Origin of the sequence: Streptomyces sp. 11x1 (genome assembly GCF_032598905.1) — a bacterium.
Classification (GTDB): Bacteria; Actinomycetota; Actinomycetes; order Streptomycetales; family Streptomycetaceae; genus Streptomyces.
In genome coordinates this window covers 3,494,327-3,607,608 of record NZ_CP122458.1, presented here as the reverse complement: position 1 = coordinate 3,607,608, position 113,282 = coordinate 3,494,327, and the positions used below count along the sequence as shown (strand labels likewise).

Genomic DNA, 113,282 nt, shown 5'->3' with positions numbered 1-113,282 from the left:
CGGTCGGCCGGGATCAGCACCTTGCGGCCGTGCTCGTCCGTGAGGCTCAGCAGCGCCGACTTGCCGGCCAGCGCCTCGGCAACCGCACGCTCGACCTCCTCGGCACTCTGACCGCTCTCCAGAACGATCTCGCGCGGCGCGTGCTGCACGCCGATCTTGACCTCCACGGCTATGTCCCTCCGACGGTCAGTGAAATGCGCGGGCTTCCGCGCCGTACGCAGCACACATTAGCCCGGTGAGGGGACGTACACGCTCCGCCTGAGAACGCCAGGAGCGAACAGGGGGCGGGAACAAATCCCCGAACCAGGGAGTGGCCCGCCGACCCGTGGGGTCAGTGCTGGTCGATGCCGTGCAGCGGGAAGCCCGCGATACCGCGCCAGGCCAGCGAGGCCAGCAGCTGGACCGCCTGCTCGCGCGGGACGCTGCGGTCGCTGTGCAGCCACGACCGCGCCACCACCTGGGAGAGGCCGCCCAGACCCGAGGCGAGGAGCATCGACTCCGCGCGGGAGAGGCCGGTGTCCTCCGCGATGACGTCGCAGATCGCCTCGGCGCACTCGTTGGTGACCTTGTCGACGCGCTCGCGCACGGCGGGCTCGTTCGTCAGGTCGGACTCGAAGACCAGCCGGAAGGCGCCGCCCTCGTCCTCGACGTACGCGAAGTAGGCGTCCATCGTCGCCCGGACCCGCTGCTTGTTGTCCGTCGTCGACGCCAGCGCGCTGCGCACGGCCTGGATCAGCGACTCGCAGTGCTGGTCCAGCAGGGCCAGGTAGAGGTCGAGCTTGCCGGGGAAGTGCTGGTAGAGCACCGGCTTGCTGACTCCGGCGCGCTCGGCGATGTCGTCCATCGCGGCCGAGTGATAGCCCTGGGCCACGAAGACTTCCTGGGCGGCGCCCAGCAACTGGTTCCGTCGGGCTCGGCGCGGCAGGCGTGTGCCCCGCGGGCGCGCCGCCTCTGTCTGCTCGATGGCTGTCACGCCGCCTCCCAAGATCGTCCACATGCGGTGTGCGCCGCGCCGCCATCGTACTTTTCGGTAACCCGGGTGTGCGCGGTGCGAGCGCAGAATTTCACGGACCGGACAGCGGGGAAAGTGCCGCCAACCATGTCAAACAGGGGTAGGGCGGACAGGAGGAAGCCCTTTCTCGTCACCGGTCGTCGTCCCTGGTGAGGATCGGGTTACCGGTAGTCGTCCTCGTCCAGGGAGACCACGCGGGCCTGCTCCGCCAGATCGGCCTCGTTGGCCGCGTCCGGGTCGACGTCGGTCAACGGGTCGTCCTGGTGCGGGGCGACCTCGGCGTGCTGCTCGGCGGCATCGGCCTCGGGGGCCTCCACGTCGTCGAACTCCACGGAGTCCTCCTCCTCGACGAAGGTGTCGGGATCGGTCGGATCTACGGCCATCGTGGGTTCCCCTTCCTGCTGCTGCCCTGGTGCCGCCGGAAGGTCCCGACGGCGGCGGGGGCCACGTACGGGTGCCCTCTTCGCGAGACCGGATGCGCTGTCACGGGCCTGCCTTGTGGCGGCTCGCGAGCCTGGTCGTGCGTATGGCTCACGGGCCTGTCCGTGAGAGCGCTTGCGAGCCCGTCCCCGGGCATGCTCCGAGCGCTTCTGCGAGCACGTCTCCGAGCCTAGGAGACAGGTCATCGCGGCGCTACGCGGTCGATCCGGTGCGATGCGGTTCGGGGCGGTGAGCCCACCGCCGGGTCGGCGGCGAGTGCTTCGTGCCCGGTACCCCGTGAGAAGTGGCTGATTTGCGGTGTGTCCTGTGACGGCGAACACATGAGTCACTGCGTGATCGTCTCGTAACATTGCCCGCATGTCTTCGACCGAGCTCCCGTCCCTGCTGAGCGCCACCGCATCGCCGAAGGCGAGTGCCGTGCGCGTGGCCCCCGGCGAGCGGCTGAGGCCGGTCCGGTTGCCGGGGATCACGCTGTCGGTGCGGTCGAGACCGCCCGCGCGCGAAGGGCTGCCGCCCGCCCTGTACGTGCACGGCCTGGGCGGCTCCTCGCAGAACTGGTCCGCGCTGATGCCGCTGCTCGACGGGCTCGTCGACAGCGAGGCGCTCGACCTGCCCGGCTTCGGCGACTCGCCGCCGCCGGACGACGGCAACTACTCCGTCACGGGACACACCCGCGCGGTCATCCGTTACCTCGACTCCGCCGGGCGTGGCCCCGTGCACCTCTTCGGCAACTCCCTCGGCGGCGCGATCGCGACCCGCGTCGCCGCCCTGCGCCCCGATCTGGTGCGCACCCTGACGCTCGTCTCGCCGGCCCTGCCGGAGCTCCGCGTGCAGCGGACCGCCGTGCCGACGGCGATGCTCGCGCTGCCGGGCATCTCGGCGCTCTTCACCCGCTTCACCAAGGGCTGGAGCGCCGAGCAGCGCGTACGGGGCGTCACCGCGCTCTGTTACGGCGACCCGGGCCGGGTCACGGAGGAGAGCTTCCGCAACGCCGTGGAGGAGATGGAGCGGCGCCTCCAACTGCCGTACATGTGGGACGCGTTGACGCGTTCGGCGCGGGGGCTCGTGGACGCCTACACTCTGGGCGGTCAGCACTCGCTCTGGCGCCAGGCGGAGCGGGTCCTCGCCCCGACCCTCCTTGTCTACGGCCGACGCGATCAGCTCGTCGGCTACCGCATGGCCCAGCGCGCGGCCCGCTCCTTCCGCGACTCCCGCCTCGTCTCCCTGCCGGACGCGGGGCACGTGGCGATGATGGAGTACCCGGAGGCGGTGGCCGCCGCGTTCCGTGAGCTTCTCGCGGATGCGGGGCGGTCGCGGGGCGGGGCGGATGTGGAGCCGGTGGGTGAGGAACCATCGGGTTCGCAGCCGGCGGGTTCTGGTCTGGTGGGTGCCTCGTCTGCGGGTTCGTCTTCGGGGTCGGTCGGTGTTTCGGGTGAGGGTGGTTCGGTGAGTGGCGGTGGCTCGGTCGGTGCCGACGACGGCGACGCGGTCGCCGAAGGGCCGCCCAAGGGCTCACCCGGCGTGGGGAGCTGAGGCGCGGCGTGGGACGGCACAGCCGCAAGGGGCGGGCGCCGAGAGGCGACACAAGTGATGTCGATATAAGGACAGCCGGGACGGCGACGTCCGCCGGGCCGGGCGACCGCGCGGCGGCGCCTCCGCGAGTGCCCGGCGCGGAGGAGCCCCGAGGCGCGCGGACCCGGGGCCCGGGGTACGGGTACGACACAACGTCGGGGCAAGGGCTTCCGGGGCAGGGTCTACCGGGTCAGGACAGGCCGGGATTCGGCGGTGGTGGGCCTGGGCAGCAGGGCGCGCCGCGGTTCGGTGGTGGTGCGCCCGGGCAGCAGGGGGTGCGTTTCGCCGGCGGCACGCCCGCGCACGACTTCCCGCGTCTGCCCGACGGCACACCGGCACACGGCGTACCGCGATACGCGGACGGCACCCCGGCGCACGGTTTTCCTCGCCTCCCCGACGGCACGCCCGCGCACGGCTTCCCGCGTCTTTCGGACGGTGCCGAGGACGGCGGTCGTCCGTCGAGTCGTGGGGAGCACCCCGAGCAGCGTGAAGCGGGCGGGGGTTGGGGCCACTTGGGTGGTGGTCGGCGCGGGCCGGGTGTCGGACACGGCGTGGCGCAGGGGCCGCCCGCGGGGGCTCCGTATGGTGGGCCGGGCGAGGCGTCACCCCATGGCGCCCCGTACGGCGTGCCTCCGGAGGGTTCGGGCCGTCGTATCCCCATTCCCCGGCAGCGGCAGGAGACCATGCCCCCCGGTGGCCCCCGCCAGGCTTATCTGGACGCCTTCGACGAGGTCGACGACGTCTTCGCACCCGGCCGGACCCATCGTGGCGCGCCGGGTGCCGACGACGGCTGGGCCGAGACGGCTCCGCAGGAGCAACCGCCGCGCGGGCGGTCGCCGCAAGAGCCGCCGCACGAGCGGCCGCCGGGCGACGGGACCGGGGCCGCGGGGACGGCGAAGGGTGGCAAGGGGCGGGCGTTCACCGGGATCGCGGCGGCCGCGGTCACCACCGTGCTCGTGGTCGTCGTGGGCGGGCAGATGGCCGTCGGGGAGGACGACACCGTCACTCGGCAGCCGCAGGCCGCTGACGCAGGCGACCGTGCCGTGCGCGACGCCTCGCGCAGCGACAACCGGCCCACCCCTCCTGTTTCTCCCAGCCCGACCGCGACCCCGCTGTCGTACGACCAGAAGATGGACAAGAAGTACCCGCTTGCCGCGGATCTGGAGGGCGGCGGAAAGTTCGAGGCGGTCAGGGGCCTCGACAAGGCGCCGGGGACGGGACAGAAGTACCGCTACCGGGTCGACGTCGAGAAGGGCCTGGGACTCGAAGCGGAGCTGTTCGCCGAGGCCGTCCAGAAGACCCTGAACGACGACCGCAGTTGGGCCCACGGCGGCGGCCGTACGTTCGAGCGGATCTCCTCGGGGGCCCCCGACTTCGTGATCACGCTCGCGAGCCCGGGTACCACCGCGATCTGGTGCGCCAAGTCGGGCCTCGACACCACCGTGGACAACGTGTCCTGCGACTCGGCCGCCACCGAGCGCGTGATGATCAACGCGTACCGCTGGGCGCAGGGCGCTGAGACGTACGGCGACGAGATGCGCGCGTACCGACAGATGTTGATCAATCACGAGATCGGTCACCGTCTCGGCTACGACCATGAGACCTGCGACAAGAACGGCGAACTCGCGCCGGTCATGCAGCAGCAGAGCAAGTTCCTGACCTTCGGCGGGATCACATGCAAGGCCAATCCCTGGCCCTACCCGGGGAGTTGACGGGTCACTCCGTGTCGTCGTTCGACGCGGAGTGACCAAGTGATCTCTTAGCGCGACAAAACGCGTACCGCTAGCGAAAGTTACGACCGTTCACCCCTTTTGGTGGCGTGATGGACAACCGTCCGTCGCGCCACCGCCTTGTCCGCATACGTTCGTCCCGCTGCGGGCCGCCGGGCGAACGGCGGCTCCTCAAACGGGAGATCGGGGGTGCACGCGTGCGCATCGGACTGCTTACGGAGGGTGGCTATCCGTATGTGAGCGGTGACGCCAGGCTCTGGTGCGACCGACTCGTACGTGGGCTGGAGCGACACGAGTTCGACGTCTACGCGCTCAGCCGGAGCGAGCGGCAGGAGGACGAGGGCTGGATCCCGCTGCCGCCACAGGTCCGCCGGGTCCGCACGGCCCCGCTGTGGACGGCCGAGGACGACGGGATCGTCCATGGCCGACGCGCGCGAAGGCGCTTCGCTGAGGCGTACGGGGAGCTGGTGGCGGCTGTCTGTTCGGGGGGAGCCGGCGGAGCGGGCGGGGTCGGAACTGCGGGCGGGATCGGAGGTGTGACCGGAACGGTCCTCGAAGGGGCGGTCGCGAAGGGCCTCGACGGTCCCGCCGTGGATGGTCTCGATGGTGCGGCCGGTGCTGAGGCGGACCGTTTCGGCAACGCGCTGTACGGGCTTGCCGAACTGGCCCGGGACGAGGGCGGACTCGTCGGCGCGCTGCGTTCCGAGGCCGCCGTCCGCACGCTGGAGCGCGCCTGTCGCGCGCCGGGCGCACTGCGAGGGGCGCGCGAGGCTCGCGTCCCGGATCTGCTGACGGTCGCCTCGCATCTCGAACGCGCCCTGCGCCCCCTCTCGCTCGACTGGTACGAGGACGACGGGCTCGGCGCCGTCGACCTGTGCCATGCGGCGGCGGGCGGGTCGGCCGCGCTGCCCGGACTGTTGGCCCGTCACTTCCACGGGGTGCCGCTCCTGGTCACCGAGTACGGCGTGCCGCTACGGGCGCACTACCTCGGGACCTCGGGAGAGGCGCCGGTACGCGCGCTCCTCGCGGCCTTCCACCGGCGGCTGACGGCGGAGGTGTACCGGCGGGCCGCCTGCCTCACCCCCGGCAACACCCATGCCCGCCGCTGGCAGGAGCGCTGCGGCGCCGACCGAGCCAAGATCCGTACGGTCTACCCCGGCATGGACGCCGCCCGCTTCGCCGAGGTGGGCGAGTCGCCGGAGTGCGCGGACCCCCACACGCTGGTGTGGGTGGGCCGCATCGAGCCCGCCAAGGACCTGATCTCGCTGCTGCATGCCTTCGCCGAGGTCCGGCGGGCCGAGCCGAGGGCGCGGCTCAGGATCGTCGGAGCGGCCGCGGGGGCCGAGGCCACCGCCTATCTGGGCCACTGCAAGGTCCTCGCCGCGCAGCTCTTCCCCGACGAGGCGGACGGTGTCCACGCGGTTGGCGACCACCCCGTCTCCTTCGAGGAGATCGGTGACCCGGCCGTTCCCGACCTGGCCGAGGCGTACGGTGCCGGGGCGGTGGTCGTGCTGTCGAGTGTGGTCGAGGGCTTCCCGATCAGTCTGGTCGAGACCATGTTCTGCGGTCGGCCCACCGTCTCCACCGACGTGGGGGCGGTCGTGGAGGTCATCGGCGGCACCGGGCTCGTCGTCCCCCCGCGCAATCCGCGGGCGCTCGCCGAAGCGTGCGTGGCGCTCCTGCGTGAACCCGAGCGCCGTGCGCGCCTGGGCGCGGCCGCCCGCGCCCGTGCTCTCGAACTCTTCACGGTGGAGCAGAACGTCGCGGCATTTCGTGGCATCTACCTGGAGATCGTCTCCCACGCCCCCGTGCACAGGATCGTCCTCGACGACACCGGTGGACCACTGCCCTTCGGGTCCCCTGCCGAGTCCCACGTCCCCGGCCGCTGGACCGAGTCCCGCCCGATGGCGGGTGGCCTCGGGGGTGCGGGAGTGGCTGGGGTCGCGGGAGTCGCCGGGGTCGTTGGGGTTGCCGGCGGGGCGGGGGTTTCGGCGGCCGCGGCGGCGGGCGCCGGTGCGGTGGGGCCGGGCGGGGGTGCCGTCGGAAGGCCACGGTGGGCGGTTGGCTCGCCCGTGCGGGCTACGACGTCGGGCCGGGACGTGCTGTCCGGGCGGGACGGGATGCCTGGGCGGAGCCGGGCGCCGGGGCCGGACGCGGCGTTGCTGACGGGCGGGACTTCGGCTGCTGGGACCACGGCCTCGGCGGCGGCCACGGCCTCGGCGGCGACCACGGCCTCGGCGGCGGCCACGGCCTCGGCGGCGGCCACGGCCTCGGCGGCGGCCACGGCCTCGGCTGCGACCACGGAGCCGGCAGCGGCCACGGGTTCGGCCCCGCGCACGGCTCAGGCGGCAGCGGCAGCGGCAGCGGCGGCCACGTCGGCTGCGGGCTCGGTGCGGGCTGTCGAGGAGCCTTCGGCTGTCACCGCCGAGGAGTCGGTCCCCGCCGTCGGGGAGCCGGTGCCCGCGGGGGAGGGGGCGCGATGAGCGAGCTGCGGCTGGACGGACTGGACGGGCTGGACGGGTGCGATGCGAAGCTCCCGCCGGAGGCCGTGACTTCGGGCGACCCCCTGGCCTCGCGGGACCTCGTCGCCCCGCCCGGTCCTGCGCTCCGGGTGGACGACGACCTTGCCCCGCCCGAGGCCGCACCCCGGTCAGCTCCCCGGCGCGGTGCCGTGGACCCCGTGAAGGCCCTGATGCACCGGCACCGGGAACTCTGCGAGCGGGCGGTCGACCCCTTGGAGATCGCCGCCGGGCTGGAGGCCCACGGGGTGACCGACCGAACGGCAGCCCGCTTCCGGCACCGCGACGTGTTCTCGCTCGCCGAGGAGATGTATGCACGTGTGTCGCGCGACGGGGAGGAACCCACGGAGCGGGAGCCGGTGCCGAGCGCGCCCGGCGCACGCCGTGGCTGGGCCGTGTTCGCCCTCTTGCCGGGCGCCCTGTGCGCGGCGGGCGTCGCCGGAGTGCGGCTCACCGACGGCCAACCCCGTCTCGTGGCCGCGGCCCTCGGCGCCCTCGCGGTGGCGCTCGGCCTCCGTGCGGCACTCGACCGGGGTCCACTGCGCGCACCGTCCGGCACCGCGGGCCGCACCCGCACCTGGACGTGCTGGCTCATCGCCTATGCCCTTCTCGGCGACGGCCTGCTCACCGCCGGACTCACAGGCGGGCCCCACGGCCTCTGGCCCCTGGCCGTCGCCCCCGTACTCGCGCTCGCCCTGTCCTGCGCTCCCGCCGTCTGGTGCGCCCACCTCCTCTCCGCACGGGCCCGCCGCAAACTCAGCAACAGCCGCGGCCTCGCGGAGTTCGCGGAGTCCATGAAGCCCCTGATCCTCGGTGTGTCCGCACTCCACCTCGGTGCCCTGGCTGCCCTGCTGGCGCTGTGCGGGGCGGTCCTGGACGAGCCCACCGAGTACGCGGGCGCCGCCGCCCTCGGGGCGCTCCTGCTGCTCGCGCGTCTCCTCATCGCTCACGGCTTCTCCCAGGCCCCGGTGGTCGCCCTCCGCGCAGCCGCGCTGGCCGAGGCGGTCGCGCTGGGCACGGTCTTCGCGAGCCACCTGCCCGGCTGCTCCTTCCTGGCCGCCCCCGTCGAGACGATCGCCCGCGCCTGGGGTCCCGCGGCCGTACCCGCGCTCGTGTGCGGCGCCGTCGCGCTCACCCTGCTCGTCCACGCCACCCGCACGCTCACCCGGGCCTCGGCCCACGCCCTGCCCCCCGGGGCGACCTGACGCCCTCGGGCTTCGCACCACGGCCATACACCGCCACGCGAAGTCCGAGCCCGATCGACGCACGGGGCTTCCGTCCCGGACGTCCCTTCCCGCGGGGCCGACACTGCGGGCCACCTCAGCACCCCCGGCACCACCCCATAAGGAGAACGCCAGATGATCACCACCCGAACCGGAGAGCCCGCCCCGGGAGCCGCCCGATGAGGGTCCTGCTGATCGGAGCCAACGGATACCTCGGCCGCTTCGTCGCCGAACGTCTGCTCGCCGACCCGGCCGTCCAACTCACCGCGCTCGGCCGCGGCGACGACGCCGACGTACGGTTCGACCTCGCCACCGGCAGCCCCGGCGCGCTCACCCGCTTCCTGGACGCCGTCCACCCCGGAGTGGTCGTCAACTGCGCGGGCGCCACCCGGGGCGGCGCCCGCGAACTCACCCGGCACAACACCGTCGCCGTCGCCACCGTCTGCGAGGCCCTGCGCCGCAGCGGCTGCGGGGCACGTCTGGTGCAGCTCGGCTGCGGCGCGGAGTACGGTCCCAGCCAGCCCGGGTCCTCCACCGCCGAGGACGCCGTGCCCCGCCCCGGCGGCCCCTACGGTGTGAGCAAGCTCGCCGCCACCGAACTCGTCCTCGGCTCCGGCCTGGACGCCGTGGTCCTGCGGGTCTTCTCACCCGCCGGCCCCGGCACGCCCGCCGGCTCCCCGCTCGGCCGTCTCGCCGAAGCCATGCGCCGCGCCATGCAGTCCGGCGACGGCGAACTCAAACTCGGCGGCCTCGGCGTCCAGCGCGACTTCGTCGACGTACGCGATGTCGCCCGCGCCGTCCACGCCGCCTCGCTCTCCGCCGCCCAAGGCGTGATCAACATCGGCTCGGGCCGCGCCGTGCGCCTCCGTGACGCCGCGGCCGTCCTCGCCCGCGTCGCCGGCTACGGGGGAGCCCTCCACGAACTGGACGCCCCGCCCAACCCCCTCAGGTCGACCATCGGCCACCCCCGCCCCGAGCCCGACCACACCGTGCCCGTCTCCTACCCCTACCCGGACGGCTGCGGCAGCTGGCAGCAGGCCGATGTGCGCACCGCCCGCGACCGGCTCGGCTGGCGGCCCCGCATCAACCTGGAGGAGTCCCTCGCCGACATCTGGATGGAGGCGGCATGCCGTATCTGACCCCCGCCCCCTCGGGCATCGCCCGCACCGGCTTAAGCCAGGGCATCGGCGTCCCCGGCTATGCCCACCCCCTCGTCGCTCCACTGGAATGGGGCGAACTCACCCGCCCCGGCACCCCCTTGCACTGGGTTGCCCTCGACGTCTCCGACGGCCCCGGCACCCGTCCCGACCGGCACTGTCTGGAGGCCGCCGGACGGTTGCGGAACGCGGGCGTCCAGGTCCTCGGCCGGGTGGACATGACTTTCGGGGCGCGCGCCTTCGCCGAGATCGCCGCCGACGCCCGCCGCTATCTCGACTGGTACCTCGTCGACGGCTTCCTCCTGGACCGCTGTCCCACCGAGCGCGGCTCCCTCGCCGAGACCGGCCGCGCGGTCACCACACTCCGTGCCCTCCTCGGCGGCGGCCACGTCGTCCTCGGCCATGGCACCCATCCGCATCCCGGGTATGTCGAGATCGCCGACCAACTGGTGACCTTCGCCGGCCCCTGGAGCGACTACCGGTGGTCGCAGGTGGCCGAATGGACCGCCGACCATCCCCCCGAGCGCTTCTGCCACTTCGTCCACGGCGTCCCGCGCGGCCACCTCGACGAGGCGCTGCGGATCGCCCGCTGGCAGGGTGCCGCCACGATCTACGTCACGGACCGCACCGACCGCCACGGGAGGATCGACCCCTGGGAGACGATGCCCGGCTACTGGGACGAAGTCGTCTCGCTGATTGGGACGGGTGTCTCGGAATGAAAAAGGGCGTGGCAGTGTTACGGGGAGAACAACTGTAGTGATTGACCGACCAACGGAGTCCCCGTGTCGCTGCCACCCCTGGTCGAGCCCGCTTCCGAGCTCACCGTAGACGAGGTCCGCAGGTACTCCCGCCACCTGATCATCCCCGATGTCGGGATGGACGGGCAGAAGCGGCTGAAGAACGCCAAGGTGCTCTGTGTAGGCGCCGGCGGCCTGGGCTCGCCGGCGCTGATGTACTTGGCCGCGGCGGGCGTCGGGACGCTCGGCATCGTGGAGTTCGACGAGGTCGACGAGTCGAACCTGCAGCGCCAGATCATCCACAGCCAGGCCGACATCGGCCGCTCCAAGGCCGAGTCCGCCCGTGACTCCGTCCTCGGCATCAACCCGTACGTGAACGTGATCCTCCACGAAGAGCGGCTCGAGGCCGAGAACGTGATGGACATCTTCAGCCAGTACGACCTGATCGTCGACGGGACGGACAACTTCGCGACCCGCTACCTGGTCAACGACGCGGCCGTGCTGCTGAACAAGCCGTACGTGTGGGGCTCGATCTACCGCTTCGACGGCCAGGCCTCCGTCTTCTGGGCCGAGCACGGCCCCTGCTACCGCTGCCTCTACCCGGAACCCCCGCCGCCCGGCATGGTTCCCTCCTGCGCCGAGGGCGGCGTCCTGGGCGTGCTGTGCGCGTCCATCGGCTCCATCCAGGTCAACGAGGCCATCAAGCTCCTCGCGGGCATCGGCGAGCCGCTGGTCGGCCGCCTGATGATCTACGACGCCCTGGAGATGCAGTACCGCCAGGTCAAGGTCCGCAAGGACCCCAACTGCGCCGTCTGCGGCGAGAACCCCACCGTCACCGAGCTCATCGACTACGAGGCCTTCTGCGGCGTCGTCTCCGAGGAGGCCCAGGAGGCGGCCGCCGGCTCGACGATCACTCCCAAGCAGCTCAAGGAGTGGATCGACGACGGCGAGAACATCGAGATCATCGACGTCCGCGAGATCAACGAGTACGAGATCGTCTCCATTCCGGGCGCCAAGCTGATCCCGAAGAACGAGTTCCTCATGGGCACCGCCCTGGAGGCCCTCCCGCAGGACAAGAAGATCGTCCTGCACTGCAAGACGGGTGTCCGCAGTGCGGAAGTCCTCGCGGTCCTGAAGTCGGCCGGTTTCGCCGACGCGGTCCACGTCGGCGGTGGCGTGATCGGCTGGGTCAACCAGATCGAGCCCAGCAAGCCGGTCTACTAGCCGAACCCGAACAGGCCGGTTCACCGGACGAACGCCTTTCAGGGAGGGGCTCGGCACCACGGGTGCCGGGCCCCTTCGCGCTGCCCACCGGACAGCCGCAGGCCGGTGGCCGCACCGGTCTACTCGCAGACCTTGCCGTCCTTGGGCACCCTGCCGTCCAGCAGATACGCGTTCACCGTCGAGTCGACACAGCTGCTGCCGCTGCCGTACGCGCCATGACCCTCGCCCTTCCAGGTGAGCATCACACCGACGCCCTCGCCCAGCTCCCCGGCCATCTTCCGCGCGCCCTCGTAGGGTGTCGCCGGATCCCCGGTGTTGCCCACCACGAGGACGGGGTCGGCTCCGGGGGCGCTCACCTCCGGTGAGTCCGTGAGACCGGGTACCGGCCAGTCGTGGCACCAGCCCGCCGTGTCCCAGCCCAGGAACTCGCCGAACACGGGAGAGATCTTCCGGAACTCGGGCAGCAGCTTCTTCGTCTCCTCCGGAGTCGGCCGCTGCTTCTGGTCCAAGCACGATATGACCCGTTGGGAGTGGGTCGTCGTGCCGTAGTGGCCCGACGGGTCCCGCTCGTTGTACCCGTCGGCCAGCGCCAGCAGCTCGGTGCCGTCGCTGTCCTCCGCGGCGTCGAGCGCGCTGGTCAGTGTGGGCCAGCTCTGCTCGCTGTAGAGCGGCAGGACGATCCCGGTGGTCGCCAGCGTCTGGGTGAGCTCGCGGCCGGACGTCGTCGCCAGCGGCTCGGCGTCGATGCGCTCCAGCAGCTTCCCGATCTTCCGGGTGCCTGCCTCGGGGTCCTGGCCGGTGGACTTCAGGTAGTTGTCGAGGGCGCGCTGGAAGCCCAGGGCCTGGTTCTTCGCGTGGCCCACCGTGTCGGCGGTCGGGTCGACCACCGCGTCCAGGACCAGGCGTCCGACCTTCTCGGGGAACAGATGGGCGTAGACGCCGCCGAGTTCGGTGCCGTAGGAGATGCCGAAGTAGTGCATCTTCTCGTCGCCGAGGACCTGGCGCATGAGGTCCATGTCGCGGGCGGTCTCGGTGGTGGAGACGTGCGACAGCAGTGTGCCCGCGGCCTTCTCGCAGCCCGCGCCGAAGTCGGCCGCGTCCTCGAAGAAGGCGGTCTCCTCGGTCGCGTCGTCCGGTGTGGCGTCCACCGACTCGCCCGCCTGGATCTCCTTGTCGCTGCGGCAGCGCACCCCCTCGCTCCGGGCCACTCCGCGCGGGTCCCAGCTCACCAGGTCGTACCGCTTGTGCAGTTCGCTCGTCACTCCGGCGTACGACGGGAGCATGGAGACACCGGAGCCGCCCGGTCCGCCGAAGTTGAACAGGAGGGAGCCGACCCGCTCGTCGGCGTCGCCGGTCGCCTTGCTGCGGATCAGCGCGAGCCCGATCCTCGCGCCGTCCGGTTCGGCGTGGTCCAGCGGCACCTTCAGCGTCGCGCACTGCCACTCGTCGCCCGGCGCCGCCCCCTCCGACGTCGCCTCGCAGCGCCCCCAGTCGAGTTCCTCGGGCGCGAACGCGGACGCCGGTGCGGATGCGGAGGCCTTGCCGTCCTCCTTCTCGTCGTCGGCTCCGTCGTCCGTGCCGCCGCTGCATCCTGCGACCAGCAGCACGGCTGCGGCCAGGGCCACCCCCCGTGGAAAACGCGCCATGAGCACTTCCCCCCTCTCGCTCCACCGCCCGACGGTTGTCCCGAATGACGGTCATGCCATGGTATGCGGACCGCCCGGAATGCCGAGACGGCCTGTGGATAACGTTCTGACCTGCATGTTCACGAGCAGACGGTGCCGTCTTTCGGTACCTTCCCCATCAGCAGGTAGCCGTCCACGGCCGTCTGGACGCAGGCATTGTCGCTGTTGTACGCGCCATGTCCCTGCCCTCGGTACGTCAGCCCCACTCCGACCCCCGGCCCGAGCGCCTCGACCATCCTCCGCGCGCCCTCGTACGGTGTGGCCGGGTCGCCCGTGTTGCCGATCACGACGATCGGCGCCGAGCCCGAGGCCCCGACATCGGGGTGGTCGGCCGCGCCGGCGACCGCCCAGTCGGTGCAGCTGAGCAGGGACCAGGCGAGCCACTCACCGAAGACGGGCGAGGCCGCCCGGAATTCGGTCAGTCTCGCCTCCACGTCCTCGGTGGTGTAGCGCGGCTTGTCGTCCGCGCAGTTGATGGAGACGTTCGCCGCGGAGATATTGCTGTACTCGCCGTTCTCGCTGCGCCCGTTCAACGAGTCGGACAGCAGCATCAGCACCTGGCCGTCCCCGTCGTACGCCTGTTCCAGACTCGCTGTCAGGTACTGCCAGAGATCCTGGGAGTAGAGGGTCTGGGCGATGCCGTTCCGCGCCTCGGTCTCGGTCAGGTCGCGCGGAAAGACCCCGGGGATCGGCTCTCTGTCGAGGTCGTCGAGCAGCTTGACGATCCGGGCCTCGACGTCCTGCTCGGTGTCACCCACCGGGCAGTCCGCCACCTGGGAGACACAGTCCCGGGCGTAGTTGTCGAGCGCCCGCTGGAAGCCCTTGGCCTGTCCGAGCGAGCCCTGCTCCGCGGTCTGGGTCGGGTCGACGACCGCGTCGAACACGGCACGTCCGACCTTCTCGGGGAACAGGTGCGCGTAGACGCCGCCGAGCTCGGTGCCGTACGAGAAGCCGAAGTAGTGGAGCTTGTCGTCGCCGAGGACCTGGCGCATGAGGTCCATGTCGCGGGCCGCGTCCGTGGTGGGGACGTGCGGGAGGGTCCTGCCGGAGTTCTCCTCACAGGCGGAGTTGAACGTCTTGGTGTTGTCGAGGAACTCCGTCCGCTCGGACGCGTCGTCCGGTGTCATGTCCTGCTGGAAGTACTCGTCGAGTGCCTCGTCGTCCTCGCACTGGATACCGGCGCTGCGTCCGACGCCGCGCGGGTCGAAGCTCACAAGGTCGTAGCGGGTACGCAGTTTCGCGTACTTCTCGCCGAACGAGGGGAGCGTCTTGACCCCCGAGAGGCCGGGGCCACCGAAGTTGAAGACGAGTGAGCCGATGCGCCGGCTCCCGGAGGCGCTGGACCGGACCCGGATCAGTGCGATGCCGATGGTGTCGCCGTCGGGCTCGTCCCAGTCGAGAGGCGCTTTCATGGTGGCGCACTGCCAGCCGTCGCCGTCCGGCAGCGGTGAGGGCGCGGTGCCACCGCCCTGGGACTCGGACGGCGCCTCGCAGGTCTTCCAGCTCAGCTTCTGCTTCGTCAGGTCCCCGTCGTCCCCCGGAGCGGCACCGCCGCAGCCCGCCGCCGTCACGGACAGCAGCACGGCGATGGCTGTCACGGCGACGGCACGCGGTCGGGGTGCGAGGGGCATGCCACCCATCCTGGAGGCGCCCCGAGCGATGCGCTCGGGACGCGGGCCGTGCGGGTGAGCCGAGAGGTGCCGCCACGCGCGCGTGGACGGCGTGCGGCGGACGAGACGCGCGCGCGGGCGTGGGCGCCCGACAGGGCCTAGAAGCGTCCTGAAGATCTTGAAAATGCGCCCGGCTTGCCCTACTTGATGGCGATTGACATTTACCGGCAATCCAGGGTGAGTCGGGCGGCCAGAGCAAGATCTTCAGCGGTCTCCTAGTGACCTGAGTCAGAGATTCTCTGGCAGTAGGTGGCGACTTTGTCGAGGATCTCGTCGGCGGTCTTCGTCCAGACGAAGGGGCGGGGGTTGTCGTTCCAACCGGCAATCCAGGACCGGATGTCGCGCTCGAGTGCCTGGACCGAGCGGTGGACACCGCGGCGGAGCTTCTTCGCTGTCAGCTCGCCGAACCATCGCTCCACCAGGTTCAGCCACGATGAGCCGGTGGGCGTGAAGTGCAGACGGAAACGGGGGTGTGCCACCAGCCACTTCTTGATCGCGGGTGTCTTGTGGGTGGCGTAGTTGTCCAGGATCAGATGCACCTCGAGGTCCGCAGGCACCTCCTTGTCGAGTTTGGCCAGGAACTTCTTGAACTCTGCGGCCCGGTGCCGGCGGTGCAGTGAACCGATCACCTTGCCGGTTGCCACCTCCAGTGCCGCAAAGAGCGTGGTGGTGCCGGCGCGGACGTAGTCGTGGCTGCGGCGTTCGGGCACCCCGGGCATCATCGGCAGCACCGGCTGTGAGCGGTCCAGGGCCTGGATCTGGGATTTCTCGTCCACGCACAGCACCAGTGCCTTCTCCGGCGGGTCGAGATACAGGCCCACCACGTCGCGGACCTTGTCGATGAACAGCGGATCCGTGGAGAGCTTGAACGTCTGCGAGCGGTGCGGGGCCAAGGCGAACGCCCGCCAGATCCGCGAGATCGCCGACTGCGACATGCCGGTGGCCGCGGCCATCGACCGGGTTGACCAGTGGGTGGCGTTGGCCGGCTTCTCCTCCAGGGTCTTGACGATCACCCGCTCGACATCGGCATCGGTGATCTTCCTCGGGACACCGGGCCTCGGCTCGTCGCACAGGCCGTCCAGGCCGTGGTCAAGGAACCGCCTTCGCCAGGTGCGGACCGTGTCCGGAGCGGCCTTCAGCCGTCGTGACACCTCCATGATCGAGTGCCCCTCGGCGCACTCCAGCACGATCCGGGATCGCTGAGCCAGAGCTTGCGCGGTCGACCGGCGACGCACCCACCCCTCAAGCACCTCACGCTGGGCATCGGTCAACGACAACGGCGGGATCTTCGGGCCAGGACGACTCATACCGAACCAACGACGAACCTCTGACTCAGGTCACTAGAGCGCGCCCTTGCGTGACAGCTGGTTGAAGGCCAGCCATCCCGGCAGCACGGGCAGCCACAGGGTCAGCAGACGGAAGAGCAGTACGGCCGGCGCGGCGACCTCCTTGGGGAGGCCGACGGCGATCAGACCGACCGTCAGGGTGGCCTCCACGGCACCCACACCGCCCGGGGTCGGGGCCGCCGAACCGAGCGCGTTGCCCGCGAGGAAGACGACCGCGACGCTGGCGATGCTGATCGACACGTCCTCGTTGCCGAACGCGCGGATCGAGGCGTCCAGGCACATCACGAAGCAGCCCGTGAGGAGCAGCATGCCGCCGATGCCGGTGACCAGCTTCTGCGGCCGCTGCAGCACGTCGAGCATGCGCGGCACGACACCGGCGAAGAGCGACCGCACGCGCGTCACGACGAACTTGCGCAGGAACGGGATGGACGTCACCACCAGCACAAGCACCGCGACCGTCAACAGGCCCGCGATGACGGTGCGGGACGGCGACAGGGACGGCGTCTTCTCGGTACCGGTCAGATAGCCGAAGGCCAGCAGCATCAGGATGTGGCAGCCGAGTCCGAAGAGCTGCGACGCGCCGACGCTCGCCACCGCGAGCCCCGGCCGCACCCCCGCGCGCTGCAGGAAGCGTGTGTTCAGTGCCACACCGCCGACCGCGGCCGGCGCCACGATCTTCACGAACGATCCGGCGACCTGCGCCCCGATCGTCCGCAGGAACGGCACCCGCTCCGGCACGAAGCCCAGCAGGCTCATCGCCGCCGCGACATAGCTCAGCGCGGAGAAGAACACCGCGGCGGCGACCCAACCCCACTCGGCGTTCTCGATGAGCGGTCCGAACTCGATGTGGGTGAGCTGGGTCAGCAGGAAGTACGCGCCGATCGCACCGGCGATGAGGCTGATCAGCGTGCGCGGCTTGACCCGCTCCAGCCGGGCCGGTTCGACCGGTGCCTGGGGCCTGATGAGCAGTACCTGGTGGCGGATCTGGGTGAGCAGGTCCTCCTCGCGGGCCCCTTCCAGGGCCTCGTCGATCGCCCGCTTCTCGGCCCGCTGCTCGGCCCGTACAGCCTTCTTGTCGGCCTTGCCCGGCTCGGCGGCCCTGCTGTGCTCCTCCGCACGGGCCTGCTTGGCCAGGTGGGACGCCTCCAGGACCGCCTCGCGCTCGCGTTCGGCGCGCTCCCTGGCGAGCCTGCGCAGCGTCGCGCGCGTGGAGCGCGACAGGGCGATGGGCTGGAGCATCGGCAGACAGTTGGCCACCGCGTCGGGGCCGAGCACGCTGACCGCCGAGGCCACCGCGCGTTCGGCGCCCACCCGCAGGCCCAGAGTCGTCAGCAATTGGGAGACGTCCATGCGAAGGACCAGGTCGCCCGCCGCGATCTCGCCGACGCGCAGATCGGTGAGGATCACCGTGCCGGAACGATCCACCAGAATCGCGTCACCCACGAGCCTGCGGTGCGCGATCCGCCGCGACTGCAGTGCTTTCACCTGGTGCCAGGTGTCCGACATCAGCTCGTCGGTGACCTCGTCGTCCGCCAGGGAGTCCAGGGTGCGTCCGCCGGTGTGCTCGTAGACGAGCATCACGGCGTCCGGTCCGAGCTCGGAGGTGGCGATCAGCTTCGGCGCGTTGGCGCCGGCCGCGATGGCCGCGTACGCGAGGAGGGCCTCCTGCTCCAGGGCCTGGCGCAGCGACTGGAGGCTGCGGCGGGTGGTGATGCCGCGCAGGGTCAGACGCCGCCAGACGCGGTAGAAGAACCCCTGGGCCTGCTGCTCCCGGTCCACGACGGTGACGTCCAGGGGTGGGCCGTCCTCCAGCGTCACGAAGTACCGGCGGCCCCGGTCCCCGCCCTCAGCCGTCTCCGGGATCTCCTCACGGGCCGCGCTCACGGGCTTGAATCCGACCCGCCTGAGGCCGGCCATCAGCGTCCGGCCGGTCGGGCGGACGTTGGGGGAGCCGACCGCGTACAGCGTTCCGTAGGCGACGGTCCAGCCGATCAGCACCGTCAGGATGATCGAGAACGGTGTGGTGTAGCCCGTGACCAGCATCGAGAACGCGTCCAGCAGGAGCACGATCCACAGCACGGCCCGCCAGCGGGGTCTGCGTGACATGCCGACGGCGGTCATGTACGCGATGACCGGCGCGAGGTAGCCGTGCACGGGGTCCGTGAGCGCGTGGATGTCGCCGGGGGAGGGCTGGGTGAGCGCCTCCTGGATCGAGTCCGGGGCGGCCCTGGCGACCCACAGGTCGGTTGCCAGCGTCACTCCGTGCGCCAGCACCGCCGCGAGCACGCCGTCGGCGATGCGCAGCCCGTCCCGCTTGATCAGCCGTTCGATCGCGAACGCGACCGGTACGAGCAGGATCGCGATGCTCGATCCCAGGCCGGCGAGCTTGATCAGAAGATCGGGCGCCTGCCCCGTGCCCTTGTTGATGTCCTGTTCGAGTCCGGAGGTGGTGCCGTGGGCGAAGGCGGCGATCGCCAGCAGGACGATGACCCCGAGGATGCCCACTGACAGCCGCATGAGGTCGGAGGGACGGTGCACGCGCGCGGGGAGCAGTGGTTCGTCGCCCTCGACCTCCTCGGCGTGCGCCTCGTCGAGGTCGTCCTCGTCCTGCCCGTCCCGCTGCTTCTCGTCCTCTTCCTCGTGCGCCGAGGGGGACTTCTTCTCGAAGGAGGGAGGGGTGGTGCCGGAGGCCTTCTCCGAGACGTCGTCGGTGCCCTCGGCGCCCCCCTCGGAGGCATTCGGGCGCGACGAGGCGTCAGAGGTGCCCGACGCGTCATCGGGATGCACGCTCTGCTGCTTCATCGTCTCTTCTTGGTCTCGTATCACCAGTCACCGCCCGCACGATGGTGGCATGCCGGGTGGGCACACAGGGGCATCAGGGTGCAATGCGGGGGCGCACAGTCTGCCCGAAGCCCGCCCCCGGAGCGAGGGACGCACGCCCTGGCCACCACGTCCCATTGTCGGTGGGGTGGGGCAGGATGGGGCGGATGAGCGAGGAGAGCCTTCCGGCGGACGCCCTGCCGGAGTACGCGGAGCGGGTCCTCGAGGTCGCCGACCTGATCCCGCCGGGGCGGGTCATGACATACGGGGACGTCGCCGAATGGCTGGGGGAGGGCGGTCCGCGCCAGGTGGGCCGCGTCATGGCCCTCTACGGGGGCGCGGCTCCCTGGTGGCGTGTCGTCCGCGCCGACGGAGTCCTGCTGCCCGGCCATGAACTGAGAGCCCTGGACCACTACCGCGCGGAGGCGACCCCCCTGCGCGAGGCGAGCCGAGCCTCCGAGGGCCATGTCCCGCGCGTCGACATGAGACGGGCACGCTGGGACGGCGGTGGAGGCACGGAGGGTCACACCTGACAGCTTCCGCCATCCGACGGACCTCGGTGCGACCTCTGGCCCGTACGGGGGACGCGTGGCACGTCGGTGCCATGCCGTACGTTCGTGGGGCGAGGGACGCATGTGCCGCGCGCGTCGGGAGGGCTTAAGGGGAAGCCCTGCTTCCGCACCACCCGTCGGCGTAGCGTCGGCTGCGCGTGCCCCTCTCACCCCGCGGCCACCCTCCTCGCCGAGCGGCACGCCGCACACCCGATTCCCGACCACCACACCTCGACACCGGCGCACCGCGTCGACAGTGACACCCCGCACACCCACCAGGACCGGCGAACCACGTGAGCTCCTCTTTCTCCACCAGGCGCCTGTCGCACACCCAGGTGCGACAGGGGAGCCGTGGCGCTTACCGACTGGTGCGTACCCCACCGGCCCGGACGGACCCCCCTCGTCTGGACGCCGAGCAGCGCGGCGTGGTTGACCACGAGCGGGGGCCTCTGCTCGTTCTCGCAGGTCCGGGCACCGGCAAGACGACCACGCTCGTCGAGTCGGTGGCGGCCCGCATCGCTCGCGGGGGCGACCCGGCGCGCGTGCTGGTCCTCACCTTCAGCCGCAAGGCCGCCGTGGAACTGCGCGACCGCATGGCGCTGCGCCTGGGCGCCACGCGCGCCCCCCAGGCCACCACCTTCCACTCCTTCTGCTACGCGCTGGTCCGCGCCCACCAAAACAGCGACCTGTTCGTCGAGCCCCTGCGGCTGCTGTCCGGCCCGGAACAGGATGTGGCGGTCCGGGAACTCCTGGCGGGCCAGCCCGACCTCGAACGCCTCGGCCTCGCGCACGTGCGCTGGCCGGACGAACTGCGCGCCTGCCTGACCACACGCGGCTTCGCCGACGAGGTCCGCGCGGTCCTCGCCCGCAGCCGCGAACTGGGCCTGGCCCCAGACGACCTGCGCGCCTTCGCCACGCGCATCGGCCGCCCGGACTGGCTCGCGGCCTCCGCCTTCCTCGCCGAGTACCTCGACGTCCTCGACCTCCAGGGCGTGCTCGACTACGCGGAACTGGTCCATCGCGCGGTGCTCCTGGCCGGCCGCCCCGACGTCGCCCGGCGGCTTTCCGCCCAGTACGACGCGGTCTACGTCGACGAGTACCAGGACACGGACCCCGCGCAGGTACGGCTGCTGCGGACCCTCGCCGGAGGCGGCCGCACCCTGGTCGCCTTCGGCGATCCCGACCAGTCCATCTACACCTTCCGGGGCGCCGACGTGAACGGCATCCTGGAGTTCCCGCAGGCCTTCCCGCGCGCGGACGGCAGCCGGGCACCGGTCGCGGTCCTCAGGAATTCCCGCCGCTCGGGAGCGAGCCTGCTCGGCGCCACCCGCCTGCTCACCCAGCGCATGCCGCTCACCCGCCTCCCCGCCGAGAAGGTACGCGCCCACCGCGAGCTGAGGCCCGTACGGGACGGAGGAAGCGTCGAGGTCTACACGTACCCGACGCCGGGCACCGAACTGGACAACATCGCGGACATCCTCCGCCGGGCCCATCTGGAGGACGGCGTCCCCTGGAGCGAAATGGCCGTCCTGGTGCGCGCCGGCGCCCGCACGATCCCCTCGATCCGGCGCACCCTCACCGCCGCGGGCGTTCCCCTGGAGATCGACGGCGACGACCTGCCCCTGCGCCACGAACCGGCCGTACAGCCCCTGCTGACGGCGTTGCGAGCGGTGGCGCGGGCGGAGCTGGGGGAGACGACGGCCGTGACGGGCTCGGCAGAGGAGGCCGACGAGTCACCCGAGGTGTCCGAACCGGCGGATCCGTCCGGGCGGTCCCACCCGTCCGACGCGCAGCCCTGCTGGCTCGACACCGAAACCGCCCTCGACCTCCTCGCCTCCCCCTTGGCGGGTATGGACACCGCCGATCTGCGGCGCTTGGGCCGCGCGTTGCGCGAGGAGGAGCGAGCCGGCGGCAACCCCGTACCGCCGCCGTCGGACGAACTGCTGGCACGCGCGCTGGCGGAGCCGGAACGGCTGGTGGCACACGATCCGGTGTACGCGAGGGGCGCGCAGCGCCTCGGCGCGCTGCTGCGAAAGGCCCGTGAAGGCCTCGCGGGCGGCGGAACGGCCGAGGAGGCGCTGTGGGAGCTGTGGGACGGCACGCCGTGGCCCCGGCGCCTGGAGCGCGCCGCCCGGCGCGGTGGCACGGCCGGGCGCAACGCGGACCGTGACCTGGACGCCGTGTGCGCGCTGTTCGCCACTGTGGCACGCGCGGAGGAGCGCACCGGCGGCCTGGGCGCCCTCAACTTCCTGGCGGAGATCGAGGCCGAGGACATCGCTGCCGACACGCTGACCGGGCGGGCCGTCCGCCCCGCCGCCGTACGCCTGATGACCGCGCACCGCGCCAAGGGGTTGCAGTGGCGCCTGGTTGTCGTCGCGGGTGTCCAGGAGGGGCTCTGGCCGGACCTCCGGCGCCGCGGTTCGCTCCTGGAGGCCGACCGCATCGGGCGCGACGGTCTCGCCGAACCGCTCACGCCGGGCGCCCTCCTCGCCGAGGAACGCCGTCTGTTCTACGTGGCCGCCACGCGCGCGCGTGAACGCCTCGTCGTCACCGCGGTGAAAGCCCCCGCCGACGACGGCGACCAGCCCTCCCGTTTCCTCACCGAACTGGGGGTCGAGCCGAAGGACGTCACAGGCCGTCCCCGCCGCCCGCTGTCCGTGGCCGCTCTCGTCGCCGAGCTGCGCGCCACCACGGTGGACCCGCGCGTTTCCGAGACGCTCCGCGAGGCGGCCGCCCTGCGGCTGGCCCGGCTGGCCGCGCTGAGCGACGAGGACGGCCGTCCGCTCGTGCCGTCGGCGCATCCCCACCGCTGGTGGGGCATGTTCGAGCCGACCGAGAGCAAGGTGCCGCTCAGGAACCGTGACCAGCCCGTCGTGCTGTCCGGCAGCGCCCTCGATCAGCTCGCCAACACCTGCGCCCTGCAGTGGTTCCTGGGTCGTGAGGTGAAGGCCGACGCGCCCGCGACCGCCGCCCAGGGGTTCGGCAACGTCATCCACGTGCTCGCCGACGAGGTCGCCTCCGGGCGCACCCCGGCCGACCTCGACGTCCTCATGGAACGCCTCGACTCCGTGTGGAACGCGCTCGCCTTCGACGCACCCTGGAAGTCGGACCAGGAGAAGCAGCACGCGCGCGTGGCGCTCGAACGCTTCCTGCAGTGGCATGTCATGGACCGAGCGGGGCGGGCCCCGGTGGCCAGCGAGCACGACTTCGACGTCACCCTCGAAGCGGGCGACTACGAGGTGCGCATCCGGGGCTCCATGGACCGCGTCGAGACCGACACCGAGGGCCGCGCCTACGTCGTCGACTTCAAGACCGGCAAGCAGTCCGTGAGTTCCGCCGAGGTGAGCCGCCACCCCCAGCTCGCCGTGTACCAGCTCGCGGTCCGCGAGGGAGCTGTCGACGAGCCCTTCGGTGGCGTACGCCCCGAACCGGGCGGCGCCGAACTCGTCCAGCTGCGGCAGGGGGCCGCCAAGAAGAACGGTGGCGAGAGCGTCCCCAAGGTGCAGGCGCAGGGCCCCGTCGAGGGCGCGGAAGGGGAGTGGGTGGCGGACCTCCTGGCGACCGCCGCGGGCAAGGTCCTGGACGAGCGTTTCTCCCCGACCGCCGGACAACACTGTGCACACTGTGCTTTCCGGGCATCGTGCAGCGCGCGCCCCGAGGGTCGTCACGTGGTCGAGTGACCATGCCCGCCCGGCGGCCCGGCGGCCGCTGTCAGCGGTCGGCGTTAGCCTCTCTGGAATGTCCGCCCGTATCAGCGATCCCGAGCAGCTCAAGGAGCTCCTCGGCATCCCGTTCACCCCGGAGCAGACGGCCTGCGTCGTTGCGCCGCCCGCGCCGCAGGTGATCGTGGCGGGAGCCGGGTCGGGCAAGACCACCGTGATGGCCGCGCGCGTGGTGTGGCTGGTCGGCACCGGGCAGGTCGCCCCCGAACAGGTGCTCGGCCTGACGTTCACGAACAAGGCGGCGGGCGAACTCGCCGAGCGCGTACGCAAGGCACTGGTCAAAGCGGGCATCACCGACCCGGACGTGATCGACCCGGACAACCCGCCGGGCGAGCCGGTCATCTCCACCTACCACGCCTTCGCGGGCCGCCTGCTGGCCGACCACGGCCTGCGCATCGGCCTGGAACCCACCTCTCGGCTCCTCGCCGACGCCACCCGCTACCAGCTCGCCGCACGCGTCCTGAGGGAGTCCCCGGGCCCCTACCCGGCACTGACCCGCTCCTTCCCCGACCTGGTCAGCGACCTGCTGACCCTCGATTCCGAACTCGCCGAGCACCTCGTACGACCCGAGGACCTGCGCGCGTACGACACCGACCTGCTGCGCGAACTGGAGGGTGCCAAGCTCACCAACGCGGATCTGCGCAAGGTCCCCGAGGCGGCCGCCGCCCGACGTGAACTCACCGAACTGGTCGGCCGCTACCGCGCGGCCAAGCGTGAGCGGGACCTCCTCGACTTCGGCGACCAGATCGCCCTGTCCGCCGGCCTCGCCCGACTCCCCGAGGTGGGGCGCATCCTGCGGGACGAGTTCCGCGTGGTCCTGCTCGACGAGTACCAGGACACCTCGGTCGCCCAACGCGTCCTGCTGTCAGGTCTGTTCGGGGGCGGCACCGGCCATCCCGTGACGGCCGTGGGCGACCCCTGCCAGGCGATCTACGGCTGGCGCGGCGCCTCCGTCGCCAACCTCGACGACTTCCCCGAGCACTTCGCCCACCCCGACGGCAGCCCCGCGACCCGCCAGTCGCTCAGCGAGAACCGCCGCAGCGGCGGCCGTCTGCTCGACCTCGCCAACGGTCTCGCCGAGCCCCTGCGGGCCATGCACGCGGGCGTGGAGGCCCTCCGGCCCGCCCCCGGCGCCGAACGCGACGGCGTGGTCCGCTGCGCCCTGCTGAACACGCACGCCGAGGAACTGGACTGGCTCGCCGACTCGATCGCCCACCTGGTGCGCACCGGCAAGGAACCCGGCGAGATCGCGGTCCTGTGCCGCACCGCCACCGACTTCGCCGAGATCCAGGGCGCGCTCGTCGCCCGGGACATCCCGGTCGAGGTCGTCGGTCTCTCCGGACTGCTGCACCTCCCCGAGGTCGCCGACCTCGTCGCGGTCTGCGAGGTCCTCCAGGATCCCGGGGCCAACGCCTCCCTCGTCCGCCTCCTCACCGGCCCGCGCTGGCGGATCGGACCCCGCGATCTCGCCCTCCTCGGGCGCCGGGCCAGGCTGCTCGTGTCCCACGCGCGCGTGGACGGCGACGCCGACCCGGACCGCCGGCTCGCCGCGGCCGTCGAGGGCGTCGACCCCTCCGAGGTGATCTCGCTGGCGGACGCCCTGGACACCTTCCTGGAACTCCCCCTCGAAGCCGAGGCGGAGGACGACGGCCTGCCGTTCTCGCCCGACGCGCGCGTCCGGTTCGCCCGGCTCGCCGCCGAACTGCGCGACCTTCGCCGCTCGCTCGCCGACCCCCTCATGGACGTCCTCCACCGCGTCCTCGCCGTCACCGGCCTGGAGGTGGAACTCTCCGCCTCCCCCCACGCGCTCGCCGCCCGCCGCCGCGAGACCCTGTCCAACTTCCTGGACATCGCCGCCTCCTTCGCCGCCAACAGCGCCGGAGAGGCCACCCTCCTCGCCTTCCTCGGTTTCCTGCGCACGGCCGCCCAGTACGAGAAGGGCCTCGACAACGCCCTGCCAGGGGGAGAGAACACCGTCAAGGTCCTCACCGCCCACAAGTCCAAGGGCCTGGAATGGGACGTCGTCGCCGTCCCCGGTCTGGTCACCGGCACCTTCCCCAGCACCCAGGGCCGGGAGAAGTGGACCGCCCAGGGCAAGGTCCTGCCGCACGAGCTGCGCGGCGACGCCGACACCCTCCCGGACGTCGAGGCCTGGGACTCGCGCGGCCTGAAGGCCTTCCAGGAGGCCATGAAGGAACACCAGCACACCGAGGAACTCCGCCTCGGCTACGTGACGTTCACCCGCCCCCGCTCCCTGCTCCTCGGCTCCGGCCACTGGTGGGGCCCGTCCCAGAAGCGCCCCCGTGGGCCGTCCGACTTCCTCAAGGCCCTGTACGACCACTGTGTCGCCGGGCACGGCGAGATCGAGACATGGGCCGACGAGCCGGAGGAGGACGCCGAGAACCCCGCTCTGCACGCGACGGCGGCCGACCACGCCTGGCCGCTCCCGCTCGACGACACGGCTCTGATGCGCCGCAGGGCGGCGGCCCGGACCGTCCTGGCCCACCTGGACCGCGCCGCCTCCCACGAGGACACGCATCCGGGGGCCGCAGAGGAGGACTTCCCGGACGAACCACCCATCGACGAGGACGACGACCTCTTCATCGACGAGGACGAGGCCCCCTTCATCGACGAGGACACCGACGACTGGGACACCTGGTCGTCGGATCGTCCCGCACAGGCTCCGCACGCGCGCGTGGGCCCCGCGCAGAGCCCCCACGCGCGCGTGGACCGTCCCGCGCCGGACGGACGCACGCCCGCCGTGCCGCACGCCCGCAGGCATCCCGGCGCGTCCGGGCTCACCCCCGAGGAGGCCCGCACCGTGGCCTCGTGGGACCGCGACCTGGACGCCCTCACCGGGGAACTCGTACGAGCCCGCGCGAAGGTCACCGACGTACCCCTGCCGGCGTCGCTGACCACCTCGCAGCTGATGCGTCTCGCCGCCGATCCGGACGGCTTCGCGCAGGAGCTCGCCCGCCCCATGCCGCGCCCCCCACAGCCCGCGGCCCGGCGCGGCACCCGTTTCCACGCCTGGCTGGAGGCCCGTTTCGAAGAGCTGCGGCTGCCGATGCTGGAGCCCGAGGAACTGCCCGGCAGCGAGGCCGAGATCGCGGACGAACTGGACCTGGAGGCCCTCAAGGAGGCATTCGAACGCACGCCGTACGCGCACCGCACCCCCCACCGGGTCGAGGCCCCCTTCCAGATCGACATAGCCGGCCGGGTCGTGCGCGGCCGTATCGACGCCGTCTACCGGACCGACGACGGCGACGGGACGACGACGTACGAGATCGTCGACTGGAAGACCAGCCGCACCCGCGCCGCCGACCCGCTCCAGCTCGCCGTCTACCGGCTGGCCTGGGCCGAGCAGCAGGGCGTGCCCCTGGAGTCCGTCGACGCCGTCTTCCTGTACGTCCGCACCGGAGCCGTCGTCCGGCCGGCGAACCTCCCCGGCCGGGACGCACTGGAAAGACTGCTCCTGGAGGAATCCGGTACCGCAGAGGGACCGGATTCGGCCACGGCGGGACCGGAGCCGTCGGCGGACGGACCGGAGGCGTTCACAGACGAACCGCCGGACGAGCATGCCGCCGCGGGCCGATAGGCTCGTGAGCATGAGCCAGTCCGTTGACAGCGACGTCAGCGTCGTCCGTACGTATATCGAGAACCACCGTGCCGCCTTCCTCGACGACCTCGTGGAGTGGCTGCGCATCCCGTCGGTCTCGGCCCAGCCCGACCACGCGACGGACGTACGGCGCAGCGCCGACTGGCTGGCCGCCAAGCTCGGGGAGACCGGCTTCCCGACGGCGGAGGTCTGGGAGACGGCGGGAGCGCCCGCGGTCTTCGCGGAATGGCCCTCCACGGACGCCGACGCACCCACGGTGCTGGTCTACGGCCACCACGACGTGCAGCCCGCGACGCGCGAGGACGGCTGGGACACCGAGCCGTTCGACCCCGTGATCCGTGGGAACCGACTCCACGCGCGCGGGGCGGCCGACGACAAGGGGCAGGTGTTCTTCCACACACTCGGTGTCCGCGCCCACCTCGCCGCCACCGGCCGCACCGCCCCCGCCGTCCACCTGAAGATGCTGATCGAGGGCGAGGAGGAATCCGGCTCCCCGCACTTCCGCGCCCTGGTCGAGGCCCGGGCCGAACGGCTCGCCGCCGACGCGGTGGTCGTCTCCGACACCGGAATGTGGGCCGAGGACACCCCCACCGTCTGCACCGGCATGCGCGGCCTCGCCGAGTGCGAGATCCGGCTGTACGGCCCCGACCAGGACATCCACTCCGGCTCCTTCGGCGGCGCCGTACCGAACCCGGCCACCGAGATCGCCCGTCTCGTCGCCGCCCTGCACGACGAGCACGCGCGCGTGGCGATCCCCGGCTTCTACGACGGCGTCGTCGAACTCACCGACCGCGAGCGCGAACTCTTCGCCGAACTGCCCTTCGACGAGGAGCGATGGCTGCGCACGGCCAGGTCGACCACGGCGCACGGCGAAGCCGGTCACACCACCCTGGAACGCATCTGGGCCCGCCCGACCGCCGAGGTCAACGGCATCGGCGGCGGCTATCAGGGCGCCGGAAGCAAGACGATCATCCCGTCCTCGGCCATGGTGAAGCTGTCCTTCCGCCTGGTCGCCGGCCAGGACCCGGATCACATCGAGAAGGCGGTCTCCGCCTGGGCCGCCGAACGCATCCCCGCCGGGATCCGGCACGAGATCACGTTCACCGGCTCCACCCGCCCCTGCCTGACGCCCCTGGACCACCCGGCCCTGCGGGCGGTCGTACGGGCCATGGGCCGCGCATTCCAGCAGCCGGTCCGCCACACGCGCGAGGGCGGCTCCGGCCCCGCCGCCGACCTCCAGGAAGTCCTCGGCGCCCCCGTCCTCTTCCTGGGCATCTCCGTCCCCTCCGACGGCTGGCACGCCCCCAACGAGAAGGTCGAACTCGATCTGCTCCTCAAGGGCGTCGAGACCAGCGCGTACCTCTGGGGCGAACTGGCCGAAAGCACCCACGGGGCACACTGAAGACGACCCCGACCGCCCCGGCACGCCCAGCCCACCGCACGCCCCGCCGAACCGCCCCGCCCCATCAACCGTTTCACCGGGGGAGTTGGAAGCACCCGTGACCACCTGGACCGACCACACCGCCGACCGACCCATCGCGCTCACCGCCCCCAGCGGCATCGACCGGGCCGCCCACCACCGGCTCGACGAGGCCTGGCTCGCGGCGGCCTGGAGCCACCCCACGACCCGCTGCTTCGTGGTCTCCGGCGGTCAGGTCCTCATCGACGAGACCGCGGACGGCGCCACCGAACTCGTCATGACGCCCTCCTTCGAGGCCCCGCTCACCGAGGCGCACCGATACTTCCTGGGGACCGACGCCGAGGGTGTGAGCTATTTCGCACTTCAGAAGGACGCGCTCCCCGGCCGCATGGACCAGTCGGCACGCCCGGCCGGGCTGCGGGAGGCGGGCATGCTGCTGTCGCCCCGTGACACGGGCCTCATGGTGCACGCGGTCGGCCTGGAGAACTGGCAGCGCACCCACCGTTTCTGCTCCCGCTGCGGCGAGCGCACCGTCATCGCGGCGGCCGGCCACATCCGGCGCTGCCCCGCCTGCGGTGCCGAGCACTACCCGCGCACCGACCCGGCGGTGATCATGGCGGTCACGGACGACGAGGACCGCATCCTGCTCGGCCGCCAGGTGCACTGGCCCGAGGGGCGGTTCTCCACCCTCGCGGGCTTCGTGGAGCCCGGTGAGTCCATCGAGCAGTCCGTGCGGCGCGAGGTCCAGGAAGAGGTCGGCATCACGGTCGGCCACGTCGAGTACGTCGCCAGCCAGCCCTGGCCCTTCCCCTCCAGCCTCATGCTGGGGTTCATGGCCCGGGCCACCTCGACCGCCGTCGACGTCGACGGCGACGAGATCCACGAGGCCCGCTGGTTCTCCCACGAAGAACTGCGGGCCGCGTTCGAGTCCGGGGAGGTCCTGCCTCCCTACGGCATCTCGATCGCGGCCCGACTGATCGAACTCTGGTACGGCAAGCCCCTGCCGACACGAGGTCACACCGGCTGAAGCCTGTCCGTGGTTACACGCCGATCTTCTGCTTGACCTGCGCCAGCGAAGGGTTCGTGAGCGTCGAGCCGTCCGGGAAGAGGACGGTGGGCACGGTATGTAAACTTCCCTCTTACCTTGTGGCTGCTGGGGAGGGCCGCCCATGTCTTGGGGAGGGGCAAGGGTGAACGGCAAGCCCAGGGCTCTTGGTGTGGTCCGTCTGTCTGTAGGCAACGAGAACCAGACCGGCGAGGAAACGCAGCGGACCCGCATCAGCAAGCGGGCCGACGCCGAGGAAATGGAGCTGGTCGACTTTGCCGTCGACATCGACGTGTCGGCGTCCATCTCACCGTGGGTGCGCCCGTCCCTGGGGGACTGGCTCAACAACAAGAAGGACCAGTTCGACCACATCATCATCCTGAAGATCGACCGCATCGCGCGGTCGGTCCGCCACCTCTCGGACATCATCGAGTGGTGCGAGGTGAACGGTAAGGGCCTCATCTCCTGCGAGGAGGGATTCGACCTCTCGAAGCCGTGGGGCAAGACCATCGCCAAGATCCTGGCCGTGGTCGCAGAGGCCGAGTTGGACGCCATCAAGGCCCGCAACAAGGCTTCCCGCGAGACCATGCGGAAGACCGGCCGCTGGCCGGGTGGCCTCGTCCCGTTCGGACGCAGGGCGGTGAAGGGCGACGCAGGCTTCACCCTGGAACTCGACCCCGAGTACGGCCCGACGCTGATCGAGATGATCCGGCGCTTCATCGAGAAGCCGAGCTTCTCGGCCGTCGCCGACTGGCTGAACGACCAGGGTGTGCCCACGGCTCAGGACATCGCTCGTATCCGCGCGGCGGCAGGCGAGAGCACGACGCGGTTGGCGGACCCGAAGCCTCGGGGAGCCAGGTGGACGCCGACCACAGTGCAAGCCGTACTGGTCAGCCGCTCGCTGCTCGGGGAGTACGTACGCGCCAATGGCGCCGTTGTCCGCAACGACGACGGCACACCCGTCATGAAGTCTGAGCCGGTGCTGAACGAGGAGGAGTGGACGAAGCTGTCGGAAGCCGTCGCCTCGGTCAAGTACAAGAAGCAGAAGGGCTCTACGTCGCCGACGGTGGGCGTGACGTTCTGCATGCTGTGTGGCAGTTCCCTCTACTTCGTGAAGGGCGACCCGGCCAAGGGCAAGCGCGAGCGGTATCGGTGTCACGGCAACAAGAGCAAGGGCATCCAGGCATGCCCGAAGCAGAGGTTCTGGGCAGAGGACTTGTACCCCTGGCTGGAGTCGGCCTTGTTGGGCGAGATCGGCCACCTGGAACGGATGGAGTCGAAGACGACCATCGACGACAGCCGTGCGGCGAAGCTCGCCGTCATCGACGGCAAGATGAACCAGCTCCTGAAGGAACTCCAGCAGGACGAGATCAGCGCCGTCGCGTACGCCTCGCAAGTCGCCAGCCTTGCCCAGGACCGAGAGAAGGTCACCAACCAGGAAGGGCCGAAGCCGGTGACCGTGTGGACGGGCACGGGCGAGGGCTACGCGGAGTGGTGGGAGCGGTCGAGTGTCGACGAACGGCGTGAGTGGCTGAAGAAGCACAAGGTCAAGGCGTACTTCGGACATGACGTCCTGGCCATCGATCCCGGCGACCTGATCGAGAACATCAAGCAGCAGGGCATCACGTACTGGGATGTGCCCTCCAAGTCTTCTCAGGTGCTCTCACCGATCACGCCGATCTCCTTGCACGGAAAACCGTACGAGAAGCCGAAGCCGCTTACGGGTGTGGAGTGGGAGATCGTCAGCCGCTGGGAGGACTTCGAAGCGGAGCGGACAGCACAGCGGGCGAAGGGCCAGGAAGAAACCCAGGGAACAGGGGAAGCCGCGGTGGTTCCGGCGTCCGCCTGATGCACGATGAGCAGGCGAGGAAGGCCCCGACTTGGGGGCCTTCTGTCGTTCCGAGTCAGAAGGGCGGAGGCTCGTGTTCTGCCTTGCGGAGCTGATTGGCCGAGTTGTCGTAGTCGAAGTCGGCTGGCAGGGGAGCTGTGTATGACTCACCGAACCACTTCCGGCGGCGCTCCTCTTGCTTGACCGTCGCCAGGTCTACGAAGGACAAGCAGGGGGCCGAAGGCCCCCCAAGGGAGCCAGCGCCTTCGTCTTCCTGCTGGGGGCCGCTCACGCGGCCCGCCTTCGCCGGCTGCTTGTGCTCTTCGTCTTCGCTCTGTCGGCCCCCTGTCGGGGGCCGCTCTTCGCCTACCGGCTTGCTACTCCCACCGCCGTCGCCCTTGAAGGTATGTAGGTTGTACGGCTCCTCAGCCATACCCCCCTGCTTCGGCAACGTGAGCCGGTAGATCACCGGACCGTCCGGCACCTTGCCCGTCTTCGTGAGCCAGCCAGCCTTACGCAGCCTGCCGACGATCTTGTTGACCGTCCGCTCCGGAGCCTTCCCGCCGTAGCCGAGTTCCCTGGCGACCGTCCCGTTCGGCGGGCACACGTTCTCGCCGGTCTCGTAGTCCGCGTACAAAGCCATCGCGACGCCGACCAACTTCTCTGCGGGCTTCATGTCCGAGCGCACCAGCGCGCGGCGCCATACGTGTTCCTGTATCTCCGGCTTCCCTTCCCTGAGGTCTCACTGGACCTCGAAATCTACAGCTCACCACAGACAAAAGCGCAGGTCATCACATGTGAGGCGCCTCTCAAGCGGGCCCGAAACCGTGGCAGGATTTGAGTCGGTAAGACCTGGCGGTCCCTCTTGCCGGGCTCAAGGGGTCATACCCCACCCCTTCTGCCGTCGCGCTCTCGTTCGCCGACGATCCATGCTCTGACCGTGGCGCAGCGTGACCAGTACCGGGCGTCTCGAAAACCAAGGTTTGTGAGACGAGACAGCAGGCGCCCCGGAAGGGGGCGCGGCACTGTTCAAAACCCGTCTCGAAACTCCCGTCCCAGGCTTGACGTATTGAGACGAGTTTTGAGACGGTCCCGGGCATGACGACGAACACGATCACTGGCCAGCTCATCGGTTACGCCCGCGTCTCCACCGATGACCAGGAAGCGCAGTTGCAGCGCGACGCACTGACGACCGCAGGGTGCGCCCGCATCTTCGAGGACAAGGCCAGCGGGAAGAACACCAACAGGTCAGAGCTCGCGGCCGCACTGGACTACGCCAGACCTGGCGACACCCTGTGCGTGTGGAAGCTCGACCGCTTCGCCCGGTCGCTCATCGACCTTGTGACCACGGTCGACACCCTTCGAGAGCGGGGTATCGGGTTCAAGGTGCTCACGGGTGCGCTGGCCAACATCGACCCTGGTACGGCGGACGGCCGTCTCATGCTTCAGGTGGTCGGCGCCATGGCGGAGTTCGAGCGCAGCCTCATCAAGGAGCGCACCCGCGCAGGACTGGACGCAGCCAAGGCGCAGGGGCGTACCGGCGGACGGCCGACCGTCGTGGATGAGGACGTGCTTACCGTGGCCCGTGCCAGGAAGGCGAAGGGCGAGAGCGCGAGCGCCATCGCCAAGGCTCTCGGGGTGTCACGGGCCACCTTGTACCGCCACCTCGGAGAGCGCGCCTGAGACAGGTGCACAGCGACACAGACAGGCCCCGGTATCGCCGGGGCCGCTGTCATGCACGGGCGTGTAACGCCGTCTGGCAGGCGCAAGACGCCTGCCCTGCCGGACTTCACGGGGGCAAGTCGACAGGGGCAGGCACAGAGGCGCACGTCGCTGGAACGGCATCCCTTCCCGCGCACCTCGGTCGCGGTGCTCACCGTCCCTCAGTGCGCCGGGGGTCTGTCACTCATCCATCCCGGACCACCATCGCGAACGACGTACAGATCCTCCGGAAGCCCTTGTGTCCGCTTCGGCCGGTGTGACTCATGCACTCCACGTCGACCGCCGCACTGTCCGTCGAGGGCGTCGCCTTCCAGTCGCACCACAGGCACTCAGCCTCGAAGGTCACGTCGGTATCCGGGTGCTGCGTGATCCGATGCCTCACGTACCGCATGGCGGAGCGCACTATCACTTGAGCCCGTGCTCTTCCCGCAGGTGCGTAAGGAGTACGACGTTCGCATCTGACGCCTTCGAGTAATCCTGTACCGACCGGGCGTTGGTTCGAGTCACAGCAATACCGAGGCACTGGCGGCACCCTGCTACAGGTTCCGGCTCTCGGGCTGGAGTCGCCAGGTGTACCGGCCCCGTCATCGTCGTCTTCGGTGCGCTCATTCAGTACGACCTCCCCGACTTGGATCTCACTGCGATCCATCCTTGGGGCTACGGCCGAGCCGTCCTACGCCCTTTCCTGTTGGGGCAAGAACTCGTCTCGGATGCTCTCGACGAGAGCGCGCATGTCGTCGCCGTAGAGCGCTACATCGGCGAACCGTTCGAAGGTGTCGACGTACGTCTGTATGTCCCTGGGGTCCCGTGTCGTGATCTCGGAGTGGAACGTCTCGACGATCACGAGCCGGTCGTCATGGATGCTGAAGCACGTCATGGGGAAGTCCGGCATCCGGCCGGTCAAGGGCACAACTCCGATGGCCACGTTGGGGAGTCGGGACAGGGATACAAGCCGGTCGAGTTGGACTGCCATGACGGCCGGCTCGCAGATCAGCCATCGAAGGACGTGCTCACAGATCACGAAGCGGAACGATCGGCTGTCTTCGTAGAGCGTGGCCTGGCGTTCCAATCGCGCCGCTACCGTCCGGGCCCTGGTCTCGTCCGGCAGCGCGGGAGGCAGTGAGAACACCGCCGTGGCGTACTCCGGAGTCTGAAGGAGTCCGGGGATGAGTTGCCCCTGGAACGCCTGAGAACGGCTGTGTTGGCCTCGATGGCCTTGATGGCGTTCTGGTGCTTCCACGGACCCATGCGGCGCAGTAGGCGCCAAGCGGTAGCCTCGGTGGCCTCTGCTCGGGCAGTGGCGAGGAACTGTTCCTTCACCGCCTGCGAGACGCCGAGTGCGGACAGGATCAGATCGACGTCTTGCACGGTGGGCAGGGTCCGGCCGTTCTCGATCTTCGAGAGCTTCCCGGCGGACATGGAAGACCTGCGGGCCACCGCCTCACCGGTCAATCCCGATGCTTCGCGCAGTGCCCGCAGGGCTCTCCCGATTGAGTCCTTGGTCAGTGATGCCGCTCCCAGTAGGCCGCGAACGGCACGGCGCGGGTGAGCGCCAGGTCGCGGTAACCCTGGTACTCCGTGAGCCGTTCGGCAGGCAGGAGTTCACCGCCGATGAACTTGCCCTCGGGGGTGTAGTGCATGCGGTACACGTCGTGGTCGTCGAAGAGCCAGAAGTCGTGATCAGGCAGGCCGGTCGACTCCTGATCGGCGAGGTCGATGATCCCGATGGACTCCCCGGCCTTGATGTTGCCGGGGTAGGCCGACAGCTCGTAGCGCAGGTAGTCGGTCAGAGGGGAGCGCAGGACATGAACGCGGGACACGCTCTTGCCCTTGTCGGTCATCGAGCGCACCCATGGGTTGTCGTCCCACTCCGGGCCCATGTCCTCGCCCGCAAGGAACCGCGCGATTTCGTCCCGTTCCTCTTCCACGTCGTACACGTCCAGCGTCTCCAGCCGGAACGCCATCCGCTGGAAGGTCTCGAAGAGACGGCCGAACTCCTCACCTGCGAGCACTGAAGTGCTCCTCAAGCACTGCGGCCGGGACCACAACGGCCGTCTCACCCTCAGGGAGGTCGAGTTGCGCCAGCCGCTCAGGGTCGGTGATGACGTAGCCCTGCACTACGAAGTCCTTGCCGTCGTCGGTACCCCACAGCGTCGGACACGTGCCGTTCTTGCACTCCGGGTCTCCAGACAGCTTCCGCAGTGGTGCCCCCACGGATTCCCCCTTCACGTCGATGGTCCTTGCCGCGTTCGATGCTTCCGACCTGCGGACAGCAAGGTCAAGATGCCGGGCTTTCCGGAACGGGAAAGCCATCTGATTTGTGCCTTCGATGTGGGTGGTCCCGGAGGCTGTTGCCTCCGGCCGTAGCTGACCGATGTGTCTGGGCCATTCGGGCTCGCAGCGGCACGCCTCCCCATACCATTCGCGACCACGGCCACTCACTTGCTCGACTACTCCCAGACCGGTTCGCTCACCAATCTGGAACCCGCACAGGTGAGACTCGCAGAGGAGCTACCGAACGACCCCGTTCGTATCTGTGCAGCCGTGCAGCGCCTGGTCATCCAGCCGGGTGACGCCTCGACGCTGGGAGTCCCGGAACATCGGCTCGCGGAGAAGAACCTACGGCCGGTCAACAAGCTGATCGCGGCACTGACCGCGCTCAATCCGGCCCCGTTGCACCGACCCCGAGAGCCTGAAGAGAGGATCGTGGGTACCTGCCGACACTTCGTCACCCTCGCCTGTGCGCTGCTACGCCTGCGCGGGATCGCGGCCAGGGCTCGATGCGGGTTCGGCATGTGCTTCCTGGAGGGGCGTGGCGCCGACCACTGGATCACCGAGTACTGGCGGGCCGACGAGCGGCGATGGGTGCGCGTCGATACCGAGCACCTCGACCACGGGTACGTACCGCGTCCCGAGGACCTCGCCGAGGGCGAGTTCCTGACAGGCGGCGAGGCTTGGGCGCAGTATCGCAAGGGCTTGATCGACCCCCAGATGTTCGGGGTGCCCGGGACTGACCATGCTTGGGGACCTGCCGAGATCAGTGGCAACGCCGTCCGTGATCTGGCCGCGCTCTGCAAGTACGAAATGTTGCCGTGGGATGAGTGGGGCCGCATGACCGCTGCGTACGAGGGCACGACAGGATCCGACTACGACCGTCTCATCGAACGAAGTGGCCGCCGTCTGCTCTGCGGGCGATCCGTCGGCACTGACCAGTCTGTACGCCCACGAGGATCTGACGGTACCCGCCCATCTGCTCAGCTGACGCCGTCGCTCGCCGTCGGCCTGCGAGGGTTCCTGGCTGCCGCGGTGCCTGGGCGCGCAGCGACCCCCGATCAGTCATCAGAGCGGTCGGGGGTCACGCGTCGCGAGAATCAGACGCCGAGAGCCTGCTTCACCTGGGCAAGGCTCGGGTTCGTCATCACGACTTCAGCGCCGCCACTGGAGGGAACTACCTGAACAGTGGGGACTGTCTGGTTCCCGCCGTTCGCCTTCTCCACGAACGCGGCGGACTCCGGGTCCTGCTCGATGTTGATCTCGTTGTACGTGATGCCCTCGCGGTCCATCTGGCTCTTCAGCCGACGGCAGTAGCCGCACCACGTGGTGCTGTACATCGTCACAGTGCCCGACATGTCCCTGGCGCTCCTTCACGGTCTGAGGGGTGCGTGGTAGCAGTGAGTGGAACGTACGCGACAGGCCCGCCATTCCCCCGCTCGGGTGGCGTCCACCACCCCTGCCCCCGCGTCGCCACACCGGAACACAGCGGCGCCTGCCGCATTAGTACGACTACGGGGGCCTGCCTGTGGACAACTTGCTCAGCCGTCTCCGGCGACCTGGCAGCATGGCCATGTGACAGCAGCAACGCATTCCACCCTCTTCCCGCGGGTCCCCGACTCGGCCGACGCGGTGCTCGAAGGGCTCGACCCCGAGCAGCGCGCGGTCGCCACCGCCCTGCACGGTCCGGTGTGCGTGCTGGCCGGCGCCGGTACGGGCAAGACCAGGGCGATCACCCACCGCATCGCCTACGGAGTGCGGGCCGGCATGCTCCAGCCCGCCAGTGTGCTCGCCGTCACCTTCACCAACCGCGCCGCCGGAGAGATGCGCGGCCGTCTCCGTCAGCTCGGCGCCGCCGGGGTCCAGGCCCGGACCTTCCACTCGGCCGCACTGCGCCAACTCCACTATTTCTGGCCGAAAGCGGTCGGCGGCGGCATGCCGCGCATCGTCGACCGCAAGATCCAGCTCGTCGCGGACGCCGCCGCCGCCTGCCGCATCCGTCTCGATCGCAACGAACTACGCGACGCGGCCGCCGAGATCGAGTGGTCGAAGGTCACCCGCACCGTCCCCGCCGACTACGCCGCCGCGACCGCCAAGCACGGCCGCGAAGCCCCCCGCGACCCCGCGGAGATCGCCCAGATCTACGCCACGTACGAGGACCTGAAGCGTGAACGGGCCGTCATCGACTTCGAGGACGTCCTCCTGCTCACGGTCGGTATCCTCCAGGACCGCCACGACATCGCGGAGCAGGTCCGCTCCCAGTACCAGCACTTCGTGGTCGACGAGTACCAGGACGTCAGCCCTCTCCAGCAGCGCCTGCTGGAACTGTGGCTCGGCGACCGGGACGACCTGTGCGTCGTGGGCGACGCCAGCCAGACGATCTATTCGTTCACCGGCGCAACTCCCGACCATCTGCTCGACTTTCGCCACCGCCACCCCGGGGCCACCGTCGTCAAACTCGTCCGCGACTACCGCTCCACCCCGCAGGTGGTCCATCTCGCCAACGGCCTGCTCTCCCAGGCCCGCGGCCGCGCCGCCGACCACCGCCTCGAACTGATCTCCCAGCGACCCCCCGGCCCCGAACCCCGGTACACCGAGTACGCGGACGAGCCCGCCGAGGCCGAGGGAGCAGCCCGCCGCATCCGCGACCTCATCGCCTCCGGAGTCCCCGCCAGCGAGATCGCCGTCCTGTTCCGCACGAACTCCCAGTCCGAGACCTACGAACAGGCTCTGGCGGACGCCGGAGTGCCCTACCAGCTGCGCGGCGCGGAACGATTCTTCGACCGCCCCGAAGTACGCAAGGCGGGGGCCGCGCTGAGGGCGGCCGCGCGCTTCGGCGGCAACGACACCCTCCTCGAGGATGCCGTCGACCTCCCCTCGCAGGTACGGGCCGTGCTGTCCGGCGAGGGCTGGACCGGCGAACCACCGGCGGGCTCCGGAGCGGTCAGGGAACGCTGGGAGTCACTGGCGGCCCTGGTGAACCTGGCCCATGACTTCGCCGCCGCCAAGCCCGACGCCACACTCGGCGACCTGGTCACGGAGCTCGACGAACGGGCGGGCGCCCAGCACGCCCCGACCGTCCAGGGCGTCACCCTCGCCTCGCTGCACTCCGCCAAGGGCTTGGAGTGGGACGTCGTCTTCCTCGTCGGGGTCGCCGAGGGAATGATGCCGATCACCTACGCGAGGACGGACGAACAGATCGAGGAGGAGCGACGGCTCCTCTACGTGGGCGTCACCCGCGCGCGCGAACACCTCTCCGTCTCCTGGGCCCTGTCCCGCTCGCCCGGCAGCCGTCCCAACCGCCGCCCCAGCAGATTCCTCAACGGCCTGCGCCCCGGGTCGACCGCCACCGTGGGACGGACCGGCACGGGCGGCCCCGGGGGCGTCGAACCGGGCTCCCCGGGCGGCCGGACGGGTGACCTCGGGGGCGGTGCCGCGGCGGGGGCGCCACGCCGCACCAGCCGGACCCCGGCCCGCTGCCGGGTCTGTGGGCGCACCCTGCGGGATGCCGGCGAGATGAAGCTGATGCGCTGCGAGGACTGCCCCTCTGACATGGATGAGGGCCTCTACGAGCGCCTGCGCGAGTGGCGCGCGGCCCAGGCGCAGCGCAGCGGCCAACCCGACTTCTGTGTCTTCACGGACCGGACACTGATGGCGATCGCGGAAGCGGGGCCGAGCACTCCGGTTGAACTCGGTCGCATCCCCGGCGTCCGCGCCCGCAAGCTGCAGCGCTACGGCGCCGATGTTCTCGACATCTGCGCAGGTCGGGAGCCTGGGTACGAGGACGAGAACGACTGATACGAACTCGTCGAAAAAATAGTTTGCGCATGCCCCAGCAATCCCCATAGGTTCTTAGGCACGAGAGCAGCGGCCTTCTCGAAGGCCCTGGTTTCGTGATGTACTTCATATCCGTCGGATCGGTTCACGCCGGTTCCCATAGACGCCGAGAGGAGGCGAGTCCAGTGATCAGCATCAACACCAGCTACATCAGCACGGTCAAAATGACCGATCGCTCGGCCGTCTCCCTGTGCATGCTCGGCGTCTCGAACCTGGGCACCGTTCTGTCCGCCATCAGTGGCGGCCGTCCGGCGTCCTCCGTGTCTCTGGCGGGTCTCCCCGTCCGTGAGCGCAATGAGCGACCGACCAAGGCACTGGAAGCAGCAGTAGAGGCACAGGCCCAGGCCTATGCCTTCGCGGCGGCCGGTGCCGGATTCCGGAAGCAGACGACGCAGCATCACCTGATGTGGGCCTTCCGTGGGCCTGAACCCTGGAGTGATCCAGCCTGATCGACGATCAGGCCGGCGCCTTCAGGGCCGCGGAACCCCATCCGGGATCCGCGGCCCTTCTGTTTGTCCCTGACCAGGGACTACAGAGCGAAGGGGCCTCGGGACAAGAAAAGAACCCGGTACCAGCCGCCACCGGCCAACAGCCGGAACGACCAGACGAGGAAGACGAACCGTGCAACTCGAAGCGCACGCCCCGTCCGTACCGCCTTCCGAAACGATCCCCCCGCCCGGCCTCACGGAGGACTCCACCTTGACCCCGCTCACCCCGCTCACCGCGCTCGACGACGCCATCGAGAACCTCGGCGTACCCGTCCCCTGCCGCTCCTACGACCCGGAGGTCTTCTTCGCCGAGTCGCCGGCCGATGTCGAGTACGCCAAGTCCCTCTGCCGCACCTGCCCGCTGATGGAGGCCTGCCTCGCCGGCGCCAAGGAGCGGCGTGAGCCCTGGGGCGTCTGGGGTGGCGAGCTCTTCGTCCAGGGTGTCGTCGTGGCCCGCAAGCGGCCTCGCGGTCGCCCGCGCAAGAACCCGGTCACGGCATGAACATCACCGGAACGATCGACCGCCCCCTCACGCACGACCCCAAGAAGCAGGCCCCGATGAAGCCGTCCACGAGCGAGCCCGCCGGCTCCGTGACACCTGATTTCACCACCACCGGTGCGAACGCCTCGCGCCAGAACAGGACCCGAGAGATGCATCTCATGCCAGAAGCCCTGGCTCGTGCGCATATGCACGAGTGAGGTTCCCCCACTGTGCGGGAGGTGCTGATCAGCTGGTCAGAGTGGGTTGACGGGTGTTCAGGTTCGTCGGTTCGGCCGTCGCCTGCTTGGTGTAGTGCTTCTCCTCGAACTCGATCGGACTGAGCCAGCCGAGCCGTTGCTGGATGCGCCGGGAGTTATAGAAGCCGTCGATGTACTCGAAGAGCGCGAGGTTCGCCTCGGCACGTGTGGCGAAGACGCGACCGCGCACGCACTCCGTCTTGATCAGCATCCACAGGTTCTCCGCGAGCGCGTTGTCGAACGAGTCCCCGACCGACCCCATGGACGCCTGAACTCCCGCTCTCACCAGACGAGTTGTGAGCTTGATAGACGTATATTGACAGCCGTGGTCGGCGTGATGGATCAGCTTGCCGGGCTCGACCTCGCGGGACGCGAGCGCGTACTCCAGCGTGGTCAGCACCAGGTCCGCGTCCGCACGGGCCGAGGTCTCCCAGGCCACCACACGGCGGGAGAACGCGTCCCGGATCGCCGAGAGCCACAACGGGCCCTCGCCGGTCGGGATCATCGTCAGGTCGGTGACCCACAGCCGGTTCGGCCCGGGTGCGGTGAAGTCCCGCTCCACCAGGTCCGGGGCGAGCGTGGCCTTCGGATCCCGGCGCGTGAAGCCCTTCCGCCTCGGGCTCACACCCGCGATGTCGGCCTCGCGCATCAGCCGCTCGACGCGTTTGCGCCCGACGTGGACGCCCTCCCGCTTGAGGACGGCGTGCACGCGCGGTGAGCCGTAGACGCCACCGGAATCCGTGTGGATCTCCTTGATCCGCTCGGTCAGCTCGACGTCACGCTGACGCCGTTCGCACGGCTCGCGCTCGGCGCGGCGCCAGCGGTAGTAGGTGGAGGAGGGGATGTGCAGTTCCCGAAGTACGCACTCGACTCCCAGGCGGGGATGCTCGTCGAGGAGCGCCGTCACCTGGGCCGGGTCGGGTCGAGTTGCGCCGCGAAAAAAGCCGAGGCCGTCCGCAGCACGTCGTTGGCCCGCTTGAGCTGGGCGTTCTCCTTGCGCAGAGCCACCAGCTCGGCCCGCTCGTCGGTGGTGAGCCGATCGTCGCGCTCGCCGGCGTCCGCCTCGGCCTGACGGATCCAGCCGCGCAGGGCCTCCGGGTGCACGCCGAGGTCGACGGCCAGCTTCTTGATCTGCGGCCTCGGCTCCGTAGTGCGATACATCCGCACCGCACGCTCACGCAACTCCAACGAGTACTTCCTGGGTGCAGCCATGGTCGATGCTCCTCTCATGAGAACCATCTGACCCTCTGTCACCTCTTCCCGCATCTCGGGGGAACCTCAGAGCGCCTGCACCAGGCTGAGCAGGAACGCCGGGCCATGCGCCTGGCGGTCGCTCAGCGGATGCAGCGCCGGGCCGAGCGTGCCTCGCTGCGCGCCCGCCGTGCGCTCGCCATGGCGGTCATGCAGTAGTCGCCACACGGCGACCGGCATGACCCGGCCTGGACAGGCACATCACCACCAGCAGTGGCTCCCCGCGGGGGCCGGTCCGAAGGGACCGGCCCCCGCGGTGCGTTGTGCCCACGGATCCGCCGAGGGCGGCGATATCGTCGCCGAGTGACGAGTCTTTCCGGGGACAGCGACCAGGGCGGCCCCGCCGCGGAACCCCAGACCCTCGTGTGCGCCCGCTGCGGCACCACCGCCGACGCCCCCCGACCTCTGTGGATCTGTTCCGTGGAGAACGGCGCACGGCGCTACTTCTGCGAGACGTGCGCCAGGGAGAACCTGCGAGCGATCGAAGGCAGGCTGGACTCGGCCTGGTGGTGAACCCGCCCGCGACCGGACCGGCTACGCCTCCGCGGCCGACTCGCCCTCGCCCTCCTCCTCCGGCAGGAAACCCGGCAGCCACTCCTCCAACTCGTCGCGCATACGGACCGTCGCGCCGAGCTGGCACAGGACGCCGATGGTGCTCAGGGTCACCCGGTGGATGAGGAGGTAGGACGGGGGCAGGTTCAGCTGCTTGCCCAACTGGTGGGCGGGGGAGCGCGGGTCGGCGATCCGAGCGGCCTGGCTGCGCATCCAGCCGCGGGCGAAGGTGAACTCGTCCGCCCGGACCGGTTCGATGATGGGGTGCAGATAGTCGAGGACGGCGTCCGGGTCCAGCTCTATCGACTCCTTCACGAAGCCTTCCGTACAGAGCATCTCGTAGACCGCCTCGGCCTCGCCGTCGATGGTCAGCCGCAGGGCCTCGCCGATCGGGGCCGGCAGGCCACCCGTCAGTCGGTCCACCGTGCCGAAGTCGAGGACGCCGAGGCGCCAGCCGCTCTTCTCGTCCGGCAGCAGACGGAAGTTCCCCGGGTGCGGGTCGGCATGCAGGAGACCGGTGCGGGCCGGACCGGAGAAGAGGAAGCGGGTCAGCAGCTGGCCCGCCCGGTCGCGCTGCTCCTGAGTGCCGTCGGTGATCACCTCGGACAGAGGGGTGCCCTCCATCCATTCGGTCACCAGCACCTGCTCGCACTGGTGCACCACGGCCGGGACCACCACGTCCGGGTCGTCCTCGAACTCCTCCGCGTGCGCCTGCTGGGCCTGGGCCTCCAGGCCGTAGTCGAGCTCTTCGGAGACACGGTCCCGCAGTTCCGCGATGAGCGGCTTGATGTCCATGCCGGGGATCAACGGGCCCAGTAGACGCGCGAACCGGCTGAGTTGACCGAGATCGGAGAGGAGGGCCTCGCCCGCGCCCGGGTACTGCACCTTGACGGCGACCTCTCGGCCGTCGTGCCACACGGCTCGGTGCACCTGGCCGATGGAGGCCGCAGCGGCCGGCTTGTCCTCGAACTCCAGGAACAGCTCCTGCCAGTCCGCACCGATGCGCTCCTCCAGCACGGCGTGCACCGTGCGGGTCGGCATCGGCGGTGCCGCGTCCTGGAGCTTCGTCAGAGCCGCCCGGTAGGGGCCCGCGACCTCCTCGGGAAGCGCCGACTCGAAGACGGACAGGGCCTGCCCGAACTTCATCGCGCCGCCCTTCAGCTCGCCCAGGACCTTGAACAGCTGCTCCGCCGTGCGCTGCTGGAGTTCACGGCCCACGAGCTCCGCCGACTCGCCGACGATTCGCTTGCCGAGTCCCCAGGTGGCCCGGCCTGCGATGCCGAGCGGAAGCGCGGCGAGCTTGGCGGTCCGGGTGACCGCCTTCCGGGGAAGATCAGACATGCGCCCTCCAACTCCCAGCAGGCCGTGCCGCGTGTGCCTTGCGGGACAACCTCGTTGACCGCTGATGCCCCGCCATTGTCTCGTGCGCATCCCCCTCCTTTGCGGTGTGTTCCCCGTTACCTTTCCCGGCCGCACCGTTTTCAGCGGCTGTGCAGGAACATGTGGGGTGCGGCCACACCGGACGCGGGTGCCAGTCCAACCCCGGTAGCGAGACCTCCCAGCGGGCGCCCACGCTGGACGGAGTCCGCCCGTCCAGGAAGGCGAGCGCATGCGCCGCGGCCAGTCCGGCGACCGTCGTGGCCAGGGCCAGGTCGCACGCCTCCAGCTGGTGCGGACGTCCGGACCGCCACTGTGCGACCAGCCGCGGCCATGTCTCGTCGCGATCGGTGCGGCTCTCTTCCAGGCAGCCCGCGCAACCCGTCTCACCGGGCAGGACCAGAGGGCCGACCACGCCCGTCCCCTCGACCACACCCGCGTAGAGGTGTGGCGTACCCGAGGCGACCAGCGGCTCGGCGGCGATGGGCCTGGGAGCGTGGACATCGACACCGTCCCGCGGGGCGAGGATCACCAGCGAGAACCCGGACTCCTCGCGGAGACGGTCCCGTGTCCGTTCTTCTGCCGATTCGGCGGAAGGGGGCCGGGAGCCTCGGCGACCTCGTGGCGGACGACCGGGCGCCGCGTGCCGGGCGGCCCGCCGGGCCGCCGCGTCCCTGCGTTCGCCGATCGATTCGGCCGACAGCCCGCCCGGTGCCACGTCACACGGCTCCACCCGGCCGACATCGCGGACGTCGACCCCGCCGACCCCCGCACCCGACAACAGGGAGGCGAGCACCGATCCCACCCGCCCCGCACCCCGCACCTGCACTCTCAGTGATCGGCGCGCGGCCAGACGACCCATGGCGTCGCCCGGCTCGGAGGTGATCAGAGAGAGCGTGGCGGCGTCGGGCCGCAGTCGGTCCAGGACGTCGGGCTTGCCGCGCAGGTCGTCAGCGGCCGGGCCGCCGCCCGTCGCGTCGTCCAGCAGGCCGGACCGGGACAGGCGCTCCACCAGACCGTCCACATGGCCGTCCGGCAGACCCATGCGGCGTCCCTCTTCACGCAGGAGCGGTAACCCCCGTGTGCCGTCGAGCAGGGCGAGGAAACTGCCTGTCGTCGTGTCCATCGGGCCCAGCACCATGGCGTGCGCCGGTGCCAGACCGAACTGCACGGTGTTGAGATCCCGCCAGCCGCGCCGGAGCGCGGGCTTCACCATCGGATGCATGATCGGCCCCCGTAGCCAGAGATCGGTTCTGTCCGCCGACGGTGCGAGTGCCTGGTCCGCCGACGAATGCCAGCATGCACGGACAGCGACGATGCCTGTCGAGAGTTGTCCACAGGTGACGGCATTCGTCGCACAAATCGGGCGCTCGGGGTGCGGATCGATATCGAACCGTCCCGGAGGCGGGACTTCCCCCGTGTGCAGCGGGTAACGTCGGGGCGTGCCCGCCGACCCACTGCACCGCGCCGCGAAGCCACCGCGCAGCACGACGAGCCAGCCGCCGAGCGGCTCGGGGGCGAGCGCGATCGAGGTTCGCAGGAGCGCGCGACGGCGCAGAACGGTCTCCGCGTACCGCGAGGGCGATCGCACCGTCGTGCTCATCCCCGCAAGGATGTCCGAGGCGGAGGAGCAGCGCTGGGTGACGGTCATGCTCGACAAGCTGGCCGCGCAGGAGAGCAAGAGGCGCCTCGGCGACACCGAGCTGTCGGAGCGGGCCGCCCGGCTCTCGGACCAGTACTTCGGCGGTCGCGCCCGGCCCACGTCCGTGCGCTGGGTCACCAACCAGAACACCCGCTGGGGATCGTGCACCCCGGCCGAGGGCAGCATCCGCCTCTCGCACCGGCTGCAGGGCATGCCGGAGTACGTCGTCGACTACGTCCTCCTGCATGAACTGGCACACCTGCTCGTACCGGGGCACGGCCCCCGCTTCTGGCAGCTGCTGGACGCCTATCCGCGCACCGAGCGTGCTCGGGGCTACCTCGAAGGGGTGGTCGCCGCCGACCGGCTGCCCCACCTGCCCGTCACACGGGATGAGTGACACCTCGCGCGGCCGTTCGCTGGGAAACGGCCCGTGACCTGCGGCCCGAAGGCGCCGCGCGGCGGGTGCCCCGGGCGGGGGTGCCACGGAACAGGCGCTTCACGCGCGCGTGTGCGTTTGTGGAACCGGTGACCGAAGTCGCGCTTTTGTACCGTCTCTGTACCGGCCTCGTACGCCCCAGGACTTTGCGGTTAGCCTGACGCGACGCACTCGCAGGCGCACGCACTTTCGGGATGGGGGACGGTCGTTACGCATGGCCAGGGAATTCCAACGCGGCCACAAGGCCAAGATCAGTGACCTCACCGCGGGTACGGATCTGTATGTAGGCGTACAGATCTCCGCCCCCGGGCTGACCTTCGACATCAGTTGCTTCGGACTGGACGCCGACGAACGGCTCTCGGACGACCGCTACTTCGTCTTCTTCAACCAGCCGAAGACCCCCGAGGAGTCCATCCAGCTCCTGGGCGCCCAGTCGGGTGACACCGAGTCCTTCCGTGTCACCCTCGACAAGATCCCGCCGCAGATCCAGAAGCTGTCCTTCACGGCGACGATCGACGGCAACGGGCAGATGTCGCAGATAGCCCCCGGTTACGTCCGTATCGTCGCGGGCGGCGAGGAAGTGGCCAGGTATCCGTTCGACGGCTCGGAGTTCTCCACCGAGCGTGCCGTGATGCTGGGCGACTTCTACCTGAAGGACGTCTGGCGGTTCGCGGCCGTCGGGCAGGGCTTCGACGGCGGCCTCGACGCGCTGCTGAAGAACTTCGGCGGCGAGGTCGCCGAGGAGCAGCCCGCCGCACCGCAGCAGCCGCAGGCCGACGCCGCGCCCGGCTTCGCCCCGCCCGCGTTCGGCGCCCCCGCGGCTCCGGCTGCCCCGGCGCCCGCGCAGCCGTTCGCGCCCCCGGCGCCCTCGCCCTCCGTGCACGCCGCTCCGACGATCGCCGCGCCCCTGCACATGCCGCCCGGCGGCACCGTTCCGCCCCCGGCCGCCCCGCCGCCGGGCGGCCCGTTCACCCCGCCCGGCGCCCCGCCGCAGGGTGGGCCCTTCACGCCTCCCGGTGCCGCGCCACAGGGCGGCCCCTTCACCCCGCCGGGAGTGGCTCCGCAAGGCAGCCCGTTCACGCCCCCGGGCGCCCCGGGTGCCTTCCCGGGCCAGGCACAGCCTTTCGGCGGCGGGACGCAGCTCGCGCCGGTGCCGCCGGAGGCAGGGCTGCGAGTCGTTCTGACGAAGTACTCCGAGGCCCCCGTCGGGGACCGCTGGACCGAGCAGAATCCGCAGCTGGTGCGGGCGACGCTCACCAAGGGCGCCAACATCCTCGCCAAGCAGGGCAGCATGGTCGCCTACCAGGGCGACATCGACTTCGCCCACAAGGGTTCCGGCCTGCTCGGCAAGTTGACGGGCCAGCTCACCGGCCAGGGCATGGCCCTCATGCGATGTTCCGGGGACGGTGAGGTGTTCCTCGCCGACGAGGGCAGTCACCTCTTCGTGATCCGCCTGGAGAACGAGCAGCTCTACACCAGCGCGCGCGGAGTGCTTGCCTTCGACGAGTCACTGGACACCGAGATCCGCCGTATCGAGGGCGCGGGACTGCCCGGCGGCGGCCTGTTCAGCATGCTCTTCTCCGGTACGGGAGCGGTCGTCGTCAAGACGCGCGGCCTTCCCGTCGTGCTGCCCGTCGGACCGGCCACCTACGTCGACGGCAACGCCGTCATCGCCTGGTCCGCCGGTGCACAGGCCGTCACCACGACGTCGCTCAGGCTGCGCCGCTCCGGGTACGCCCGGCAGACCCAGGAGGCCGTCAACCTCCAGTTCCGCGGCGCCCCCGGCAACTTCGTCGTCGTCCAGCCCTTCGAGGTGTGAGGCAGAGCATGGACCTCCAGACACTCAACGCGCACCGCTCCGCCTCCACCGGCGTCCGTATGAGCGTGCACAGCTCCAAGACGCTCAAGGTCACCATGGTCACCGGCCAGGATCTCCTGGCCAAGGCCGGCTCGATGATCGCGTACGACGGCTACGTGCAGTTCGACGGCCCGCCCGCCACGCTGCGGCGCAGCGCGGAGGAGATGGTCACCGGCGAGGGCGGCAAGCTGATGCTCTGCCGCGGCGACGGGGACCTGTACCTCGCCGACTACGGTGGTGACGTCCTCGTCCTCCACCTGAACAACGAGGCGCTGTCGGTCAACGGGCCGACCCTGCTGGCCTGCGACGCCTCACTCCAGCTCTCCATCGAGCCGGTCAAGGGCCTCGCCAAGCTCTCCGGCTCGGGCCTCACCAACCTCGTGATCCGGGGCACGGGATGGGTCGCCCTGGTCAGCCGGGGCGTGCCGATCTCCCTCGACTGCGCCGAACGGGAGACCTACGTCGACCCGGACGCGCTGATCGCCTGGACCGACGGCCTCGACATGAAGGCCCGTCGCACCATCAAGGCCGGCGCGCTCATCGGCCGGGGCAGCGGGGAGGCCTTCCAGATCGGGTTCAAGGGGCGGGGCTTCGTGGTCGTCCAGCCCAGCGAGGACACCGGCGACCGCTTCAAGATCCGTGGCTGACCGGGGCTGAGAGGAGAACAGCACACCATGCACAGCACACTCTTCGCGCACATCCCGGTGAACCACACCGAGCGCTACACACTGCAGAACCCGCAACTGCTCAAGACCGACATCACCATCGGCAGCAGTCCCGTCCTGGCTCGTCAGGGCGCCATGGTCGCGTTCGAGGGGCAGGTCGACTTCGACAGCCAGTACCGCAACCGCAGCTGGCGCAACGCCGAGCGGATGACCGGCGAGCGGCTCGAACTCATGCGCTGCAAGGGCAACGGGATCGTGTATCTCGCCAACTTCGCGCAGTACCTGCACATCATGGAGGTCGGCAGCGGCATCACCGTCGACTCCTCCGCCGTCCTGGCGTTCGACGGCTCCCTGAACGTCGGCATCGTCGCCGTGGACAGCGCCGTCGAGGTGGCCTCGGCGGGCGCGTACAACCTGGAGCTGTCCGGCGGCGGCAAGGTCGTCCTGATGACCTCGGGAGAGCCGCTTGCGCTCGAGGTGACACCCGAGAAGAACATCTGTGTCGACTCGGACGCCGTCATCGCCTGGTCCACCTCGCTGCGCACACAGCTCCAGGCACCGACCTCCACGTCCGCCGTGTGGCGCCGCAGGGGATCCACCGGTGAGGGCTGGGAGATGCACTTCGGCGGCCACGGGCACGTCCTGGTACAGCCGAGCGAGCTGCTTCCGCCGCAGCACCTGCGGACGTTCGGAGTGCTCGGACAGTTCGGCATGGGCGCGGGCGGGCTGAGCGCCAACTCCCTCGGGGGCAGCCGCAACTGAGCGAAGCGCCGATGGACGGGCGGGCCGTGCCCTTGAGGGAGCGGGCGCCTCTGTGATCGGGCGCATGTGTAAGGGGCGTTCCGCCTTGCGGACGCCCCTTACCGCGTTCGTGCCCCCGGCGGGGGCATGCCCACCGCCCGGCGGCATCATGCCGACAGGCCGCCCCCGCCACGCGAAAGAGCGAGGTCAGAGCCGCGCCCGCGTGGCCTCCAACAGGCGGACGACCGAATCGTCGGCCACGGTCGGGACCTCGTCGTAGGTGAACCAGCGCAGGTCGAGGGACTCGTCGCTGATCGCTTCCACCGCGTCGGCCGGGGCGAGGGCCGCGTACTGGACGTCCAGATGCCAGGCGCACGGGGTGTGATGCCGGTCCAGGCGGACCGGGCCGCCCGGCAGGAGCTTCAGGCCGGCGATGCCGGACTCCTCCGTGGCCTCGCGCAGCGCGGAGTCCGCGAGGACGGTGTCCCCGGGCTCGCAGTGGCCGCCCATCTGGAGCCACATGCGCAGCTTCCTGTGGAGAGTGAGCAGCACCCGGCCGCGCTCGGGGTCGATCACCAGGCCGCTCGCCGTGATGTGTCCGGCGCCGCACGCCTTCCACATGCCGTCCGAGTGGGCCGCGAGGTGGTCGAGGTACGCCTGGCGCAGCTCGGCCTGGCCCTCGTAGCTCTTCAGTACGAGGACCGCGTCGTCGTGCAGGCTCACTCGGTGTCGTCGTCCTTCTTCTTGAGGTCGGGCTTCTCGGTGGAACCGCCCCCGGCGGCCTCGCCGAGCATCTTGTCCAGCTCGGAGAAGTCCATCTGCTCCCGGTGGACGAAGCCGTCCGGGTCGTCCAGGTCGGAGGCGGTGGGCAGCATGTCGGGGTGGGCCCACAGGGCGTCGCGGCCGTCGACACCGCGCGCGTCCGTGAGAGACGCCCACAGGCGGGAGGCGTCGCGCAGGCGGCGGGGGCGCAGCTCCAGACCGATCAGCGTGGCGAAGGTCTGCTCGGCCGGACCGCCGGTGGCACGGCGGCGGCGCAGGGTCTCGCGCAGGGCGTCCGCGGACGACAGACGCGGCTTCGCGGCGGCGTGCACCACCGCGTCCACCCAGCCCTCCACCAGTGCCAGGGCGGTCTCCAGACGGGCCAGGGCCGCCTTCTGCGCCGGGGTGTCCTCCGGCTGGAACATGCCCTGCTGGAGCGCCTGCTGCAGCTCCTCGGGGTTCTGCGGGTCGAACTGCCCGACCACGTCCTCCAGCTTGGCCGTGTCGACCTTGATTCCGCGCGCGTAGCCCTCGACGGCGCCGAACAGGTGCGAGCGCAGCCACGGCACATGCGCGAAGAGACGCTGGTGGGCGGCCTCGCGCAGCGCCAGGTAGAGCCGCACCTCGTCCTTGCCGACGCCCAGGTCCTTGCCGAACGCCTCCACGTTCAGCGGCAGCAGCGCGGCCTTGCCGGCCGGTCCGAGCGGCAGGCCGACGTCGGTGGATCCGACGACCTCGCCCGCGAGCACGCCCACGGCCTGCCCGATCTGCTGGCCGAACATGGCGCCGCCCATCGACTTCATCATGCCGATCAGCGGGCCGGCCATGGCCTGCATCTCCTCCGGCAGGATGTCGCCCATGGCGCCGCCGACCCGTTCGGCCACCGGGTCGACCAGTTCCTTCCAGGCGGGCAGGGTCGCCTCCACCCACTCCGCGCGGCTCCACGCCACGGCGGAGCCGGCGCCGGACGGCAGGGACGTCGCGTCGTCCAGCCAGAGGTCGGCCAGGCGGACGGCCTCCTCGACGGCGGTGCGCTCGGCGGGGCCGACGCTCTCGTCCTTCGTGCCGTCGGCGGTCCCCTGGGAGACCGTCTGGCGGGCGATCTGCTTGGCCATGTCCCAGTTCACCGGGCCGCCCTCGTACGAGAGCATCTGGCCCAGCTGCTGGAAGGCGGCGCCCAGGTCGGTGGGGTTCATGGAACCGAACATCGCGGCGAACGGATTGTCGGCGCCGGGGCCGCCGGCCCCGGGGAACCCGAAACCGAACGGGTTGGCCGGGCCCTGACCACCACCGCTCTGCTGGTCCTTCTTCTTGCCCTCGTCGCCGTCGTCCGGCTCCTCCGGCGGAAGGCCGAATCCGAATGGGGTGTCACTCACGGGATTCCTCGGCTGATAGGGCCATCGGGTTTCTCCGACGGCACGGCTGCCCGAACACCACCCAGCGTAGACACCACGGCGGGTTAAGGCCTCGGTGCTCCGCCGACCGAAGGCCTGCGGCAGGATGGATGCCACCTGGTACGTACGCGTCACCCGCGTTCGTACTGAAGACAACCGCTGGAGACGCCCGGTGAGTTCCCCAGATCCGCAGGTTCGCGCAGCGCGAAACCACGCAACCAGTCCCGCCGTGCGCGGGCCCGTCGTCGCGGTCACCGGTGCCGCGTCCGGCGTAGGAGCGCTGCTCACCGAGCGGCTCGCCGAGTCCGACGAGATCCGGCAGGTCATCGCCATCGACGAGCGGCGCGGCGAGTGCGCGTCCGCCCAGTGGCACATCCTGGACGTCCGGGACCCGGCGATCGCCGAGAAGCTGCGCGGGGCCGACGTGGTGGTGCACCTCGCCGTCGACCTCGACCTGGGCACCGACTCGGCGGCCCGCAGCGCGTACAACGTGCGCGGGACGCAGACCGTGCTCACGGCGGCCGCCGCGGCCGGGGTGCACCGGGTCGTGCTGTGCACGTCGGCGATGGTCTACGGGGCACTGCCCGACAACGAGCTGCCGCTCTCGGAGGACGCCGAGCTGCGGGCGACCGCCGAGGCCACGGGGGTCGGCGACCTGCTGGAGATCGAGCGGCTCGCGCGCCGGGCGCCGCGCGCCCATCCCGGCCTCAATGTCACCGTGGTGCGTCCCGCGACCCTGGTCGGAGGGACGGACACGGCGCTGACCAGGTACTTCGAGTCGCCGCGGCTGCTGGTGGTGGCCGGGTCGCGACCTGCCTGGCAGTTCTGTCACGTCGAGGACCTCTGCGGGGCGCTGGAGTACGCCGTGCTGGAGAAGGTCGACGGGGAGCTCGCCGTCGGGTGCGAGGGGTGGCTGGAGCAGGAGGAGGTCGAGGAGCTCAGCGGGATCCGGCGCATGGAGCTGCCGTCCGCGGTCGCGCTCGGGGCCGCCGCCCGGCTGCACCGGATCGGGCTCACGCCGTCACCGGCGGGGGACCTGGCGTACACGATGTACCCGTGGGTGGTGAGCGGGAGCCGGTTGCACGACGCCGGGTGGCGGCCGCTGTGGACGAACGAGGAAGTGCTCGCGGAGCTGCTGGAGGAGGTCGCCGGGCGGCACACCGTGGCCGGGCGGCGGTTGGGGCGGAAGGACGCGACGGCCGCGGGTGCCGCCGGCGCGACGGTCGCGCTGCTGGGTACGGCGGCGCTGGTGCGGCGGGCGCGGAAGGCGCGGGGCAGACGTTGACGGGTGCCCCGGCCGGTCCGGGGCGCGGGTGAGGCACGATGGGGGTATGGCTGTGAATGATGATCACCCTGGTGAGCGGGGCGCCGCGGAGCCCGTCAAGCTGATCGCGATCCGGGAGACGGCGCTCTCCCTCGACGAGGTGTTCCGGGCGGTCGGGGATGACGCGGCCGGGGGGACCGCGCTGTTCGTGGGGACCGTGCGGAACCACGACGGCGGGGCCGATGTCGACGAGCTCGGCTATTCGTGCCACCCGACGGCCGAGGCCGAGATGCGGCGGATCGCGGAGAAGGTGGTCGCCGACTACCCCGTGCGGGCGCTCGCGGCCGTGCACCGGGTGGGCGACCTGAAGGTCGGTGACCTGGCCGTGGTCGTCGCCGTGTCCTGTCCGCATCGGGGCGAGGCCTTCGAGGCGTGCCGCAGACTGATCGACGATCTGAAGCACGAAGTGCCCATCTGGAAGCACCAGAAGTTCTCCGACGGCACCGATGAATGGGTCGGCGCGTAGCGCCGTCGGTGGGGGGCGGTGGTCGGGCGACGGGAGGGCGGGTCGGAGCTTGTTGATGGCGTGGCCGGAATCCTCCATGTGCTTCCGGTTGCGTAACCCGGCCCCCGGAGAGAGCGTTGACGGGACGGACGGATAATCTGCTGATCAGTCAGTTGTGGTTGCTTCATAGGGGTTGGGAGGCGGCATGGCGGCGCTCGCCTGGTTGCTGATTCCACTGGTGGCCGCGATCGGTGCCGGACTGTGGGGTGGCTGGGCCGGCCGGAATCGCAGGAGCATCGAGGACGGCACCGAGCTCGCGGGATACTCGCGCTTCCGCGAGGCCATGGAGCGGTCCCACACCGGCGGCTAGTGCCCACGCCCGCCGCCCCCGGACGGACGGCCCCGACGGTGCACTGACAGGCCTGTCCCGTACTGTCGTTCCATGCCACGCCGCACCGCGACGATGCTCGCCTCCACCCTGATGCTGATCGCGCTCCTGTGCGCGGGAGTGATCATTCCCGTGCCGTACTCGGAGATGTCGCCGGGGCCGACGGTGAACACGCTCGGGGAGCACGGCGGCGAGCCGGTGCTGCAGATCTCGGGACACAGGACGTATGCGACGACCGGTCACCTGAACATGACCACGGTGCGTGTGACCAGTGCCGACTACAGGATGAACCTCGTCGAGGCCGTGTACGGCTGGCTGGCACACGACAACAAGGTCGTCCCGCACGACACGCTCTACCCGGACGGCAAGACCGAGGAGCAGTCGACTCAGGAGAACGCCGAGGAGTTCAGCCAGTCCCAGGAGAGCGCCAAGGTCGCCGCCCTGAAGGAGCTGGACATCCCGGTGAAGTCCTGGGTGATCGTCTCCACCGTCCTCAAGGACTCACCGGCCGAGGGCAAGCTGCACGCCGGTGACGTGATCAAGTCCGTCGACGGCACGGCGGTCAAGGCGCCCGAGGACGTCGCGAAGCTGGTCACCAAGCACAAGCCCGGCGAGGACGTCGACTTCGTCATCGTGCCCGCCAAGGCACAGGCCGCCGCCGAGAAGGCGAACAGGACCGCGACCGAGACCGAGACGGTCACGATCACCACGGCCAAGTCCGACGACACGGGCGAGCAGCGGGCGATCGTCGGGATCTCCGCCGGGACCGACCACACCTTCCCGTTCACCATCGACATCAAGCTCGCGGATGTCGGCGGCCCGAGCGCCGGACTGATGTTCGCCCTCGGTATCTACGACAAGCTGACTCCGGGCAATCTGACGGGCGGCAAGTTCGTGGCCGGCACCGGCACGATCGACGACGAGGGCAAGGTCGGCCCCATCGGCGGCATCGAGATGAAGACGGTCGGCGCGCGTGACAAGGGCGCCGAGTACTTCCTGACGCCCAAGGGCAACTGCGCCACGGCCGCGAAGGACACCCCCGACGGACTCACCCTCGTCAAGGTCGACACCATCGAGGACGCCCTCGGGGCTCTCGAGGACATCCGCTCCGGCGACACGGCCGATCTGCCGAAGTGCACCACCAAGGGCTGACAGGAGCGCAGTGACGGCGCACGCGCGAGTGGGGGCGCCCTCCGGGCCGGAGGGCGCCCCCACAGTCGTAGATCGGATCGTCGGAGATCCGAGTGTCGTGGGCCCGAGCGTCGTGCGGCGGGGGATCAGTCCACGAAGGTCGCGGACAGGGCCTCCGCCAGGCCCGGGACCAGTTCGGGGCCGGTGAGGACCTCCGTCGGGGTGTCCTTCTCACGCAGGCGCAGGGCCGAGTCGCGGGAGCCGTCGCGCAGGACGGCGACCGTCATCCGGACCTCCTGGCGGTCGGGGTGGGAGGCCACCCACTTGGTGAGCCGGGCCCCGTCCAGGTTCTCCGGGACGGACGCCTCGGCGGACGGCGGCAGCATCAGCCGCTCCACGGTCAGGGCGCAGCCGACCACCGCGTCGGGCCAGGCGATGGTGCCGAGGAACTCGTCCAGCGCCTTGCCCGCGGGAATCTCGTCCTGCTCGATCGGGGTGAGACCCACGGTCTCGGACTCGTCCTGCAGACCGAGCTGAGCCGCGAGGGCGGGTTCCTGGGACCGCAGACGCGCGGTATCCACCAGGGCGAAGAGGCGAGCGGGCTGGTCCCAGCCGAGGCCCGAGGCGTACTCGTCGATCTCGAGCACCGCCCGGGTGAGGGGGTTCGCTGCCATGGGAGTGTTGGACATGGTCACAATCCTGCCTCGTTCGTTCCCGGAAGCGGGAACCGAGTAAAGCGTGAGTAAGTTGCATAGGTGAGGCCCCTACGATCACGGGGCCCGCTGGAGGGTCCGTAGACGCGGGCCTGACGTATCGACAGCGAACTTCGAGGTGCGCACCTTGGCTTTCCAGATGCCGGACCGCGGCGGAGGCCCGACGGGGCCGCGGATCAGAGTGGGCCGACCGTCCCGACGTGTCCGGACCCTGCTCATGACGCTGGGCGTCCTTGCCGTCCTCGGCATGGCGTTCGTCATGTTCGCGGGGTTCTGGACGGACTGGCTCTGGTACCGCTCGGTGAAGTACTCCTCCGTCTTCACCACCACGCTGTGGACGAAGATCGGGCTCTTCTTCGTCTTCGGGCTGCTGATGTCGGCCTCGGTCGGCTTCAACATCTGGCTGGCGCACCGGCTGCGGCCGCCGCTGAGCGCGATGTCGATGGAGCAGCAGAGTCTCGACAGGTACCGCATGGGCATCGCGCCCTACAAGAAGTGGCTGCTCCTCGGGATCACCTCCCTGGTGGGTCTCATCGCCGGCGCCTCCGCCTCCGGGCAGTGGCGCACCTGGCTGATGTGGGTGAACGGGGTGCCCTTCGGGCAGAAGGACCCCCAGTTCGGCCTGGACGTGGCCTTCTACGCCTTCGACCTGCCCTGGTACCGCTTCCTGCTCGGCTTCGGCTTCGCCGCCGCCGTGCTCTCGGTGATCGCCGCCGCGCTCACGCACTACCTCTACGGCGGCCTCAGGGTCACCTCGCCGGGCGCGCGTGCCACCGCCGCGGCCACCGGGCACCTGTCGGTGCTTCTCGGTATCTTCGTCGCCCTGAAGGCGGTCGCCTACTGGCTCGACCGCTACGGGCTCGCGGTGAAGTCCAGCGACTTCAAGGCCACGGGCAACTGGACCGGCCTGCGGTACGTCGACGCGAACGCGTACCTGCCGGCCAAGACGATCCTGTTCTGCATCGCCGTGATCTGCGCGTTGCTGTTCTTCGCCACCATCTGGCGGCGCACCTGGCAGCTGCCGGTCATCGGCTTCGGTCTGATGGTCCTCTCCGCGATCCTCATCGGGGGGCTGTACCCGGCCATCGTGCAGAAGTTCCAGGTCCAGCCGAACGAGCAGGCCAAGGAAGCGCCGTACGTCGAGAAGAACCTGGCGGCGACCCGACAGGCCTACGGCATCGACGGGACCGACGTCGAGGAGTACTCGGGTGTGAGCGACACCACGGACAAGGCCAAGCTCCGCAAGGACGCCGACACCACGGCCAGCATCCGCATGCTCGACCCGAACATCGTCTCGCCGACGTTCCAGCAGCTCCAGCAGATGAGGAACTACTACGCGTTCCCCACGAACCTGGACGTCGACCGGTACAGCAATGAGGACGGCGCGGAGCAGGACACGGTCATCGGTCTGCGCGAGCTGAACCTCGCCGGCATCCCGAAGAACAACTGGATCAACGACCACTTCCGCTACACCCACGGCTTCGGGGTGGTCGCGGCCAAGGGCACCGAGGCCACCTCCGGTGGCCGCCCGGTGTTCACCGAGTCCGACCTGCCGTCCAAGGGCGACCTGGGCAAGTACCAGCAGCGGGTCTACTACGGCGAGAGGACCACCCAGTACTCGATCGTCGGCGGGCCCCAGAAGGAGATCGACTACTCCGACGACAGCGGTGAGAAGACCACCAGCTACAAGGGCGACGGAGGGGTCAACCTCACCAGCCCGGTCAACCGGGCCGCGTACGCGGTGGCGTTCAACGAGCCGCAGATCCTTTACTCCGGCGCCATCGGCGAGGGTTCACGGATCCTCTACAACCGCACGCCCAAGGAGCGCGTCGAGGCGGTAGCCCCATGGCTGACCATCGACGGCGACGCCTATCCGGCAGTCATCGACGGGGAGATCCAGTGGATCGTCGACGCGTACACGACGATCAACGGCTACCCCTACGCCTCCCGCACCACCCTGGGTGACACGACGGCCGACTCGTTGACCGCGGACAACAGCCAGCGCGCGGTGGTGGCCCAGCAGAACCAGGTCAACTACATCCGCAACTCGGTGAAGGCGACCGTCGACGCGTACACCGGTGAGGTCAAGCTCTACCAGTGGGACACCCAGGATCCGGTCCTGAAGACCTGGATGAAGGCGTTCCCGAACACGGTGGAGCCGAAGAAGGAGATCTCCCCGTCCCTGGAAGCCCATCTGCGGTACCCGCAGGACCTGTTCAAGGTCCAGCGCGAACTGCTGACCCGCTACCACGTCAAGGACGCGGACACGTTCCTCAGCGGCAGCGAGGTGTGGCAGGTTCCGGACGACCCGACCAACACGTCGGGCAACGCGGTGCCGCCGTACTACCTGAGCATGAAGATGCCCGGTCAACAGGAGCAGGCGTTCTCGCTGACCACCACGTTCACACCGAACGGCCGTGACAACCTCAGTGGTTTCATGGCGGTCAACGCCGAGGCGGGCACCAAGGACTACGGCAAGATCAGAATCCTGAAGGTGCCGACGAGCGAGGCCATCGACGGACCCAAACAGGTCCAGAGCCAGTTCAACTCCCAGCAGGACATCGCCGAAACGATCAGCTTGCTCAAGCGTGGTGACTCGGAGGTCGAGTACGGCAACCTCCTGACGGTCCCGCTCGACGGCGGACTGCTCTACGTGGAGCCCGTCTATGTGCGAGGCGGCGGACTCAAGTACCCGCTGCTGCGCAAGGTCCTGGTCACCTACGGCGGCAACACGGCCTTCGAGGACACCCTCGACGCGGCGCTCAACAAGGTGTTCGAAACCGAGGGCACGCCGACCGAGCCACCGCCGGACGACCCCGACGAAGGCACCGACGAGCCGCCGACGTCGGGCGATCCGACGGTCCAACAGGCCCTGCAGGAAGCCCAGAAGGCGTTCGACGAGGGACAGCAGGCCCTCAAGGACGGCGACTGGGAGGCCTACGGCCGGGCCCAACAGGATCTGGAGGACGCGCTGAAGCGGGCCGAGGACGCGCAGTCCAAGGCCGACGAGACCGGCGGCAGCGGCAGTGAGGACAGCGACCAGAGCGGCGACGGAGGCTCCGGAAGCGGCTGATTCAAGGCTCCGTCCCGCGCCGTGGTACGGTTGCAACGCAACGGCGCGGGGTGGAGCAGCTCGGTAGCTCGCTGGGCTCATAACCCAGAGGTCGCAGGTTCAAATCCTGTCCCCGCTACTGAAGTTGAAGGCCCGGATCCTCTAAAGGATCCGGGCCTTCAACGTGTTGGTCGGGATGCTCGGGCAATCTGTGTTTGACTTGTCGCTCTGTGGGCATGTCGACAAAACGCTGTAGTGACCTCAATGGCTGCGGTATACCAGGTGTACCCAGGTTGCAGGTGGTGCGACGATGGACGTTATGGGGGACAAGGCAACTCTGTTGGAGACAGGGCGGTTTGCGCTGCCTGCCGACATTGCGCTGCCTGCCGACTTCGTGCTGCCCGCCGAGTCCGCCTCGTCGGTCGAGTCCGCGGGGGTCGCGGACGAGGACGAGACGGGCGACGCCGTCGAGGAGGCGCGTCAGCGGCTCGCCGCCGAAGCCGGTGACACCGAGGCGATGAGTGTCCTCGGCGCCATGCTCCTGCGCCGCGGCGACCTGGACGGAGCCGAGCCCTGTCTGCGGGCCGCCACCGCGGCCGGGGACCGGGCGGCCGCCAACAACCTGGGTGTCCTGCTGCACCAGCGGGGGTACGCCGACGAGGCCGCCGACTGGTGGCGGGTCGCGGCCGTCGCCGGTTCCGCCGCCGCCGCGCACGCGCTCGGCCGCCACCATCGCGAGCGCGGTGACGAACCGGCCGCCGAGTACTGGCTGCGCCAGTCCGCCGAGCAGGGGCACGCCCTGGGCGCGTACGCGCTCGCCGACCTGCTGGAGCACCGCAGTGACGCCGCCGCCGAGCGGTGGATGAGAGTGGCCGCCGAGCGCGGGCACCGCGAGGCCGCGTACCGGCTCGCGCGTACGCTCGACCAGCGCGCGGAGCAGGAGGAGCGCACCGCCGTGCGCGAAGGACGGAAGATCGCGCGCGCGGCGCTCGAGATCGGGAGCGGCCCCCGCGAGGGCCGTGCCGCCGGGCGGGACGGCGGCGGGCAGGCCGTGGGCGCGGGGGAGCGCGCCACCGACAACGGTGTCGGGGCGGAGGCCGCCGAGGAGGCGGAGCAGTGGTACCGGCAGGCCGCCGCGCGCGGGCACCGGCGGGCCGCGCTGCACCTCGGGGCGATCCTGGAGCGGCGCGGGGAGCTGAAGGAGGCCGGTCGCTGGTACCTGACCTCCGCGAAGCACGGTGAGCCGCGCGCCGCGTGCGCGCTCGGGTTCCTGCTGCGGGATGCGGGTGACACGGAGAGCGCGGCCGTGTGGTGGCTGCGGGCCGCCCAGGACGGCAACGGCAACGCGGCGAACGCGCTGGGCGCGCTGCACGCCGAGCGCGGCGAGACGCAGACCGCCGAGCGCTGGTACCGGGCCGCGATGGACGCCGGGGACGTCAACGGCGCGTACAACCTGGGGCTGCTCTGCGCCGAGCAGGGGCGGACCGCGCAGGCCGAGCAGTGGTACCGGCGCGCCGCGTACGCCGGACACCGGGAGGCGGCGAACGCACTGGCCATCCTGCTGCTCCAGGTCGGCGACGCGTCCGGTGCGGAGCCGTGGTTCTCCAAGGCCGCCGAGGCCGGGAGCGTCGACGCCGCCTTCAACCTGGGCATCCTGTTCGCCGGGCGGGGCGACGACGCGACGGCGCTGGTCTGGTACGAGCGGGCGGCTGCCGCCGGGCACACCGAGGCGGCGCTCCAGGTCGCCATAGCGCGACTGCGGGACGGTGACGAGCGCGCCGCCGAGCGGCATCTGCGGTGCGCCGCCGGTGGGGGCAGCGCGGAGGCCGCGTACCGGCTGGCTGCCGTGCTCGACGCGCGGCGGCCGCCCGCGCCCGCGCACGAACTGGGCGAGCCGGTGCGGGAGAAGAACGAGTGCGAGGAGTGGTACGAGCGGGCCGCGTCGCAGGGGCATCGGCGGGCGCAGGTGCGCGTCGGGATGCTGGCGGCCGGGCGGGGGGACGTGGTCGAGGCCGCGCGGTGGTACCGGGTCGCGGCGGAGTCGGGATCGCGGAACGGCGCGTTCAATCTGGGGCTGCTGCTGGCTCGGGAGGGAAGTGAGCCGGAGGCCGCCGTGTGGTGGGCTCGGGCCGCCGACGCGGGGCATGGACGGGCGGCGTTGCGGCTCGCTCTCGTCTACGCGCGTCGGGGTGAGCTGGTGGAGGGGAAGCGGTGGGCCGATCGGGCCGTGGCGCTCGGGCCGGCTGAGGTGGCGGAGCGGGCAGCGCGGTTGCGGGATGCGTTGCGGGACGAGTTGTCGGCGTAGGTGAGTGGGGCGGGGAGCTGAGGGGGTGCCGCGGTGCCGGGGCGGCGGTGTGGTCCGGGGCTCCGAGGGTGCCCGGGGGTGCGTGCTGGACGTGGGGCGGGGTCTCGCTCACCCGCGCTCCGCGGGGTGCCGCTGCGCCCACCCTCCCCCACTCTCGGCTTCGCTCGAGCGGGAGGTGCCCCCATCGCCCCAGCGGCACGACTGCCCGCAGTTGTGCCGGGGCCGCGCTAGCCGGGTGCCGCAGCGCCCACGCGTGCCGGTCCAGGGGTACGAGTGCCCTCGGCTGCGTCGGGTTTGGTCTGGGGGTTAATGGATTTGCTCTGGTCGGCGCGGGTGACGTAGTGTTCTGTTCATCGACGCGGGGTGGAGCAGCTCGGTAGCTCGCTGGGCTCATAACCCAGAGGTCGCAGGTTCAAATCCTGTCCCCGCTACTGAAGGCCGATGGCCCGGAACCTCAAGGTTCCGGGCCATCGGTGTTTTCGTTCTGGTTCGCTTTCAGGGGGCACGGAAAAGCCCCGGCCGTTGTACGGCCGGGGCTTTTCCGTGCGGCGGCGGTGGTGCTACGCCTGGGTGCAGTTCGGGCAGACGCCCCGGTAGGTGACCTCCACGTCCGAGACGGTGAAGCCGAAGCGCTCGGAGGAGGGGAGGTCCGCCAGGGGGTTGCCGGTCGGGTGCACGTCACGGATCGTGCCGCACCGGGCGCAGACCAGGTGGTGGTGTGGACGGTGCGCGTTCGGGTCGTACCGCTTGGCGCGCCGGTCCGTGGCGACCTCGAGCACCTCACCGAGGGAGACCAGCTCGCCGAGGGTGTTGTAGACGGTCGCCCGGGAGATCTCGGGCAGCTTGGCGACAGCGCGCGCGTGCACCTCGTCGGCCGTCAGATGGACGTGTTCGCCGTCGAGGACCTCGGCCACGACACGCCGCTGCGCGGTCATACGCCATCCGCGTCCGCGCAGCCGCTCCAGAAGGTCACTCATACCGGTCAGCGTAACAGCAAGCGGAAACAGTTCCCGAACGGGTGTGAATTTGGAGCTTGACTTGACTTGGATTTTGTCCAATGTAGGATCTGGCTTCGATCGATGAAGGCTTCGGCAAGCGCCTGGAGGCCGCAGTCCAGGCCTTGTGCGGCTGACCGGGGTTGGACCGCTTGTCGTTGGGGCGGGCCGGGGTCTCGTAGGAGACTCCCGGCCCGTTCGTGCGTCCGGGCGCGGCTACGCCGGTGCGGGCTGTCGGGCGGGTGCCCAGCAGCGGATGATGTCGCGGACCGAGACGATGCCGATGGGGGCGCCCTCGTCGATGACGATCAGATGGCGGAAGCCGCCGTGGGCCATTGCGCGGGCTGCTTCCTCCAGGGTCCAGGACGGCGTGGCGAACACGACGTCGGTGGTGGTGTGGGCGTGGGCGCGCTCGGTGTCGGGGCTCTGGCCGAGGCCCACGGAGACGAGGACGTCGCGTTCGGTCAGGATGCCGAGTCCGCCGGCGTCCGGGTCGAGGACCACGGCCGCGCCGACCCGGCGAGCCGCCATCAGGGCGGCGGCCTGGCGGAGGGTGTGATCGGGGCCGATGGTGAGGACCACTGTGGTCATGGCGTCGCGGACGAGCATGGAGTTCAGCCACCTCCTAGGGAATCCCGGAACGCCTTGTTCAAGGATTCACAAGTTCACAAGTGGGGGGACTCTCAATGTGGCAGGTAAAGCGGAGGTCAACAAGAGGGCGTGCGTGGTCAGTTCGGGGCGCCCCGGATCATTCCAGGGCTCAGTAGCGCTCGTTCAGATAGCCCAGCAGCTCGTCGTGGAGGAGGCCGTTCGAGGCCGCCGCGTCGCCGCTGTGCGGGCCGGGGCGGCCGTCGAGGCCGGTGAAGCTGCCGCCCGCCTCCGTGACGATGATCGCGTTGGCGGCCATGTCCCAGAGGGACAGCTCGGGTTCGGCGCAGATGTCCACGGAGCCCTCGGCGACCATCATGTACGGCCAGAAATCGCCGTACGCGCGGGTGCGCCACACCTCGCGGGTCAGGTCAAGGAAGCCGTTGAGGTGGCCGCGGTCCTCCCAGCCGCTGAGGGAGGAGTACGCGAAAGAGGCGTCCGAGAGGTCGGCGACGCGGGAGACGTGCAGGCGGGAGGCCGAGCTCAGACTGCGGCCGGTGAAGGCGCCGTGGCCCTTGGCGGCCCACCAGCGGCGGCCGAGCGCGGGGGCGGAGACCACGCCGACGACGGGCTGGTAGCCGCCCTCGGCCGCTTCCATGAGAGAGATCAGGGTGGCCCAGACAGGGACGCCTCGGACGTAGTTCTTGGTGCCGTCGATCGGGTCGATCACCCAGCGGCGCGGCCCGGTGCCCTCGACGCCGTACTCCTCGCCGAGGATGGCGTCGCGGGGGCGGGCGCGCTGGAGTTGGCCGCGGATGAGTTCCTCGGCGGCCTTGTCGGCTTCGCTCACCGGGGTCATGTCCGGCTTCGTCTCGACCTTGAGGTCGAGGGCCTTGAAGCGGGACATCGTGGTCGCGTCGGCGGCGTCCGCGAGGACGTGGGCGAGGCGGAGGTCGTCGAGGTAATCGGCCATGTGGCGAACGGTATCCGCCGAGGTCGGTGCGGGGCTACAGGGGTCGGGGGTCGGACCGGCGGAGGCGGCGGTACGTATGGGGTTCGCCGGGGTGGGCACATGAGTGGGGGCTGTTGCCGCGTGCGGAAAATCGTGCCGCGCACGTTGGCCGGTGTGCGCCCCTCGGGGGTGCCGTGAGCCCTTGACAGTGACTTGATGCGCGTCAAATCTGAGGGCCAGAGCCGCCCGCTCGTATTCAGGGAGGCGATGATGCCTGCAGCGCGGGAGAACTTGCTGGACGCCGCTTACAAGGCGCTGGTGCGTCGGCCGTGGTCGGCCGTACGCATGGTGGACGTGGCGGCGGTGGCCGGAGTGTCACGTCAGACGCTGTACAACGAGTTCGGCAGCAAGGACGGGCTCGCCAGGGCCCTGGTCCGCAGGGAAGTGGACGGCTATCTGGCGGGCGTCGAACGGGCACTGGCCACCCCTGCGGACTCCCGGGACCGGCTGGCCGCGACCGCCGAGTGGACCGTGGCGGCCTCCCGCAACAATGCGCTGATTCGCGCCATGCTCACCGGCTGCTGGAGCGAGCGGCTGCCGTCACCGACGCTCGCGGCGGTGCGCTCGTCCTCCGCGGTGCCCGCGCAGCGCCGCGCGGACGGCCCGCTGCCCGCGCCCGCCGACTTCGTGGCCCTGGTGCGCGAGCGGGCCGTGGCCGTGCTGTCCGCGCCGGGCGCCCCCAAGGCGGACCAGGCGGAGCTGGCCAGGTCCTGTGAACTCGCGGTGCGGCTCGCCCTCTCGTGCGTGGCGGCGCCCCCGGCCGACGGCGGAGTCACGGACCTCGTGCGCACGGCGCTGCCCCGACAGCTCAGCCGACCCCTCGGCTAGCTGTTGCCCGGAGAGTTGTGTGGGGGCCGAACCAGTGGGCCGGCACCACTGGGCCGGAACTAGTGGGCCGAGCCCGAGAGTTGGAGTCCCACGACCCCCACGATCACCAGGCTGATCGAGACGATCTTCAAGGTCGACACGATGTCGCCGAGGAAGATCATCCCGTAGATCGCGGTGCCGGCCGCGCCGATGCCCGTCCAGACGGCGTAGGCGGGGCCCACGTCGAGCTTCTTCAGGGAGAGGGTCAGCAGGCCGAAGCTGCCGAGGGCGAAGACGCAGAACGCGACCGTGGGCCAGAGTCTGGTGAAGCCGTGCGAGAGTTTCAGACAGACGGCGAATCCTGTCTCCAGAAGCCCCGCCACGACCACCAGCAGCCACGCCATGTCTCGTCCTCCCGTGTGCCCACGTTCCGTGACCGCTTCGTCTGTTCTCGGCTGATCTCGTCTGGTCTGGGTCCGACTCGGTGCGATTATGCACTTACCGGGTGGGCGGGGGCGCAAACAACGCGGAGGTCAGTCGCCTTCCCGTCGTTCGCGCGTCGAGAGCAGCCTGCGCAGGGAGTAGAGCCGCGCCGGGTCGGCGTGCCCGTCAGCGACCCACTGGTCCAGCGCGCAGTCCTGCTCGTCGTGACTGCACGCGCGCGGGCAACCCTCCGTGCCCGGCACGAGGTCCGGGAAGGCGTTGATCACCCGGGACGGATCGATGTGCGCGAGACCGAACGAGCGCACGCCGGGGGTGTCCACGACCCAGCCGCCGTCCGAGTCCGCGAGGGGGAGGGCGAGGGCGGAGGTCGTGGTGTGCCGGCCGCGTCCCGTCACCGCGTTGACATGGCCCGTGCTGCGGCGCCGTTCCTCCGGGACGAGGGCGTTCACCAGGGTCGTCTTGCCGACGCCAGAGTGGCCGACGAACGCCGTGACCTTCCCTGCGAGGTGTTCGCGCACGCGGTCGGCGGCGCCGCCCGTCTCCAGCTCCTCGCGGCTCGTCACGACGTACGGGATGTCGATGTCGCCGTAGAGCTCCAGCAGTTTGTCCGGGGAGGCCAGGTCCGACTTCGTGAGGACGAGGAGGGGGTCCAGGCCGCCGTCGTAGGCCGCCACCAGGCAGCGGTCGATGAGACGGGGGCGGGGCTCGGGGTCGGCGAGGGCGGTGACGACGGCGAGCTGGTCGGCGTTGGCTACGACGACGCGTTCGTACGGGTCGTCGTCGTCGGCCGTGCGGCGCAGGACCGACGTGCGCTCGGCGATGCGGACGATCCGGGCGAGGGTGTCCTTCTTGCCGGAGAGGTCGCCCACGAGGGCCACCGTGTCGCCGACGACCGCGGCCTTGCGTCCCAGTTCGCGGGCCTTCATCGCGAGGACGACGCGGTCCTCGACGAGGCAGGTCAGCCGGCCCCGGTCGACCGTGAGGACCATGCCCTCGGCGGCGTCCTCGTGCTTCGGGCGGATGTGCGTCCGGGGACGGTTGCCCTTGCGGTTCGGGCGGCTGCGGATGTCGTCCTCGTCGGTGTGCTTGCCGTAACGGCGCATGATCCCGGCCCGCCCGTCAGTTCTTCCCGAGCATCCCGGTCCACATGTCAGGGAAGTCCGGCAGCGTCTTGGCCGTCGTCGCCACGTTCTCGATCCGCACGCCCTCCACCGCCAGGCCGATGATCGCGCCGGCGGTGGCCATGCGGTGGTCGTCGTAGGTGTGGAAGACACCGCCGTGCAGCGGGCGCGGGCGGATGTGCAGACCGTCGGCGGTCTCGGTGACGTCGCCGCCGAGTTCGTTGATCTCCTTGGTGAGCGCGGCCAGGCGGTCCGTCTCGTGGAGGCGGAGGTGGGCGACGCCGCGCAGCGTGGAGGGGGAGTCGGCGAGGGCCGCGACCGCTGCGATGCCCGGGGTCAGCTCGCCCACCTCGCCCAGGTCCACGTCGATGCCGTGGATCGCACCCGAACCGGTGAACACCAGTCCGTACTCGGTCAGTTCGCAGGTGCCGCCCATCTCCGTGAAGATCTCGCGGAGCTGGTCACCGGGCTGGGTGGTGTGCGCGGGCCAGTCGGGTACGACGATCTTGCCTCCGGTCACCAGGGCCGCCGCCAGGAATGGCTGCGCGTTGGAGAGGTCCGGCTCGATCGTGAGGTCACGGCCCAGCAGGGCGCCCGGCGTGACCCGCCAGACGTTGGGCTCACCGCCCGACTCCGGGGTGTCGACCTGGGCGCCCACCGAGCGCAGCATGTCGACGGTCATCCGGATGTGGGGGAGCGAGGGGAGGGTCTCGCCGGTGTGGCGGACCTCGACGCCCTGGTTGAAACGGGGGGCGGAGAGCAGGAGGGCGCTCACGAACTGCGAGGACGAGGACGCGTCGATCGCCACCGGGCCGCCGTCCAGGGCACCGCTGCCGTGGACCGTCAGGGGGAGCGCGCCTCGGCCGTCGTCGTCGATCCGGGCGCCGAGGACGCGCAGGGCGTCGATCACGCCGTTCAGGGGGCGCTCGTACGAGCGGGGGTCGCCGTCGAAGCGGACGGGGCCGTCCGCCAGGGCCGCCACCGGGGGCAGGAAGCGCATGACCGTGCCCGCGTTGCCGACGTCGACCGTGGCCGGGCCGTGCAGGCCGGTGGGCAGGACGCGCCAGGCCTCGCCGGAGCCGCCCGCGCCGGAGGAGCTGGAGGAGACGGTCTCCTCGATGCCGACGCCCATCGCGCGCAGGGCGGCCGCCATCAGGAGGGTGTCGCGGGAGCGGAGGGGGCGGCGCAGCCAGCCGGGTTCGCTTGCGAGGGCGGCGAGGACGAGGGCGCGGTTGGTGACCGACTTTGACCCCGGGACGTGGACCGTCGCGTCGACGGCTCCGCTCGCGGTGGGGGCGGGCCAGAGGGCGGGCTGTGCGTTCAGGGCCATGCGGCCACTTTAGTAGGGGTTCGCCGAAGGGGGTGCCTGGTGATCGCCGTGGGCGGCTGCGGGTCCGGTGGGGGCCGATCGCGCCCACGCGGCGGAGCCGCACATCGATACGCCCCGCGCCCCTGTGATGCGCCCCTGTGATGCGCCCCTGCGGGGCTGCATCACAGCACTGTCACAGCCCCAGCAGCCACCTTCCGCCGCCCATCAGCGCGCACAGCGACACCACGTGGAACATCACCAGCCACACCGTCGCCGGGAGATGGGTCAGCCGGGAGAGCTGGTCCGCGTCGGAGTCGCCGGCGCCTCCCCGGCGGCGCTTCGCCTGGAGTTCGAAGGCCGGGCGTACGCCCCCCAGCAGCAGGAACCAGACCACCGCGTAGGCGAAGGCGGCCTGGACCTGGGGGCCCGCCAGCCAGGAGACGACGACGAAGGTGCCGCCGGTGAGGAGGACCGTCAGGGCGCCGTAGGCGTTGCGGATCATGACCAGCATGGCGATCAGCAGGATCGTGGCGAGCCAGAGGAGCAGGGTGATGCGGCCGGAGCCGAGGAGGGCGGCGCCGCCGAGGCCGAGGAGCGGGGGAGCGGTGTAGCCGGCGGCGGCGGTGAGGATCATGCCGAGGCCGGTGGGCTTGCCGCGGCTGACCGTGAGGCCGCTGGTGTCGGAGTGCAGTCGGATGCCGGTGAGAGTGCGGCCGGTGAGCAGCGCGATCAGTCCGTGGCCGCCCTCGTGCGCGATGGTGATGGCGTTGCGCGAGAGCCGCCACACGCCGTGCGGGACGATCGCCGCGAGCGCGGCGACCCCGGTGGCTATGACGACCCACAGGTCCGGGTCCGGCTGGGTACCGAAGACCTCGTCCCACAGGCTGGCCAGCGAGGTGGCTGCGGTGCTTTCCATGTTCTGCGGTGGCTCCCTCGGGTCGCGATCGATAGGGGTTGGCGCGTAGCGCCATCGTTGGGGGGTGGTGGTCGGGTGACGGGTGGGCCTGGCAGTGTGGCACTTATGTGCGGACGGTATGCGTCGAGTCGTAGGCCCGAGGATCTCGCAGGAATCTTTGAGATCGAGAAGTGGGAGCCGCAGGAGAGCCTGGAGCCGGATTACAACGTGGCTCCCACCAAGGAGGTCTACGCGGTTCTCGACCGCCCTCTGAAGGACGCCGACGACAAGCGGCCGGTTCGCCAGCTGCGGAAGCTGAAGTGGGGGCTGGTCCCCTCCTGGTCCAAGAACCCCGAGGGCGCCGCGCGGATGATCAACGCCCGCGCCGAGACCGTGCACGAGAAGCCGTCGTACCGCCGTGCGTTCGCCACCCGGCGCTGCATCCTGCCCGCCGACGGCTACTTCGAGTGGGTCACCGGCAAGGGGGAGCGGGAGCTGGAGGTCGAGGGTAAGAAGAAGCGGCCGCGCAAGCAGCCGTACTTCGTGCTCCCGGCGGACGGCTCCGTCTTCGCGATGGCCGGGCTGTACGAGTTCTGGCGGGACAGGACGCTGCCGGACGATCATCCGGGGGCCTGGTGGGCGACCTGCTCGGTGATCACGACGGAGGCCGAGACGACCCCGCTCGCGGTGGCCCCGGAGGACGGCCCGCACGCGTTGGCCGATATCCACCCCCGGATGCCGCTGATGCTGACGCCGGACCGGTGGGACGGCTGGCTCGACCCGGCCCGAACCGACCTCGACGACCTGCGCGGGCTGCTCGAACCGCCGCCCGGCGGGCTGATGCGCGCCTATCCCGTCTCCACGGCCGTCAGCAACGTCCGCAACAACGGGCCGGAGCTGCTGGAGGAACTGGAGGGGCCCGAGGAGGGCACACTCTTCTGACGTGACCGAGATCGAGGCAGCAGCGACGGAAGAGATCGACACCGAGGCCGGCACGGGCCGTGTCAGCTGGTACGAGGCCAAGGCGCCGGACCGCGTCCTCGCCCTCGGCCATGGCGCCGGCGGTGGCATCGAAGCTCGTGATCTGCGGGCCCTCGCCGCCGTGCTCCCCGCGCACGGGGTGACCGTGGCGCTGGTGGAGCAGCCGTGGCGGGTCGCCGGGAAGAAGCTCGCGCCCGCGCCGAAGACGCTGGACACCGGGTGGCGGGGACTGTGGCCCGCGCTCGCGAAGCCGGGGCTGCCGGTGATCGCGGGCGGGCGCAGCGCCGGGGCCCGGGTGGCCTGCCGTACGGCGACCGAGCTGGGCGCGGCGGCCGTACTGGCGCTGAGCTTTCCGCTGCACCCGCCGGGGAAGCCGGAGAAGTCCCGGGCCGACGAGTTGCTCGGGGCCGGGGTGCCCACACTCGTCGTCCAGGGCGGGAACGACCCGTTCGGCAGGCCCGAGGAGTTCCCGGAGGGCGGGTACGGGCTCGTGGAGGTGCCGTACGGCGATCACGGGTTCGTCGTGCCGAAGCGGGCGCCGCTCGGGCAGGACGAGGCGATGGCGGTGATCACCGAGGGTGTCGTGGAGTGGATCGCGTCACTCCGATGACCCGTCCGGCGGTGGCCGGGAATGCGGAGCGGTGGGCCTTGGTTGTGCGGATCAGACAGCGCGAAAGACCGTGCTGACCGCCGTACGAGAGGAAGTCCGCCGCATGGGTTCGACCTATTGCCCGAGCCGCAGCAGCCGCGCTGACCTGGACTGGACGGTGCTGCACGCGGCCAAGAGCGGCCCTGTTCGGGCGGCGGCGGGCATGGATCGTCGTCTATCCTCCGATTCTGGTGGTACCGGTTTCGGTATCGCACAGACGCTGGAGGAGGTGGGTCCGGTCACTGGGACCGACGCAGGGACCGAACGGGGCCAGGCGGAGCAGCCCGAGGGCACCGAGACCGCCGCGGAGCGCAGCGCCCGGTTCGAGCGGGATGCTCTGGAATTCCTCGATCAGATGTACTCGGCCGCGCTGCGCATGACGCGCAACCCGGCCGATGCCGAGGACCTGGTGCAGGAGACGTACGCGAAGGCGTACGCGTCCTTCCACCAGTTCCGTGAGGGCACCAACCTGAAGGCCTGGCTGTACCGCATCCTCACGAACACCTTCATCAACTCGTACCGCAAGAAGCAGCGCGAACCCCAGCGCAGCGCGGCCGAGGAGATCGAGGACTGGCAGCTCGCGCGCGCCGAGTCGCACATGTCGACCGGGCTGCGCTCCGCCGAGTCGCAGGCGCTCGACCATCTGCCCGACTCTGACGTGAAGGCGGCGCTGCAGGCGATCCCCGAGGAGTTCCGCATCGCCGTCTATCTCGCGGATGTCGAGGGCTTTGCGTACAAGGAGATCGCCGACATCATGGGGACACCCATCGGTACGGTGATGTCCCGGCTGCACCGGGGCCGCCGTCAACTGCGCGGCATGCTCGAGGACTACGCCCGTGATCGCGGGCTGGTTCCGGCCGGCGCCGGGGAGTCGAACGAAGCGAAAGGCTCGGGCTCATGAGCTGCGGAGAGCCGCATGAGACGGATTGCAGCGAAATCCTCGATCATCTCTACGAGTTCCTCGACCGGGAGATGCCCGACGCCGACTGCACCAAGTTCGAGCACCACTTCGAGGAGTGCTCGCCCTGCCTGGAGAAGTACGGGCTCGAACAGGCCGTCAAGAAGCTGGTGAAGCGCTGCTGCGGGCAGGACGACGTGCCCACCGATCTGCGTGCCAAGGTGATGGGCAGGATCGATCTGATCCGATCGGGACAGACCGTTCCTGAGCATGATGTGACGGCCTCGCCGGTCACACCGCAGGAGAGCTGACTTCTTCTGAGCCCGTTTCGGGGACGGCCGGACGGCCGTCCCCGAAACGGGCTCAGTCATGTGCGGGGCGCGGCGGTGGAACGGGCTCAGACCTCCAGGCCGCTCTCGATGCGCTTCAGGCCGTGCCGGGCCAGGGCCAGGTTGCCGCGGGAGCGGTCCAGCGCGAGGTAGAGGAAAAGTGAGCCCTTGCTGCTGGTCAGCGGGCGGATCAGGTGGTACTGCCGGCTCAGTGTGATCAGGATGTCCTCGATCACGTCATCCATGTCGAGGGACGCCAGCGTGCGCATCTTGGCGCGGACCACCTCGGTGTTGCCGGCCGCCGCGAGCTCCAGGTCGAGGTGCTGCCCGCCGCCGAGGGAGCCGAGTGACATTCCGCTCTCGTAGTCGACCAGCGCGACACCGATCGCGCCGTCGATGGTCATGGCTTCCTTGAGTGCGGTCTCGATGTTCATATTGCTGCCCCAATTCCTCAGTGCTGCTGACCGGTCACTGTCCGGCCATCTACGATCGACATGAGTGACCCACCGGTCACAAACATCAACTTTTCTGTGTGTTACGGAAGTTGGCGTTCAAAGTACTGTGCGGCGCGTCAACGTGGAGGGCGAATGGGGGGACTTGAGGAAAGGAAGCCCGCGCTCCAGGCCTCCCTGGACCGGCTTCTCGACTCTCCCGGCGTCACCGGCCTCGCCCTGATCGACGCGGTCACGGGACTCACCTACGCCGTCGCGGGCGACGCGGCCCAGGTCGGGACGGGGGCGGAGTGCTCGGATCTCGCCACCCTCATCTCCGACCGGCTCGGCGAGGCCGGGGCCGAGGGTGAGTTGGAGAGCGTGGTCATGACCAGCAGACGACGCCATCAGGTGCTGCTCTCCGTGGACCGGACGGCCGGCGACCCGCTGCTGCTCGCCGCCGGCCTCGACCGTGACCGGGCGAACGTGGCGCTGGCACTGCGCAGCCTCGGCGACCGGGTGCGCGAGGTGCTGGCGTGAAGACTCCCTCGGCCCGCAACGTCCCCGCGCTGCTGCAGGCACTGCACCAGGAGGGCTACACCGGCACGGTAGAGGTCTCCGGCTCCCCCGGTGGCACGATTCACCTGCGGGGCGGCCTGATCGGCGCGATCGAGACACCGGGCGCGCCGACCGCGACGTCCACGCTGCTCGCCTCGGGCCGGATCGACGACGACGCCTGGCTCGCGGCCAACGCCGCCGAACCCGACGCGGACCGGCTCGCCCCGCATCTGATCGCCGCCGGTCTGATCGGCGCCGCCGAACTGGAGGTCGTCTGCACGGCGGCAGTGTTCGACGGGGCCTTCGCGATGGCGCTCAGCCCGCCCGGCGGCTGGGAGCTGACGGAACGCCGGCCCACCCTCCTCGCCAGTCCCGGAGTCGAGCCGCGGCCGCTGGCCGAGGAGACCACCCGCCGTATGACGCTGCTGACCCGGCTGTGGGGCCCCGCGGGCGAACTGGCCCGGGCCCGGCCCCGACCGGTCGACGGCCGCGGCACCCCGGAGCCCGACGGTCGGCTGACCCGACGCCACCAGGACCTCGTCGAGGCCGCCAACGGCCGCCGTACCCCACGAGACATGGCCTTCGCCCGGGGGCGCGGACTCTACGCGGTCATGCTGGACCTCGTCCGGCTTCAGGCGCGCCGGGTCGTCCACTGGGAGAGCGGGCCGGCCCCCGACCGCCGACCCAGCACCGCGCCCCGGGTCCTCCAGGTGCGGTCGGCACCGGACGAACCGTCACCGAGAGCCGGTCCCCTGCCCAGACGCAGGCCCGGTGGAGGCTCTCCCAACGGAGACCTCGGAGCGAAGGGCGGGTAGTGAGCCCCCACAGAGACCCGGCCCGCAAACGCCGCGTACGCAGCAAGGCCGCCCGCCTTCGACGGCGTCAGGTGCCGAGAGCGCCCACGGACGACCGTCCGGTCCCACCCACCGAAACCCCACCGCACGCCGCGCCCGTCCCCACGAACCCCGTACGACCGCCGTCCACCGAGCCCGAGCCCGGTGACGGCGCGGCCGAACGGCCACCGGCCTCGGGGGCCGGTGCCGGCACGGCCGAACGGTCACCGTCCGCCGCGACGGCGGCCGGATCGTCACCGCCCACCGAGAACACCGAGAACACCGAGAACACCGTCCGGGCCGCAGAACGGCCGTCGGGCGCCCTACCCGGTGCTGTCGCCGCGAAGCCGCCGTTACCCGTGCGGGGCGCGGCGCGTCGTCCCGACGACGCCGCGGACGGCACGCCGGACAACCCGGCCGTCCCGTCCCCGTTCCCGCCCATGTCCCTGCTGTCGGCCGAGGAACTGCTCGCCGACCAACCCTCCGTAGAAATGCTGCGGCGTGTCCGCCGCGGGCTGTGGGCTCTCCCCGAGTCCGACCGGCACCTGCCCGACTAGGGCCTGGGAAGGTCCCGCCGGCACCTCCTGCCGCTCGGACCGCGCACCGACCGCAGACGTATGGACCAAGGAGCACGTGCCCATGACCACACACGCATCGACCGAATCGCTGACCGGCATCCTGGCCTCGCTGCGTGACCGGGTGATGGGCGTCGCCGAGAGCGTCCTGTCCACCGTGGACGGGCTCCTCGTCGTCGCCGACGTCGACAAGGTCCACCCCGAGTCCGTCGCCGCCCTCGCCGCCGCCACCCTCGGTGTCAGCCGTCGGATGGCCGACCAGTCCGGTGTCGGGGCCCTCCGCGAGGTGGTCGTCCGGTGCGGCGCGGGGCACGTCATCGTCGTCGCCGTGGGCGAGCGCACCCTGCTGACCGTCATGGGCGACGACGGCCTCGACCTCGCCGCCTACCAACGCGAGTCCCCGGCGATCGTCGAACAGTTGAACAAGGCGCTCGCGGCGGATGTGGCGCACTGAGACGGCGAAGCGGTACGGCGGTGCCTCGGACCGAGACGGCGAAGAGGTACGGCGGTGCCGTCGATCGGGGCCGTCGGCGCGGGAGCGGCGCTTCACTCGAAGGGGTTAATCCGGCCGTCGTGGCGCGAGGGATTCACTCGTAGCCGCCCCCTCCCGTTCCGGCCCGTCCTAGGCTCCGGAGCCTGAACTCGGGAGGGTGCCATGGGGTCGGTGACGGCATGGGCACGTGTGTACGTCGCCTGTGTCGTCCTCGGGGCCCTGGTCTGTCTCGCGCCCCTGCCGGGCGGCCACGTCCCGTGGCGGGCGGTGGCCCTGCTCGCCGCGCTGTACGCCGCCTGCGAGCAGATCACCCGCTGCCCCTTCATGGGCCACCGTGCCCCCAAGGGCATGGGCACCTTCTTCCCCGTCCTCCTCGCCGGGGCCTTTCTGCTGCCGGTGCCCGCCGCCGCGCTCGTGGCCGTGCCGGGGGCCTTGCTCTCCCGGGTCGAACAGCGGCCGCGGGCGCTGCGCCGGATCTGGCGGGCGGGCCGGCTGGTGCTCGCGGTGGGGGCCGCGTCGCACACGCACGCGGCGCTCGGCGGCCGGGTCGCGGTTGCCGGCCCCGACTTCCCGTACGCGCTGCTGCCCGCCGGGGCCTCGGCCGTGGTGTTCTGCGCGGTGCTCACGCTGCTCGACGGCGGGATCCTGGCGCTCGCCGAGCGGGTACCGGCGCGCGTCGCCTGGCGGGGGCTCTTCTGGAGGTCGCTGGCGCCCGTCGTCGTGCACGGGCTCGCCGGGCTGATGATGGCCGTGCTCTGGCGCAGCCCGCACGGGTTCGTCGCCGCGCTGCTCGTGCTGCTGCCGATGTACGTGTCCTGCTGGGTGTTCGCGCAGTACCACCGGGAGCGGGCGGCGCACCGGGCGACCGTCCGCGCGCTCGTCCAGGCCGTCGACATCAAGGACGGCTACACGCGCGGGCACAGTGAGCGGGCCGGGCAGGCGTCCCTGCTGATAGCGCGCGAACTGGGCATGGCCGACGAACGGGCCGAGGTCCTCCGGTTCGCCGGGATCCTGCACGACGTGGGGAAGCTCGGGGTGCCCACCCGGTTGCTGCGCAAGGACGGTCCGCTGACGCCCGAGGAGCGGCGGATCGTCGAACTGCATCCCGAGTACGGCCACGAGATGGTGCGCGGGATCTCCTTCCTCGGGGAGGCCCGGGCGGCGGTGCTGCACCATCACGAGCGGCTGGACGGCAGCGGGTACCCCTACGGACTGGTCGGCGGCCAGATCCCGGAGTTCGCCCGGGTCGTCGCGGTCGCCGATGCCTTCGACGCCATGACCTCCACCCGCTCGTACCGCCGGGCACGCCCCGTCGACGCCGCCCTCGCCGAGCTGCGGCGATGCGCGGGTGCCCAGTTCGACCCCGTCATGGTGACGGCACTGACCCGCGCCCTCGCCCGCCACGGCTGGGCCCCGACCGTCACGGCCGACCCCAGCGGGAACGTCCCACCCGGCGCGAACATCCCGTCCGGCGGGATGCGGGGCGAGCCGGGGACGGGCCCGGAGCGGCGCGAGGCCGGGCTCGGGCGCGGAAGTGGGGCGCGTGGTGGCGATGAGGGGCGCGTGCCGTGACCCTGCTCGGCGGTCTGCGCTGTCTCGCCGGGCTGCTCGCTGTCCTGGCCCTCGGCCACACCCTCTGGCACGGCCTCGACGATCCCGGTGTCGCCCTCGCGTTCGGGGTGCTGGTGAGCGTGGGGGAGCTGTCGCGGTGGCGTGGGCCGGAGGGGCGTGATGTGGCGCCGCTCGGGGCGGCCGGGGTGCTGGCCTACGCGCTGCTGGGGGAGAACGGCGGGCGGCCGACGGGGCACGGGGTGCTCCAGGTCGTCGCCGTCGTCGTCGCGGCCGCGCTGCCGGGGTGCGTGCCCCATGTGGCCAAGGGGTGCGGATCGACCGTCGACCACCTCACCCGTCGCGTCCTCGCCGTCGCCTTCGCCGCCCTCTGCTTCCAGTCGCTGCACCACCGGGGCCTGCTCGCGGAGTGGAGCGGCCCCTCCCACGCCCTGCTCCTCGTCGCGCTGCTCGTCCTGACCGCGCTGTGCGACGCCGTGCTCGCGGCGGCCATGGCACACGCACGGACCCGGTGGCCGTACGGCCCGCTGCTGAGGGACGAACTGCGGACGCTGCCCGGAGCAGGGTCGGCGGTGTGCGCGACGGGGGCCGTCATGGCCCTCGCGACCGGTGTCGTCGGGCTGTGGGCGCTGCCGGTGTTCTCGCTGCCGCTGCTCCTCACCCAACTGTCGTCGCGGCGGTACGCCCACGTCCGGACCACCTACCGGCAGACCATCGCCTCCCTGGCCCGCGCCACGGAGATCGCCGGGTACACCCCTGCCGGGCACGCGCGGAGGGTGGCCCTGCTGAGCCGCGAGGTGGGCCGTGAGCTGGGACTCGGCGAGTCCCAGCTGACCGTCGTCGAGTTCGCCGCCCTGATGCACGACATCGGCCAGCTGAGCCTCGTCGACCCCGTACCGGCCGGAGCCACCGCCGGGCTCCCGGTGGCCGAGCAGCGCCGGATCGCGCTGCTGGGCGGCGCCGTCGTGCGGCAGACCGGGGTGGACGCCGAGGTCGCCGTGGTGGTGGAGCGCCAGGCGGATCCGTACCGTGAGCAGCCGGTGGGCGCGCGCATCGTGCGGGCCGTGAACGCATACGAGGAGAAGGTCCGGGAAGCAGGGCCGGAAGGGCCGCTCCGGGCGCTGGAGGAATTGCGGCTGGGCACGGCCCGGGACTATCACCCGGAAGTGGTGGAGTCGCTCGCGCGGGTACTGTCGAGAGACTGTCTGACCTTGCCCGCGGTGGGGTAACCCATGGGTAATGAGCGCCCCTCCATCCGGTCGTGGTTGGATGCGAGGGAGAGGGTGTACCGGGGGCGACGGCCAGCCCACTCCGACGGAACTGGCAGGCGGGAACCGTAACTGGCAGGCGGGAATCGTGAGGATCTTCGGCAAGGGACGGCATCGGCCCTCCGCCTCCTGGCGGCAGGCCACCGATCGTGCGTTCACGCTGATCGGCGACGGTCGGTACGAGGACGCGGGGGCGCTTTTGACACGTGCCGCGGACCTGGAGCCGTGGCTGTCCGAGTCCTGGTTCAACCTCGCCCTCCTGCACAAGTTCCGGCACGACTGGGAACAGGCGAGAGCGGCCGGACTGCGGGCCGTCGCACTGCTCGACCGGGAGACCGGCGCGCCCGACTGGTGGAACGTGGGCATCGCCGCGACCGCCCTCCAGGACTGGCCGCTGGCCCGTAGGGCGTGGCAGGCGTACGGGCTGCGGGTGCCCGGAGGCGCGGCCCGGCCGAAGCCCGGTGGCGGACCCGGCGATTCCGGGGAGCCGGTGGGCATGGACCTCGGCAGCGCGGCCGTACGGCTCTCGCCCGAGGGCGAGGCCGAGGTCGTGTGGGGACGGCGGCTCGACCCCGCCCGGATCGAGGTGCTCTCCATCCCGTTGCCGTCGTCCGGGCGGCGCTGGGGCGAGGTCGTCCTGCACGACGGTGTGCCGCACGGTGAGCGGACCACGGCCGCGGGGCACGCGTATCCGGTGTTCGACGAGATCGAGTTGTGGGCGCCGTCCCCCGTGCCGACCTGGGTGGTGCTGCTGGAGGCCGCGACCGAGGCGGACCGGGACGCGCTGGAGCGGCTCGCGGCGGACGCGGGGTTCGCGGCGGAGGACTGGTCGTCGTCGGTGCGGTTGCTGTGCCGGCTGTGCTCCGAGTCACGGATGCCGTCCGACGAGGGCAACGGGGAGCATCTCGATCCGCACGATCACAGCGAGCCGGGGCATCCCGGGCCGCTGGGACATGTGACGGACGGGCAGTTGTGGGCGCCGGAGCGGGAGTGCGGGGTGGCTGCGCCGGCTTCGCTGGTTCGGGGGTTGCTGGACGGGTGGGTGGCCGACAGCCCGGATTCTCGTGACTGGCGGGATCTGGAAGAGGTTTGTTAGGGGGCGTGCGGTTCGATTTCGGCCGCGGGTTCGGTGGGGCTTCTCGCGCAGTTCCCCGCGCCCCCAAAAGACGGGGCGCGGTCCCCGTACCCTGTATCAGCAACTTCATCGCTTGTTGTTTTGAGGAAGGCGTACGTCTGTCATGGCCCAGCAGGACACCGATCAGCAGCACGTGGGCGTGCTCCCCGTCGATGACGAGGGGTTCGTCATCGACACGGAGGACTGCGAGGAGCGCGAGCAGGCGTACCGCGAGCGTGGCACGTCGTTGCCGATCACCGTGGTCGGGAACCCGGTGCTGCACAAGGAGTGCAAGGACGTCACGGAGTTCGGCGACGAGCTGGCCAAGCTGGTGGACGACATGTTCGCCAGCCAGCGCACGGCGGAGGGCGTGGGCCTGGCCGCGAACCAGGTCGGTGTCGATCTGAAGGTCTTCGTGTACGACTGCCCCGATGACGAGGGCAAGCGTCACACCGGAGTCATCTGCAACCCGAAGCTGGTCGAACTCCCGGCCGAGAAGCGCCGGTTGGACGACAGCAACGAGGGCTGCCTGTCCGTGCCGACGGCCTACATGCCGCTCGCCCGTCCCGACTACGCCGAGGTCACCGGGCAGGACGAGAAGGGCAACCCGATCAAGGTGCGCGGCACCGGCTACTTCGCGCGCTGCCTCCAGCACGAGACCGACCACCTGTACGGCTACCTCTACATCGACCGGCTCTCCAAGCGCGACCGCAAGGACGCCCTGCGGCAGATGGCCGAGAACGAGCCCCGCTACCCCGTGGTCGCCAACGACTGAGCCGACTCGCCCTGCCCTCAGGCGGCCTCCGGGCCCCGGAACGTCCGGCGGTAGGCCTGCGGGGTCGTGTTCAGCGACCGGACGAACTGATGACGCAGGGCGGCGGCGGTGCCGAAGCCGGTGCGCCAGGCGATGGCGTCCACCGTCTCGTCCGTCGCCTCCAGCAACCGCTGGGCCAGCAGCACCCGTTGGCGCAGGATCCAGCGGTACGGGGTGGTCCCGGTCTCCTGCTGGAAGCGGCGGGCGAACGTGCGCGGGGACATGTGCGCGCGGGCGGCGAGCTGCTCGACGGTGACCTCCTCGTCGAGGTGCTGCTCCATCCATACGAGCACCTCGCCGACCGTGTCGCACTGCGAGCGCGGCAGCGGCCGCTCGATGTACTGGGCCTGGCCGCCGTCGCGATGCGGTGGCACCACCATCCGCCGGGCGATCTTGTTCGCCACCTCCGTCCCGTGCTCCTTGCGGACGATGTGCAGACAGGCGTCGATACCGGCCGCCGTGCCCGCCGAGGTGATCACCGGGTCCGCGTCGACGTACAGCACGTCCGGCTCGACCATCGCGCGCGGATACTGCCGGGACAGTTCCTCGGCGTGCCGCCAGTGGACCGTGCACGGCCGGCCGTCCAGCAGTCCGGCCGCGCCGAGCACGAAGACGCCCGAGCACACGCTCAGCACCCGGGCGCCCCGGTCGACGGCCCGGCGCAGCGCGTCGAGCAGGTCGGCCGGGTAGATCCGGTGCACGTAGCTGTCGCCCGCCGGCACGACCACCAGGTCGGCCTCTTCGAGCCGGTCCAGGCCGTACGGGGTGGAGATGGTGAAGCCCGCGTGCGTCCGCAGGATCGGGCCCTCCGCCGACGCGACCGCGAAGTCGTACACCGGCAGGCCCTCGTCGCTGCGGTCGAGGCCGAAGACCTCGCACACGACTCCCAGTTCGAAGGGGTGCACGCCCTCCATGAGGATGGCGGCCACGTTCTTCAGCATGCTGCCAGTGTGCCTCGGAAGTGGCAGGAATTCGAGGGGGTGCGGCAGTCCTGCCACTGTTTGTCAGGAGTGTTCGGCGCGACAGTGGTGTCCATGGATGCGACACAGCTGCAAGGACTCATCGGAACACTGGCCGTCCTCGGGATGCTCGCCCTGGTGGTGCTGCCCGCGATCGTCGGCGTCGTGCACGACCGGCGCATCGACCGCCAGCTTCAACGGGCGGCGCAGGAACGGCGGGCAACGCAGGAGAGGCAGGCGGCGCCGTCGCACCGCGTCGCCCGCCCCGCCTGATCGCCGTCGTCAAGCATGCGGCGCCCCATGGCCACGGCCGCACCACCCGAGGCGGCGACCCCTCCGGCACCTCCCCGGCACGACGACGACCGCGCAGGTCACGTCGGCCGGGGACGCCATCACCTCGAAGCAGCCCGGCTCAGAAGTCCTCGTCCAGGTCGACGGTGCCCTCCACCGCGACCTGGTACGCGGACGGACGCCGCTCGAAGAAGTTGGTCAGCTCCTGGACGCCCTGCAACTCCATGAAGGAGAAGGGGTTCTCCGAGCCGTACACCGGGGCGAAGCCGAGGCGCGTGAGACGCTGGTCGGCCACGCACTCCAGGTACTGCCGCATCGACTCGGTGTTCATGCCCGGCAGTCCGTCACCGCACAGGTCGCGCCCGAACTGCAGCTCGGCCTCGACCGCTTCCCTCAGCATGTCCGTGACCTGTTGCTGGAGCGCGTCGTCGAAGAGCTCCGGCTCCTCCTTGCGGACGGTGTCCACCACCTCGAAGGCGAAGGACATGTGCATCGTCTCGTCGCGGAACACCCAGTTGGTGCCAGTGGCCAGACCGTGCAGCAGACCCCGGCTGCGGAACCAGTAGACGTACGCGAAGGCGCCGTAGAAGAACAGTCCCTCGATGCACGCCGCGAAGCAGATCAAGTTGAGCAGGAAGCGGCGGCGGTCCGCCTGGGACTCCAGCCGGTCCAGCTTCTCGACCGAGTCCATCCACCGGAAGCAGAACTCCGCCTTCTCCCGGATGGAGGGGATGTTCTCCACCGCCGCGAACGCCGCCGCCCGGTCCTCCGGGTCGGGGAGGTAAGTGTCCAGCAGCGTCAGATAGAACTGGACGTGCACGGCCTCCTCGAAGAGCTGGCGGCTCAGATAGAGCCGCGCCTCGGGGGAGTTGATGTGCTTGTAGAGGGTCAGCACGAGGTTGTTCGCCACGATCGAGTCGCCCGTCGCGAAGAACGCGACCAGTCGGCCGATGAGGTGCTGCTCGGCGGGGGAGAGCTTCGCGAGGTCGGCGACGTCCGAGTGGAGGTCGACCTCCTCGACGGTCCAGGTGTTCTTGATCGCGTCCCGGTAGCGCTCGTAGAAGTCCGGGTAGCGCATCGGGCGGAGAGTCAGCTCGAAGCCGGGGTCGAGGAGATTCTGGTTGCTGGACATTACTGGCAGGCCTCGCAGGACTCGGGGTTCTCAAGGGAGCAGGCGACGGCATCCGGATCGGCCGACTGCTGGACGGGGATGGTGTTCTCCGGCCGGTTCGACGTCTGCGTCTGGCCGCCCTGGCCCTGTGCGGCGCGGGCGATGCGGGTCGCCGGGCGGGAGCGCAGGTAGTACGTGGTTTTCAGGCCCGACTTCCAGGCGTACGCGTACATCGAGGAGAGTTTGCCGATGGTCGGTGTCTCCAGGAACAGGTTGAGCGACTGGGACTGGTCCAGATACGGGGTGCGGGCGGCGGCCATGTCGATCAGACCGCGCTGCGGGATCTCCCAGGCCGTGCGGTACAGCGCCCGTACGTCGGCCGGGATCCACGCGAAGTCCTGCACCGAGCCGTTCGACTCGCGCAGCGCCTCACGGGTGCGGGCGTCCCAGACGCCCAGCTCCTTCAGGTCCTTCACCAGATACGAGTTGACCTGGAGGAACTCACCGGACAGCGTCTCGCGCTTGAACAGGTTGGACACCTGCGGCTCGATGCACTCGTACACACCGGCGATCGAGGCGATCGTGGCCGTCGGCGCGATGGCGAGGAGCAGGGAGTTGCGCAGGCCCGTCCTCGCGACGCGCTCACGCAGGGCCGCCCACCGCTCCGGCCAGGTGGTCTCGACACCGTAGTGGTCGGGGTGCAGCACGCCGCGCGCCGTACGGGTCTTCTCCCAGGCCGGCAGCCGGCCGGACCGCTCGGCGAGGTCGGCGGAGGCCTCGTACGCGGCGAGCATGACGCGCTCGGCGATCCGCGTCGACAGGGCCTTCGCCTCGGCGGAGTCGAAGGGCAGACGCAGCCGGAAGAAGACGTCCTGCAGGCCCATCGCGCCGAGTCCGACCGGACGCCACTTCGCGTTGGAGCGGCCCGCCTGCTCGGTCGGGTAGAAGTTGATGTCGACCACACGGTCGAGGAAGGTGACGGCGGTCCGGACGGTCGCGTCCAGCCGTGCCCAGTCCATGTCGCCCGCCGCCGGGTCGACGAACGCGCCCAGGTTCACCGAGCCCAGGTTGCAGACCGCCGTCTCCCCGTCGTTCGTGACCTCCAGGATCTCCGTGCAGAGGTTGGAGGAGTGGACGACGTGGCCCGGCTCGGCCGTCTGGTTCGCCGTGCGGTTGGCAGCGTCCTTGAAGGTCATCCAGCCGTTGCCGGTCTGCGCGAGGGTGCGCATCATGCGGCCGTACAGGTCACGGGCCGCGATGGTCTTCTTCGCCAGGCCGTCCGCCTCCGCCTTGCGGTACGCGGCCTCGAACTCCTCGCCCCACAGGTCGACCAGCTCGGGTACGTCGGACGGGGAGAACAGCGACCACTGCTCGTCGGCGTTCACCCGGCGCATGAACTCGTCCGGGATCCAGTGCGCCAGGTTCAGGTTGTGCGTACGCCGGGCGTCCTCGCCTGTGTTGTCGCGCAGCTCCAGGAACTCCTCGATGTCGGAGTGCCAGGTCTCCAGGTAGACCGCGGCCGCACCCTTGCGTCGGCCGCCCTGGTTCACGGCGGCGACCGAGGCGTCCAGCGTCTTCAGGAACGGCACGATGCCGTTGGAGTGTCCGTTGGTGCCCCGGATCAGCGAACCGCGCGAGCGGACGCGGGAGTACGACAGGCCGATGCCGCCGGCGTGCTTCGAGAGGCGGGCCACCTGGTGGTAGCGGTCGTAGATGGAGTCCAGCTCGTCCAGCGGGGAGTCGAGGAGGTAGCAGGACGACATCTGGGGGTGTCGCGTGCCGGAGTTGAAGAGCGTGGGCGAGGAGGGGAGGTAGTCGAGGCGGCTCATGAGCCCGTAGAGCGCGGCGACTTCGTCCAGGGCGCGGTGGCCCGCCTCCTGATCGGCTCCCGTGTCCTCGGCGAGACCGGCGGCGACCCGCAGCATGAAGTGCTGGGGTGTCTCGACGACCTTGCGGGTGAGCGGGTGCCGGAGCAGATAGCGGCTGTGCAGGGTGCGCAGACCGAAGTAGCCGAAGCGGTCGTCTCCGGCCGGGTCGATCAGGGCGTCGAGACGCTCGGCGTGGTCGCGGACGAACTCGGCCGTACGGTCGGCGACGAGGCCCTCCCGGTGGCCCACGGCGATGGACTCGGTGAACGTCGTGACACCCTGCGAGGCCGCCTCGGCACGGATGCTGATGGCCAGCAGCCGGGCCGCCAGCTTCGAGTAGGCGGGGTCCTCGGCGATGAGGCCCGCGGCCGCCTCGGTGGCCAGCTCCCGCAGCTCCGCGACCATCTCGGCGGCAGAGACACGCACCGACCGGCCGCGCAGCGCGGCGGCGGCGACCCGGCCGGGGTCGGCGTCGGGGAGGTCGGCGGTCAGCTCGGTCAGGGTCCGCAGCAACGCGGCACCGGGACCGTCGGACTCCACCGACGGGTCGGCTGGAACCGGCTCGGCCGCGGCGATGTCCGACACCGGATCGGCTGGCGCGATGGTCACGTGGGGCTCTCCCTCGCTCGGCTGAGGGCCCTGCGGAGGGCAGGCGGCAGCACACGAGCGCACGGGGGCGTCGCGTCCACCGGCCCATTCCACGAGGCCCGGACGTCAGGGCACCCGGACCGGACGGTCGGGCGCACTGTCGGCAGGTGTTCGGACTGAACAGGCGTGCGCGCTTGGTGATGTGCGCGCGCCCGTACACCGTTGCGGGACAGTTCCGGATTCACACCGGATTCCCCTGCGGCGACAGCGAGCATGAGCATACATCTAGTGCCGGGGCGCGGTGTCACCCCCATATGTTGTGTCGCCTTCGGTTTCGGGGGGTGTCAGAGCGTCAACTCGTAGGTGATCAGGGTGACGTCGAGGAGGTCGGGCAGGGGTTTCCAGTCGCGCTCCGGTGTGCGGGTGAAGCCCAGGCGTTCGTAGATGCGGTGGGCCGCGTGCATGCCGCGTTGGGTCGACAGCACGAGGCGCACACAGCCCTCCACGGCGCGGGCGCGCTCCACACAGGCCCGCACGAGCGCCTCGCCGGCACCGCGCCCGCGGGCTTCCGGGGATACCGCGAGCATCCGTATCTCGGCCTCTCCCGCACGGGCGATGTCGGCCATGGGGCCGCTCGTGGGGACGAAGGTCACTCCGCCCATGACCCTCCCGTCCGCGACCGCCACGAGCACGTCGGCCTCGGCGGCCCGCTTCGCCACGTCCCGCAGCTCGTCGAGGTACCGGTCGCTCTCCCGGAAGTCCAGCAACCCGTCGCCCAGGTAGGCCTGGGCGATGATCTCGCCGAGGGCGGCGTACTCGTCAGGGGCCGCCGTCCTGATCGTGATGTCCATGCGTCGCAGTCTGCACGAGGGACGGCCTCGCGGGTCGGCGGTTGTCCACAGGGAGCGCCGCCGGTCGGATGATCGGATCGTGCAGGTCGTGTCAGGCCGTCGCCGGCCACCGGGGCAACGTCGTCACGAAGTCCGCGGTGAAGTCACGGGTGCCCGGTCCCAGGGCGACCCGGCCGGTGGCCCGCAGGCGGGCCGTCAGCGCGGGGGACTCGGAGTAGTGGACACGCCGGGCGGCGGTCGGCACGAACACCGTCTGGCCACGCGTGAGTTCGCTCGCGCACTCCACGACGACGGCCCCGTCCGCGGCCTCGACGAACGCCTCGTCGCCGCAGACGCCGACGGCCAGCGGATCGTGCAGCGGGCAGGTGCCGTCTCCGCCGTGGCGGGTGTAGGCGGCCATGTAGGTGCGCATCAGCCGGGCGGCGAGGGCCGTGCCGGGGCCCGCGGCCTCCAGCGCGGCGAGGTCCTCCGGGCGGAACAGCCAGCGGTGCGAGGCGTCCAGGTCGACCATGGTGAACGGGATGCCCGAGGAGAGCACGATCTCGGCGGCGTCCGGGTCGGCCCAGATGTTGAACTCGGCGACCGGCGTGAAGTTGCCCGGGACCTGCGCGGCGCCGCCCATGAACACGAACTTGCGGACGCGGTGGGCGAAGTGCGGGTCCTCCAGCAGGGCGATGGCCACGTTGGTGAGGGGGCCGGTGGCGCACACCGTCAGCTCGCCCTCGTACTCCCTCGACAGGCGGAGCAGGGCCTGGGCGGACGACTCCGTGGGGTGCGGTGCCGTGGAGTCGGGGAGGGTTTCGTCGCCCAGGCCGGCGGGGCCGTGGAAGGCGGAGGCCTCGCGGTAGGGGAGGCGGGAGAGGGGGCGGCCGACGCCTCTGTGGACCGGGACGTGGGTGTCGATGCGTAGGGCTCGGGCGAGGGCGCGGGCGTTGGCGTACGTCGCCTCGGCGGGGAGGTTGCCGCCTGCCGAGGTGTACGCCTTGAGGTCCCAGAGGTCTGTTCCCAGGAGGTACTGGAGGGCTACGGCGTCGTCGATGCCGGGGTCGCTGTCCAGGACGATCGGGGGGCGCGCGGTCACCGTCCCAGCGTAGCGGGGGTGTCTCGCCCCCGCCGCCCTTACCCTTCCCGTCCTCAAGGGGCTGCGCCCCCTTTGACCCCCACACGTCCGTCCGGTGGGGGCTGGTCGCGCAGTTCCCCGCGCCCCTGAGGAAAAGCGGGGCTGCGCCCCTGCTTTTCCTCAGGGGCGCAGCCCGGCTAGTGGCTCGTTCCCGCCGTCGCCGGGGGGAGTTCCACCTGGACTCCCGGGTCGCCGGCGTCTGCCGTGTAGTCCTGCGGGCGGGTCTCGTCGATGCCCTCGGGGGCCTTCGCGGCGCGCAGGACGAAGGTGAGGACCACCGTGACCACGACGTTGAGGACGAACGCCGTCAGACCGATGTAGCCGATCTCGCCGATGCCGGGGATCTCGGCGGACGAGCCGCCGAAGTGCTTCTGGGTCGGGGAGGCCACGCCGTACGCGGCGATCGTCCCGTACAGCATGCCGACCGCCCAGCCGGCGATGAGGGCCCAGCGGTGGAACCAGCGAGTGAAGAGACCGCCGACCAGGGCCGGGAAGGTCTGGAGGATCCAGATGCCGCCCAGGAGCTGGAAGTTGATGGCGACCGTCTTGTCCATGGTGAGGACGAAGGCCAGCGCACCCACCTTCACCAGCAGGGACACCAGCTTCGAGACCTTCGTCTCCTGCGCGGGCGTGGCGTCCGGCTTGATGAAGTCCTTGTAGATGTTGCGGGTGAAGAGGTTCGCCGCCGCGATGGACATGATCGCCGCGGGCACCAGCGCGCCGATGCCGATGGCGGCGAAGGCCACGCCCGCGAACCAGTCCGGGAACATCGTCTCGAACAGCTGCGGGATCGCCAGCTGGCCGTTCTGCACCTGGACGCCGGCCGCGATCGCCATGAAGCCCAGCAGCGCCAGCAGGCCCAGCATCAGGGAGTACAGCGGCAGGATCGTGGTGTTGCGGCGGATGACCTCGCGGCTCTTGGACGACAGCGTCGCCGTGATCGAGTGCGGGTACATGAAGAGCGCCAGCGCCGAGCCGAGGGCCAGCGTCGCGTACGTCCACTGGTTGGCGTCGCCCGGGACGAGCGCGCCGCGTGGCTTGTCGGTCGCCGGGTTGGTCTGGCTGTAGGCCTCGCCCGCCTTGGCGAAGATGTCGTCGAAGCCGCCGAGCTTGATCGGGATGTAGATGATCGCCACCGCGATGACGATGTAGATCAGGGTGTCCTTCACGAACGCGATCAGCGCGGGCGCCCGGAGGCCGGAGGAGTAGGTGTAGGCCGCCAGGACACCGAACGCGATCAGCAGGGGCAGGTCCTTGATGAACCAGTTGGTGTTCTCACCGCCGCCGACGCCCATCACGTCCAGGACGGCCTGGATGCCGACGAGTTGGAGGGCGATGTACGGCATCGTCGCGAGGATGCCGGTCAGCGCGACCGCCAGGGACAGACCCTTCGAGCCGAAGCGGCCGCGGACGAAGTCCGAGGTCGTCACATAGCCGTGCTTGTGGGAGACCGACCACAGGCGGGGCAGGAACGTGAAGATCAGCGGATAGACCAGGATCGTGTAGGGCACCGCGAAGAAACCGGCCGCGCCCGCCGCGTAGATCGCCGCCGGCACAGCGACGAAGGTGTACGCGGTGTAGAGGTCGCCGCCCAGCAGGAACCAGGTGATCCAGGTGCCGAACGACCGGCCCCCGAGGCCCCATTCGTCGAGGCTGTGCTCGTTCTCGGCCTTGCGCCAGCGCGCGGCCAGGAAGCCCATGACCGTGACGGCCAGGAAGAAGAAGATGAAGACGGCGAGTGCCACGCCGTTCACGCCGTCCTTCACTTCGAGACACCCCCGTCCTGGGACTCCGGGGACCGCTGGGACTGCTGCGACTCGCCGGATTTCCGGGTGCGCTGGTCACGCTGCCACAGGACGTACGCCGTGGCGGTGAGCGCGGTGGAGATGAGCACCCAGGCCATCTGGTACCAGTAGAAGAAGGGGATGCCGATGAACACCGGGTCCGTCTTGGCGTACGAGCCGACCCAGAGCATCGCGACGAACGGGGCGAGCAGACACAGGGCGATGACCACCCTGACAGGTGTCACCGTCGGTGGTCCCGCTTCGGGTGCCGGTGGCCTCGCTTCAGACGCTTCTGACATGTCCCGGTTCCGTCCCCTCGCCGATCACCACTGGGTCACCTGTGATCCCCTGCGCAACGCGCAGGAAATGTAAGGGACGGCTTCCGTCGTACGGAACCCCCTGTCCGGATATCGGATGCGGAGGTTCTGTGTTCAAGCCGGTGGTTCACCAGTGGTGCGACAGCGGCGGAGCCCCGGGAGGACCGGGTGCCGAACGGGCTCAGTCCTGCGGCCGCTTGAGGCGGGCCACGAACTTGTACCGGTCGCCCCGGTAGACCGAGCGCACCCACTCCACCGGCTGTCCGTCCTTGTCCAGCGAGTGCCGGGAGAGCATCAGCATCGGCAGACCGACGTCCGTGCCCAGCAGGCCGGCCTCGCGCGGCGTGGCCAGCGAGGTCTCGATGGTCTCCTCGGCCTCGGCGAGATGGACGTCGTAGACCTCGGCGAGCGCGGTGTAGAGGGAGGTGTACTTCACCAGCGACCTGCGCAGCGCCGGGAATCGCTTGGCGCTCAGATGGGTCGTCTCGATCGCCATCGGCTCGCCGTTCGCCATGCGCAGCCGCTCGATGCGCAGCACCCGGCCGCCGGCGGTGATGTCGAGCTGTCCCGCGAGCGTGTCGTCCGCGGTGATGTAGCCGATGTCCAGCAGTTGCGAGGTGGGTTCGAGCCCTTGGGCGCGCATGTCCTCGGTGTAGGAGGTGAGTTGCAGCGCCTGGGAGACCTTCGGCTTGGCCACGAACGTGCCCTTGCCCTGGATGCGCTCCAGCCGCCCCTCGACCACCAGCTCCTGCAGCGCCTGGCGCACGGTCGTGCGCGAGGTGTCGAACTCGGCGGCGAGGGTGCGCTCGGGCGGTACCGGGGTGCCGGGAGGAAGCGTCTCGGTCATGTCGAGCAGGTGCTTCTTCAGGCGGTAGTACTTGGGCACGCGTGCGGTACGGACGGCCGCCCCGTTCTCGTTCTCCGCACTGCTGACGTCGGTGCTCATGCTCCGCCTTCCCGGCTCCTCGTGGCGTGATCCCTCTGTATACCTCTGCGGGCCTCGCTGGTCTAGTCCACGGAAGGGTCTCCGGCGGTTCTCCCGAGGGAGGCGCAGTGGTCTACCCGACGAGTGTGGCTCAGTCGCGCGATTTTCGCTGGCTTATTACATAAAGGTTCCTGCATATGTAGGTCGCATAACGGCTGGTGGGAGGGGGTTCGAGCACTCTTGACACGGCGAATGGTCTGAGCCAAGCTCCGGCGTACTGGTCTACACCATTGGTCCAGGTCCTGGCCCCATGGGCGGTACGTCTGTCACCGCGGGGAGCAGGGGGGTTTGTGGCATCCCTGAGCAATGGCATCCCTGAGGAGGGTGGCGTGAAGAGGAAGCTGACGACCGCGATCTGCATCGCGGGCATGATGGTCTCCATCGCGGCGTGCGGGGGCGGCGATGACAAGAGCTCCGACACGGGGGCGGACACCAAGGAGCTGACGGTCTGGCTCACGGTCGACGCGCAGAACAACTGGCCGGAGCTGGTCAAGGCCGCCGACGCGGCGGTCGAGAAGAAGCACCCCGGCATCACGATCACGCACGAGTACTACGGCTGGCCCGACAAGAACGCCAAGCTCGACGCCGTCCTCGCCACCGACAAGGCCCCCGACGTGGTCGAGATGGGCAACACGGAGATGCTCGCCTACATGGTCAAGGGCGCCTTCGCCCCCCTCGACCCGGCGAAGTTCGACAACTCCGGGGCCTGGCTGGACGGCCTCAAGGCCTCCGTCACCTACGAGGGCAAGACCTACGGCGTCCCGTACTACGCCGGTGGCCGCGTCGCCAACTGGCGCAAGGACGTCTTCGCCGCTGCGGGCGTCAAGTCCCCGCCGAAGACGTACGACGAGCTCACCGCCGCCCTCGACAAGGTCCAGAAGAAGCGGGGCGACAAGTTCAGCCCCTGGTACCAGCCCACCCGCGACTGGTACGCGGCCATGTCCTTCGTCTACGACGCCGGCGGCTCCATAGCCGTCGAGTCCGGCGGCAAGTGGAAGGCCAGCCTCTCCTCCCCGGAGTCCCTCAAGGGCCTGAAGGAGTTCAAGAAGGTCGTCGACTCGTACATGCACGGCGACAAGACCAAGGACGAGTCCGACCGGTACATCGTCTACGGCCAGGGCAAGTCCGGCATGATCTTCGCCCCCGCCTGGGAGGGCGCGACCGCCGCGGCCAAGGAGAACGACAAGACCGGCAAGCTCGCCGGCAACGTCGAGAACTTCGTGCTGCCCGGCCCGTCCGGCAAGAACCTGCCCGTCTTCCTCGGCGGCAGTGACCTCGCCGTCCCGGTGAAGTCCGACGCGCAGACCGTCGCCGCCGAGTGGATCAACGCCTTCACCGGGCCCGCCGGTCAGAAGGGGCTGATGGAGAAGGGCAACCTGCCCAACAACAAGACCGACCTCGCCACGCTGAAGGACGACCCGGCGACGGCGGTCCCGGCCACCGCGGCCGAGTCCAACTGGTTCGTGCCGATGGCACCGGGCTGGGGCCAGGTCGAGAAGGCGCAGATCCTCCAGACGATGCTGCAGTCCATCGGCACCGGCAAGAAGTCGGTCGAGGAGGCCGCGAAGGCCGCCGACGCCGAGATCGACAAGGTCATCAACAACGAGTGAGGTGACCTGCCGGTCGGGCCTGGCCGTGGTGGCCGGGCCCGGCCGGGGGTGCCGCACGGGCCGGCCGGTGGAGACATCGGTCGGCGCCGGTCGAAGACATCGGTTCGACCGGTGGGTGATCTACGAAAGTGCCGCGATGGGGTGTCGGGTTCGGTGCCGGTGCGTCGTGGCTGGTCGCGCAGTACCTCGCGCCCCTTCAGAGGCGCGCTGCTGCCGGCCCCTCCTTCATCTGCTTAGGAGTGCGCGATGAGTGCCGCAGACACGACCGCCCCAGCGAAGGTGCCGCCCGTGCGGCGGGGGCCACCGCCCCCGTCGGCGGCGCCGGAACGGCCGACCGGGAAGCGGACTTCCGGCGGGGCCGCCGTTCCCTGGGCCCTGCTGGCCCCCTGTCTGCTGATCCTCGCCGTCGTCCTCGGCTACCCGCTCGTCCGGCTCGTCACCCTGTCCTTCCAGGAGTTCGGCCAGTCGCAGCTCTGGGGGTTCAAGCCGGCGGAGTCGGTCGGCTTCGACAACTTCGCCAAGGTGCTCGGCGACAGCGAGTTCTGGGCGGTCGTCGTCCGGACCATCGTCTTCGCCGCCGCCTGCGTCGTCTTCACGATGGTCATCGGCATGGCGATCGCCCTGCTGCTCCAGCGGGTCTCCGGCTGGGTGAAGACGCTCATCAACATCGCTCTCGTGGCGAGTTGGGGCATGCCGATCATCGTGGCCACCACCGTCTTCAAGTGGCTCTTCGACTCCGACTACGGCATCTTCAACGCGCTCCTCAGCAAACTCCCCGGCGTCGACATGATCGGCCACAACTGGTTCGCCAGTGGACCCGAGGGTCTGGCCGTCATCACGCTCCTGGTCGTCTGGGGCGCGGTGCCGTTCGTCGTCATCACCCTGAGCGCCGGACTCACCCAGGTCCCCAAGGAGTTGGAGGAGGCCGCCCGTCTCGACGGCGCCGGCGCCTGGGGTGTCTTCCGCTACGTCACCCTGCCCATCCTCAAGCCCATCATCGTGATGCTCACGACCCTCTCCGTCATCTGGGACATGGGCGTCTTCCCGCAGGTCTTCGTGATGCGCAATGGCCACCCGGAGGCCGAGTTCCAACTGCTCACGACCTACTCGTACGACAAGGCGTTCGTGGTCAACGACTACGCGCAGGGCTCGGCGATCGCCCTGCTCACCGTGCTACTGCTGCTCGGCGTGATCGGCGTCTACATGCGTCAGATGCTGAAGATCGGAGAAGTCGAATGAGCACCGCCACCGTCTCCGGTCCCCGGAAGAACACGAAGAGCCGCTCCGGCCCCCGGAAGTCCAGGCTCGGCTGGAACCTCCTCGGACTGTGCGTCTTCGTCACGGCCGGCTTCCCCGTCTACTGGATGCTGAACACGGCGTTCAAACCGGCGAAGGACGCCATCGACCCGGACCCGAGCCTGCTGCCGACCGCCGTGACCCTCTCCAACTTCAGCCGGGCGCTGAACATCGCCGACTTCTGGGGCCCGGTCGGCCGCAGCCTCATCGTGTCCCTGACCGTGGTCGTGATCGGCATCGTCGTCGGCATGCTGGCCGCCCTGGCCATCTCCCGCTTCGCCTTCCGCGGCCGGAAGGTCGTCATCGTCGGCATCCTGGCCGTGCAGATGGTCCCGCTGGTCGCCATGATCATCCCGGTCTTCCTGCTCCTGAACGACCTCGGGCAGTACGACCGCCTGACCGGTCTGATCATCACCTATCTGACCTTCATCCTCCCGTTCACCGTGTGGACGCTGCGCGGCTTCATCGTCAACATCCCGCGCGAACTGGAGGAGGCGGCCATGGTCGACGGCTGCTCCCGCACCACCGCCTTCATCCGCGTGGTGTTCCCGCTGCTCGCCCCGGGCATGGTGGCGACCTCCGTCTACGGCTTCATCCAGGCGTGGAACGAGTATCTGTACGCCCTGATGCTGATGAGCCAGCAGAACCAGACCGCGACCGTCTGGCTGGGGAACTTCACCACCAAGCACGGCACCGAATACGCCCCGATGATGGCCGGCTCCACCATGATGGCCGTGCCGATCGTCGTCCTCTTCCTCCTCGTCCAGCGCAAGATGGCCGCGGGCCTCACCGCGGGCGCCGTGAAGGGATAACGAACCCTGATGTCACCGACGACGTTCGCCACCGGCTCCCCCGGTTCCCCGTCCGGACAGGATGCGCTCACCCGGGACGCCCTGACGGTCCTCCAGCCCGGCTTCACGGGCACCACCGCCCCCGACTGGCTGCTGCGCCGCCTCGGCGAGGGCCTCGCCTCCGTCGGTCTCTTCGGCCGCAACATCGTCTCGCCCGGACAACTCGCTGCCCTGACCGCGCAGCTGCGCGCCGAGCACGAGGACGTCCTGGTCGCGATCGACGAGGAGGGCGGCGACGTCACCCGCCTGGAGGTCCGCACCGGGTCCTCCTTCCCGGGCAACCACGCCCTGGGCGCGGTCGACGACACCGACCTCACCCGGCAGGTCGCCTTCGCCCTGGGCCGCCGGCTGGCGGAGTGCGGCGTCAACTTCAACTGGGCCCCGTCGGCGGACGTGAACGCCAACCCGTCCAACCCCGTCATCGGGGTCCGCTCCTTCGGCGCCGACCCCGACCTGGTCGCCCGCCACACGGCCGCCTATGTCGGCGGCCTGCAGACCGCGGGCGTCGCCGCCTGCACCAAGCACTTCCCGGGCCACGGCGACACCGCCGTCGACTCCCATCTCTCGCTGCCCCGCATCGACGCGGACCGCTCGCTGGTGGACACCCGGGACCTGGCCCCCTTCCGGGCCGCCATCGCCGCCGGGTCGCGCGCCATGATGAGCGCCCACATCCTGGTCCCGGTCCTGGACCCCGACCTTCCGGCAACGTTGTCCCGCTCCGTCCTCACCGGCCTCCTCCGCGACGAGCTGGGCTACGACGGCCTCATCGTCACCGACGGCATGGAGATGCGGGCCATCGCCGGCACCTACGGCATCGAACACGGCAGTGTCCTCGCGCTCGCCGCCGGTGCCGACGCCATCTGCGTCGGTGGCGGCCTCGCCGACGAGGAGACCGTCCTCCGCCTCCGCGACGCCCTCGTCACCGCCGTCCGCACCGGCGAGCTGCCCGAGGAGCGCCTGGCGGACGCGGCGAACCGGGTCCGGGCTCTGGCGCGGTGGACGCGAGAGGCCGCCGCGGAAGCGGAAGGCGTCGACGGCACGTCGCCCGAGCCTCTCGGGCGGACGAGCCGCGCCGGTGGCACCGACCGCGTCGACGGGGGCATCGGCCTCGTGGCCGCCCGTCGCGCCCTGACGACGACGTTCGCGGGGCCCTACGACCCGCCCACCCAATCCGTCTACGTCGCGGCCTTCACCCCGGTGGCGAACATCGCCGTGGGCGACGAGACCCCCTGGGGCGTCGGCGCGGAACTGGCCCGCCTCCTCCCCGGCACCGAGACGGGCACCTTCGCCGGCGACAGCGCCGGTGCCTCGGCCCTGGCGGTCGCGGGCACCCGTCGGATCGTCGCCGTCGTCCGCGACGAACACCGCCACCCCTGGATGACCGCCGCCCTGGACATCCTCCTCACCACCCGCCCCGACACCATCGTGGTCGAGATGGGCGTCCCCCAGTCCCCGCCCCGAGCCGTCCTCCACATCGCCACTCACGGCGCGGCGAGGGTCTGCGGCAGGGCGGCGGCGGAGGTCATCGCGGGCGGGCGCCAGAGGCGGAACACCCTCTCCTAGAAGCGGGACATCGTGCCCTTGAGGCGGGGAGCACCGACCCGGGCCCCCACCCCGCCCCGAGAAACACACCGGCGCCACAGCCCTCCTCCCCGGGCTGTGGCGCCTACGTGTACTCCGAGCGGCCCTAGGGCGTGTATCGAAAGTGCTGGTCACAGCCACTCGTTGATAGCCGCTACGAGGACGGTCGCCTCGTAGCGGACCGCGAGTTTGTCGTATCTCGTGGCCACGGCCCGGTGTCTTTTGAGGCGGTTGATGCCGCACTCGACCGCGTGCCGAGCCTTGTAGTCCTGCGGGTCGAACTTCGGCGGACGGCCGCCGCGCGACCCTCGTTTCTTGCGGTTCCGGGCCTGGTCGGCCTTGTCCGGGATGGTGCAGCGGATCCCGCGCCGCCGCAGGTAAGCGCGGTTCTTCCGGGAGGCGTACGCCTTGTCGGCGCGCACGCGATTGGGTCGGGTGCGCGGCCTGCCCGGCCCAGGACGCGGGACGCGGACCTTGTTCAGGACAGGCTCGAACTGCGGGGAGTCGCCCCGCTGGCCGGCCGTGATCACGATCGACAAGGGCTTCTGGCCCTGTTCGACGGCCAGGTGCAGCTTGGTGGTCAGACCGCCGCGCGAGCGCCCGAGCCCGTGGTCGTCCGGCTCGACGCTGACGCCGCCGGGCGGCTCCTTCTGCAGCTCCCCTTTTTCCTCGCCCCGGCGGCGTGCTGGTGGGCCCGGCACACCGTGGAGTCGACGTTGATGTCCCAGGTGATCAGCTCTTTCGCGTCGGCCCGGGCCTGCAGCGCGGTGAAGATCCGATGCCAGGTACCGTCCCTCTGCCACCGGCGGAACAGGTCGTACGCCCGGCCCCACGGCCCGTACTCGGCGGGCAGGTCCCGCCAAGGGATGCCGGTGCGGACCCGGAACCGTATGCCGTCGATCAGCTGCCGCCTGGCCCACGTCGGCGGCCGTCCGGGCTTCACGCCCTTCGGCAACAGCGGTTCCAGCACCGCCCATTGCGCGTCCGTCAGATCTCCACGTGCCACGAATCAAGATCATCTCATGCTCAAGATCCACTTTCGACACACGCCCTAGATGCCCTGCCAGTCCGGCTTGTTGTCGTACGTGTGCCGGAAGTAGTCCGCGAGCTTCAGCTTCGACGCGGCGCCCTCGTCCACCACGACCGTCGCGTGGCGGTGGAGCTGCAGCGCCGACGCGGGGCACACAGCTGCCACCGGTCCCTCCACGGTCGCCGCGACGGCGTCCGCCTTGCCCTCGCCCGTGGCGAGCAGCACCAGGTGCCGGGCCTCCAGGATCGTGCCGATGCCCTGCGTGATGACGTGGTGCGGCACCTGGTCGATGTCGCCGTCGAAGAACCGCGCGTTGTCGATCCGGGTCTGCTCGGTGAGGGTCTTGATCCGCGTGCGGGACGCGAGCGACGAGCACGGCTCGTTGAACCCGATGTGCCCGTCGGTGCCTATGCCGAGCACCTGCAGGTCCACACCCCCCGCCTCGGCCAGCGCCCTGTCGTACGCCTCGCTGGCCCCCGCCACGTCCTCGGCGGTGCCGTCGGGCCCCATGAACGCGTCCATGCCGAGCCCCAGCGGCTCCAGTACCTCCCGTCGCAGCACCGAGCGGTAGGACTCGGGGTGCTCGGCCGGCAGCCCCACGTATTCGTCGAGCTGGGCCACCCGTGCCCGTGAGACGTCCACGGAGCCCGAGCGCACCTTCCGCGCCAGTGCCTCGTAGATGGGCAGCGGGGTCGACCCCGTGGCCACCCCGAGCAACGCGTCGGGCTTCCGCCGGAGCAACTCCGCCATCGCCTCGGCTATGAGCTCGCCACCCGCCTTGGCATCCGGAACGATGACAACTTCCACGCTGGCCTGCCGATCTGGAACGTAGGACTCAAGAGGACTCGACCGGAATCCGCGGGTCAAGCACCTTTCATGTGGTGTAGACCAATCTAGCAGGGGTGGACCCCTCTCCACAGGGGTCGCGCGTGAGGCCGGTCACCGGCCGGGCGGCGGCGTTCCGGCCCGCCCCCGGGTCGAAGCGGGCTACTCTGCGAGTGGACCGTCCGCGGATGTCGGACAGGGGAACAACAAACATCCGCCAACGCATGGACACACGCAGTGGTCTAGTCAACAATGCGTGGTAGAGCATGTGATCGATCAGCGGCCCGCCGCCGGCGATCGCACGCGACGACAAGCCTCCGTCTTCCCCGCACAGGAAGGCGGACCGAGGACCCGGCGCTCTCTGCCCTGACTGCTCCGGATCCTCATCCTTCGGCCGACTGGGACCGCACACCCCACGGTCGATGTTGCTCCGGGCTGCGGTGCCGGGAGGGCTGAGGGTCCCTCTCAGGCGCCGCGGCCCGCGGGTGTTCCCGGGCCCGTACCGGCCACTCCAGCAGCCGTTTCCGGTCATCTCCGTACCGCCAGGTACGCTCGCACACGTGCCCTCCATGAACGAACTCGTCCGCCAGCACACCGCCCTCAGCGACTCCGACCTGGAGTGGCTGCACCTGCTGGTGTCGGAGTGGCAGTTGCTGTCCGACCTCTCCTTCGCCGACCTGGTCCTCTGGGTCCCCACGCGCGACGGCACCCGTTATGTCTCCGTGGCCCAGATGCGTCCCAACACCGGCCCCACCTCGTACCAGGACGACATGGTCGGCCACCTGGTCCCGCGCGGCCGGAGGCCCCTGCTCGACGCCGCGCACGACGAGGGCCGGATCGTCCGCGAGGGCGACCCGGAGTGGCGCGAGGAGGTGCCCGTACGGGTCGAGTCCATCCCCGTGCGCAGGGAGGGACGCGTCCTCGGCGTCATCGCGCGCAACACCAATCTGCTGACCGTGCGGACCCCGAGCCGCCTGGAGCTGACCTACCTCCAGAGCGCCTCCGACCTGGCCCAGATGATCGCCGCGGGCGCGTTCCCCTTCCCCGACCAGCAGGTCGACATGGACGCCTCGCCGCGCGTCGGCGACGGGCTGATCAGGCTCGACGCCGACGGCATCGTCCAGTACGCCTCCCCGAACGCCCTCTCCGCCTACCACCGCCTCGGCCTCGCCGCAGACCTGGTGGGCTGCCACCTCGGCCGTACGACCGCCGAACTCGCCCCTTCCCGGGGCCCGGTCGACGAGGCGCTCGCCAAGCTGGCGAGCGGGTGGGCGCCCCGCGAGTTCGAGATCGAGTCCAGCGACGGGGTGATCCAGTTCCGGGCGATCCCCCTCAAGCCCAAGGGTCCGCGCATCGGTTCACTGGTGCTGCTGCGGGACGTGACCGAACTGCGGCGCCGCGAGCGCGAGTTGATCACCAAGGACGCGACCATCCGGGAGATCCACCACCGGGTGAAGAACAACCTCCAGACCGTGGCCGCCCTGTTGCGTCTCCAGGCCCGGCGCATCGAGTCCGAGCGCGGCCGGGAGGCCCTCGAAGAGGCCGTACGACGGGTCGGGTCGATCGCGATCGTGCATGAGACGCTGTCCCAGAATCTGGACGAGCGGGTGGAGTTCGACGAGATCGCCGACCGGGTGCTCGCGATGGTCGCCGAGATCTCACCGGGCAAGGTCGCCGGCCGGCGCACCGGACGGTTCGGCATCCTGGACGCGGAGGTCGCCACCCCGCTGTCCATGGTCCTCACCGAGATCCTGCAGAACGCCCTCGAACACGGTTTCCGCGAGGGGGACACCGGCACGGTCGAGGTCTCGGCCGTCCGGGGCGGCACCTCCAAGGAGGCCCGGCTGCTCGTCACCGTCCAGGACGACGGCGTCGGCCTCCCCGAGGGCTTCGACCCGCACCGCTCGGGCAACCTCGGCCTGCAGATCGTACGGACCCTGGTGGAGGGGGAGTTGGGCGGCACCTTCGACATGGTCCCGGCGCCGGAGCGGGGCACCCAGGTGATCCTGGACATCCCGGTGCGCGCCCAGAAGTAGCGGGCGTACGGCGGCCGTACCGGTCGGGGCACCACGTTCGTCGGATCGGGGCACCACGGTCGTCGTACCCGTCCCCGTATCCAAAACAGGTACCCGAAACAGCACCGAGCCCCGGACCATCATGTGGTCCGGGGCTCGGGCTCGTGGCTGATTAAGCGCACCGGGGGCACTGCGCGCTGCGGCTCGGGGGCGGGAGATGCGCACTCGCTGTGCGCGCCGCCAAGCTCAGGCTATTGCTGGGTGGGATGTCAGGCGGATGCCTGACGGGCCCGGTTGCGGGCGGCGCGGCGCTTCATGGCGCGGCGCTCGTCCTCGCTGAGACCACCCCAGACGCCGGAGTCCTGGCCGGACTCAAGCGCCCACTGCAGACACTGCTCGATAACCGGGCAGCGACGGCAGACAGCCTTGGCTTCCTCGATCTGCAGCAGCGCAGGACCGGTGTTGCCGATGGGGAAGAAGAGCTCGGGGTCTTCCTCGCGGCAAACGGCGTTGTGACGCCAGTCCATGGCTGCTACCTCTCCTTGGTATTACATGCACGTTAGCTTGTGAATGTGAACGCTTTCACGAATCCCTCAACAAGTGAAGGGCCGATCACCAGACGGACTGGTGTGGTCCTGTGGATTGAGGAGGGGTTCTGGCGCTTGCTTGAGCCGGTGTTGCGGGCTGTCCCGAGCGCCACGTAGAGACTCGCAAACCTCAGCGGCGGATACAACCCCTTCCGGAAAGTTTTTTTTGATTCCTCGGTGTCGACTGTGTCACAGCCGTACTTCCATGGGGTGGATCCTGGCCTAAACGTTCGAGTGGAAGGACTTTTGCCCGTTCCGCTCACACAATCACACGCAGTGCACGGCGTACGCCTGTGAACGTCACGCTCGTTCGCAGTCCGAGGTGGTCGCCGTCCATCTGGAGGGGGAGAGGCACCTTCGAATGCAAGGTGAAGTCGGTCAGGTCGTGCAGGGTGGTGGCGTGCTTGCCCTGGGGTCCCCGCTCGGGGGACGAAGTGAGCAACTGTGTGCCATATCGGGCGAGCGCGGGCGTCGACATGCGGCTGAGACCGAGCACGTCGAGACCTTTATCGAACGAGGCCTTAGGCGACGCGTACACCGGGCGATTGCCCAGAAACGTCCACGGGGACGTGTTGCAGACTATGGACAGCACAAGATCGGAAATCGGGTCCTCGCCGGCCCGCTCCAAAGTGATCGTGCCGAGTCTGCGATGGGGCTCTTCCAGAAACTGCCGGAAAGCCTGACGCAGGTAAAGGGCGTGTGTGGATTTCCGTCCGCGTTCCCGCTGTTGCTCGACCCGGCCGATCACACCCGCGTCGAATCCGAGGCCCGCGCAGAAGGTGAACCAGCGGGACGGGACCGCCTCGTCCTCCGTGCCCGGGGTGCCGGAGGCCATGCCCAGGCCGACGGTGCGCTCCCGGCTCTCGCGCAGCGCGTCGAGCAGGACGCCGGTCGCCTCCACGGCGTCGTTGGGCAGACCCAGGGCGCGGGCGAAGACATTGGTGGAGCCGCCGGGGACCACGGCGAGACGGGGCAGACGGTCGGGGTCGGGGCCGTGGTGCAGCAGGCCGTTGACGACCTCGTTGACCGTGCCGTCGCCGCCGAGCGCGACGACCAGTTCTATGTCGCCCTTGCCCTCCGCGGCCTGGCGGGCGAGATCCCGGGCGTGACCCCGGTACTCGGTGGTCACCGCCTCCAGCTTCATCTCGCTCGCGAGAGCGTGGATCAGCACATCGCGCGTACGTGCGCTTGTGGTGGTTGCCGCCGGATTGACCACGAGAAGTGCACGCATGAGTTGCAGGGTACCTACTGGGTGGTACCCGGCCCATACCGAGGTGCGGATCAAGGGAGAGATCAGGTAGTGACGATGAGCACGTGGGGGCGCGCGACCACGGTGCATGTGCCGGAAACCGGGCCGGGCACCGGGGGCTCAGCGGGCGACGGGGCGAGGGCTACCCTTCAGGGGTGAGCCCTGAGCAGACCCCCACGCCGGACACCTCCGACGCCGAGCCCCGCCCCGGGCGGCTGACCGCCGCGGCGGCGCTGGCCGCGCTGGAGGGGGTGGCCCTGCTGGTGGGCGGCGGGGCCATGCTCGTCGTCGGCCTCACCGGTGACGCGGACGACCTGAGCACCGGCGTCACCGGCGGCATCACCCTGATCGCGCTGGCCCTGCTGCCGCTGATCGCCGCGCGCGGGCTGCTGCTGCGGCGGAGCTGGAGCCGGGGGCCCGCCGTCATCACCCAGATCATGGCGCTGCCGGTGGCCTACAACCTGCTGCGGGCCGACAGCGTGGCGATCCCGGCGGGCATCGCGCTGGCGGTGGTCGCCGTGGCCGCGCTGGTCCTCCTGATCAACCCCGCCACGACCCAGGCCCTCGACATCCAGGGCCCTGGCCGCACCCAGCAACCGAAGCCCTAGCGGGCAGCCGGGCAGCCGGGCAGCCGGGCAGCCGGGCAGCCGGGCGGACGAGAAGGCCGAAGCCTGCTGGGGTGGGTGGCGGCGAAAGTCGAGCGCGAGGTCGGCCGGGCGGCTGCACAGGACCGGCGGCTGCACTGGACCGAGGGGCCCACCGGGGCAGGGGCAGCCGGACGCAGAGCGAAGACTCCGGGTGCGCTGACGGCCTTCTGGAGCCGGCCCGGCGCCGGCACACATCCTCGACCCCGAAGGGGAGGGCGACCGGGGCGAGACGGTCCTCAAGGAGAAGATCGCTGCTGCGAGGGCCATCTGACAGGTCAGAGCCGACCGCGCGGTTCGCCGAGAGCACGGTCGGCTACCTGGAGGGCCTGACGGCGGCCGGGAAGACGTCCGCGCCCGCGAGGGCGTCCTCCATGGGACGGTCCTCCATGGGGCGGATGGGCAGTCAGCAGCTGATCGTGGCCCACGCGCAGCCGCCAGGTCTCCGGCGTCGGTCGCGAGCCGGCACCCGTGTTCGGACCCGGCGCGCGGTCGCGGAGGGCGAAGCCGTCGGTGCCCGTGTGCCTGTGGGGGCATCGCCGACCGGCCGGCCGCCGGGGGCGTGGCGTTCGTCGAGGTGAGCGTGGTGTGCGGGTGTGGTCGAGAGGTGTGGCCCGGTCGCGCGCCGGCGCGACCGTCGCTTCGCCCCGCTCCTCCTCGACCTCCGCGGCCTTCTTCTCTCCGCTCCCGCCGGGACTCTCGCGCTACTCCTCGACGAGCAGCTTCTCCCGCAGTTGCGCCAGGGTGCGCGCCAGCAGTCGGGAGACGTGCATCTGGGAGATGCCGACCTCCTGGGCGATCTGCGACTGGGTCATGTTGCCGAAGAACCGCAGCAGCAGGATCCGCTTCTCGCGCGGCGGGAGGTCCTCCAGCAACGGCTTCAAAGACTCCCGGTACTCGACGCCCTCCAGCGCCTCGTCCTCCGCGCCGAGGGTGTCCGCGACCGCCGGGGACTCGTCGTCGGTGTCGGGGACGTCCAGGGAGAGTGTGGAGTACGCGTTGGCCGACTCCAGGCCCTCCAGCACCTCCTCCTCGGAGATGGCCAGCTTCTCGGCCAGCTCGTGCACCGTCGGGGAACGCCCGTGCTGCTGCGACAGCTCGGCCGTGGCCGTGGTCAGCGCGAGCCGCAGCTCCTGGAGCCGACGCGGCACCCGTACCGCCCAGCCCTTGTCGCGGAAGTGCCGCTTGATCTCGCCGACGACCGTCGGGGTCGCGTACGTGGAGAACTCCACGCCGCGGTCCGGGTCGAAGCGGTCCACGGACTTGATCAGGCCGATGGTGGCGACCTGGGTCAGGTCGTCCAGCGGCTCGCCGCGGTTGCGGAACCGGCGTGCGAGGTGCTCAACGAGCGGCAGGTGCATCCGGACGAGCCGGTTGCGCAGCTCCGCGTACTCGGCGCTGCCGTCCGGCAGGGCGCGCAGCTCGACGAACAGGGCTCGCGCCCCGCTGCGGTCCTGCGGGTCGTGCTGTGTGCTCCGCACGGGCTGCGCGTTCGGCGCGCCCGCCTCGTCGTGTCGCTCGTGCTCGCTCATAGTCCCGCCCGCCGTCACCGTTCCCCCAGCTCTCGACTGTGCTCGAGCGGGGGAGGCCCCAGTCCGCCCTCGTGAGGACGTGGTGCTCCGTAGGGCACCCTCCGGATCCCGTTGTCCGTCGGAGGGCACCTCGTCGTCGGACGGCTCCGCCCACCGAGACGCTCCCGCCGCCGAGGACTCGTCCTCCGGGTGCGGCCGGGCCTGCTCGGGGATGCCGTCGACGCCGTCCGTCAGATGCGCCGGCCCACTCGGACCGCCGTCGTCCTCAGCGGGCAGTTCCCGTGTGCCGCGTTCTTCGTCCCGCACCGGCCCGTCCCCGTTCCTCACGCCGGCCCGGGTCCCGCGCCGCGCTGTTTGTAGAGGCTGATCGAAACGGTTTTGTCGTCGGCCACCGCGGAGGAGACCTTGCCCGCCAGGGCCGACAGCACGGTCCAGGCGAAGGTGTCGCGCGAGGGGGCGTGGCCGTCGGTGGTGGGGGCCGAGACCGTGACCTCCAGCGAATCGTCGACCAGACGGAAGACACAGCTGAGCACCGAGCCGGGCACGGCCTGCTGAAGCAGGATCGCGCAGGCCTCGTCGACCGCGATGCGCAGGTCCTCGATCTCGTCGAGGGTGAAGTCCAAACGGGCCGCGAGGCCGGCCGTCGCCGTACGCAGCACCGACAGGTAGGCACCCGCGGCCGGCAGCCGGACTTCCACGAAGTCCTGGGTCCCGGGCTCGCCTGCGATCTGGGACACCCTCACCTCCAAGGTGGTACAAGCTTTTTCGGGGGCCGAGGGTCGCCCCCCGGGGTAACGCGCTACGTGGTTCAGCGGTGACGCTATCGCGCTACCGAGCGCCGTGTCCTCGGGGTCCTGAGGACCCCACCCCATGCTGTCACTCATAGTAGGCCTATGAATACGCTCGGTGGCTAGAGGTCTGCGGGCCTCAAATAGGAAGAGCACGCGCCGGATTGACGTACCCACGCGCCGGACCGCCGAACCGTGTCACACGAGTACGTCGACGTGTCACGCGGTGACATGGTTCCGTCGTACGACGTCTCGGTCGTGTTCGTCAAACGAGTACATGGTCCACGAAGCACCAGCGCCAGGTCTCGCCGGCCTCGAACGTACGCATGATGGGATGGCCGCTCTCCTTGTGGTGCGCGGTGGCGTGGCGCATCGGCGAGGAGTCGCAGCAACCCACGTGTCCGCACTCCAGGCACATCCGCAGCTGCACCGGGTGGCTCCCGGCGGCCAGGCACTCCGGGCAGGTGTCGCTCAGGGGATCGGGCTCGGGGTGCGGCAGCGCCTCCGTGTGCGTGCACTGTTTCATGATTGCCAGGTTACGACGGGCGCGCGGAACATCGCGCGGAAACGAAGGCGGCGGAAGCGATGCACTTTTTGCCCCTGCTGTTGCTGGTCGCAGGGAGTGCGACGGTCGCCGGGGTCGCCCGGCGCACGCCGGTGCCCGCCCCGCTGCTGCTGGTCGCGGCGGGGCTCGCGGTGTCGTACCTGCCCGGGGTGCCGCACTACGAACTCGACCCCGAGATCGTCCTGCCGCTGATCCTGCCGCCGCTGCTGTACACCGCCGCCGGCGACAGCTCCTACCTCGACCTGCGGGCCCAACTGCGACCCGTGGCCCTGCTGTCGGTCGGTTACGTCCTCTTCGCGACCCTCGCCGTGGGCTGGGCCGCCTACCTGATCGTGCCGGGGATGCCGCTGACCGCCGCGTTGGTGCTCGGCGCGGTGGTGGCGCCGCCGGACGCGGTCGCGGCGACGGCGGTCGCCCGGCGGGTGGGTCTGCCGTCGCGGATCACCACGATCCTGCAGGGCGAGTCCCTGGTGAACGACGCGACCGCGATCACCGCCTACCGGGTGGCCCTCGCGGCCACCGTCGGCGAGGGCGCGAGCTGGACCGGCGGGATCGTGGAGTTCCTGGTGGCGGCGATCGGCGGTGTCGCGGTGGGCCTGCTGCTGATGGTGCCGATCCACTGGCTGCGCACCCACCTCGAGGAAGCGCTGCTCCAGAACACCCTCTCCCTGCTCATCCCCTTCGTCGCCTATGGGCTCGCCGAGTGGGTGCACGCCTCCGGGGTGCTCGCCGTGGTCGTCGTCGGTCTGTACCTCGGCTACCGCAACTGGCAGGTCGACTTCGCCACCCGCCTCCAGGAGGAGGCCGTCTGGAAGATGGTCGCCTTTCTCCTGGAATCGGCCGTGTTCGCCCTCATCGGACTCCAGCTCCCGGTCGTCCTCGAAGGGCTGGGCGAGTACGAGGGGGGCCGCGCCACGTGGTACGCCGTGGCCGTCTTCCTCGTGGTCGTCGCGTCCCGGTTCGTGTGGGTCTATCCGGCGACCTTCCTGCCGCGCATGGTGTCGCGGCGCATCCGGGAACGTGAGGACGACCCCACCTGGAAGGGGCCGTTCGTCATCGCCTGGGCCGGCATGCGGGGTGTCGTCTCGCTGGCCATCGCCTTCTCGATCCCGCTCACCGTGAACGGCGGGGAAGACTTCCCCGAGCGGAACCTGATCCTCTTCCTGACCTTCACGACGGTCATCGGGACCCTGGTCATCCAGGGACTGACCCTGCCCGCGCTGATCCGCTTCCTGAAGCTGCCGGGACGCGACCAGCAGGCCGAGACCCTCGCCGAGGCCAACGCCCAGGCCCAGGCGTCCCGGGCGGCCGAGGCCCGGCTGGACGAACTCCTCGCGGACGAGAGCAACGAACTGCCGCCGCCGCTGGTCGACCGCCTCCGCACCGTCCTGGAACGGCGCCGCAACGCCGTCTGGGAGCGGCTCGGCGCCGTGAACCCGGTGACCGGGGAGAGCGTCGACGACACCTACAGCCGTCTGTCCCGCGAGATGATCGGCGCGGAACGCGAGGTCTTCGTCAGACTGCGGGACGGCAGGTACATCGACGACGAGATGCTGCGCACCCTGCTGCGCAGGCTGGACCTGGAGGAGGCGGCCGTCTACCGGGAGGCCTCCTAGGGCTAGGCCCTGTCGTCACATTCCCGCCTGCCCGGCACGCCGAGAGCACGCTCCCCCGGTCTCGGCTGTGCTCGACCGGGAGGTACCCCCACGACGCCGCCAGGCCGTCCTTCGGGCGACGGCGGGAATGTGACGACAGGGCCTAGGGCCGGCCTTTCCGGTCATGCCGGGGCCGAGGGCTCCGGGAACGGGCGGCCGGTGATCACCGCGGCGACCGTCGTCCCGCGCGGGAAGGCGCCCTCCGCCGCCAGGGCGACGAGTCCGTAGAGCAACTTGGCGACATAGAGACGTTCCACCGGGAGGTGGTGGCGCGTCTCGAAGTCGTCCGCGAAGGCGTCCAGTTCGGGTGAGCTCCGTGCGTAACCGCCGAAGTGGAAGCGGTCGTCGAGATTCCAGTCGCCGCGCGGCCCGCCGAACGCCCTGTGCTGAAGCTGTCGTATCTCCTCGTCGAGGAAGCCACCCTTGAGAACCGGAATGCCGAGGGAGCGTTGGTCGGGGGCCAGCCCCGCGGCCAGTCCGGCGAGCGTGCCGCCGGTGCCGCAGGCGAGGGCCACGACGTCGGCCCGGCCGCGCAGCTCCGCGCCGAGGTCCTGGCAGCCCGTGACGGCGAGGGCGTTGCTGCCGCCCTCGGGGACCACGTACGCGCCGTCGGCGTCGGCGGCGCGCAGGACGGCGACCAGTGTGGCCGGGTCGGACTTGTGGCGATACGTCGACCTGTCGACGAAGTGCAGCCGCATGCCGTCCGCCGTGCAGCGGGCCAGGGAGGGGTTGAGAGGGCGGTCGGCCAGCTCCTGGCCGCGGACCACGCCGATGGTGGGCAGGCCCAGCAGGTGACCCGCGGCGGCGGTCGCGCGCAGATGGTTGGAGTAGGCGCCGCCGAAGGTGAGCAGCGGGCGGCCCGCCGCCGCGCGCAGGTTCGGGGCCAGCTTGCGCCACTTGTTGCCGACGAGCCGCGGATGGATCAGGTCGTCGCGCTTGAGCAGCAACCGGAGGCCGTGGCGGGCGAAGCGTTCGTCCGCGATCTCCTGGAGGGGTGACGGCAGCCTGGGCTTCAGGACGCTGGTGAGGTCGTCGGGGGCGGAGGGCTGGCCGGTCACGTACCCATTGTCGGACACATGACCGGTGGGTGTCGGACGCGCCCGCCGCCGGGCCCTCTACCAGACGGTCCCGGATTTCAGACGGTCCCGGACGCGTTCTCTCATGCCGGTCATGGTGAATCCCCGGGGGTCGACCTTCCCGGGCTGCCATTCGAGGTGCCCGATGACGGATCGCTGGTTCCAGCCGTGGTGGCGGCAGACGGCGGCGGAGACCCGCTCGATGGCCTCGAGCTGCGCCGCCGGCCAGGGATCCTCGCCGTCGCCGAGGTTCTCGCACTCGAAGCCGTAGAAATGGCGGTTGCCGTCCGTGTTGGCCTCGTTGTCCGCGGGCAGCGGCCTCTCGGCGATCACGGCCCGCAGCACGTCGTCGTCGCCCAGGCCGGCGTGGTTGGCCCGGCCGTAGCCGACGAGGTGCACCCGGCCGTCCTTGGTGATCACGCCGTGGCACAACGGGCCCGGCAGCCCCGAGTACCCGTTGCGGCAGATACGGACGGTGCGTTCGCTGCCGGAGGTGACGGTGTGGTGGATCATCACGCCGTGGACGGGCCCCCAGGGGCCCACATGGTTGCGGTTGTGATGTTCCCAGTCGCCGACCTCGACGACCCGGACGCCCTCGTTCTTCAGGACGGTGAGAAACCTGCTCGCGGACATGGGTGGGGCCATGGCCGACTCCTTCGTGCCATGCGACGGCCGCTGGTCGTGACCGCCTCGTACGCGGTGTGTACCCCAACTCGCGGTGCGGGCCAGGCGGACGAGGGGGCGCACGGATGGATCCGGTCAGATTCGGCCGGGGCTCGTACGGGGATGCGAGTGGTCGACAGAAACAGCCGACATGCCCAGTCTGCGAAGATCCATTCCCGCTCTTTCGGGTAATAGCACCGGCACGCTCCGTGATGCAAGGCTGGATCGCGAGATCGGTGACCGCGATCAGTGCTGTCAGTGCATACCCGGAGGGGAATCCGCATGTCGGTAGGCGAAGAGGTTCGCTCGCAGCAGGACAGGCCGCAGCAGAGTCTCGGCACGGCCGCTGCCCGGAACCTGGCCACCACCACGAAGTCCACGCCCCAGATGCAGGAGATCAGCTCGCGCTGGCTGCTGCGCACCCTGCCGTGGGTGAACGTGCAGGGCGGCACGTACCGGGTGAACAGGCGGCTCACCTACGCGGTCGGCGACGGCCGCGTCACCTTTGTGAAGACCGGCGACCAGGTCGCCGTCATCCCCGCGGAGCTCGGCGAACTGCCGGCCCTGCGGACCTACGAGGACATCGACGTCCTGGGCGAGCTGGCCCAGCGGTGCGAGCAGCGGGAGTTCGCGCCCGGCGACGTCCTGGCCGAATTCGGCAGCCAGGCGGACGAGGTGTACCTGCTCGCGCACGGCAAGGTCGAGAAGATCGGCACCGGCCCCTACGGCGACGACGCGGTCCTCGGCGTACTGGCCGACGGCGCCTACTTCGGCGAGCAGGCACTGCTCGACCCCGACGCGATCTGGGAGTACACGGCTCGCGCGGTCACCGCGTGCACGGTGCTCGTCCTGCCGCGTCAGGCCGTCGAGCAACTCGCCGAGCGCGCCGAGACGCTCAGCGAGCACCTGCAGGAACAGCGCTCGATCCCGTCGCAGCGCACCAACAAGTACGGCGAGAAGGAGATCGACCTCGCCGCCGGCCACAGCGGCGAGCCGGACATCCCGCACACCTTCGTCGACTACGAGGCCGCGCCGCGCGAGTACGAACTCAGCGTCGCCCAGACCGTCCTGCGCATCCACACCCGCGTGGCCGACCTCTACAACCAGCCGATGAACCAGACCGAGCAGCAGATCAGGCTCACGGTCGAGGCGTTGAAGGAGCGCCAGGAGCACGAGCTCATCAACAACCGGGAGTTCGGCCTCCTGCACAACTGCGAGTACGACCAGCGGCTCCAGCCCCACGACGGCGTGCCCAGCCCGGACGACCTGGACGAGCTGCTCTGCCGCCGCCGGGGCACCAAGATGCTCCTCGCCCACCCGCGTGCGATCTCCGCGTTCGGCCGCGAGCTGAACAAGCGTGGACTGGTCCCCGAGACCATCGACATCGCCGGGAACCGCATCCCCACCTGGCGGGGCGTGCCGATCTACCCGTGCAACAAGATCCCTGTGACCGAGGCCAGGACCACGTCGATCATCGCCCTGCGTACCGGCGAGGAGGACCAGGGCGTCATCGGTCTGCGGGCCGCGAGCATCCCCGACGAGATCGAGCCCAGCCTGTCCGTCCGGTTCATGGGCATCAACGAACAGGCGATCATCAAGTACCTCGTGACGGCCTACTACTCGGCCGCGGTCCTGGTCCCCGACGCGCTCGGCGTGCTGGAGAACGTCGAGATCGGCCGCTGGCGGTGACCCTGTCCGAACGGACGCCGTGTCCCCGCCCCACCGGGCGGGGACATCTCGCGAGCACGCGCCCGCGCACAGCGGAACCGCCGCCCTCCGCGGCCCCTCCCGGGCGACCCCATGGGTGAGTCCGCGACGGAGGCGAAGCGGGGCCCCGCCGGTGCCGGCGGGTCGGCCGGCCGGGTGGGCGCGGCAAGCGGACCTGACGGACACGAGGCGGCAGGAATCCTGGAACAGGCGCGGCTGTCGGTCGATCCCGAACTGCGCCGGGCCGTCGGGTCCTTACCGGGTTCGATGCGTCGCGTCGCGCGCTACCACTTCGGCTGGGAGGACGCGGACGGCACCCCGGTCACGGGGAACGCGGGCAAGGCGATACGCCCGGCGCTGGTCCTGGCCGCCGTCGCCGCCCTCGGCGGGCGCGAGTCCACCGCCGTGAGGGCCGCCGCCGCGGTGGAGCTGGTGCACAACTTCACGCTGCTGCACGACGACGTGATGGACCGGGACACCACGCGTAGACACCGGGCCACCGCGTGGACCGTGTTCGGGATCCCCGACGCGATCCTGGCCGGGGACGCACTCCAGGCCCTGGCCCAGCAACTGCTCGCCCAGGACCCGCATCCGGCGTCGACCGCGGCCGCAGCCCGGCTCTCGGCCTGTGTCGTGGAACTCTGCGCCGGCCAGCACACCGACACCGAGCTGGAGGGGCGCCGGCCGGAGGAGGTCACTCTCGACGAGGTGCTCGTCATGGCCGAGGCGAAGACGGGCGCGCTGCTCGGCTGTGCCTGTGCGGTGGGCGCGTTGTACGCGGGCGCCGGTGAGGAGGACGTCAAGGCCCTGGACGCGTTCGGACGGGAGGCCGGCCTGGCCTTCCAGCTCATCGACGACGTGATCGGCATCTGGGGCGACCCGAGCCACACCGGCAAGCCGGCCGGAGCGGATCTCATGGTCCGCAAGAAGTCCCTCCCGGTGGTCGCCGCCCTCGCCTCCGGCACCCTGGAGGCTCTCGAACTCGCCGAGCTGTACGGACTGCCGTACACGGAGGGGGACCTGGAGCGCACGGCATCGGTCGTGGAGCGGGCAGGTGGGCGCGACTGGGCGCAGATCCAAGCCGCCGACCGTATGGCCAGGGCCATGCACGAACTCTCCCGCGCGGTCCCTGACCCGGAGTCGGCCGGCGGCCTGCTCGCACTGGCCGAATTCGTGACGCGCCGCAGCAGCTGAGGCGGGGCCGAGCGGCGGTCGATGCTCCGGAGGTGTCGTCTCGTGCCGTGCGGACCTGACCCCGCGCGGTGCCGGTGCCTTCGGGTGTTCGGCGGGTCCCGCACATCCCCACGGTGTGCGGGGTCCGCCGGGTCTTCGGGGCGTCGGGGCTTGGGGGGCGCCGTCGAGGACGTCCGGCAGGGTCAGGTGTTCGAACAGCAGGCCCTGCACGGCCAGGTAGAGCACCATGACCGTCTCCTCGCCGCCGGGGAGGCCCGCCTCACGGTGGAACCGCATGCCGAAGTCCAGCTCGCCGCGCACCGACGCGGTGTACGAGGCGTACAGGGCCGGGCGGCGGGTGGCTTCGAGGCGCAGTTCGAGGTGGGCGAGTTAGCCGGTGCGGTCCCCGGTGACACGGGCCAGCAGAGCTCGACGACGTGCGCGGCTTCGACAACGGGGTGGTCGTACGGAAGTACAGCAGGAAGCGCTGAGCGCGGCACCGAGCGCCGGAGATTGCCGGTGTACGGCCGGGAGCGCACCGACCCCGTCGGCCATACCCTGAGGACATGGGCATCGACGAGCATGTCTGCCCGGTCTGCGGACAGCCTGTGGCCACGGTCGTACGGCGGCACAAGACGCTGGGCGCGTGGGTACCCGTGTGGGGTCCGGGTCCGTGCAGGAACCACGAGTGTACGGTGTACGTCGACGAGGCCGTGGAGGCCGCGGAGGCCGCCGCTGAGAAGCCCCGGGCGGTGGCCCGGCGGACGCACGGCAGCCATGGTGCGCATGGCGGTCACGGTGATCGGGCCGGGCACGGCGGTCAAGCGGGTCACTCCGGTCGTGCGGCACGTCCCGGCGAAGCCGAGGCGGTGGCCGAGCCGGCCGAGGCGACGGACCCGGCCCCGGTCCCGGCCGAGGAGCGGACCGAGGAGAAAGCCTGACCGGCCCGGCCGGGCTCGGCCCCTGGCTCCCGGCCCGCACGGCGGACGAAGGAGCGGACACATGAAGTTCCTGATGATGGTCCTCGGCACGCGGGCGGACTACGAGGGCATGCGGGGCCAGACCTCCGAGCACTCCCCGGCCTGGACGCCGGAGCAGCTGCGGGCCATGTACGCCTACATGAGCGCGATCAACGACGACCTCACCGAGACCGGGGAGATGATCGACGGGCAGGGGCTGGCCGAGCCGGCGAGCACCCGGTTCGTCACGGCGGACGTCGACGGCAAACCGGTGGTCACGGACGGCCCGTACCCGGACACTGCCGAACTGCTCGCCGGCTACTGGCTCCTGGACTGCGCCGACCTGGACCGGGTCACGGAGATCGCGGCCCGCGTCGCCCAGTGCCCCGGGCCGGAGGGGCTCAAGGAGTACCCGGTGGTCATCCGCCCGGTGCTGGAGGGTGCGCAGGACATCTGAGCCGACCGGGCTGTCTCACTCCGCCGCCGGAGGCAGCCCGCCCGTCTCCGGGGACCGGCCCGTCAGGCAGTACGTGCCGCCCGCCGGATCGCGCATCACGGTCCAATGGAGCTGACGGGACACACAGGTGGCGCCGATGGATTCATGGTGCGCACGGGTGGCGTCGATGTCGGCGCAGGCGAGGTCGAGGTGGGCGGTGGCCGGGCGAGGAGTGTCGAGTCGCTGGAGGAGGATGCGGAGGGGGAGGCCGGCCGACGGGCGCAGGACATGGAACTCCGGGCGGGAACCCGGGTGGGAGTCCCACCCGGTCAGGGCCGCCCAGAAGGTGACCTCAGCCGCGAAGGCGGCCGGCGGCACGTCGAGGCACACCTGGTCCAGCCGGCTGCCGTTCACGACGGGCGGCCGCTCGGCCTCTCCGTGCCACGGCACCACGCAGAAGAGCTGCCCGGCGGGCGAGTGCAGCACCGCCCAGCCGTCGTGCGGGGCGACCACCTCGGCCCCGAGCCGGACCGCCCGGCCGACGAGCGCGGGGACGTCCTCGACCACGAGGTCCAGGTGAGCGCCGCCGCCCGACCCGACCCCCTGCGCCTTCACACAGGCGTCGCCGGTCTCGGGCAGCAGGGTGACGAACTCGCCCTGATCGCCCCGGCGCGCGGACAGCCGCGTCGCCGTGACCGCCGTCCAGAAGGCGCAGGCCCGCTCGAACACGGCCGTCGGCCGATCGACGAAGGCGTACGCCCACCGGATCGGCACCCCTGCCTCGCCCTCCCCGCCCACCGAGCCGCCGCCCGGGACGCCGCCCAAGACATCGCCCCCGCCGTCCTTGCCGTTCCCGCCCACTCCACCCACAGCGCCGCTCCCTGTCGTACGGTCCAGCCCCACGGCTGAACGACTCGTACGCTCCCTCGCCGTCCCGCTCCACGCAACGCCGTTTCCCGTGTGCCGGGGCGTTCTCTCCGTACCCGGCTGATCAGTCCCGGCGTTGCATGAAGCGCAGCATGTTGCCCGCGGGGTCGCGGAACGCGCAGTCGCGGACGCCGTACGGCTGGTCCGTGGGGGCCTGGAGGACGTCGGCACCGGAGGCTTCGACGCGGCTGTAGAGGGCGTCGCAGTCGGTGGTGGTGAAGTTGACGCCGCGCAGGACGCCCTTGGCGAGGAGGTTGGCGATGGTCTCGCGGTCGGCGGGGGAGATGTCGGGGTCGGCGGCAGGCGGCTCCAGGACGATCTCGACGTCCGGTTGGAGCGGCGAGCCCACGGTCACCCAGCGCATGCCCTCGAAGCCCACGTCGCCACGGACCTCCATGCCCAGGACGTCGCGGTAGAAAGCGAGCGCCTTGTCGTGGTCGTCGACGGCGAGGAAGCACTGGGCGAGCTTCACGTCCGGGGCCGGGAGGCCGCGCGCGGCGTTCGGATCGTTCGTAGTCATGCCCTCACGCTAGGCCGTGCCCGCGGTGTCCCGCCCACTCGGATACGGCCGTCAGGCCGGACAGCCCCTCACCAAGATCTTCATCAGCCTTCTAGGGCACTTCGTCGGGTTCCGTCATGCGTACGCGGTGTCGGGACGGCCGGGTCAGGCGCTTCGCGACACAGGCGGGGACGGCCGCGCCCTCCTCGTGCGAGCGGGCCCGGTACGCGCTCGGTGTCTCGCCGACCAGCTCCGTGAAGCGGGAGCTGAAGGAGCCCAGCGACGTACAGCCCACGGCCATGCACACCTCCGTCACCGTGAGGTCGCCGCGGCGCAGCAGCGCCTTGGCGCGCTCTGTCCGGCGGGTCATGAGGTAGCCGTACGGAGTCTCGCCGAACGCCGCGCGGAAGCTGCGCTGGAAGTGCCCGGGGGACATCAGCGCGGTGCGGGCGAGCGCGGGCACGTCCAGCGGCTCGGCGTACTCGCGGTCCATGCGGTCCCGTGCCCGCCGCAGCCGCACCAGATCGTCCCGGTCCATGCCCACAGCATCGCACCGGGCACTGACAACGGGCCACGCCCGGGACGTCGGGGCACGCCCGCCCGGGGCGGGCGGAAGCTCACCCCTTCACCGCCGAGCTGGCCACCCCCTGGACGAACCACCGCTGGAAGAAGGCGAAGACGATCAGCACCGGCAGGACGAGCAGGACGCCGAAGGCGAGGATCTGGCCCCAGTCCGGGGGCTGCTCCCCCTGGAAGACGCTCATCTCCAGCGGCAGCGGACGTACCGAGGGGTCGGAGACCATCAGCACCGGCCACAGGAACGACCCCCACTGGGTGAGGAAAGTCAGGATGGCGACCGAGGCGAAGGCCGGCTTCGACATCGGGACGATGATCGCGAAGAAGGTGCGCCAGGGGCCGGCGCCGTCCAGCCGGGCCGCCTCCTCGATGCTCGGCGGGATCGAGCGGAAGAACGTGTGGAACTGGTAGACCGAGAAGGCGTTGGCGACGAACGGCAGCGCCTGGATGAAGAGCGTGTTCCGCTGGTCGTTGAACATGTAGAACAGCGGCACGGCCACCGACTCGAACGGCACCAGCATCAGCAGCAGGACCAGCGTGAAGACGGCCTCCCGGCCCCGCCACCGCAGCCGCGAGAGGCCGTACGCCGCCATCGAGTTGACGAAGAGGCCGCCGGTCACCACCACGAACGCCAGCAGCAGCGAGACGCCCATGAACTGCCAGAAGTAGCCCGTGCTCTCGGAGTTCAGGCTGTCCAGGACGGCGGAGTAGTTGTCGAAGGACAGGTGGGTGGGGAGGAAGCCGGACAGCCCGTTCAACACCTCGTCGGACGGCTTGAGGCTGCCGAGGAGGAGATAGAGGACGGGCAGCGCGAAGACGAACGCCAGGACGGAGAGGACGGCGTAGTCGAGGAAGTGGCGCAGCGGCCCGCGGGACGGACCGGCACCCGTGCTCGTACCCGTGGCAGTAGCCGTACCCGTGCTGACGGTCGGACTCATGGTCGTACTCATCTGCTCAGTCCTCGTTGTCGGGCCGGACGACGCGGCGCTGGATCAGGGTCAGGGCGACGACGATCAGGAAGAACACGACGGTGATCGCGGAGGCCTGGCCGATGTTGTTCTGGTCGAA

The 113,282-nt window shown here is 70.6% G+C and carries 105 protein-coding genes, 2 tRNA genes, 3 pseudogenes and 1 riboswitch (2 of these 111 running past the window's edge); of the genes and pseudogenes, 57 read left to right on the top strand and 53 right to left on the bottom strand.

Annotated features, from left to right (window positions below; genetic code table 11):
• The 3 genes from P8T65_RS15555 to P8T65_RS15545 form a co-directional block, all read right to left on the bottom strand.
• On the bottom strand, window positions 1–167 hold the 5' portion of the coding sequence (locus P8T65_RS15555; protein ID WP_009293559.1) for a DUF3107 domain-containing protein. It extends 61 nt beyond the left edge of the window; only the first 167 of its 228 coding nucleotides appear in the window; its start codon is at window positions 165–167; its stop codon lies beyond the left edge, outside the window.
• A 164-nt stretch (window positions 168–331) separates the two neighbouring features.
• Window positions 332–973 (bottom strand): TetR/AcrR family transcriptional regulator, encoded by a 642-nt coding sequence (locus P8T65_RS15550; protein ID WP_316725964.1) that lies wholly within the window; start codon window positions 971–973, stop codon window positions 332–334.
• Window positions 974–1,173: 200 nt separating this feature from the next.
• Complete coding sequence (locus tag P8T65_RS15545) at window positions 1,174–1,395, bottom strand: hypothetical protein (RefSeq protein ID WP_316725963.1); 222 nt, start codon at window positions 1,393–1,395, stop codon at window positions 1,174–1,176.
• A 415-nt stretch (window positions 1,396–1,810) separates the two neighbouring features.
• Here P8T65_RS15545 and P8T65_RS15540 point away from each other — a divergent pair, with 415 nt between their 5' ends.
• Window positions 1,811–2,986, top strand: a complete 1,176-nt coding sequence (locus tag P8T65_RS15540) for an alpha/beta hydrolase (protein ID WP_316725962.1) — start codon at window positions 1,811–1,813, stop codon at window positions 2,984–2,986.
• 221 nt (window positions 2,987–3,207) lie between these two features.
• Here P8T65_RS15540 and P8T65_RS47270 read toward each other — a convergent pair whose 3' ends face one another.
• The gene (locus P8T65_RS47270) at window positions 3,208–3,537 is read right to left on the bottom strand and encodes a hypothetical protein (protein WP_399098987.1); all 330 of its coding nucleotides are present in this window, start codon (window positions 3,535–3,537) and stop codon (window positions 3,208–3,210) included.
• 171 nt (window positions 3,538–3,708) lie between these two features.
• Between P8T65_RS47270 and P8T65_RS47265 the strand changes: the two genes are divergently transcribed.
• The 6 genes from P8T65_RS47265 (at window position 3,709) to moeZ (ending at window position 11,615) form a co-directional block, all read left to right on the top strand.
• Window positions 3,709–4,737: a DUF3152 domain-containing protein gene (locus P8T65_RS47265; protein ID WP_399098985.1), complete on the top strand. Its 1,029-nt coding sequence runs from the start codon at window positions 3,709–3,711 to the stop codon at window positions 4,735–4,737.
• Window positions 4,738–4,952: 215 nt separating this feature from the next.
• A complete protein-coding gene (locus tag P8T65_RS15530) occupies window positions 4,953–7,238 on the top strand; it encodes a DUF3492 domain-containing protein (RefSeq protein ID WP_316725960.1) in 2,286 nt (761 codons plus the stop codon).
• 209 nt (window positions 7,239–7,447) lie between these two features.
• Window positions 7,448–8,479 carry a hypothetical protein gene (locus P8T65_RS15525; protein ID WP_399103097.1) on the top strand — a complete coding sequence of 344 codons (1,032 nt, stop codon included), beginning with the start codon at window positions 7,448–7,450 and terminating at the stop codon, window positions 8,477–8,479.
• A 197-nt stretch (window positions 8,480–8,676) separates the two neighbouring features.
• The gene (locus P8T65_RS15520; RefSeq protein WP_316725958.1) at window positions 8,677–9,636 is read left to right on the top strand and encodes an NAD-dependent epimerase/dehydratase family protein; all 960 of its coding nucleotides are present in this window, start codon (window positions 8,677–8,679) and stop codon (window positions 9,634–9,636) included.
• Complete coding sequence (locus P8T65_RS15515; RefSeq protein ID WP_316725957.1) at window positions 9,624–10,373, top strand: spherulation-specific family 4 protein; 750 nt, start codon at window positions 9,624–9,626, stop codon at window positions 10,371–10,373. The genes P8T65_RS15520 and P8T65_RS15515 overlap by 13 nt, the downstream gene beginning before the upstream one ends.
• Before the next feature lie 63 nt (window positions 10,374–10,436).
• Window positions 10,437–11,615: an adenylyltransferase/sulfurtransferase MoeZ gene (gene moeZ / locus P8T65_RS15510; RefSeq protein WP_184899170.1), complete on the top strand. Its 1,179-nt coding sequence runs from the start codon at window positions 10,437–10,439 to the stop codon at window positions 11,613–11,615.
• A 119-nt stretch (window positions 11,616–11,734) separates the two neighbouring features.
• On the opposite strand, the gene P8T65_RS15505 is transcribed toward moeZ, so the two are convergent.
• From P8T65_RS15505 to P8T65_RS15490, 4 genes are all read right to left on the bottom strand, one after another.
• Window positions 11,735–13,261: an alpha/beta hydrolase gene (locus tag P8T65_RS15505; protein WP_316725956.1), complete on the bottom strand. Its 1,527-nt coding sequence runs from the start codon at window positions 13,259–13,261 to the stop codon at window positions 11,735–11,737.
• Window positions 13,262–13,380: 119 nt separating this feature from the next.
• Complete coding sequence (locus P8T65_RS15500; RefSeq protein ID WP_316725955.1) at window positions 13,381–14,931, bottom strand: alpha/beta fold hydrolase; 1,551 nt, start codon at window positions 14,929–14,931, stop codon at window positions 13,381–13,383.
• A gap of 254 nt (window positions 14,932–15,185) precedes the next feature.
• Window positions 15,186–16,277, bottom strand: coding sequence for an IS630 family transposase (locus tag P8T65_RS15495; RefSeq protein WP_316725954.1), 1,092 nt, complete (start codon window positions 16,275–16,277; stop codon window positions 15,186–15,188).
• Window positions 16,278–16,310: 33 nt separating this feature from the next.
• Complete coding sequence (locus P8T65_RS15490) at window positions 16,311–19,118, bottom strand: lysylphosphatidylglycerol synthase transmembrane domain-containing protein (protein ID WP_316725953.1); 2,808 nt, start codon at window positions 19,116–19,118, stop codon at window positions 16,311–16,313.
• 185 nt (window positions 19,119–19,303) lie between these two features.
• Between P8T65_RS15490 and P8T65_RS15485 the strand changes: the two genes are divergently transcribed.
• The 5 genes from P8T65_RS15485 (at window position 19,304) to nudC (ending at window position 29,475) form a co-directional block, all read left to right on the top strand.
• Window positions 19,304–19,669, top strand: coding sequence for an MGMT family protein (locus tag P8T65_RS15485; protein WP_308185924.1), 366 nt, complete (start codon window positions 19,304–19,306; stop codon window positions 19,667–19,669).
• Window positions 19,670–19,980: 311 nt separating this feature from the next.
• The gene (locus P8T65_RS15480; RefSeq protein WP_316725952.1) at window positions 19,981–23,367 is read left to right on the top strand and encodes an ATP-dependent DNA helicase; all 3,387 of its coding nucleotides are present in this window, start codon (window positions 19,981–19,983) and stop codon (window positions 23,365–23,367) included.
• Window positions 23,368–23,425: 58 nt separating this feature from the next.
• Window positions 23,426–27,007, top strand: a complete 3,582-nt coding sequence (locus tag P8T65_RS15475; RefSeq protein WP_316725951.1) for an ATP-dependent DNA helicase — start codon at window positions 23,426–23,428, stop codon at window positions 27,005–27,007.
• Between the two features lie 10 nt (window positions 27,008–27,017).
• On the top strand, window positions 27,018–28,430 hold the full coding sequence (locus P8T65_RS15470; protein ID WP_316725950.1) for a dipeptidase: 1,413 nt from the start codon (window positions 27,018–27,020) through the stop codon (window positions 28,428–28,430).
• A 97-nt stretch (window positions 28,431–28,527) separates the two neighbouring features.
• Window positions 28,528–29,475, top strand: a complete 948-nt coding sequence (nudC, locus tag P8T65_RS15465) for an NAD(+) diphosphatase (protein WP_316725949.1) — start codon at window positions 28,528–28,530, stop codon at window positions 29,473–29,475.
• Window positions 29,476–29,488: 13 nt separating this feature from the next.
• Here nudC and P8T65_RS15460 read toward each other — a convergent pair.
• Window positions 29,489–29,584: pseudogene (locus P8T65_RS15460) on the bottom strand (NrdH-redoxin); the annotation flags it as partial.
• 54 nt (window positions 29,585–29,638) lie between these two features.
• On the opposite strand from P8T65_RS15460, the gene P8T65_RS15455 reads away from it, so the two are divergent.
• Window positions 29,639–31,342: a recombinase family protein gene (locus tag P8T65_RS15455; RefSeq protein WP_316725948.1), complete on the top strand. Its 1,704-nt coding sequence runs from the start codon at window positions 29,639–29,641 to the stop codon at window positions 31,340–31,342.
• A 55-nt stretch (window positions 31,343–31,397) separates the two neighbouring features.
• Here the strand turns inward: P8T65_RS15455 and P8T65_RS15450 are convergent, their stop codons facing one another.
• Window positions 31,398–31,997 carry a hypothetical protein gene (locus P8T65_RS15450; RefSeq protein WP_316725947.1) on the bottom strand — a complete coding sequence of 200 codons (600 nt, stop codon included), beginning with the start codon at window positions 31,995–31,997 and terminating at the stop codon, window positions 31,398–31,400.
• A gap of 422 nt (window positions 31,998–32,419) precedes the next feature.
• Here P8T65_RS15450 and P8T65_RS15445 point away from each other — a divergent pair, with 422 nt between their 5' ends.
• A complete protein-coding gene (locus tag P8T65_RS15445; RefSeq protein WP_316725946.1) occupies window positions 32,420–33,004 on the top strand; it encodes a recombinase family protein in 585 nt (194 codons plus the stop codon).
• A 712-nt stretch (window positions 33,005–33,716) separates the two neighbouring features.
• Here P8T65_RS15445 and P8T65_RS15440 read toward each other — a convergent pair.
• The 4 genes from P8T65_RS15440 to P8T65_RS15425 all read right to left on the bottom strand — a co-directional run bounded on the left by P8T65_RS15440 (window position 33,717) and on the right by P8T65_RS15425 (window position 35,356).
• Window positions 33,717–34,172 carry a DUF5753 domain-containing protein gene (locus P8T65_RS15440; RefSeq protein ID WP_316725945.1) on the bottom strand — a complete coding sequence of 152 codons (456 nt, stop codon included), beginning with the start codon at window positions 34,170–34,172 and terminating at the stop codon, window positions 33,717–33,719.
• Window positions 34,121–34,480 carry a helix-turn-helix transcriptional regulator gene (locus P8T65_RS15435; RefSeq protein WP_316725944.1) on the bottom strand — a complete coding sequence of 120 codons (360 nt, stop codon included), beginning with the start codon at window positions 34,478–34,480 and terminating at the stop codon, window positions 34,121–34,123. The genes P8T65_RS15440 and P8T65_RS15435 overlap by 52 nt, the downstream gene beginning before the upstream one ends.
• 65 nt (window positions 34,481–34,545) lie before the next feature.
• The gene (locus P8T65_RS15430) at window positions 34,546–35,055 is read right to left on the bottom strand and encodes a DUF6879 family protein (protein WP_316725943.1); all 510 of its coding nucleotides are present in this window, start codon (window positions 35,053–35,055) and stop codon (window positions 34,546–34,548) included.
• Window positions 35,042–35,356 carry a hypothetical protein gene (locus P8T65_RS15425; RefSeq protein ID WP_316725942.1) on the bottom strand — a complete coding sequence of 105 codons (315 nt, stop codon included), beginning with the start codon at window positions 35,354–35,356 and terminating at the stop codon, window positions 35,042–35,044. The genes P8T65_RS15430 and P8T65_RS15425 overlap by 14 nt, the downstream gene beginning before the upstream one ends.
• A 129-nt stretch (window positions 35,357–35,485) precedes the next feature.
• On the opposite strand from P8T65_RS15425, the gene P8T65_RS15420 reads away from it, so the two are divergent.
• Entirely contained in the window at window positions 35,486–36,499 is a 1,014-nt protein-coding gene (locus tag P8T65_RS15420) for a transglutaminase-like domain-containing protein (RefSeq protein WP_316725941.1), read from the top strand.
• Here the strand turns inward: P8T65_RS15420 and P8T65_RS15415 are convergent.
• Entirely contained in the window at window positions 36,415–36,672 is a 258-nt protein-coding gene (locus P8T65_RS15415) for a mycoredoxin (RefSeq protein WP_316725940.1), read from the bottom strand. The genes P8T65_RS15420 and P8T65_RS15415 overlap by 85 nt on opposite strands.
• A 217-nt stretch (window positions 36,673–36,889) precedes the next feature.
• Here P8T65_RS15415 and P8T65_RS15410 point away from each other — a divergent pair, with 217 nt between their 5' ends.
• The 4 genes and pseudogenes from P8T65_RS15410 to P8T65_RS15395 form a co-directional block, all read left to right on the top strand.
• On the top strand, window positions 36,890–39,112 hold the full coding sequence (locus P8T65_RS15410) for an ATP-dependent DNA helicase UvrD2 (protein ID WP_316725939.1): 2,223 nt from the start codon (window positions 36,890–36,892) through the stop codon (window positions 39,110–39,112).
• Between the two features lie 164 nt (window positions 39,113–39,276).
• Window positions 39,277–39,600, top strand: a complete 324-nt coding sequence (locus P8T65_RS15405) for a hypothetical protein (RefSeq protein WP_316725938.1) — start codon at window positions 39,277–39,279, stop codon at window positions 39,598–39,600.
• A 172-nt stretch (window positions 39,601–39,772) separates the two neighbouring features.
• Complete coding sequence (locus P8T65_RS15400; RefSeq protein ID WP_316725937.1) at window positions 39,773–40,141, top strand: WhiB family transcriptional regulator; 369 nt, start codon at window positions 39,773–39,775, stop codon at window positions 40,139–40,141.
• Window positions 40,138–40,335: pseudogene (locus P8T65_RS15395) on the top strand (hypothetical protein); the annotation flags it as partial. The gene P8T65_RS15400 and the pseudogene P8T65_RS15395, both read left to right, overlap by 4 nt.
• Before the next feature lie 31 nt (window positions 40,336–40,366).
• Here P8T65_RS15395 and P8T65_RS15390 read toward each other — a convergent pair.
• Together P8T65_RS15390 and P8T65_RS15385 are read right to left on the bottom strand one after the other, a co-directional pair.
• The gene (locus P8T65_RS15390) at window positions 40,367–41,284 is read right to left on the bottom strand and encodes an IS3 family transposase (RefSeq protein WP_316725936.1); all 918 of its coding nucleotides are present in this window, start codon (window positions 41,282–41,284) and stop codon (window positions 40,367–40,369) included.
• Window positions 41,281–41,589 carry a transposase gene (locus P8T65_RS15385; protein ID WP_310771210.1) on the bottom strand — a complete coding sequence of 103 codons (309 nt, stop codon included), beginning with the start codon at window positions 41,587–41,589 and terminating at the stop codon, window positions 41,281–41,283. Before P8T65_RS15385 ends, P8T65_RS15390 begins: the two co-directional genes overlap by 4 nt.
• Window positions 41,590–41,931: 342 nt before the next feature.
• Between P8T65_RS15385 and P8T65_RS15380 the strand changes: the two genes are divergently transcribed.
• The gene (locus P8T65_RS15380; RefSeq protein ID WP_184899189.1) at window positions 41,932–42,141 is read left to right on the top strand and encodes a hypothetical protein; all 210 of its coding nucleotides are present in this window, start codon (window positions 41,932–41,934) and stop codon (window positions 42,139–42,141) included.
• A gap of 21 nt (window positions 42,142–42,162) precedes the next feature.
• Here the strand turns inward: P8T65_RS15380 and P8T65_RS15375 are convergent, their stop codons facing one another.
• Together P8T65_RS15375 and P8T65_RS15370 are read right to left on the bottom strand one after the other, a co-directional pair.
• Complete coding sequence (locus P8T65_RS15375; RefSeq protein ID WP_316725934.1) at window positions 42,163–43,521, bottom strand: AarF/ABC1/UbiB kinase family protein; 1,359 nt, start codon at window positions 43,519–43,521, stop codon at window positions 42,163–42,165.
• Window positions 43,514–44,782, bottom strand: coding sequence for a TOMM precursor leader peptide-binding protein (locus P8T65_RS15370; RefSeq protein ID WP_316725933.1), 1,269 nt, complete (start codon window positions 44,780–44,782; stop codon window positions 43,514–43,516). The genes P8T65_RS15375 and P8T65_RS15370 overlap by 8 nt, the downstream gene beginning before the upstream one ends.
• Window positions 44,783–44,999: 217 nt before the next feature.
• On the opposite strand from P8T65_RS15370, the gene P8T65_RS15365 reads away from it, so the two are divergent.
• The 4 genes from P8T65_RS15365 (at window position 45,000) to P8T65_RS15350 (ending at window position 48,920) form a co-directional block, all read left to right on the top strand.
• Window positions 45,000–45,596 carry a M48 family metallopeptidase gene (locus P8T65_RS15365; RefSeq protein WP_215448890.1) on the top strand — a complete coding sequence of 199 codons (597 nt, stop codon included), beginning with the start codon at window positions 45,000–45,002 and terminating at the stop codon, window positions 45,594–45,596.
• A gap of 253 nt (window positions 45,597–45,849) precedes the next feature.
• Window positions 45,850–47,454: a TerD family protein gene (locus P8T65_RS15360; protein ID WP_316725932.1), complete on the top strand. Its 1,605-nt coding sequence runs from the start codon at window positions 45,850–45,852 to the stop codon at window positions 47,452–47,454.
• Window positions 47,455–47,462: 8 nt separating this feature from the next.
• The gene (locus P8T65_RS15355) at window positions 47,463–48,140 is read left to right on the top strand and encodes an AIM24 family protein (RefSeq protein WP_215448892.1); all 678 of its coding nucleotides are present in this window, start codon (window positions 47,463–47,465) and stop codon (window positions 48,138–48,140) included.
• A gap of 27 nt (window positions 48,141–48,167) precedes the next feature.
• A complete protein-coding gene (locus P8T65_RS15350; protein WP_316725931.1) occupies window positions 48,168–48,920 on the top strand; it encodes an AIM24 family protein in 753 nt (250 codons plus the stop codon).
• 186 nt (window positions 48,921–49,106) lie between these two features.
• Here P8T65_RS15350 and P8T65_RS15345 read toward each other — a convergent pair whose 3' ends face one another.
• Both P8T65_RS15345 and P8T65_RS15340 read right to left on the bottom strand, forming a co-directional pair.
• Window positions 49,107–49,622 carry an NUDIX hydrolase gene (locus P8T65_RS15345; protein ID WP_316725930.1) on the bottom strand — a complete coding sequence of 172 codons (516 nt, stop codon included), beginning with the start codon at window positions 49,620–49,622 and terminating at the stop codon, window positions 49,107–49,109.
• A complete protein-coding gene (locus tag P8T65_RS15340; protein WP_215448895.1) occupies window positions 49,619–51,037 on the bottom strand; it encodes a zinc-dependent metalloprotease in 1,419 nt (472 codons plus the stop codon). The genes P8T65_RS15345 and P8T65_RS15340 overlap by 4 nt, the downstream gene beginning before the upstream one ends.
• A 190-nt stretch (window positions 51,038–51,227) precedes the next feature.
• Between P8T65_RS15340 and P8T65_RS15335 the strand changes: the two genes are divergently transcribed.
• The 4 genes from P8T65_RS15335 (at window position 51,228) to P8T65_RS15320 (ending at window position 54,364) form a co-directional block, all read left to right on the top strand.
• Window positions 51,228–52,340 (top strand): SDR family oxidoreductase, encoded by a 1,113-nt coding sequence (locus tag P8T65_RS15335; protein ID WP_316725929.1) that lies wholly within the window; start codon window positions 51,228–51,230, stop codon window positions 52,338–52,340.
• A gap of 46 nt (window positions 52,341–52,386) precedes the next feature.
• The gene (locus tag P8T65_RS15330; protein WP_316725928.1) at window positions 52,387–52,845 is read left to right on the top strand and encodes a molybdenum cofactor biosynthesis protein MoaE; all 459 of its coding nucleotides are present in this window, start codon (window positions 52,387–52,389) and stop codon (window positions 52,843–52,845) included.
• 184 nt (window positions 52,846–53,029) lie between these two features.
• Window positions 53,030–53,194: a hypothetical protein gene (locus tag P8T65_RS15325; protein WP_177262103.1), complete on the top strand. Its 165-nt coding sequence runs from the start codon at window positions 53,030–53,032 to the stop codon at window positions 53,192–53,194.
• 72 nt (window positions 53,195–53,266) lie between these two features.
• Entirely contained in the window at window positions 53,267–54,364 is a 1,098-nt protein-coding gene (locus P8T65_RS15320) for a PDZ domain-containing protein (RefSeq protein ID WP_316725927.1), read from the top strand.
• A gap of 125 nt (window positions 54,365–54,489) precedes the next feature.
• Here the strand turns inward: P8T65_RS15320 and P8T65_RS15315 are convergent, their stop codons facing one another.
• Entirely contained in the window at window positions 54,490–55,032 is a 543-nt protein-coding gene (locus tag P8T65_RS15315; protein WP_221523641.1) for a PPA1309 family protein, read from the bottom strand.
• Window positions 55,033–55,195: 163 nt separating this feature from the next.
• Here P8T65_RS15315 and P8T65_RS15310 point away from each other — a divergent pair, with 163 nt between their 5' ends.
• From P8T65_RS15310 to P8T65_RS15295, 4 genes are all read left to right on the top strand, one after another.
• A complete protein-coding gene (locus tag P8T65_RS15310; protein WP_316731597.1) occupies window positions 55,196–58,129 on the top strand; it encodes a UPF0182 family protein in 2,934 nt (977 codons plus the stop codon).
• A gap of 44 nt (window positions 58,130–58,173) precedes the next feature.
• Window positions 58,174–58,247, top strand: a tRNA-Met gene (locus P8T65_RS15305).
• Window positions 58,248–58,418: 171 nt separating this feature from the next.
• Entirely contained in the window at window positions 58,419–60,413 is a 1,995-nt protein-coding gene (locus tag P8T65_RS15300; protein ID WP_316725926.1) for a sel1 repeat family protein, read from the top strand.
• 357 nt (window positions 60,414–60,770) lie between these two features.
• A tRNA-Met gene (locus P8T65_RS15295) sits at window positions 60,771–60,844 on the top strand.
• Window positions 60,845–60,973: 129 nt separating this feature from the next.
• Here P8T65_RS15295 and P8T65_RS15290 read toward each other — a convergent pair.
• The 3 genes from P8T65_RS15290 to hisN all read right to left on the bottom strand — a co-directional run bounded on the left by P8T65_RS15290 (window position 60,974) and on the right by hisN (window position 62,969).
• Entirely contained in the window at window positions 60,974–61,390 is a 417-nt protein-coding gene (locus tag P8T65_RS15290) for a Fur family transcriptional regulator (RefSeq protein WP_184899217.1), read from the bottom strand.
• A 234-nt stretch (window positions 61,391–61,624) separates the two neighbouring features.
• Complete coding sequence (locus P8T65_RS15285; RefSeq protein ID WP_316725925.1) at window positions 61,625–62,017, bottom strand: CBS domain-containing protein; 393 nt, start codon at window positions 62,015–62,017, stop codon at window positions 61,625–61,627.
• A gap of 151 nt (window positions 62,018–62,168) precedes the next feature.
• Entirely contained in the window at window positions 62,169–62,969 is an 801-nt protein-coding gene (hisN, locus tag P8T65_RS15280) for a histidinol-phosphatase (protein ID WP_230220021.1), read from the bottom strand.
• A gap of 249 nt (window positions 62,970–63,218) precedes the next feature.
• Here hisN and P8T65_RS15275 point away from each other — a divergent pair, with 249 nt between their 5' ends.
• Window positions 63,219–63,836 carry a TetR/AcrR family transcriptional regulator gene (locus tag P8T65_RS15275; protein ID WP_316731596.1) on the top strand — a complete coding sequence of 206 codons (618 nt, stop codon included), beginning with the start codon at window positions 63,219–63,221 and terminating at the stop codon, window positions 63,834–63,836.
• A gap of 59 nt (window positions 63,837–63,895) precedes the next feature.
• Here P8T65_RS15275 and P8T65_RS15270 read toward each other — a convergent pair whose 3' ends face one another.
• The 4 genes from P8T65_RS15270 to P8T65_RS15255 all read right to left on the bottom strand — a co-directional run bounded on the left by P8T65_RS15270 (window position 63,896) and on the right by P8T65_RS15255 (window position 67,605).
• Window positions 63,896–64,219, bottom strand: coding sequence for a multidrug efflux SMR transporter (locus tag P8T65_RS15270; RefSeq protein WP_045559048.1), 324 nt, complete (start codon window positions 64,217–64,219; stop codon window positions 63,896–63,898).
• A 129-nt stretch (window positions 64,220–64,348) separates the two neighbouring features.
• Window positions 64,349–65,362, bottom strand: coding sequence for a ribosome small subunit-dependent GTPase A (rsgA, locus tag P8T65_RS15265; RefSeq protein WP_316725924.1), 1,014 nt, complete (start codon window positions 65,360–65,362; stop codon window positions 64,349–64,351).
• Window positions 65,363–65,378: 16 nt separating this feature from the next.
• Window positions 65,379–66,710: a 3-phosphoshikimate 1-carboxyvinyltransferase gene (gene aroA / locus P8T65_RS15260; RefSeq protein WP_316725923.1), complete on the bottom strand. Its 1,332-nt coding sequence runs from the start codon at window positions 66,708–66,710 to the stop codon at window positions 65,379–65,381.
• Window positions 66,711–66,882: 172 nt separating this feature from the next.
• Window positions 66,883–67,605 (bottom strand): M50 family metallopeptidase, encoded by a 723-nt coding sequence (locus tag P8T65_RS15255; protein ID WP_316725922.1) that lies wholly within the window; start codon window positions 67,603–67,605, stop codon window positions 66,883–66,885.
• Between the two features lie 105 nt (window positions 67,606–67,710).
• Here P8T65_RS15255 and P8T65_RS15250 point away from each other — a divergent pair, with 105 nt between their 5' ends.
• The 4 genes from P8T65_RS15250 (at window position 67,711) to rsrA (ending at window position 70,423) form a co-directional block, all read left to right on the top strand.
• A complete protein-coding gene (locus P8T65_RS15250) occupies window positions 67,711–68,526 on the top strand; it encodes an SOS response-associated peptidase (RefSeq protein ID WP_316725921.1) in 816 nt (271 codons plus the stop codon).
• Window position 68,527: 1 nt separating this feature from the next.
• Window positions 68,528–69,175 (top strand): alpha/beta family hydrolase, encoded by a 648-nt coding sequence (locus P8T65_RS15245; RefSeq protein ID WP_316725920.1) that lies wholly within the window; start codon window positions 68,528–68,530, stop codon window positions 69,173–69,175.
• 268 nt (window positions 69,176–69,443) lie between these two features.
• On the top strand, window positions 69,444–70,115 hold the full coding sequence (sigR, locus tag P8T65_RS15240) for an RNA polymerase sigma factor SigR (RefSeq protein WP_045559042.1): 672 nt from the start codon (window positions 69,444–69,446) through the stop codon (window positions 70,113–70,115).
• Complete coding sequence (gene rsrA, locus P8T65_RS15235; protein WP_060883359.1) at window positions 70,112–70,423, top strand: mycothiol system anti-sigma-R factor; 312 nt, start codon at window positions 70,112–70,114, stop codon at window positions 70,421–70,423. Before sigR ends, rsrA begins: the two co-directional genes overlap by 4 nt.
• Before the next feature lie 86 nt (window positions 70,424–70,509).
• On the opposite strand, the gene P8T65_RS15230 is transcribed toward rsrA, so the two are convergent.
• Entirely contained in the window at window positions 70,510–70,875 is a 366-nt protein-coding gene (locus tag P8T65_RS15230) for a hypothetical protein (protein WP_316725919.1), read from the bottom strand.
• A 195-nt stretch (window positions 70,876–71,070) separates the two neighbouring features.
• On the opposite strand from P8T65_RS15230, the gene P8T65_RS15225 reads away from it, so the two are divergent.
• From P8T65_RS15225 to def, 8 genes are all read left to right on the top strand, one after another.
• Window positions 71,071–71,412, top strand: a complete 342-nt coding sequence (locus P8T65_RS15225) for a hypothetical protein (RefSeq protein WP_184903663.1) — start codon at window positions 71,071–71,073, stop codon at window positions 71,410–71,412.
• Window positions 71,409–72,245: a hypothetical protein gene (locus P8T65_RS15220; protein WP_316725918.1), complete on the top strand. Its 837-nt coding sequence runs from the start codon at window positions 71,409–71,411 to the stop codon at window positions 72,243–72,245. Before P8T65_RS15225 ends, P8T65_RS15220 begins: the two co-directional genes overlap by 4 nt.
• Window positions 72,245–72,820 carry a hypothetical protein gene (locus tag P8T65_RS15215; RefSeq protein ID WP_316725917.1) on the top strand — a complete coding sequence of 192 codons (576 nt, stop codon included), beginning with the start codon at window positions 72,245–72,247 and terminating at the stop codon, window positions 72,818–72,820. The genes P8T65_RS15220 and P8T65_RS15215 overlap by 1 nt, the downstream gene beginning before the upstream one ends.
• Before the next feature lie 82 nt (window positions 72,821–72,902).
• Window positions 72,903–73,292, top strand: a complete 390-nt coding sequence (locus tag P8T65_RS15210) for a roadblock/LC7 domain-containing protein (RefSeq protein ID WP_316725916.1) — start codon at window positions 72,903–72,905, stop codon at window positions 73,290–73,292.
• Between the two features lie 201 nt (window positions 73,293–73,493).
• Window positions 73,494–74,903 carry an HD-GYP domain-containing protein gene (locus tag P8T65_RS15205; RefSeq protein ID WP_316725915.1) on the top strand — a complete coding sequence of 470 codons (1,410 nt, stop codon included), beginning with the start codon at window positions 73,494–73,496 and terminating at the stop codon, window positions 74,901–74,903.
• Window positions 74,900–76,129, top strand: a complete 1,230-nt coding sequence (locus tag P8T65_RS15200; protein WP_399098965.1) for an HD-GYP domain-containing protein — start codon at window positions 74,900–74,902, stop codon at window positions 76,127–76,129. The genes P8T65_RS15205 and P8T65_RS15200 overlap by 4 nt, the downstream gene beginning before the upstream one ends.
• A 127-nt stretch (window positions 76,130–76,256) precedes the next feature.
• Window positions 76,257–77,264 carry a hypothetical protein gene (locus P8T65_RS15195; protein ID WP_184899242.1) on the top strand — a complete coding sequence of 336 codons (1,008 nt, stop codon included), beginning with the start codon at window positions 76,257–76,259 and terminating at the stop codon, window positions 77,262–77,264.
• A gap of 142 nt (window positions 77,265–77,406) precedes the next feature.
• Window positions 77,407–78,057, top strand: coding sequence for a peptide deformylase (def, locus tag P8T65_RS15190; RefSeq protein WP_215448915.1), 651 nt, complete (start codon window positions 77,407–77,409; stop codon window positions 78,055–78,057).
• A gap of 17 nt (window positions 78,058–78,074) precedes the next feature.
• On the opposite strand, the gene P8T65_RS15185 is transcribed toward def, so the two are convergent.
• On the bottom strand, window positions 78,075–79,037 hold the full coding sequence (locus P8T65_RS15185; protein WP_316725914.1) for a helix-turn-helix domain-containing protein: 963 nt from the start codon (window positions 79,035–79,037) through the stop codon (window positions 78,075–78,077).
• A 93-nt stretch (window positions 79,038–79,130) separates the two neighbouring features.
• Between P8T65_RS15185 and P8T65_RS15180 the strand changes: the two genes are divergently transcribed.
• Entirely contained in the window at window positions 79,131–79,328 is a 198-nt protein-coding gene (locus P8T65_RS15180; protein WP_316725913.1) for a hypothetical protein, read from the top strand.
• Between the two features lie 139 nt (window positions 79,329–79,467).
• Here P8T65_RS15180 and P8T65_RS15175 read toward each other — a convergent pair whose 3' ends face one another.
• The 7 genes from P8T65_RS15175 to P8T65_RS15145 form a co-directional block, all read right to left on the bottom strand.
• Entirely contained in the window at window positions 79,468–80,478 is a 1,011-nt protein-coding gene (locus tag P8T65_RS15175; protein WP_316725912.1) for a ribonucleotide-diphosphate reductase subunit beta, read from the bottom strand.
• Window positions 80,478–82,934, bottom strand: a complete 2,457-nt coding sequence (locus P8T65_RS15170; protein WP_316725911.1) for a ribonucleoside-diphosphate reductase subunit alpha — start codon at window positions 82,932–82,934, stop codon at window positions 80,478–80,480. The genes P8T65_RS15175 and P8T65_RS15170 overlap by 1 nt, the downstream gene beginning before the upstream one ends.
• 145 nt (window positions 82,935–83,079) lie before the next feature.
• Window positions 83,080–83,169, bottom strand: a riboswitch (cobalamin riboswitch).
• A gap of 88 nt (window positions 83,170–83,257) precedes the next feature.
• Window positions 83,258–83,764: a GNAT family N-acetyltransferase gene (locus tag P8T65_RS15165; RefSeq protein WP_316725910.1), complete on the bottom strand. Its 507-nt coding sequence runs from the start codon at window positions 83,762–83,764 to the stop codon at window positions 83,258–83,260.
• 91 nt (window positions 83,765–83,855) lie between these two features.
• Window positions 83,856–84,845 carry a nucleoside hydrolase gene (locus P8T65_RS15160; RefSeq protein WP_316725909.1) on the bottom strand — a complete coding sequence of 330 codons (990 nt, stop codon included), beginning with the start codon at window positions 84,843–84,845 and terminating at the stop codon, window positions 83,856–83,858.
• A 176-nt stretch (window positions 84,846–85,021) separates the two neighbouring features.
• Window positions 85,022–86,650, bottom strand: a complete 1,629-nt coding sequence (mctP, locus tag P8T65_RS15155) for a monocarboxylate uptake permease MctP (protein WP_184899255.1) — start codon at window positions 86,648–86,650, stop codon at window positions 85,022–85,024.
• Entirely contained in the window at window positions 86,647–86,967 is a 321-nt protein-coding gene (locus tag P8T65_RS15150) for a DUF3311 domain-containing protein (RefSeq protein ID WP_316725908.1), read from the bottom strand. The genes mctP and P8T65_RS15150 overlap by 4 nt, the downstream gene beginning before the upstream one ends.
• Before the next feature lie 199 nt (window positions 86,968–87,166).
• A complete protein-coding gene (locus P8T65_RS15145; protein ID WP_184899259.1) occupies window positions 87,167–87,931 on the bottom strand; it encodes a GntR family transcriptional regulator in 765 nt (254 codons plus the stop codon).
• Between the two features lie 368 nt (window positions 87,932–88,299).
• Here P8T65_RS15145 and P8T65_RS15140 point away from each other — a divergent pair, with 368 nt between their 5' ends.
• From P8T65_RS15140 to P8T65_RS15125, 4 genes are all read left to right on the top strand, one after another.
• Window positions 88,300–89,580, top strand: coding sequence for an extracellular solute-binding protein (locus P8T65_RS15140; RefSeq protein WP_316725907.1), 1,281 nt, complete (start codon window positions 88,300–88,302; stop codon window positions 89,578–89,580).
• A gap of 246 nt (window positions 89,581–89,826) precedes the next feature.
• Complete coding sequence (locus tag P8T65_RS15135) at window positions 89,827–90,819, top strand: sugar ABC transporter permease (RefSeq protein ID WP_316725906.1); 993 nt, start codon at window positions 89,827–89,829, stop codon at window positions 90,817–90,819.
• The gene (locus P8T65_RS15130) at window positions 90,816–91,688 is read left to right on the top strand and encodes a carbohydrate ABC transporter permease (RefSeq protein ID WP_184899265.1); all 873 of its coding nucleotides are present in this window, start codon (window positions 90,816–90,818) and stop codon (window positions 91,686–91,688) included. The genes P8T65_RS15135 and P8T65_RS15130 overlap by 4 nt, the downstream gene beginning before the upstream one ends.
• A 9-nt stretch (window positions 91,689–91,697) precedes the next feature.
• Window positions 91,698–93,290, top strand: coding sequence for a glycoside hydrolase family 3 protein (locus P8T65_RS15125; RefSeq protein WP_316725905.1), 1,593 nt, complete (start codon window positions 91,698–91,700; stop codon window positions 93,288–93,290).
• Between the two features lie 149 nt (window positions 93,291–93,439).
• On the opposite strand, the gene P8T65_RS15120 is transcribed toward P8T65_RS15125, so the two are convergent.
• Both P8T65_RS15120 and nagB read right to left on the bottom strand, forming a co-directional pair.
• A protein-coding gene (locus tag P8T65_RS15120) for an IS5 family transposase (protein WP_316725904.1) occupies window positions 93,440–94,314 on the bottom strand; the annotation gives its coding sequence in 2 pieces (ribosomal slippage) (window positions 93,440–93,961 and window positions 93,964–94,314; 873 coding nt in all).
• A 45-nt stretch (window positions 94,315–94,359) separates the two neighbouring features.
• Window positions 94,360–95,145 (bottom strand): glucosamine-6-phosphate deaminase, encoded by a 786-nt coding sequence (gene nagB, locus P8T65_RS15115; protein ID WP_184899269.1) that lies wholly within the window; start codon window positions 95,143–95,145, stop codon window positions 94,360–94,362.
• A gap of 587 nt (window positions 95,146–95,732) precedes the next feature.
• Here nagB and P8T65_RS15110 point away from each other — a divergent pair.
• Complete coding sequence (locus P8T65_RS15110; protein WP_184903667.1) at window positions 95,733–97,199, top strand: sensor histidine kinase; 1,467 nt, start codon at window positions 95,733–95,735, stop codon at window positions 97,197–97,199.
• 248 nt (window positions 97,200–97,447) lie between these two features.
• Here the strand turns inward: P8T65_RS15110 and P8T65_RS15105 are convergent, their stop codons facing one another.
• Window positions 97,448–97,705, bottom strand: coding sequence for a WhiB family transcriptional regulator (locus P8T65_RS15105; protein WP_003992873.1), 258 nt, complete (start codon window positions 97,703–97,705; stop codon window positions 97,448–97,450).
• Window positions 97,706–98,024: 319 nt separating this feature from the next.
• Window positions 98,025–98,996 (bottom strand): diacylglycerol kinase family protein, encoded by a 972-nt coding sequence (locus P8T65_RS15100; protein ID WP_060883344.1) that lies wholly within the window; start codon window positions 98,994–98,996, stop codon window positions 98,025–98,027.
• Window positions 98,997–99,169: 173 nt separating this feature from the next.
• On the opposite strand from P8T65_RS15100, the gene P8T65_RS15095 reads away from it, so the two are divergent.
• Window positions 99,170–99,622 (top strand): hypothetical protein, encoded by a 453-nt coding sequence (locus tag P8T65_RS15095; RefSeq protein WP_316725903.1) that lies wholly within the window; start codon window positions 99,170–99,172, stop codon window positions 99,620–99,622.
• A gap of 740 nt (window positions 99,623–100,362) precedes the next feature.
• On the opposite strand, the gene P8T65_RS15090 is transcribed toward P8T65_RS15095, so the two are convergent.
• From P8T65_RS15090 to P8T65_RS15080, 3 genes are all read right to left on the bottom strand, one after another.
• Window positions 100,363–101,517, bottom strand: coding sequence for a SigB/SigF/SigG family RNA polymerase sigma factor (locus P8T65_RS15090; protein ID WP_316725902.1), 1,155 nt, complete (start codon window positions 101,515–101,517; stop codon window positions 100,363–100,365).
• Entirely contained in the window at window positions 101,514–101,927 is a 414-nt protein-coding gene (locus P8T65_RS15085; protein WP_033525425.1) for an anti-sigma regulatory factor, read from the bottom strand. Before P8T65_RS15085 ends, P8T65_RS15090 begins: the two co-directional genes overlap by 4 nt.
• 316 nt (window positions 101,928–102,243) lie before the next feature.
• Window positions 102,244–102,504, bottom strand: coding sequence for a UBP-type zinc finger domain-containing protein (locus P8T65_RS15080; RefSeq protein ID WP_316725901.1), 261 nt, complete (start codon window positions 102,502–102,504; stop codon window positions 102,244–102,246).
• A gap of 59 nt (window positions 102,505–102,563) precedes the next feature.
• Between P8T65_RS15080 and P8T65_RS15075 the strand changes: the two genes are divergently transcribed.
• Window positions 102,564–104,159, top strand: a complete 1,596-nt coding sequence (locus tag P8T65_RS15075; protein ID WP_316725900.1) for a Na+/H+ antiporter — start codon at window positions 102,564–102,566, stop codon at window positions 104,157–104,159.
• Between the two features lie 161 nt (window positions 104,160–104,320).
• Here the strand turns inward: P8T65_RS15075 and P8T65_RS15070 are convergent, their stop codons facing one another.
• Together P8T65_RS15070 and P8T65_RS15065 are read right to left on the bottom strand one after the other, a co-directional pair.
• A complete protein-coding gene (locus P8T65_RS15070) occupies window positions 104,321–105,256 on the bottom strand; it encodes a pyridoxal-phosphate dependent enzyme (RefSeq protein ID WP_316725899.1) in 936 nt (311 codons plus the stop codon).
• 57 nt (window positions 105,257–105,313) lie between these two features.
• Window positions 105,314–105,919, bottom strand: coding sequence for an N-acetylmuramoyl-L-alanine amidase (locus P8T65_RS15065; protein WP_316725898.1), 606 nt, complete (start codon window positions 105,917–105,919; stop codon window positions 105,314–105,316).
• A 300-nt stretch (window positions 105,920–106,219) separates the two neighbouring features.
• On the opposite strand from P8T65_RS15065, the gene P8T65_RS15060 reads away from it, so the two are divergent.
• Together P8T65_RS15060 and P8T65_RS15055 are read left to right on the top strand one after the other, a co-directional pair.
• Window positions 106,220–107,626, top strand: coding sequence for a family 2B encapsulin nanocompartment shell protein (locus tag P8T65_RS15060; protein WP_230220079.1), 1,407 nt, complete (start codon window positions 106,220–106,222; stop codon window positions 107,624–107,626).
• Between the two features lie 111 nt (window positions 107,627–107,737).
• Window positions 107,738–108,838 carry a family 2 encapsulin nanocompartment cargo protein polyprenyl transferase gene (locus P8T65_RS15055; RefSeq protein WP_316725897.1) on the top strand — a complete coding sequence of 367 codons (1,101 nt, stop codon included), beginning with the start codon at window positions 107,738–107,740 and terminating at the stop codon, window positions 108,836–108,838.
• Between the two features lie 159 nt (window positions 108,839–108,997).
• Here the strand turns inward: P8T65_RS15055 and P8T65_RS15050 are convergent.
• Window positions 108,998–109,243 (bottom strand): annotated as a pseudogene (locus P8T65_RS15050) (TetR/AcrR family transcriptional regulator); the annotation flags it as partial.
• A gap of 140 nt (window positions 109,244–109,383) precedes the next feature.
• On the opposite strand from P8T65_RS15050, the gene P8T65_RS15045 reads away from it, so the two are divergent.
• Both P8T65_RS15045 and P8T65_RS15040 read left to right on the top strand, forming a co-directional pair.
• Window positions 109,384–109,758, top strand: coding sequence for a hypothetical protein (locus P8T65_RS15045; protein WP_316731962.1), 375 nt, complete (start codon window positions 109,384–109,386; stop codon window positions 109,756–109,758).
• Window positions 109,759–109,819: 61 nt separating this feature from the next.
• On the top strand, window positions 109,820–110,233 hold the full coding sequence (locus P8T65_RS15040) for a YciI family protein (RefSeq protein WP_316725896.1): 414 nt from the start codon (window positions 109,820–109,822) through the stop codon (window positions 110,231–110,233).
• 15 nt (window positions 110,234–110,248) lie between these two features.
• On the opposite strand, the gene P8T65_RS15035 is transcribed toward P8T65_RS15040, so the two are convergent.
• The 5 genes from P8T65_RS15035 to P8T65_RS15015 all read right to left on the bottom strand — a co-directional run.
• Window positions 110,249–110,986 (bottom strand): VOC family protein, encoded by a 738-nt coding sequence (locus P8T65_RS15035; RefSeq protein WP_316731594.1) that lies wholly within the window; start codon window positions 110,984–110,986, stop codon window positions 110,249–110,251.
• Between the two features lie 217 nt (window positions 110,987–111,203).
• Window positions 111,204–111,659, bottom strand: a complete 456-nt coding sequence (locus P8T65_RS15030; protein ID WP_316725895.1) for a VOC family protein — start codon at window positions 111,657–111,659, stop codon at window positions 111,204–111,206.
• A gap of 91 nt (window positions 111,660–111,750) precedes the next feature.
• Entirely contained in the window at window positions 111,751–112,176 is a 426-nt protein-coding gene (locus P8T65_RS15025) for a helix-turn-helix transcriptional regulator (RefSeq protein ID WP_316725894.1), read from the bottom strand.
• Between the two features lie 79 nt (window positions 112,177–112,255).
• Window positions 112,256–113,164: a carbohydrate ABC transporter permease gene (locus P8T65_RS15020; protein WP_316725893.1), complete on the bottom strand. Its 909-nt coding sequence runs from the start codon at window positions 113,162–113,164 to the stop codon at window positions 112,256–112,258.
• A 4-nt stretch (window positions 113,165–113,168) separates the two neighbouring features.
• Window positions 113,169–113,282, bottom strand: the end of a protein-coding gene (locus P8T65_RS15015) for a sugar ABC transporter permease (RefSeq protein WP_316725892.1). Its footprint extends 873 nt past the window's final position; the window shows 114 of its 987 coding nt (coding positions 874–987); its start codon lies beyond the right edge, outside the window; it ends in the stop codon at window positions 113,169–113,171.

Coding starts and splice junctions, on each gene's coding strand:
- P8T65_RS15545 (WP_316725963.1), bottom strand. CDS start 1,395: ATGGCCGTAGATCCGACCGATCCCGACACCTTCGTCGAGGAGGAGGAC.
- P8T65_RS15540 (WP_316725962.1), top strand. CDS start 1,811: ATGTCTTCGACCGAGCTCCCGTCCCTGCTGAGCGCCACCGCATCGCCG.
- P8T65_RS47265 (WP_399098985.1), top strand. CDS start 3,709: ATGCCCCCCGGTGGCCCCCGCCAGGCTTATCTGGACGCCTTCGACGAG.
- P8T65_RS15525 (WP_399103097.1), top strand. CDS start 7,448: ATGCACCGGCACCGGGAACTCTGCGAGCGGGCGGTCGACCCCTTGGAG.
- P8T65_RS15520 (WP_316725958.1), top strand. CDS start 8,677: ATGAGGGTCCTGCTGATCGGAGCCAACGGATACCTCGGCCGCTTCGTC.
- P8T65_RS15515 (WP_316725957.1), top strand. CDS start 9,624: ATGCCGTATCTGACCCCCGCCCCCTCGGGCATCGCCCGCACCGGCTTA.
- P8T65_RS15505 (WP_316725956.1), bottom strand. CDS start 13,261: ATGGCGCGTTTTCCACGGGGGGTGGCCCTGGCCGCAGCCGTGCTGCTG.
- P8T65_RS15500 (WP_316725955.1), bottom strand. CDS start 14,931: ATGCCCCTCGCACCCCGACCGCGTGCCGTCGCCGTGACAGCCATCGCC.
- P8T65_RS15495 (WP_316725954.1), bottom strand. CDS start 16,277: ATGAGTCGTCCTGGCCCGAAGATCCCGCCGTTGTCGTTGACCGATGCC.
- P8T65_RS15490 (WP_316725953.1), bottom strand. CDS start 19,118: ATGAAGCAGCAGAGCGTGCATCCCGATGACGCGTCGGGCACCTCTGAC.
- P8T65_RS15485 (WP_308185924.1), top strand. CDS start 19,304: ATGAGCGAGGAGAGCCTTCCGGCGGACGCCCTGCCGGAGTACGCGGAG.
- P8T65_RS15475 (WP_316725951.1), top strand. CDS start 23,426: ATGTCCGCCCGTATCAGCGATCCCGAGCAGCTCAAGGAGCTCCTCGGC.
- P8T65_RS15470 (WP_316725950.1), top strand. CDS start 27,018: ATGAGCCAGTCCGTTGACAGCGACGTCAGCGTCGTCCGTACGTATATC.
- P8T65_RS15450 (WP_316725947.1), bottom strand. CDS start 31,997: ATGAAGCCCGCAGAGAAGTTGGTCGGCGTCGCGATGGCTTTGTACGCG.
- P8T65_RS15445 (WP_316725946.1), top strand. CDS start 32,420: ATGACGACGAACACGATCACTGGCCAGCTCATCGGTTACGCCCGCGTC.
- P8T65_RS15425 (WP_316725942.1), bottom strand. CDS start 35,356: ATGGCTTTCCCGTTCCGGAAAGCCCGGCATCTTGACCTTGCTGTCCGC.
- P8T65_RS15415 (WP_316725940.1), bottom strand. CDS start 36,672: ATGTCGGGCACTGTGACGATGTACAGCACCACGTGGTGCGGCTACTGC.
- P8T65_RS15385 (WP_310771210.1), bottom strand. CDS start 41,589: ATGGCTGCACCCAGGAAGTACTCGTTGGAGTTGCGTGAGCGTGCGGTG.
- P8T65_RS15375 (WP_316725934.1), bottom strand. CDS start 43,521: ATGTCTGATCTTCCCCGGAAGGCGGTCACCCGGACCGCCAAGCTCGCC.
- P8T65_RS15370 (WP_316725933.1), bottom strand. CDS start 44,782: ATGCATCCGATGGTGAAGCCCGCGCTCCGGCGCGGCTGGCGGGATCTC.
- P8T65_RS15360 (WP_316725932.1), top strand. CDS start 45,850: ATGGCCAGGGAATTCCAACGCGGCCACAAGGCCAAGATCAGTGACCTC.
- P8T65_RS15355 (WP_215448892.1), top strand. CDS start 47,463: ATGGACCTCCAGACACTCAACGCGCACCGCTCCGCCTCCACCGGCGTC.
- P8T65_RS15350 (WP_316725931.1), top strand. CDS start 48,168: ATGCACAGCACACTCTTCGCGCACATCCCGGTGAACCACACCGAGCGC.
- P8T65_RS15330 (WP_316725928.1), top strand. CDS start 52,387: ATGGCTGTGAATGATGATCACCCTGGTGAGCGGGGCGCCGCGGAGCCC.
- P8T65_RS15325 (WP_177262103.1), top strand. CDS start 53,030: ATGGCGGCGCTCGCCTGGTTGCTGATTCCACTGGTGGCCGCGATCGGT.
- P8T65_RS15320 (WP_316725927.1), top strand. CDS start 53,267: ATGCCACGCCGCACCGCGACGATGCTCGCCTCCACCCTGATGCTGATC.
- P8T65_RS15315 (WP_221523641.1), bottom strand. CDS start 55,032: ATGTCCAACACTCCCATGGCAGCGAACCCCCTCACCCGGGCGGTGCTC.
- P8T65_RS15310 (WP_316731597.1), top strand. CDS start 55,196: ATGCCGGACCGCGGCGGAGGCCCGACGGGGCCGCGGATCAGAGTGGGC.
- P8T65_RS15300 (WP_316725926.1), top strand. CDS start 58,419: ATGGACGTTATGGGGGACAAGGCAACTCTGTTGGAGACAGGGCGGTTT.
- P8T65_RS15290 (WP_184899217.1), bottom strand. CDS start 61,390: ATGAGTGACCTTCTGGAGCGGCTGCGCGGACGCGGATGGCGTATGACC.
- P8T65_RS15285 (WP_316725925.1), bottom strand. CDS start 62,017: ATGCTCGTCCGCGACGCCATGACCACAGTGGTCCTCACCATCGGCCCC.
- hisN (WP_230220021.1), bottom strand. CDS start 62,969: ATGGCCGATTACCTCGACGACCTCCGCCTCGCCCACGTCCTCGCGGAC.
- P8T65_RS15275 (WP_316731596.1), top strand. CDS start 63,219: ATGCCTGCAGCGCGGGAGAACTTGCTGGACGCCGCTTACAAGGCGCTG.
- P8T65_RS15270 (WP_045559048.1), bottom strand. CDS start 64,219: ATGGCGTGGCTGCTGGTGGTCGTGGCGGGGCTTCTGGAGACAGGATTC.
- rsgA (WP_316725924.1), bottom strand. CDS start 65,362: ATGCGCCGTTACGGCAAGCACACCGACGAGGACGACATCCGCAGCCGC.
- aroA (WP_316725923.1), bottom strand. CDS start 66,710: ATGGCCCTGAACGCACAGCCCGCCCTCTGGCCCGCCCCCACCGCGAGC.
- P8T65_RS15255 (WP_316725922.1), bottom strand. CDS start 67,605: ATGGAAAGCACCGCAGCCACCTCGCTGGCCAGCCTGTGGGACGAGGTC.
- P8T65_RS15250 (WP_316725921.1), top strand. CDS start 67,711: ATGTGCGGACGGTATGCGTCGAGTCGTAGGCCCGAGGATCTCGCAGGA.
- rsrA (WP_060883359.1), top strand. CDS start 70,112: ATGAGCTGCGGAGAGCCGCATGAGACGGATTGCAGCGAAATCCTCGAT.
- P8T65_RS15230 (WP_316725919.1), bottom strand. CDS start 70,875: ATGAACATCGAGACCGCACTCAAGGAAGCCATGACCATCGACGGCGCG.
- P8T65_RS15210 (WP_316725916.1), top strand. CDS start 72,903: ATGACCACACACGCATCGACCGAATCGCTGACCGGCATCCTGGCCTCG.
- P8T65_RS15205 (WP_316725915.1), top strand. CDS start 73,494: ATGGGGTCGGTGACGGCATGGGCACGTGTGTACGTCGCCTGTGTCGTC.
- def (WP_215448915.1), top strand. CDS start 77,407: ATGGCCCAGCAGGACACCGATCAGCAGCACGTGGGCGTGCTCCCCGTC.
- P8T65_RS15185 (WP_316725914.1), bottom strand. CDS start 79,037: ATGCTGAAGAACGTGGCCGCCATCCTCATGGAGGGCGTGCACCCCTTC.
- P8T65_RS15180 (WP_316725913.1), top strand. CDS start 79,131: ATGGATGCGACACAGCTGCAAGGACTCATCGGAACACTGGCCGTCCTC.
- P8T65_RS15175 (WP_316725912.1), bottom strand. CDS start 80,478: ATGTCCAGCAACCAGAATCTCCTCGACCCCGGCTTCGAGCTGACTCTC.
- P8T65_RS15165 (WP_316725910.1), bottom strand. CDS start 83,764: ATGGACATCACGATCAGGACGGCGGCCCCTGACGAGTACGCCGCCCTC.
- P8T65_RS15150 (WP_316725908.1), bottom strand. CDS start 86,967: ATGTCAGAAGCGTCTGAAGCGAGGCCACCGGCACCCGAAGCGGGACCA.
- P8T65_RS15145 (WP_184899259.1), bottom strand. CDS start 87,931: ATGAGCACCGACGTCAGCAGTGCGGAGAACGAGAACGGGGCGGCCGTC.
- P8T65_RS15135 (WP_316725906.1), top strand. CDS start 89,827: ATGAGTGCCGCAGACACGACCGCCCCAGCGAAGGTGCCGCCCGTGCGG.
- P8T65_RS15130 (WP_184899265.1), top strand. CDS start 90,816: ATGAGCACCGCCACCGTCTCCGGTCCCCGGAAGAACACGAAGAGCCGC.
- P8T65_RS15125 (WP_316725905.1), top strand. CDS start 91,698: ATGTCACCGACGACGTTCGCCACCGGCTCCCCCGGTTCCCCGTCCGGA.
- P8T65_RS15110 (WP_184903667.1), top strand. CDS start 95,733: ATGAACGAACTCGTCCGCCAGCACACCGCCCTCAGCGACTCCGACCTG.
- P8T65_RS15105 (WP_003992873.1), bottom strand. CDS start 97,705: ATGGACTGGCGTCACAACGCCGTTTGCCGCGAGGAAGACCCCGAGCTC.
- P8T65_RS15100 (WP_060883344.1), bottom strand. CDS start 98,996: ATGCGTGCACTTCTCGTGGTCAATCCGGCGGCAACCACCACAAGCGCA.
- P8T65_RS15080 (WP_316725901.1), bottom strand. CDS start 102,504: ATGAAACAGTGCACGCACACGGAGGCGCTGCCGCACCCCGAGCCCGAT.
- P8T65_RS15075 (WP_316725900.1), top strand. CDS start 102,564: ATGCACTTTTTGCCCCTGCTGTTGCTGGTCGCAGGGAGTGCGACGGTC.
- P8T65_RS15065 (WP_316725898.1), bottom strand. CDS start 105,919: ATGGCCCCACCCATGTCCGCGAGCAGGTTTCTCACCGTCCTGAAGAAC.
- P8T65_RS15060 (WP_230220079.1), top strand. CDS start 106,220: ATGTCGGTAGGCGAAGAGGTTCGCTCGCAGCAGGACAGGCCGCAGCAG.
- P8T65_RS15055 (WP_316725897.1), top strand. CDS start 107,738: ATGGGTGAGTCCGCGACGGAGGCGAAGCGGGGCCCCGCCGGTGCCGGC.
- P8T65_RS15045 (WP_316731962.1), top strand. CDS start 109,384: ATGGGCATCGACGAGCATGTCTGCCCGGTCTGCGGACAGCCTGTGGCC.
- P8T65_RS15040 (WP_316725896.1), top strand. CDS start 109,820: ATGAAGTTCCTGATGATGGTCCTCGGCACGCGGGCGGACTACGAGGGC.
- P8T65_RS15030 (WP_316725895.1), bottom strand. CDS start 111,659: ATGACTACGAACGATCCGAACGCCGCGCGCGGCCTCCCGGCCCCGGAC.
- P8T65_RS15025 (WP_316725894.1), bottom strand. CDS start 112,176: ATGGACCGGGACGATCTGGTGCGGCTGCGGCGGGCACGGGACCGCATG.
- P8T65_RS15020 (WP_316725893.1), bottom strand. CDS start 113,164: ATGAGTACGACCATGAGTCCGACCGTCAGCACGGGTACGGCTACTGCC.